Origin of the sequence: Enterocloster sp. HCN-30185, from assembly GCF_037890305.1 — a bacterium.
Taxonomy (GTDB): Bacteria; Bacillota; Clostridia; order Lachnospirales; family Lachnospiraceae; genus Enterocloster.
This window is the reverse complement of sequence record NZ_JBBKBT010000002.1, coordinates 1-113,971: the sequence shown is the minus strand read 5'-3', so window position 1 is coordinate 113,971 and position 113,971 is coordinate 1. Positions and strand designations below refer to the sequence as shown.

Here is a 113,971-nt window from a genome sequence, read left to right as displayed (position 1 = left end):
ATCCGCGAAAATATCCTTTATGGGATTCACCGGCCTGTAACTGAACAAGAGCTTTTACAGGCCATAGAGGATTCCCAGTGCAGTGATTTTATACGTGCCATGCCCCACGGCCTTATGACCCGGATCGGAGAAGGCGGCAGCGGGCTCTCCGGAGGGCAGCGCCAGCGTATCTCTCTTGCGCGGCTGTTTCTCCAAAACCCCAAAATCCTTCTTTTGGATGAGGTGACTGCGAACCTTGATCCGGAATCAGAATACAGGGTGGAACAGGCCCTTGCCCGTCTCAGAAAAGGACGGACCACATTCGTCATCGCCCACAGAACGTCCGCTGTAAAGGACGCTGATGAAATCATTCTCTTAAATAGCCGGTCCTTTAACACACCGGTTCCAGAAAGGAGTTTATGATGATACAAAAGAAACTGCAGGCCTGGAGGCCATTTTTTCATCTTCTGTCTGTTTCCGGTATTCCGTGGATCTGGTATCTGGCAGACGTTCTATTCGGACTTGTGATTTCCATGCTTACCGTCTGCCTCCCCCAGATAACCGGCGCCATTATGCAGGGGGAAATCTTTGACAAAGAACTGATTGCAGATTATGCCGGGATTACGCTCTTTTCCATGCTGCTCAGTTTTCTTTCCACCCTCTTTGGCTCATCTGTGCACGTTTGGTTCCTTCAAGAATTTCCTCGTATTCATCCTTTGTGCAGCTGCACATAATCTGATAAATGTCTTCCCTGGAAATGTCATTGAATTTTTCGGAAATTATCATTTCTTCATTTCCGAATGCAAAGTACTGTTCCAGATCCGGATCGGTTCCATTTGTGACCACCACAGCTTCATTGCTGATTGCAATTGCCCGTTTCTTCTTATTTAGATTGCCTATAATACAGTTTACATCCTCTCTTGTAAGAGGCTCTTTGCGGATCACTTCCTCCCGATTTCTGACATAAGAGCCGTTAAATGACAGAATAACATCAAATTCAATTCCTTCAAAGCGCGGTATAAACGGGTAGCTTCTTCCCGTTGCCATACATAAAAGAATCCCCTGCTTCTGTAACTGTTTTAACGCGGATCTTACCGGTTCTGACAGATCATTGTGCCTGAACCGGAGCAGTGTTCCGTCTATATCAAAAAATGCAATTTTAATCATAATAACTCCTTCTTTTCCCTATAACAAAAGACCGGAGCTCTCGCCCGGCCTTCTGCCTATACGTTTCTCAATACATCCGTAATTTTTACTCCTGCTCCAGAATCACCTTAGCAGGACACTTTTCTGCACATTTGCCGCAATTAGTACACTTGTCATAGTCAATCACAGCCAGATTGTTGTCCATATGGATGGCATCTGACTCACACTGTCTGGTACACAGGGTACAGCCGATACAGCCGGCCTGGCAGGCTGCCTTTACATCCTTGCCCTTGTCGTGGCTGCTGCACTGTACCAGATGCTTTGCGCTGTAAGGCACAAGCTGGATCAGTCCCTTTGGACAGGCAGCCACACATTTACCGCAGGCCACACATTTTTCCTTGTCAACCACTGCCACGCCGTCAATCACGTGGATGGCATCAAACTGACAGGCCTTTACACAGGAGCCAAATCCCATACAGCCGTAGCTGCAGGCCTTGGGGCTGCCTCCGGGAACAACGGTGGCTTTGGCGCAGTCCTCGATTCCTGTATAGGTGTACAGGGTTTTTGCCTTATCGCAGGTTCCCTTGCAGCGTACAAAGGCTACCTTCTTATCTGCAGCCCCTGCGTCTACACCCAGGATGGAAGCGATCTTCTCTCCTACGGGAGCGCCGCCTACGGGACAGGCATTTGCGGGAGCCTGACCGTTTGCAATGGCCTTTGCCAGAGCATCACAGCCTGCGAAGCCGCAGCCGCCGCAGTTGTTGCCTGGAAGCTCCTCCCGGATCGCCAGCTCTTTTTCATCCACTTCAACCTTGAACTTCTCGCCAAAGAGGCCCAGGCCGATACCAACTACAATACCTACCACCGCAATGACAGCGGCAGCCATAACAATTGCCATAATATTCATCTTCGTCTCCTCCTTCTACAGCAGTCCGGAAAATCCGAAAAATGCGATAGCCATCAGTCCTGCTGTTACAAGGACAATGGGAGATCCCTGGAAGTTATATGGGATATCATTTCCCTCAATACGCTCACGGATACCGGCTAACAGCACGATGGCTACGGTATATCCAAATGCGGTTGCAACACCATTTACCACACTCTCAATGATGGTGTAGTCATTCTGCACATTGGTTAAAGCCACGCCCAGTACGGCGCAGTTTGTGGTAATCAGAGGCAGGAACACACCCAGAGCGTTATACAGGGATACCATGCATTTCTTTAAGAACATTTCCACGATCTGCACCAGGGCTGCGATTACCAGAATAAACACAATGGTTTTTAAGTAATCAAGGCCCAGAGGCTGCAGGATCAGCTTATACAGCAGGCTGGCAGCAATGGATGCGATAGTGATAACGAAGATAACCGCACCTCCCATACCGGCTGCTGTCTCTACCTTCTTGGAAACACCGACGAAGGAACAGATGCCAAGGAACTGGCTTAACACCACGTTGCTGACGAACGCGGAGCTGACGGCAATTACAAGTAATTCTTTCATCTACTCTTTCCTCCTATTCTTCCGTCTTCTCTTTGCAGGAAGCGCAGTCGCCGCTGCAGCCCTTGCGTTTCTTCTTATCCTTTACAGAGCCGTTGGTAGCACATGGCAGCTTTAACTTATTCTGAAGTGCTGTCAGGCAGGCCAAAACAAAGAAGGCGCCGGGAGCCAGGATAAAGATAGCAGCAGGCTCATAGGAAGCAGGCATTACCTGGATGCCGAAAACCGTTCCGGCCCCTAAAAGCTCTCTTGCTCCGCCGATAAGGATCAGCGCGATGGTAAAGCCAAGACCCATCCCAAGACCGTCAAAGGCAGAAATGAGGGGCTTGTTCTTCATTGCAAAGGCCTCTGCACGGCCCAGGATGATACAGTTTACAACAATCAGGGGAATATAGATTCCCAGAGCACTGTAAAGGGAAGGGGTAAAGCCTTCCATCAGCATATCTACAATGGTAACCAGAGAAGCTACCACTACGATCTCGCCTGGAAGCCGCACACGGGCGGGAATAATATTTCTCAGGGCGGAGATCACAATATTTGCCGCAACCAGAACCGCCGTGGTGGAAAGTCCCATACCCGCACCGTTGGTAGCGGAGGTGGTTACTGCTAACGTAGGACAAAGGCCCAGCATCTGGATTAAGATGGGGTTTTCCTTCCATACGCCGTTATAAATTCGTTCCGTATATTTATTCATCTCTTACGCCTCCTACTCTCCGATGCAGTTTTCTACAAAATAGATGGCCGCATTTGCCGCTCCGGTTACTGCATTGGATGTATAAGTTGCGCCGCTGATGGCCTGAATCTGGTTGTCAGCCGAAGGCGCTGTTTTTGTTACCTCCAGAGTCTGGGCTGCCTTTCCTGTAAACTGGCCCTTAAACTCCGGCTCTGAAGCCTTCATGCCAAGACCAGGAGTCTCGCTGATGCTTAAAAAGCCGATACCTGTCAGCGTTCCCTCCGCAGTAATGCCTGCCGAGATCTGCACCAGGCCATTGTAACCGTCATTGGAGCTTGCGGTAATCAGGTAGCCAAGCAGAGTTCCGTCCTCAGCCAGAGCCTCCTGGGCTGCGTCAATGGATACGTTTCCAAAGCCCTGCTCTGCAATCTGGGCTGCTCCGGCCTCTACTGCTGCCTTTAACTCATCGGTCTGTTCAAAGGAAGCCGCCTCAGGAAATACCTCCTTGTAGGTAGCTGTATTGGCTGCCAGCTGGGCCTTTGCGATAGGCTCTAAGGTCACCTCGTGGACTGCACCCAGACAGGCGCCTGCTACCAGTGTGATGACAAAGAGAAGAAATGCATCTTTCATAATTCCTTTCATGCCTTTTTAGCCTCCTTTCCGAATGCTTTTGGAAGGGTCACGCGCTCGATCATGGGCACGAAAAGGTTGCATAGGATGATAGCGTAGGAAACGCCCTCAGGAGAAGCGCCCCACAGACGGAAGATACCGGTTAAAAGTCCCAGCATGATTCCGAATACGATCTGTCCCATAGGTGTAATGGGGCTGGTAACATAATCGGTCGCCATAAAGAACGCTCCGAAGATCAGACCGCCGCCGCATACCTGGGCAAGCACATAATTGGCGTCAAGGCCGCCAAAGATAAATACAAATACAGCCAGGGTAGCTATGTATGTCACAGGAATCTTCCAGCTGATGACTTTCTTTACGATCAGGTAGATGCCGCCGATCAAAAGTGCGATCACAGAAACCTCACCGATGGTTCCGGGAATCCGTCCTACAACCATAGCGGCCAGATCCACGCTTCCCCCTGCCCGCATGGAGGCTAAAGGAGTGGCTCCTGAGACGCTGTCAAAGCCCAGCTTTGCGGATGAGAAATTATTCATATGGCCCGCAAAGGAGATCAGGAGAAAGCATCTTGCTGCCAGAGCCGGGTTCATGAAGTTCTGTCCCAGGCCGCCGTACAGCTGCTTTACTACGACGATCGCAAAAATACCGCCGATCACAGGAATCCAAACCGGAATCTCCGGAGGCATATTCAGCGCCAGGATCATACCCGTTACCAGGGCGCTGCCGTCCATAATGGTAATGGGACGGTGCATCAGCTTCTCATATACATATTCGCTTGCAATACAGGCAGCTACAGTTGCCAGTATCACAAACAGCGCATGAAAGCCAAAGTTGTATACGCCAAAGGCTGCCGCGGGAAGCATGGCGATGGCCACGTCCAGCATCAGGCTCTGTGTATCCACGCTGCATCTCACATGAGGAGATGAAGATACATTTAATAATTTATTCATGACTTTTGTACCCTCCTACCCTTTCTTCCTGCGGTTTGCCGCAACGGTCTTTCTCATTTCCTTAAAGGCCTGAGTCAGAGGACGTCTGGCCGGACAGATATAGGTGCAGCTTCCGCACTCCATACACTCCATGCCGTTGACCTTCTCAAAACGCTCACAGTCATTTCTCAAAGCTGCCTGCATCATCATCACAGGAACAATGCGGCTTGGACATACGCTTACGCAGCGGCCGCAGCGGATGCAGGCCGTAGGCTCCAGGGCAGATACCTGATCCTTTGTAAAACAGGTCAGCGCAGAGGAAGTTTTGCTTACAGGGATATCCACGGTAAAGAGTGCCTGTCCCATCATGGGACCTCCGGAAATAATCTTCTCCGGCTCCTCCTTAAAGCCGCCTGCAGCCTCGATGAGCTCCTGATAATTGGTTCCCAGCTTTACATTGAAGTTGCAGGGCGTATTGACCGCATCGCCGGTAATGGTGATGATCTTGCGCATCAGAGGCGTGCTCTTGCATACCGCCATATAAATAGAAATAACTGTATCTACATTATCTACAATGCAGCCTGCATCGGCAGGAAGCATAGAGGAATTTACCTTTCTTCCGGTTACTGCATAGATAATGGAACGCTCACCGCCCTGAGGATACTTGGTAAGCAGAGGACATACGGTAATCCTTGGCTCATCCTTTACAAGCTCTTCCAGCTTTTTAATGGCCTCCGGCTTATTGTTCTCCACCGCGATCACGCCTTTGGCATTGTCAAAGAGCTGAAGGATGACCTTTAAGCCTCCTACTAACTTCTCCGGCTCCTCTACCATCAGACGGTAGTCGCTGGTCAGATAAGGCTCGCACTCCGCTCCGTTTACAATGACGTAATCAATGGCGTTCTCGTCCTTTGGGGTAAGCTTTACATGAGTCGGGAAGCCTGCGCCGCCCAGTCCCACGATGCCTGCTTCCTTGACAATGGAACGGATCTCTTCTTTTGACAGTGTCCCCGGATTTCTGTTCTCTCCCAGCCCCTCTACCGTCTCATAGGCTCCGTCATTTTCAACGATCACAGACGGAACCATAGCGCCGTTGGCCGTCCGTCTCGGCTCGATGGCCTTTACTGTACCGGACACGGAGCAGATTACATTTGCAGAAATAAATCCGCCTGCCTCTCCGATCTTCTGCCCCGCTAAAACCCGGTCGCCTTTTGCAACCAGCGGTTTTGCAGGAGCACCTATGTGCTGAGACATAGGATAAACCAGTTCGCCCTTTGGAAGCAGGACCTGAATCGGTTTGCTTTCAGACAGTTCTTTTCCTTCATACGGATGGATACCGCCTTTAAAAGTCGCCAGACCCATAGATTTTTCCCTTCTTTCTTGTACATTTTCTCTTTTTTGTGAATCTTTCACATTTTTTATAGATCTTTCACAGCCTTATCAGTATAGCATAAATAAAGCGTGTATACAATATGTAAACCAATCGTTAAATTTTTAATTATTTTGTTTATTTTTTATCAATTAAGCATTGTTTTCTAATTTGTTCACTTTAATCCAAAAAATGCAGCAGAACTATTTCGCTCTGCTGCATTCCAATCTACGGCTGTGACATCTTTCGTCTCAGATATTTAACGGATAAAGCTGGTGCGCTTTTTCTCCGGTTCCGCCTCAGGAACCGTAATTCCAGCCTTTCTTCCGGCCTCAATGCACTTTAAAAGCCAGGCCATATTCCGGCCAAGGGTACGCATGATCTGCATCCCTTCCTCGTCCTGAACGGTTTCCTCTGCACTTCTTCCATGGACCATGTTCCAATACTGGGATGAAACCACCGGCATCTGATTAAAGGTAAAATATTTATTTAACTGATCCAGAGTTGCTGTGGTTCCTGCTCTTCTAGCGGAGGCGATGGCCGCTCCCGGCTTATGAGCTGCAGCGCTTCCGCCGCAGTAGAAGAAACGGTCTAAAAAGGAGGTTATGGCTCCGCTGGCAGATGCATAATGAACCGGAGAGCCAACGATCAGACCGTCGCATTCCTTCATCTTAGCGACTGCCGTATTTACCAGATCCTCATCATGGACACATTTTCCCAGTGTGCCGCAGGCTCCGCAGCCCATGCAGCCCCATACCTGCTGTCCGCCAATGTGAAGAATTTCAGACTCAATTCCTTCCTTTTCCAGTTCCTTTGCAATCTCACACAGCGCTCTCCATGTGCATCCCTCTTTGTGCGGGCTTCCGTTTAACATCAATACTTTCATATTCTATATCCTCCTGCTTGATTTTTTATTTTCTTCTTAAACAGAATCTTCTGATATCTCTCCGATACAGTCCAAAAGCTCTTTTGCGGTAAGATCAGACAGGGAAATCCCTTCCCCTGTGACAATCTGATCTGCCAGCGCTCTCTTTGCCTCCTGAAGGTTTAAAATATTTTCCTCAATGGTATCTTTGGTAATCAGACGGTAAACTGTGACCTGTTTTTCCTGGCCAATGCGGTGAGCCCTGTCTGTGGCCTGGTTCTGGGCGGCCACATTCCACCAGGGATCATAATGGATCACAATATCCGCTGCTGTAAGGTTTAACCCCGTTCCTCCTGCCTTGAGGCTGATGAGAAAAACAGGAACATTCTCCTTTGAAAACCGCTCCACCAGCTTTAATCGCTCTTCCTTCGGCACGGCTCCTGTTAAACAGATACTCTCAATCCCTTCTTTTTCCAGCCGGCGGCTGATCCGCTCCAGCATAGAGGTAAACTGAGAAAAAAGAAGGATTTTATGTTCTCCCTCTGTTCCCCGCCGGATCAGATCCATACAGGTTTCCAGCTTAGCTGAACCGGATCTCCATCCCTCCAGGCACAATCCGGGATCGCAGCAGATCTGCCGCAGGCGCATAAGACCGGAAAGGATCTGAAGCTTTGCCCCATTTCCCGGCATATCCTGAGAAAATGTACGTTTCAGTTCCAGGGCTTTAGCCACATAAAGCATCCTCTGCTCTCCCTCCAGATGGGAATATACCACCTGCTCGATCTTATCAGGAAGCTCTTTTAATACATCCTTTTTCACACGGCGCAGCACAAAGGGACCAATCAGCCGCTTCAGCTTCAAAAGCGCCTCCTGATCCTGATCTCTTAAAACCGCCACCTCATACTCTTTATGAAAAACCGACGGACCAAATAAAAAGCCTGGCATCAGGTAATCAAAAATGCTCCACAGCTCTCCCAGCCTGTTTTCCACCGGCGTCCCCGTAAGCGCAAACCGTGACTGTGCGCTGACTGCCTTTACCGCACGAGCGCTCTGTGTGGCTGCATTTTTAATATACTGGGCCTCGTCAATAATCTGAAATCGGAAACGGATGTCCTGATAAAGAGAAATATCCCGTTTTAAAAGATCGTAGGATGTGATCAGGATCTGGCAGAACGAAGGATTTTCCCTTACAGACTGCAGCAGTTCCCCTCTGGCCGTACTGGAGCCGGCCAAAGACCAGACGCGCCGTTTCGGAGCAAACCTCCTGATCTCACATTCCCAATTATATACCAAAGAAGCCGGACAGACAATAAGGCTGGGAAGCGTCTCCCCCCGGCTGTAGGCATCCTCCAAAAGAGCAATGGTCTGAAGCGTTTTTCCAAGCCCCATATCATCTGCTAAAATCCCGCCAAACCCGTACTGATCCAGAGTTTTCATCCAGCGATATCCCGTTTTCTGGTATTCTCTCAGCACACCTTCCAAAGCCTCAGGGAGCGGATCTGAGCTGTCTTCTACAGAACGGATCCCCCGGATCACAGCCTTAAACAACCGGTCTCTGTAAAGCGCCACTCCTGACCCCTCTTTTAAAAGATGATCCACATACAAAGCCCGATAGGACGGGAGCCGGATCTGTCCTGCTTCCAGTTCTTTTTTCGTTATGCCAAGTTCCTTTGCCAGGCGCATCACTGTATAGATGCCCCCTTCTCCCAGCTCTAAAAACTGTCCTGTTTTTAAACGGTAATACTTCTTTTTCTGGCTGTAGGCCTCCAGGATTTTTGTCAGTTCCTTCACAGAAAACTCTTCCGGATCCACCGTAAGCTCCAGCCACCCGGCTGCCAGACGTACCTCTGCTTTTATCCCTGGTGTTCGGATCACTCTCCAGTTTTTCATATTTTCTGCCAGATAAACCTCTCCCAGAGCCTTAAATTCATCCATCCCGGTACCCAGCAGACGATACAGGGCATCCTCATCCTTGCGGATCACCAAACGTCCGTCTGTGCTGCTTTTGCATTTAAAATACGTTCCAATGACCTGGCTGATCTTAAATTCCCCCGGTACATCCCGACAGACCGTTCTGGGAAGCGCTTCATCTTCTATGGGATGAAACCTGTATTCTCCATAAGACAGATATGGCTCCATATAGAGCGTTCCATCTTCTCCTGCTTCAAAGTAAAACTCTGCCTTTAACGGTTCCGGCTCATACTTGTCTAATTCCACTTCCTCCAGACGGATCCGGCTGTATCCTTGGATCCGTTTTAATACTCGCTGCTGAAAAAGAGGAATATCCTTATCTGCTATCAGGATCTGGCTTTCTCTGTCTGTGCGGATCTGTTCCAGGAAAATCGCTGCCGAACGTGAAAATGCTTCACCGCAGCAATACAGACGCTTTCCGGCTGCAAGATATAAATGACGGCTTCCTCCAAAAACTGCCTGCACTGCCTGAGGGGTTTCCTGTTCACCATCCTGTTCCAGAACCCCCTCCAAACGTACCCGAATACCATCTCTCCCGTACCGGTTTACCAGAACCGCCAGTTCCGGCTCTGAGCATTCCAGAGAAAATATCCCTCCGCTGCCCTGAGGCAGGCGAACCTCCAGCCCTTTTTCTCCTGATGTATTTTTTAATAAAATCTCAAAAAACCGATCCCGGTCCAGTCTGCCTAAAGTCACGCGTCTGAGAGCCTTCTGATGCTCCATAAGCTCCAGGATCAGATCCACGAGCAGCCTCGATACCGGTTCAAAGACCGTTCTTTGATGATGGAAGGCCAGCTCCTTTCCATAGGATACGTAAGCTCCCCCCTCTAGGGCTGTACAGAAGGCCGGAAGATCTCTCAATGCATACATACGCTCTCTTCCGATCTTAAATTCCGCCTGTATATCCCGGCCTTCCAGAAACAACACTGGTTCGATGCGTACCTGGGAGCCCTCCTCTTCTTCCAGAATATCCGCTACTGCACGGTTTGTATACTCCCGGATCATGGCATGAGCCTGAAAAGAAGTACGGATCGGAGGCTTCAGGGCTTCCTTTTTATATTTCTTATAATATGCAAAAAGGGCCTCCCCATGGGCGCAGATGCCCCTGTAAGAATTCCCTTCTGCACAGGTACAGGAATAATCCCTTACCTGGTCATTTTTAAGATACAGCTGAACCTTATAAGTATGGGCCTGGTCTTCTACCAGGCCCTTTACACCAGCCTCTCCTTTCCAAAAGCTGCTGGTTTCCATTTTTTCAATCTTCATTGACATGAAATCCATCCTGCCTTTACAGGCTCTGGTTTACATCCGCTCCGGCGCTTCGATCCCCAGAAGGCCGATACAAGTCTCAAGCACCCGCTTAGTAAGGGTGATCAGGCCGATGTAGCTGTCCTTTCTGGCCTCATCTTCCTCAGAGAGGATCTTGGTATCGTGGTAAAAACTGTTAAATGCATTAGCAGTCTCATAGACATACTGGCAGATCTTGTGCGGAGCTGTTTCTGCAAAGCTGTTTTCCAGTACCTCGCTGTATTTTGCCAGCTGAAGCATAAGGGCCTTTTCAGAAGCTCCTGCTGCCGGAAGGATCTTTTTCTCAGCGGCCAGCTCGCTGACACTTCCTCCATTTTCCTTGTATTTTCCAAGAATGGACTTAATACGCACAATGGTATAAAGGATGTAGGGACCTGTATTTCCTTCAAAGGAAATAAACCGATCCATATCAAATATATAATCCTTAGAAGCCTGATTGGACAGATCGCCATACTTTAACGCAGCAAGACCCACTACCTTTGCAGTCTCCCTTGCCTCCTCTTCTGATACAGTACGGTTTTCCATGATGCGGTTAAATACAGCCTCATCAATATCTGAGATCAGCTTTTCCAGACGCATCACGCCGCCTTCTCTTGTTTTAAAAGGCTTTCCGTCCTTGCCGTTCATGGTGCCGAAGCCCAAAAAGATCATCTTTGTATCCGGCTTTACGATTTCTGCCTTTCTGGACACCCGGAATACCTGCTCAAAATGCATAGCCTGGCGCTTATCTACTACATAAATATAGCGGTCTGGTTTAAAATCCTGTTCCCTCTCAACGATCGTGGCAAGATCAGAGGTAGCATAAAGGGAAGCTCCGTCTGATTTACGGATCAGACAGGGAGGAATCTCCTTAGTATCGCCCTCTTGGGCCACATCCACAACCAGGGCGCCCTGGCTTTCATAGGCCAGTCCTTTGTCAATGAGCATCTGCACCATATGGTCAATATATGGCTCTGCGTCGCTTTCGCCCTTCCAGAGATCGAAATCTACATTTAAATTAGAGTAATTCTTCTTAAGGTCTGCCACAGATACAGCCAGAATGTGATCCCAGATGGCTCTGAAGGGCTTATATCCCTTCTGAAGCTTTAAGGTCGCCTGATGAGCTCTCTCCTTAAACGCTTCATCCACCTTTGATTTGGCGCTGGCTGCCGGATAAATCTCCTCCAGCTCACTGATGGTAAAGGGAGCCTCTGTGGGATACTCACCCGTATAGGATTCATCAAAGTATACCAGTTCCGGTTTTCTGTCCCTTAATTCTTCGATGATCAGACCCATCTGCAGTCCCCAGTCGCCCAGATGAACATCACCGATCATCTCATATCCCATAAAACGGCCCATGCGCTTGATGCTCTCTCCGATAATAGCAGAACGCAGATGGCCCACATGAAGGGGCTTTGCCACATTGGCGCCGCCGTAATCCACGATGATCGTTTCCTTCTTTTCAGGTTCTTCCAGTCCCAGCTTGTCCGCCTCTGCCATACCCTTCATATAATCTGCCAGAAACGCCTCTGACAGCTTCAGATTGATAAAACCAGGCATCACAGCCACTGCTTCGCCAAACATGGGCTGCTCCCTTTCTGCTGTCAATTTTTCCACTACCGCATTTGCAATATCAATCGGCTTGGTTTTATACGCCTTGGCTGCTGCCATGGCTCCGTTGCACTGGTACTCGCACAGATCCGGCCGGTTGGACAAAACCACCTTGGCAAATTTATCCTCATAGCCGCAGGCTGTAAAGGCCGCCTTAAGCTTCTGCTCCATCAGATCCAGAATTTTCTTCACTCCACGTTTCTCCTTTTCTGCACTTCTTATAGATGCAAAACTGCCCCGGCAGTGAAGCCGGAGCAATCCTACATTTTCTCACATACAAATGAATTATACACGGGACAGATACTCGCCGGTTCTTGTATCGATCTTGATCCTGTCGCCGATCTCTACGAACAGCGGTACGCTTACAACAGCGCCGGTCTCTACAGTTGCAGGCTTGCTTGCACCGGTTGCTGTATCGCCCTTAAAGCCCGGCTCTGTATCTGTGATCTCCAGCTCTACAAAAAGAGGAGGCTCTACAGAGAATACGTTGCCGTTGTAGGAGCAGACCTTGCAGATCTCGTTTTCCTTAACGAACTTTAACGCATCGCCGATCAGATCCTGGTTTAATGCCAGCTGCTCGTAGTTCTCTGTGTTCATAAAGTTGTACAGATCGCCGTCTGCATACAGATACTGCATATCTACACGGTCAATTCTTGCTGCCGGGAATTTCTCAGTTGGACGGAAGGTGCGCTCAACCACACCGCCGTTGATCACATTTTTTAACTTGGTACGTACGAAAGCAGCGCCCTTGCCTGGTTTAACGTGCTGGAACTCAAGGATCTGCACTACCTGTCCTTCGATCTCCAGTGTAATTCCATTTCTAAAATCGCCTGCTGATATCATAAAGATATTCCTCCTTAACGTTCTTTGTACAGGACGCTTTTCTCTCCAGCGCCCGCCAGGGCATGACCTGCCTTTGGCGGTCCCCTGTATATCTAATCTTTTATATTTTATACTATGTGTCCATGTTTTTCAAGTTCTTTTTACGGCTTTTTCTGTAAAAATAAAGCACAGGCCGTTCCAGATACCGTTTGAGCACGATCTGTATCTCCTCTTTAGGGTCAATGGGCTTTACAAGAATGCTTTTAAGTCCTGCCCGGTTTGCTCCATATACGTCCGTAAACAGCTGGTCTCCCACAAAGAGAGTTTCCTTCGGCCCTGTCCCCATACAGGCCATGGCATTTTTATACCCTCTCTTTGAGGGCTTTCCTCCCTTATGGATATAAGGACTTTTCACCTGCGACGCAAAAGGCTTTACTCTGGCTTCTTTATTATTAGAAAGAAGACAGGTTTTAAATCCCAGCTTTTTTAAATGTTCAAACAAAGCAATGGCTCTCTCATCGGCAGGTGCGCCATGAGGCACCAGCGTATTGTCAATATCAAAGATCACGCCCTTAATCCCCCTGTCCTTCCAGGTTTCAAAGGGGATATCATATGTGGAGTCCCAAATTTCCTGAGGGTAAAATGGTTCAAACATAATCCTTTTGCCTTTCTCCTATTTTTTGAGAAGTTTTCCCAGCTCCTCCATAAAGGTGCTCACGTCCTTAAACTCTCTGTACACGGAAGCAAAACGCACATATGCAACCTCGTCCACCTGCTTAAGCTTTTCCATAACCAGTTCACCGATCACCGCAGTAGATATCTCTCTCTCCTCCCGATTAAAAATCTGATTCTCAATCTCATCGATCATAACTCCGATCTGCTGGGGAGATACGGGGCGCTTATGGCAGGAGTGGATGATACCGGCTTCAATCTTGGAGCGGTCATATGCCTCTCTGGTATTATCCTTTTTAATCACCATAAGGGGCATGGTTTCCAGTTTTTCATAGGTTGTAAAACGCTTCCCGCAGCGCTCGCACTGGCGGCGTCTGCGGATGGAACTGTTATCGTCTGCGGGACGGGAATCAATTACTTTCGTATCTGCTTCATTACAATAGGGGCATTTCATATGGCTTGCACTTCCCTTCTTTATATAAAATGATGACAATTTATGTCTTTATTTGCATTTATTTTAACCGAAACACTTCTCAAGTGCAAGAACTTTGTAACCAGACCAATGAAAATCATTGGATGGATCGGAATTTTTTTGCTATAATAAAAAAACAAACTATACTGCAGTGAAAGGCGGATCAAAATGAATTGTGTATATGTAAGAAATCTGCGTCTGGGAGAAGGCACTCCCAAGGTCTGTATTCCTCTTGTGGGAGCTTCGGATGAAGCTCTTTTTGAGGAGATCAAAGCGCTCTCTTCCTATCCGGCGGATCTGGTGGAATGGCGGACAGACTACATGAATGATATTTTTAATGAAGGGCGGCTGACTGGTCTTCTTCCCCGTCTCAGAAAACATTTGGGAAATACGCCTCTTATTTTCACCTTCCGTACCACAAAAGAAGGCGGACAGCGCCAGGCCTCGCCTCAGCAATATAAAACACTGGCTATGGAGGCAATCGCCTCCGGCTGTATCGATCTGATCGATATCGAACTTTTCTCTGATCCGGACAGCATTACAGAGCTTACAGCTCTTGCAAAAGAAAAAGGAGTAAAAACCATTTTTTCCAGTCATGACTTTTACTCCACCCCCTCCTGCGGAGAACTCCTGTCACGGCTGCGCCACATGGAAAAGCTGGGAGCCGATATTGCAAAAATCGCCGTGATGCCCCGGTGTCCGGAAGATGTGCTTACGCTGCTTACAGCTACCGTTACAGCCCGACGCCAGCTCACCTGTCCTGTAGTCACCATGGCCATGGCGGGAACAGGGCTCATCAGCCGTGTCTGGGGGGAAATCTTTGGCTCCTGTCTTACTTTTGGTCTGGCAGGACAGGCATCCGCTCCCGGACAGATCGATGCCAGAGAGCTAAAATGTGTGCTGGATATTCTTCATAATAATCTGTAGCAGACATAGGGTATTTCTATAATAGTAAATATATTTCATTTTCAGTAATTCCCCTTCCCTTTCAGCAAAAAATGTGTTAGTTTTTAGTCAGTGTTTCCTTACAGAGTGCCGGTTCATCCCCCCCAACAGCTCCGGCACTCCCTTCCAAAGTCAAAAGCCCGCACAAGCTTTTCATACAGCTTTTTCTCATAAAACGACTGCCTGCCAGTGATCCCCCGTCACTGGCAGGCAGTCGTTTAACACTTTACCTTTTCCTCTACATTCTTTTCCTTCACATCCACCAGGATAATATCATTTCCGACCTGGCAGATATCGCAAAAGGGAATGATATACTCCTTTTCCCTCCCCAGAAAACCGCAGATGCATCCGGGCCCCGGAACGATCAAAGCGGTCATGCATCCCGTTTTCATATCAAAATCCACATCTCCTACGAAACCCAGGCGTTTGCAGTCCTTTATATTTATGACCTCTTTCTGTTTGAGATCGCAAATCGTCATTTTTCCCCTCCTGCCTGGCAGTTTTATTTCTTATCCATATATACGCAGAAAGAGCCGGAAGTATTCATTTCCGGCCCATTCTGCTCCCTATGCACAGGGAATTTCAAATATAAAATTTAGAATACAGGGACAACCGCACCCTCATAGGTACTTTCCATAAATGATTTTACCTCATCACTCGTAAGCGCCTCAATGAGAGCCTTTGTTTTTGGACTTTCCTCTTCACCCGCTCTTACGGCGATCACGTTTCCGTAGGTCTGGGCTGCCAGAGATTCCGCGTCCTCTGTTGCCAAAGCGTCGCTTACTTTTAAGCCCGCCTCGATGGCATAGTTTCCGTTGATAACTGCCACATCGCCGTCCTGTAAGGAACGGGGAAGCTGGGCTGCCTCGATCTCTACAATATCAAGGTTCTTTGGATTTTCTACAATATCATTTTTCGTTGCTTCCAGACCTGCATCCTCCTTTAAGGTGATCAGACCCTGGGCCTCTAAAAGAAGAAGGGCTCTTGCCTCATTTGTCAGGTCATTTGGAACAAGAACGGTTCCCTTTTCCGGAATCGCGTCTAAAGAAGCGCTCTTTCCTGCATAGATACCAAAGGGCTCATAGTGGATCACCGCCACACCGGAAAGCTCTGTGCCGTTCTGGGCATTAAAGGAATCCAGATAAGGCTGGTGCTGGAAATAGTTTGCATCCAGATCACCGGAATCCAGCGCATTGTTCGGAAGCACATAATCTGTGTACTCTACAATCTTTAAGTCATAGCCTTTAGAAGCCAAAACCTCTCTGGCAGCCTCCAAAATCTCCGCATGGGGGGCAGGGCTTGCGCCTACGGTCAGCTCTTCCAGTTTTTCAGGGCTCTCTTTCTTCTCCTGTTCTGCATCGGCTTTGCTTTCCTGCTTTTCTGCCGCTGCTGTTGTCTCCTCGGCCGGTTTGGAGCAGCCGGTTAACAGGGATGCAGCTAATGCTGCTGCGATTACTGCTGTTTCTAATGTCTTTCTTTTCATAATAGTTCCTCCTCTTTTCAGGCCCAGGGCCCTGATATGTATTCTGCGGTTTTTAAGCCGCTTAAGATCCGTTTTACCGGATCCTCTTATCGCTCTTTCTTGATATGCGCATAAATACTTCCTGAACAATCTGTACGATCACTACAAGAAGGGCTACTGTAATGAGCATCATCTCTGTCTCATATCTGTGGTAACCGTAACGGATGGCAATATCTCCCAGACCGCCTGCACCTACCGTACCTGCCATGGCAGAGTAGCCGATGATCGTTGTAATGGAAATGGCAGCCCCCACTAAAAGGGATGGCTTGGCCTCTGGAAGAAGCACCTTCCATATAATCTGTCCCGCAGACGCACCCATGGACTTGGCTGCCTCGATCACTCCTGCGTCAACCTCCTTTAAAGAGGACTCCACCATACGGCTGATGTAAGGAAACGCGGAAATCACCAGAGGCACTACCGCTGCATTGGGTCCGATGATCTTTCCTACGATCATGCGGGTAAATGGGATGACCATTACAAGAAGGATGATGAAGGGAATGGAGCGAAGGAGATTGATCACAACGCCAAGCACCTTGTTAAACAACGGAAAGGGACTGATTCCATCCCTGTCTGTGACTACAAGGGCAATTCCCACGGGAATACCGATCACATAGGATAAAAATGAGGAAAGTGAAACCATGTATATGGTTTCCCAGATTCCTTTTAAAAGCATATCGATCGTTGTCTGATCAAAGGTCATCTCTAGTGCACCTCCTCAAATATTACTCCGGCTGTTCTCAGATAATTGCAGATCCGGTCTGCATCCACGGTATCCTCAGGAAGCTGCAGAAGCATCTGCCCCATAGCCTTTCCCTCGATATCTCTGGTATCCGCATGCATGATATTCACCGGGGCCTTGCAGGCCAGGATCATATTTGCGATGATCGGCTCAGAGGATTCCCGTCCGTCAAAGATCACACGGATCATACGGGAACCGCCGAAATTCTTTGTCTGATCAGAGGTATCTCCTAAAATCAGCTGGCGTCCGATATCAGATTTGGGACCGGAAAAGATATCCGATACCTTGCCCGACTCTGCAATATGGCTGTGGTCGATGATCGCCACCCGGTCGCAGATGGCCTCAATGACTGCCATCTCATGAGTGATCATGATCACTGTGATCCCCATTTCCCGGTTAATCTTTTTTAGCAGCTCCAAAATGGACTTTGTCGTATTGGGATCCAGGGCGCTTGTTGCCTCATCGCATAATAAAACTCTGGGATTTGTCGCCATGGCTCTTGCAATGGCAACTCTCTGCTTCTGTCCGCCGGAAAGCTGGGCCGGATATGCGTTCATCCGCTCTTCCAGTCCAACCAGCTTTAACAGCTCCTTTGCCCTCTCTTTGGCCTTTCTGCTGTCCATATGAGCAATCTCCATGGGGAAGCACACGTTCTGCAGCACATTTCTCTGGGCCAGCAGGTTAAACTGCTGAAAGATCATTCCCATGGACTGTCTTGCCAGACGCTTTTCCTTTTCCTTCATGGCGGAAAGATTTTTTCCCTCAAAGATTACCCGGCCGGAGGTAGGTTCCTCCAGATAGTTGATACAGCGCACCAGGGTACTCTTTCCTGCTCCGGAAAGACCGATGATACCAAAAATCTCTCCCCGGCGGATTTCCAGATTGATGTCATCTAAAGCAGTCACGGTCCCGTTTGACGTGGCAAACTGTTTGCCCAGACCTTCCAGGCGTATGATGGCCTCTTCTTTATTCTGATCCATTTCTTCATTCCTTTCTCTAATCCTTCCCCTGTTTCCCATCCTCCGGCTAAGAAACAAAACGGGGCCGCAGTCCTGCACGGACCTGCAACCCCGAATGATACGTTCTCCAAAATATATTGATATCATGATTCCAAATCCATACAGATCGTTTCCCATTCAGTTTTCAAAGCACGCGGATACACAGCACATGTACATGCTGTTCATCATATCCATATTCTGCATGGCTTTGAACTGATTCATGAAAATCCTCCTGCCTGGACTGGTAATCATTTCCTATAATACTGCTAGGAATAATGTCAGTTTTAAAGATACCGCACTTATACCGGTTTGTCAAGAATTTTTTCCTGCCATCCGGCTCTGAAAGGCAATTAGGCAATTAACAGCACAGATCTACGATTACCTGAGCAAAAATCTTTGCACTGGTAAGAAGCTCGTCAATCACTGCAAACTCGTCGGCTCCGTGCATCTTATTGTCAGTACCTGGCATGGAAGCGCCGAAGGCAACTCCATTTTCCAGATGATGCACATAGGTTCCGCCTCCTGTGGACTCACAATGTCCCTCTAATCCGGTATACTCCTCATAGGCCTTTAAAAGTGTCTTTACAAAATGGGAGTTTCCGTCTACATGGTGAGGCGCTGTCATATGGTCTGCCTGTAAGGTAAGGCCTTCCTCTGCCATACGGGCGCGGATCACATTTAAGCTGTTCTCCTCCGTAGCACACAGACAGGCACGACAGTCAAACGCTCCCTTCAGGTGGTCTTTATCCAGGGTGAGCATATCAAATGCCAGGGTCAGAGGACCGGAAAGTTCATCCTCCATGGCGATTCCTACAGCCTTTCCTCTGGTATCACCATGAGGGAAGAGGGTTACAAGGCTCTTTACTGCCTGAAGCTGAGGGCAGTCTGCCAGCGGCAGGCTTACCAGATAGGATAACAGGCCTGTAAGAGCATTATTTCCCTCATCCGGAGTGGATGCATGAGCGCCCTTTCCTTCAACAGTAATCTGGATTCCGTCCTCCGTCTCTCCAAAGCTGAAGGAAAGTCCCGTCTGCTCTTCAACCGCATCCGCAGCCTGAGTGAGAACCTCTGCTTCAAGACCTGCCACTACGGCCTTTGCCTTGCCGGGAACTACATTTACCTTAATGCCAGCGTCAATGGAAACAATCTTTGGCAGAGCCTCAGAAGCTTCAAAAGAAGCAGAAAAGCCCCCTGGGATGCGTCCCTTTTCAATATTGATCACAGGGAAGGAGGCATCCGGTGAAAATGTCATGGGTGCTTCCTTCTCACGCTTATAGTACACCTCGATATCGCTGCTTCCGCACTCCTCATCGGTTCCCAAAATCAGGCGCACATTTTTCTTTACAGGGATGCCAAGCTCCTTTATGGCACGCATGGCATAAAGAGCAGCCACTGCCGGCCCCTTGTCATCTGCCGTACCGCGGCCATACAGCTTTCCATCCTTTTCCACAGGCTCAAAGGGCTCTGTAACGGTCCAGCCCTCTCCTGCGGGAACCACATCCAGATGTGCCAGGATATCCAGCTGGCGCTCCTTATCATTTAAATCAGCTGTTCCCACATAGTTATCATAATTGGTAATGGAAAAACCATAATCCTCCATCATAGCCAGAGCAGCGTGAAGGGCATCAAATGCGCCGTCGCCATAAGGCTTTCCCTCGGTATAGGGCATTTTCTCACTGTTAATCCGGCAGAGCTTGCAGATATCGTCAATCATCTCCTGCCTGTGGGAATCGATAAATCCCTCTATTTCTTTTCTGTACATATTGTCCTCCTTTTGCCGCCCTTTTTGTATGGGCACTTATTTACTTAAACATACCTGCCAATGTTTCGTTTACAACCTTTCCGTCTGCCTTTCCCTTCACTCTGGGCATCAGAACCTTCATGATCGCACCCTTATCCTTGGGAGAGGGCGCATCGATCCCCAGCTCTGCAAGAACCTCTGCGATCACCTGGCGGATCTGATCCACACTCATATCCTCCGGAGCAAATTCCTTATATACAGCCAGTCTCTGGGCAGCTTCGCTGCGGATATCTTCACGGTCTGCAGGAGCTAGGTCATACGTCTCCTGTGTCTGCTTGATTTCCTTTTTGACAACTGCATTTTCCTCGGCCTCAGTCAGGGGCTCTCTCTTGTCGATCTCCGCATTTTTAAGAGCGGAAAGCAGCATGGAAAGGGACTCCTTTCTTGCCTTATCCTTTGCCTTCATGGCCTGTACCATAGCGGCTCTTACTACTTCTACCTTTGACATCTCTAAAACCTCCTTTATCTATGAGGGCACAGCAGCCGGACAGGAAACCTGTCTGCTAATTGGTGCCGAACTCGCTTAATTTAAGACCCGGATTGCGGTCTAATACCATACCTACGCTCCAGCTGTTGATAAATAAAAGCAGCGGATTTCCCTTTAAGTCGCAGATGCGCTTCATGTCGGAGGTTCCCATCAGACGAGCCACATCCACCTCCTGAGGATTCTCCACCCAGCGGATATGCTCATAAGGCAGTTTTTCCAGGATAACCTCTACATTGTATTCGCTCTGCAGACGGTAGGTTAATACCTCAAACTGAAGTACGCCTACTACGCCTACGATGATCTCTTCCATACCTGTGTTAAATTCCTGGAAGATCTGGATCGCACCCTCCTGGGCAATCTGGTTGATCCCCTTGATAAACTGCTTGCGCTTCATGGTATCCACCTGGCGCACTCTTGCAAAATGCTCCGGCGCAAAGGTCGGGATCCCCTCAAATTCAAATTTTTCATTGGATGTGCACAGCGTATCTCCAATAGAGAAAATACCCGGATCAAATACGCCGATAATATCGCCCGCATACGCCTCTTCCACGATCTTACGATCCTGTGCCATAAGCTGCTGAGGCTGTGTTAAGCGGATCTTTTTTCCGCCCTGAACGTGGTTCACTTCCATGCCTGCCTCGAACTTTCCGGAGCAGATACGCATAAAAGCGATCCTGTCTCTGTGGGCCTTGTTCATATTTGCCTGGATTTTAAAGACAAAGGCGGAAAAGTCCTTGCGGAATGGATCGATCTCTCCTGTAAGGGACTTTCTTGGCAGGGGAGAGGTGGTCATTTTCAGGAAATGCTCCAAAAAGGTCTCCACACCGAAATTCGTAAGGGCAGAACCGAAAAATACAGGAGAAAGATCTCCCCTCTGCACCCGGTCCATATCCAGCTCATCGCTGGCGCCGTCCAAAAGCTCAATGTCGTCGATCAGCTGCTGGTAATAAATGGGGCCGATGACGGATTCTGCCTCCGGGCTTTCTGCCTCAAATTTCCTGGTTGCAACCTCCTTTGCGCCTCCCATGGCAGCGGTAAAAGTGGAGATTTTCTTTGTAAAGCGGTCGTAAACACCCTTGAAATTCTTTCCGCAGCCGATGGGCCAGTTCACCGGACAGGTGCGGATGCCCAGCACGTCCTCGATCTCATCTAAAAGCTCATAGGGATCTCTGGCCTCACGGTCAAATTTGTTAATAAATGTAAAAATCGGAATGTGGCGCATGACGCAGACCTTAAAAAGCTTAATGGTCTGGGCCTCTACACCCTTGGAACCGTCGATTACCATGACGGCGGAATCGGCAGCCATGAGGGTACGGTAGGTATCCTCTGAGAAATCCTGATGTCCCGGCGTGTCCAGGATGTTGATGCAGAATCCGTCATAATTAAACTGCATGGCGGAAGAGGTAACGGAAATACCTCTCTCCTTCTCGATATCCATCCAGTCGGAAACTGCATGCTTTGCCGCCTTGCGGCCCTTTACCGTACCTGCCAGATTGATGGCGCCTCCGTAAAGAAGGAATTTCTCTGTCAGTGTGGTTTTACCTGCATCGGGGTGGGAAATAATGGCAAAGGTTCTGCGCTTTTTTATTTGTTCTATCATCTGATCATCTGTCTGTGACAATGGTCTTATCCTCCGTTCCTGCTGATTGCGCCCCTTAAAGGGGCGGGATGTTTTTCTTTGAAAAATGGCTGCTTACTCCTGTTTTTGGCGGGGCCCAGGATTCAAAATCCTCCTGCAGGCAAGCCTGCGTCGGATTTCAACCTTTTTCCCCCTGGTATCCTACCTATTTTATTATGATTAAAGGGTAAAGTCAAGACGGTTCCTGATCTCGTCCAGCAGGCAGTGGGCTACCTCCTGTTTTGTCATCTTGGGAAGTTCTGTCTGGCCCTCTCTGGTGATCAGGGTCACTACGTTGGTATCGGTACCAAAGCCCGCTCCCTCTGTTTTCAGGTTGTTCGCCACGATCATATCAATCTTCTTGCGTTCCAGCTTTGCTCTTGAATTTGCCAGAAGATCCCTTGTTTCCATGGAAAAACCGCAGAGGAACTGGCCTTCCCTCCGATGGGCGCCCAGCCAGCCTAAAATATCATCCGTGCGTTCCAATTCGATTTTCATGTCTCCCTCCGTTTTTTTGATCTTATCCTCAGCCGGATGAGAGGGTCGGTAATCGGCCACCGCTGCGGCCTTGATGATAATATCCTGCTCCTTCGCCGCTCCTGCAACGGCCTCATACATCTGCTTTGCGCTCTCTACAGGTACGGTTTTCACAAACAGAGGCGGTTTTATGGATACCGGGCCTGTCACAAGGGTTACATCTGCTCCGCGGTACGCAGCCGCCTCTGCAATGGCATACCCCATTTTCCCGGTGGAATGATTGGTGATATAGCGCACCGGGTCAATGGCTTCTCTGGTAGGGCCTGCTGTAACAAGAATATTCTTTCCCTTTAAGTCTTTTGGAGCAAGGGTGTACCGGATGTATTCCAGAAGGAGCTCCGGCTCCGGCATCTTTCCTGCCCCGGTATCGCCGCAGGCCAGATAACCGCTCGCAGGACGGATGACCCGGATGTGATAGTGCTCCAGAAGTTTCAGATTATCCTGAAGGATTTCATTTTCATACATCCTGGTATTCATGGCCGGTGAGACGAGCTTCGGACAGGTGCAGGCCATAAAGGTAGTGGTCAGCATGTCGTCCGCAATCCCGTGGGCCAGCTTTCCGATCACATTGGCAGAGGCCGGGGCCACCAAAAAGATATCTGCCGTCTTTGCCAGAGATACATGCTCTACGCTAAATTCAAAATTCCGGTCAAAGGTGTCGACCAGGCATTTATGGCCTGTCAGTGTCTCAAAAGTAATGGGATTGATAAAATTCACAGCATTTTTCGTCATTAAAACGTGGACCTCTGCTCCCTGCTTTACCAGGGCGCTGGCCAGGTTTGCGATCTTATAGGCAGCAATGCTGCCCGTAACTCCAAGAAGTATGGTTTTTCCTTTTAACATACGCTTCCTCCGGTTGTCTTTCCGTTTTTTCTATGTTACAATCATAGCACAATTTTTCTTTGATGGAAATACCATCCGCAGAAAGGAGTCTTCTATATGATTTTAGCCATTGATATGGGAAATACAAATACCGTGATCGGCGGGATTGATGAGACAAAGACCTATTTTATCGAACGGGTCACCACGGACCAGAACCGCACGGATACAGAATATGCAGTTACAATTAAAAATGTTCTGGAAATGCATGAAATCCATCCCTCTGCCATTGAGGGAGCCATTCTCTCTTCTGTGGTCCCCCCCTTAAACTCCACCATCCTGAGGGCGGTAGAAAAGGTTGTGGGGATCCGTCCGCTTTTAGTCGGCCCCGGCATCAAAACAGGCATCAATATTCTCATGGATAATCCCAAAACGCTGGGCAGCGATCTGATCGTAGATGTAGCTGCTGCCATCCACGAGCACCCCCTTCCCCTGGTAGTGATCGACATGGGTACCGCTACTACCATGAGCGTGGCGGATAAACATGGAAATTACATCGGAGGCGTGATCCTTCCGGGTCTGCGTGTATCCTTAAACTCCTTAAGCGGAAAAACCGCCCAGCTTCCCTACATCAGTCTTGAAGTGCCGGATAAGGTCATTGGAAAGAATACCATTGACTGCATGAGAGCCGGCATCATTTTCAGCAATGTGGATATGATCGACGGCCTCTTAGACCGAATGGAAAAGGAGCTTGGCGAAGCTCCCACTGTCATCGCCACCGGAGGTCTGGCCCGCTTTATCACGCCTCTGTGCAGGCATACGATCATTTACGATGACGCCCTTTTATTAAAGGGACTTTTAATCCTCTACCGAAAAAATACACAGTAGAAACCGGGCCGCAGTTTTTTGCAAATCAGCAAAAGCTGCGGCTGTTTTTATTTGTATCTGCCTCTTCTTTGCTGCGATTCCCATTTTCTGGATAGAAAAAAAAGTATAAAACCGTCCGTATCCGTCCATCATTCTCTTATAGCCGGAATGGAAATACGAAAAGCTTTCCGTGCATAACACAACCAAACGGAGGTACGGACCATGTCATGCTATAAGGTTGAAATCTGCGGCGTCAACACTGCCAAACTGCCGCTTCTGAGCAATGAAGAAAAAGAGCGCTTATTCTCCCGGATCCTGAAAGGGGATATGGATGCAAGAGAAGAATATATCAAAGGAAATCTGCGTCTGGTCTTAAGTGTAATCCAGCGTTTTGCCGGAAGCCAGGAAAATATCGATGATCTCTTTCAGATCGGCTGCATCGGCCTTATCAAAGCCATTGACAATTTCGATATTACCCAGAATGTAAAATTTTCCACCTATGCGGTACCCATGATCCTTGGCGAGGTACGCCGCTATCTGCGTGACAACAACTCCATCCGCGTCAGCCGCTCCCTCAGGGACACCGCATATAAAGCCCTCTATGCCAGAGAACAGCTCACCCGCCGTCACTCCAAAGAACCTTCTCTGATGGAAATTTCTCAGGAGATCGGTATTTCCGGAGAGGATATCACCTATGCCCTAGATGCCATCCAGACTCCGGTCAGTCTTTACGAGCCGGTATATACCGACGGCGGGGATCCGCTTTATGTCATGGATCAGATCAGCGATAAGAAAAATCTGGAAGAAAACTGGGTAGAGGACCTTTCCCTTGTAGAAGCCATGAAACGTCTGCCGGACCGGGAACGCCGCATCATCGATATGCGCTTTTTTGAAGGAAAAACCCAGACCGAAGTTGCAAAGGAAATCCATATCAGCCAGGCTCAGGTATCGCGGCTTGAAAAAAGCGCCTTAAAATCCATGCGCAGCTATCTGACCAGCTGATATCTCTCCAGATCCAGCAAGTCAAAACCTGTGACCTCTTGTGCCTGCCGCCCGAATATGATACACTGATTATACGTTTAACAGTCCCACATGGGATAATTCTAGGAAAGCGACAGAACACACAGCATATGGAACAGAATGAACGCAGATTTGCAGTATTGATCGACGCAGACAACGTATCTCCCAAATATATCAAATATATTCTGGATGAGGTATCCGATATCGGGATCGCCACCTATAAACGCATTTACGGCGACTGGACGGACAATGAAAAGCGGGCATGGAAAAATGTGCTCCTGGACTGGTCCGTAAACCCCATCCAGCAGTACAGCTACACCACCGGCAAAAATGCCACCGATTCCGCCATGATCATCGATGCCATGGATATCCTGTATTCGGGAAATGTAGACGGCTTCTGCCTGGTGTCCAGCGATTCGGACTTTACCAAACTGGCCCAGAGACTCAGAGAAGCCGGTATGTTTGTCATGGGCATCGGGGAGCAGAAAACCCCAAAGCCGTTCCGGGCAGCCTGCGATACGTTTAAGCTTCTGGAAATCATTTCTTCGGAAGATGCGGCAGAGACCGCTCCGATAAACAAAGGACGGGCAAATGCCCTTACAGCTTCCAAAACCGAGGTACCCTCGATTGACGAAATCCAGAAAACCATCACCGGTATTGACGAGATCCAGAAAGCCATTACAAAGCTTCTGATCGAAAACAACAGCCAGAATCAGCCTATCATCCTGGCACGGGTAGGAAATTTCCTCACCAAACGCTTCTCTGATTTTGATGTGCGCAATTACGGCTACTCCAAGCTTTCCACCTTCTTAGAAAGTTTAAATAACAGTGATTTTCAGGTGGTAAAGCTCCATGGAGGCTACTTTGTTCAGGAAAAATCCGCCTCCACCTCCAAGGCTGATATCGAAAAAGAGATCATCCGCCTGATCCAGAACAACAGGGGGCATGTGGATAATCTGAGCATCATCCACGAAGAGCTGAAAAAGAAATTCCCGGATTTTGATGTAAAGCAGTACGGCTTCAGCCGGATTTCCAGCTTTATCCGAAGCTTTGGAACCTTTAAGATCAAGGATAATATGGTTCAGCTGCGGTAGAGGTATCTGTATAGCATTTCATCAGATTATAAAAACACCCCGACTTAGATTGTACGTCTAAATCTTGGGTGTTTTCTTCTGCCTTATTATATTGAATCATTCCCGCTCTCAAAATAATCAAGACCATGCACCTGCACAATACCCAATGTTTCTTCTCTTGATCTTCTTGCTTCTTCCTGATCTCCATTTAATATGCTCTGATACATCTTTATATGAGTATCATCTTCTAATTTTGCAGGATATCCTGCTCTTTTACGATCATGAGTACGTTTATACAATAACTGTTTAATATGATCTCTTACCAGTTCCTGCACCACCTGATAAACGGCCACATAGAGATGGTTATGGCTGATTTTAATTATTTCATAGTGAAAAGCTAAATCTGCATCTACAAGATTTTCCAAATATTCCCTATTGTCAATGTCTTTATTATATATGTCTGTTGCATTATAATAGGAGTCCAGACATTCCTTTAATTTTTTCAAATCCTCGTCGTTGGCATTCAAATGCGCCAAACGCATACTTTCCCCTTCCAGCAGATTGCGAAGCTGTACTACATCCTGATATCGATCTTTGTCATGATAAACAGCTGCAAGTTCACTGAAGAATGGTTTTGGTGAAAATTTAGTGACAAATGACCCCTCTCCTACCCTCGTTTCGATCAATCCCAAGGTACTGAGTTTTTGCAATGCCATACGCACACTAAGACGATTAACCTCAAATTCATCTGCAAGCTCACTCTCTGATGGAATCTTATCTCCCACATTCCATACATGATCTAAAATATTCTGTTTAATAGCTTCGCTCACCTGATCTACCACTGAAATCCGATGGATAGCCTTTGCCTTTTTTACTCTTTTTATATCACCCATATATAAAGTCACCTTTCTTTTCATCTTTCTCACCTTGCTTGTATCGTATCGAAATTTAGATAAAATGTCAATAAATTCGCATACTTTCCGCTTCAAAACAATTTAACCGAAAGAGGCAGAGCCATTTTGGGGTAACGGCTCTGCCTCTCATACTTTATCAACAATATATCATTACATTACTTCTTTACAAAATTAGCGGCGGGAGTGGAGGCATCAATTACAACTTTTCTGCAGTGTGATAATTCTTCCTCACTCATTTCCTGCCCAATGCCAGGAAGCTCTGGTATATCGTAATACCCATCCTTTGGACAGTAATAATTTGTTCCACCATTCTTAAACTTGGTCAACAGATTAGCATTGTGCTCTTCATGAATTACAAAATTAGGAATTGCTGCTTCTACCTGCAAAGCTGCAGCTGTAGCAATTGGCCCTCCACAAACATGGATTTGAACACCAATGTCATAAACTTGTGCCATATCACAAATCTTCTTTGTTTCTGTAATTCCTCCTGTATTACACAAATCCGGCTGGATAACATCCAACGTACGATCTTCAAAGAATTGACGGAATCCCCAACGTGTGTAACTGCGTTCACCTGTTGCCAAAGGAAGCCCGCAACGCTCTTTAATATGTTTAAATACAGATGGATTACATGGCATTGTAGGCTCTTCATAATACATAATACGATATGGCTCCAATGCTTTTCCTAAATCAGCTGCTGTATTTGCATCAAGAAGGGAATGAATCTCTACAATAATATCCATATCTGGTCCACCAGCTTCCCTTGCAGCTGCAATTCGTTCTACAGATCGTGCAAGGTCATGCTGACGATAACATCCTCTGTGATGCGTTCCCTGAGTCGAAAAAATAGCTCCAATATCTCCTTTTTCATAAGGCGCGAATACAGGATCAATCTTCACAGAATCATACCCTTCAGCTACTGCGTCCTTTACAACATCATAATAGTCCTGTGGATCATAAAGCAATGTAAGGCTGTCATTCTTTTCAATCTGCGTTCTCCAGCCAAACTGCAACTGACTCGCATATGCTCTCAGCTTATCATTTGTCTTCCCGCCTAAAAGCTTATAAACGGGTACCCCAAAGGCTTTACCCTTGATATCCCAGCATGCCGTATCAATAGCAGCCATAGCAGATGTAATTACTACGCCTCCTCCCATTCCCCAGAACGTATGGCGATGCAGATGCTCCCATATCTTTTCTGTGTCAAATGGATCCATACCAATAACCAGCTTTGCAAAATCCTGGCACTGGCCAAAAGCTGCTTCCCAACAGTTTCCATATGCTAGGCCTGCTTCACCCCATCCACTAATTCCTTCATCCGTGTTAACCTTTACCGTAATAAAATTACCCAGATAACATTCAACACTCGTAATCTTCATAAAAAAACCTCCATTATTAATAATTATTTGTTAATCTTCCGCCCATACGGAAGTATGGATCTCAATGTTTCCTGTTTTAGCACGCCAAAATCCAATAATTGCAGCAATTATAATAATTCCAACATTCGCAGCTGCCAAACCACGGCTCATAGACAATACAGATTTCCAAAGTACTATTAAAAATCCTAACAGGGATACCAAACAAATCGTATAATAAATGCTGTTTGGAACATGGAATCTTGCTTTCTTCCAAGCCTCCGGATATCTTTTAGGAAGCTGTATCATAGCATAAAAATTTAACAATGCATACGCAGATGTAATTAATTGCACCATATTGGTGATAGTTGTAATAGAAAGACCAAAAATAATTGGAATGAGACCCAGTATGTACATAAAAACAAGAATATATACCCTTGCTCCTGCCCTATTCTTTTTTCCAAAAGCAGCCGGCAACCATCCATCATCACAAGACTGTCCAATTGTAATTGCATTATAAGCAAAACTTGAATTTAACGTAGACAGCAGCGCCATAATCGGTCCACCAATAATAAAGAAGTAAAATAAAGCGGTAGGAAGAATCTTTCGGGCTGCAAATACTAATGTAGTAGATTCACCATATTCTGCCACAGACATACACCCTACACCTGCAATAGCAACACCCACATAAAGGACAATCAGCGTAGGAACGCACATACAAAGAACCACAGGAATATCTCTGCGGGCATTTTTAGAATCACGTCCATAGGCTGTTGTCATATAATATCCTTGTGTCGAATATACAAACAACAATACTGCCCCGATAAAACCACCACTGATCTGCCCATTTTCAAATGTAATTCCAGGTCCATTTATCATAAACTGGGGATCTGTAAAATCGAACACCGGGAGTTCCATTTTAGTAAATCCTGCAATCGCAAACATAACCAATGCAGCAATAAGAAGCCATGTCATCATCTTCTGAGCTGCTGCCATAATATCTACTCCCATAAGATTCACAACAAAGAAAAATGTCAACAAACCTCCACCTACTAAAATTCTTGGAAGATGTCCGCTTAAAGCCGGAATAATATCACCTAAATAGGCAGCAGCAGAAGTTCCAAATAAGGATAAAGACAAACACTGTGTCAAATACATAAACGCAAAAATACCTGCTGTAGACGGGCCTGCCAAATCACATAACATAGAATAATTTCCGCCGCCTAAACGAAGGGTAGAAGAAATAAAAACAAATGGCAAAACCATTATAAAGCCCATTATAATAGCTACAAAATAGGCAAGCCACGCTGAATATCCTGTCATTTTAATTGCTGGTACAATCAGTGTAATTACCCCTGCTCCAATTACCTGTCCAATTGCCAGTGCATACAACTCAACCCTTCCCAATGTTCCCGGCTTTGGAGCCGGTTCTTTTACAACTTTAATTGCCATAATCCCTTCTCCTTCATCTTTCTACTTTATGACTTTGTATAATGTTGCCCTGCCAATAGCCTCCTGTAAAAATTCATTTCCAATTCCTGGCAAATCTGGTATTTTAAAATATCCATTTTCTGGCTGTAAATTATATTTTGTTAATCCCAGACATGTATCCATACGATTGCATGTATGATGTTCATGAATAATAAAATTAGGAATCGTACATTCTACATGAAGAGCTGCATTAGTAGCAAGTGGACTCCCCGCCACATGTACCTGTACTCCTACATCAAATGCATGGGCCATATCACATATTTTTTTTACTTCAGAAATACCTCCACAGTTTCCGATGTCTGGTTGAGCCAGCTGAAGTAAATTTTTTTTAAAATACTCTGCATACTGCCATCTTGAGAAAAGACGCTCTCCATTTGCAATAGGAACAGATGTATATTTAGTAATATACTCGACCGTATGAACCGTTGGCGTATTTGGTTCTTCAAATGCCAATATATTATATTTTTCAGCCAATTTTGCCAACTGCAGGGCGCCTAAAGCATCTGGATAAGAATGATTCTCCATTATAATATCCACTTTATCACCAGCAACCTCTCTTGCAGCCTTCATTCTATCTTCCACCATTTTTAACTGACTAGGTGTTAAAAATCCGGTTGTATCGAGAAATGTAAGCGGTTTCCCATCTTCATCCCGATCAAAAAAGTCAATCTTAACGGCATCATACCCCTCTTCAATAGCAAGTTTCACATTATACGCATAATCATCTGGGGTTACAGCCCAAAGATGTTCTGAAATTCCCGTCTGACCCCATCCAAACTGAAGCTGACTTGCATATGTGCGTAGCTTATCACGAACCTTGCCCCCCAACAATTGATATACTGGCACATTAAAATATTTTCCTTTGATATCCCACAAAGCTACATCAATAGCTGCAATTCCAGAAAATACTACTGGTCCGCCATTCTGTCCCCAAAAAGTACGTTTGTACATGGTTTCCCAAATCAACTCGGTCTGCAGGGGATCCATTCCCACGATTAATTCTGCCAGATCACAAATCATTCCATATGCTGCAGTTCCTCCAATTCCATAAGCCATTCCAGCCTCTCCATCTCCATAAATTCCCTGATCTGTGTGAATCCGGCAGCCTATCGGGCTGTTTTGCTTACTATTAGCAGTTGGTAAACGAAAAACTTCCACTTTTGTTATCTTCAATTTTTACCTCCTCATATATATCATTTGATTGCTATTATATTACTCATCTATTCACTTGTTCGCTAACTATGATTATACAATAGTACGTTTTTTCTACTTTGTCAATAGTATTTTGTGTGTTTGTGATATAATGCCTATTTATTTTTTATATTATTATAAAATATGCACAAAAAAAATATGCTCTGGCTTACCATTCATTTTTTCATGGTTCCAGAGCATATTTCATTCAGTTCTCCAGTCATCTACTCGAAACGGACAATCTCCTTTTTCAGTCTCTTCATGATTTTTTTCTCCAGTCTGGATATGTAGGACTGAGAGATGCCGAGAAGATCGGCCACTTCTTTCTGAGTCATTTCTTCGCCGTCCTCATCTGCCAGGCCATAACGCAGTTCTACAATTTTACGTTCTCTGGGCTCTAAATGGCTGATGGCTGTATTTAAAAGATCCTTTTCCACCTCATCTTCGATCCCCTGGCAGATCACATCTTCATCCGTTCCAAGGATATCTGAGAGCAGAAGCTCATTTCCATCCCAGTCCACATTTAACGGCTCGTCGATGGAAACCTCCAGACGCGTCTTGCTGTTGCGCCTTAAATACATCAGGATCTCATTTTCAATACACCTGGAAGCATAGGTGGCCAGCTTTATGTTTTTATCCGGCTTAAAGGTATTGATGGCCTTTATAAGGCCGATTGTTCCGATGGAGATCAGATCCTCTACTCCCACACTGGTATTATCGAATTTCTTTGCAATATATACTACCAGACGCAGATTGTGTTCGATCAGGCAGGAACGGGCCTGGCGATCTTCCGGGCTTCCCAAAAGATCGATCATGCGCCCCTCTTCCTCTGTCTCAAGAGGCGGCGGAAGGATATCAGCGCCCCCGATATAATGAACCTCCCCCTGCTTCTGCATCAGCATCGTACGAAAACCCGGAGCCGTTTTAAACTGAAAACGGTTGGGTATGGATACTTTAACGATCATTTTACTTCCTCCTGTTTTTATGGCGCCGCGATTCCCCTATCTTCCGGCGCCGCCGTCAAACTCCTGTATCAGGACCTCATATTCTCCGGTCGGAGAAAGAGGCTGTTTTACCACAGCCACCAGAGGTCTCGCAAGTGTATAGCAGTTCCCCTGCTGCTCCACCTTTATTTCATCTAATGTTACTGCCGGGAGAAGCCCTTCTCCTCCTACACTGCGGTAGGGGATATAGGTCACTCCCTGTATTCTGGGCGATATGGCTTCTATCACTTCCCGAACGGCTACGTGAACCGGCCTTCCGCTTACCGGCTCCTTCAGCCGGTTTCCTGTGTCGATCAGCCCTGATGCCACATACATCCGGCTGCCCTGACGCAGGGTTACCCTGCACAGGACCTTTTTTTGCAAAAGCGACGCTGTAAGCCCTCTGAGCCAGCAGACTGCCCCAAAAACGGATGCTGCGCCTCCAAGGAGCATAAGCGCTCCGGACAGATCCGGTATCCCCAGTACCTTAAGACCACAGGCCAGTGGAAAAAAGATCCCTCCGGGCCTTAGCTGCTCCTCAAAAACCATCATGGCTCCCCCGAGAATGACAGCGGCCAGATAGATTCCCGCCGCCGCCCGGCCGATCTCTTTTATGCCCTTTACCCCAAATGCGGTTACTGCCATGACAGCACCTGCTGCTCCATAGGTTCCTGCCGCTTTAAAGGTCAGCGGCATCTGCGGAAATATGGCTGTTACACAGGCCCAGGCCGCCCCCAATGCTGCACCCCTCACGATCTGCGCGGCCCCTGCCCGGTAACAAAGCACTTGATTCACTGCCATCAGCACCATCAAATCCATAGCCATATTTACAGCAAATACTTCATCTATGTAGACTGTATAAACCACCTCGTTTTGGCCTCACCTCCCCTATCAGGCTGTCCTATGGATATTATAACGTTTCTCCTATGCAAATGCTGTCGAAGGGAGGGGGAAAACAGAAAGAATTTTTCGACAAAAAAAGACCGTTGAAACGGATCATGATATACATTGATCCATTTCAACGGTCAAATCAGTTCATTAAAATTGATTATCTCTTATTTTTCAGAAAATCCGGAATGTTGATCTGCATTTCCTTATTGGCAGTCGGACGGAAGGAAGGTGTCTGATTCTGAGTCGGAGCAGCTGTACTGCCTGCATTGCTGCCGGCTGCAGTTGCTGCCGGAGCGGAAGCTGTACCGGAAGAACTAAAGCTTCCCGTATTCTGTCCAAATCTTGGCGCTGTAAAGGATGGCGTGCTGTTTCCTGTGCTCTGCTGTCCAAAGCTGTGGCTAAAGGAAGGCTGAGCCGGTCTTGTAAAGCCTGTGGAAGCAGTAGCTGCGGCTTCCGGAGCTGCGGCACGTTCTGTCTGGGCTGCGGAAGCTGCAGCAGGTGCCTTGGGCTTAAAGTTTGTAAAGCCTGCCATTGCCTTTGTCACAGAAGAGGTAGAATTGTGCTCATCCAGGCCAGTAGCGATTACGGTAATGCTTGCCTCATCCTGAGCATTTTCATCATACATCGCACCAAAGATGATATTTGCATCATCTCCTGCCAGCTCCTGTACATAGCTTGCGGCATCATTTGCCTCGATCAGGCTGATATCACCGGAGATATTGATGATCACATGGCTTGCACCCTCAATAGTTGTCTCAAGCAGCGGGCTGGAAACGGCCTGCTTTACAGCCTCGATGGCCTTGTCGTCGCCCTTTGCCTTTCCGATACCGATGTGTGCGATGCCCTTGTCGATCATAACGGTCTGAATATCTGCAAAGTCCAGATTGATAAGGCCTGGAACGTTGATCAGGTCCGTAATTCCCTGAACTGCCTGCTGAAGCACCTCATCTGCCTTTTTAAGGGCATCCGGCATGGTGGTCCGGCGGTCAACGATCTCCAAAAGGCGGTCATTGGGGATAACGATCAGAGTATCCACTGCCTGTTTTAAACATTCGATTCCGTTTAAAGCATTTGTCATACGGGCCTTTGCCTCAAAACGGAAGGGCTTTGTCACTACGCCTACTGTCAGGATTCCCATATCCTTGGCAATCTTCGCAACAACAGGAGCAGCTCCGGTTCCGGTTCCGCCGCCCATACCACAGGTAACGAATACCATATCCGCACCCTTTAATGCCTGTGAGATCTCCTCAGAGCTTTCCTCTGCGGCCTTTTCGCCTACGTCCGGTCTGGCGCCTGCACCCAGTCCCTTTGTCAGCTTCTCACCGATCTGCATGGCTGTGGGAGCCTTGCAGAACTGAAGGGCCTGCTTATCCGTATTGATGCCGATGAACTCCACGCCTGCGATGTTCTCGTCGATCATGCGATTTACTGCGTTGTTGCCTGCGCCGCCTACACCTACTACAATGATCCTTGCGGCATTTTCTGACTCATTTATCTTAATCTCTAACAAGATACTTATCCTCCTTATCCCTTTCATGCATCCCGGCTCTCAGAGTCTGTTTTGAGAATGCATCTCTGTTCTCTTTTCTTCAGATATTCTTTCATATGTCATGCTTTTAGCCTAACTAATACTATATTTGATTTTATTAAAAAAATCAACCCTGAATTTTGTATTTTATTTCTTTTTAAATGTGATTCCCGCCCGGTCATTTGTCTCGCTGTAATCCCCCAGTTCCAGCGTTCCGCGGATCCCCCTCAGCTGGGGCTGATCTGTGAGGATATCATTTAAAACAGAAAGCTTACTGTCAATATTTCCCATACTTTCCAGGATCACTTCCATCTGTCCGATGGTTAAAACCGGCTGATTATAGGCGTCAAAGCGGATCTGATCCGCCTGGATCTCATAAAGGGAAAGCTGCTGGGTCAGGTTTAAAATTTCCTCAAAGATGCGGCGGTCTGCAACCGGAAGCGGCTGATAGAGCACCACCCTTCCCAGATCCATTCCCGTGATCCATGGGATTCCCTCCAGCTTTCTGCCTGAGCTTTCTACTACAATGCCTTCCCGGTCAAAGTACATATAGCTGCTCATATAGGAAACGTAGCCTACAATGCTTTTATCATAAATAATGACCTCCGCATGAAACGGGCCGTGAAACACGATTTTATAGTCTTCCACAAAGGGAATCTGTTTATGGGGATTGAGCCTGTCCCTTATATAGGCAATGACCGAATTTTTTCCCATCCGGCCGGAAAAGAGCAGCTCCTCCGCCTGCTGTGCACTGTAACGGCTGCTTCCTGATACCGTAATCGTCTGGATGCGGACAGACAGCACAAGGATCGCCGTGAGCAGAAAAACCGCCACGGCAATCCCCAGGATCATATGCTGTTTTTCGTTTGTTTTTCTCATGCGGTATATCACTCTCCTATCCATTGGATCCTGGCTCCGAGAGCCGATAAATCCCGACAGATGTCCTCATACCCCCGTTCAATATGCCGGCAGTCCCCGATGACCGTTTCTCCCTTTGCAGTCAGCGCCGCTACCGCAAGCGCCGCCCCGCCCCGAAGATCTGCTGCCTTTACGGCAGAGCCCTTTAGGGAACCGGCTCCGTAAATAACGGCCGTTTTCCCCTCCAGCCGAATTAAGGCCCCCATTTTTTCAAGTTCTCCGGCCGTACCAAACCGTCCTTCAAACACACGCTCTTCTATCCGGCTCACGCCCCGTCCCGCAGCCAGAAAGGCCATGAACGGAGACTGCAGATCCGTAGGGAATTCCGGATAAGGCCCGGTTTTAAGAGTGAGAGGCCCGGCAGGACCTTCGTTTCTGATCCGAATCCGTCCCTCTTCCTCAGAGCCGATCCCTGTCGCCTGAAGCCGACCGCTGCTTTCCGAAACCGTAACAGTTCCTCCGGACCGGGCTATCAGAGCCAGAGGAAGCTTCAAAGCCGACGGACGAACACCTTTTAAGGTCACATCGCCTCCGGCTGCCATCACCGCCGCCCCATAGGTTCCTGCCACGATCCGATCCCCTTCTACCCGAAAGGCGCTGTCTTTTAAAGACCGTACCCCCTGAATCATCAGGGTTTTTGTACCTGCGCCGCAGATCACGGCTCCCATATTATTAAGGAAGCCGCACAGCTGGCAGATCTCCGGCTCCATGGCAGCTCCACGGATTACCGTCACTCCCTCTGCGAGCACAGCGGCCAAAACCGCCTGCTCGGTGGCTCCCACGCTGGGATAGGAAAAAATGATCTCCGTCCCCTTAAGACGCCCGCCTGCTCCTACGCAGGCCTCTATGATCCCATCTTCTTCACTGATCACAGCTCCCAGTTTTTTTAATGCCATAAGATGAAGATCTATGGGTCTTGCTCCGATCAGGCAGCCGCCGGGATAACAGCAGCTTCCCTGGCCCATACGGCCCAGAAGAGCTCCCAGTAAAATAATGGAAGAACGCATGGACCGGACATATTCCTGGGGCACCTGTGTGCTTTTTATCTCACCGGCGTCAATCACTATACTTCCTCCGCGGCGGATACAGCTGCAGCCCAGAGCCTCCAGGATCCTCATCATGCAGGCAGTATCCTGGATCTTCGGCACATTGGTAAGAACCGTAAGGCCTTTATGCAGGAGAGCGGCCGCCATCATGGGAAGGGCCGCATTTTTTGATCCCTGAATGGAAATTTCCCCCTTTAAGGGTATGCATCCACTGACACGGATTGCGGACAAAAGACCACCTCCGCAGCAATTATACTATACGAAAGTATATGCCCTTCATCCGCTGTTTGTGCATTTATGTTTTGTTCGCTGCCGCACCTATACGGCTGCCCGTATCTGATTGGATACACTGAGCACGATTCCCATTTCTACCATAAGAAACAGCACAGACGTCCCTCCATAGCTGATAAAGGGAAGGGTAATTCCCGTATTGGGAATCGTATTGGTTACTACGGCAATATTTAAAATAACCTGAATGGCAATATGGGCCATCACTCCCACAACCAAAAGAGCGCCAAACAGATCCGGCGCATCATTGGCGATCATCACGAACCGGTAAATCATCAGAAGGAACAGTATGATAACCGCAATGGCTCCAAAAAGTCCCAGTTCCTCACAGATGATGGCAAAAATCATATCATTCTGTGATTCAGGAAGGAATCCCAGCTTCTGGATACTTTCGCCCAGTCCCTGCCCCATCAGGCCTCCGGAGCCAATAGCATAAAGTCCCTGAAGGATCTGGAAGCTCTTTCCCTCCGGATCCAGCTCCGGATTCAGCCATGCCTCGATCCGGTTATACTGATACGGCTTAAGAACATGGATATTTAAAAGGAATTTACCCAGAGGCCCGGCGGTCATAAGGATACCCAGCGCCCCTCCGCCGGCCAGGAAAAAGGGCCACTTCACCTTACAGGCTACAAACAGCATAACAAAGCCGATTCCCACCAGGATAATACCTGTACTCAGGTTATTTGCCGCTACGATCGCGCCAATGGCAACCGCCAGCAAAAATACCTTTCCCATAACGGCCCACTGGTTAATTTTTCCTCCCAGCTTCGTAATCACTGCTGCCAGCATGATGATCAACGCAATTTTTGCAAACTCAGAAGGCTGAAATCCGATGGGGCCTATATCCAACCATCTTTTTTTTCCGTTTACCTCCCGTCCCACCAAGGTTACAATAACCATAAGAATATGAGACAATATATAGGATGGCACGGCCAGCCGGTAGAGCCAGTGATAGTCCATCTTGGAAATGATCAGCATAAAGATAAAGCCTCCCAGGGCGATTCCACCCTGGCGCTGCATAAAATAGGCACTGTTATTATTCAGGTCATCATTCAGCTGGGCCGTATAGGAACTGGCGCTGTAGATCATTACCAGTCCGAAAACGGTGAGGACAATAATGATCACCACCAGGCTCAGATCGTAAAAGCTGCGTTCCCTTTTCTTTTTCGGAACCGCTCCTGCCTCATAAGCCTGCTTCTGATTCCCATACTCATATGCTGCACGGGCCGCCTGCGTCCGGCTACCCTGCTGCATTCTCTGACCCTGTCCCTGGCGGGGCTCTCTCTGCACCCTCTGGGCCTGAGGGGAACGTCCGCTCTGACGCCTTCTTTCATCCTGCTCATACCGGCTGTTCCGGGAAGTCCTCTGCACTGTACGACTGCCGGTCCCTGTCTTTCTCTTTTTACTGCCTCCTGGTCTTTGCGCAGACCGGACGTCTCTCACCGGGGCTGCATCATACCGCACCGGCACTCTGGCCGCCGCTGCTCCCGTCATTCCTCCCGGCCTCGCTGCCCGGCGCTTATTTCCAGCCATTCCTTTCTACCTCCTACAGAGCCATCACGCATTCCTTAAAGACGCGCCCCCGTTCCTCAAAATCCTTAAACATCCCCCAGCTGGCACAGGCCGGGCTTAAAAGCACACAGTCTCCGGAATCAGCATAAACAGCGCAGACCTGCACCGCCTCCTGAAGATCCTCCGCATACATAACATCTGTAAAGCCGTGCTCCCTGGCACAGGCCGCAATCCGATCCCTGGTCTGTCCGATCAGCACCAGATACTTTACCCTGCCGGAAAATTCCTTGGCCCAGTCACTGTAATCACTGTGTTTGTCATACCCTCCTGCGATCAGGAGCACCGGCCCCGGCATAGCCTTAAGAGCCCGGATGGCAGCCTCCGGATTCGTTCCCTTGGAATCATTATAATAGCGGACCCCGGTGCGTTCCCGCACAAACTCGATCCGATGCTCGACCGGCTTAAACTCCCTGGCCGCTTCTCCAATCGCCTCAAGGGATATGCCAAGGGTCATGGCAGCAGCAGCGGCAGCCATCACATTTTCATAGTTATGCTGGCCTAAAAGCTGAAGCTCCTTCACATTTAAAAGAACCGTTTCTTTTCCGGCCTTTGCATATATGATTTCTTCTCCTTTCAGGAAAAATCCGTCCTTTAAGCTCTCTTTTGACGAAAACCAGATTACCTTTGGCTTCATCCCCTCTTTTTTACCAAATTCCTTTAAAATGGGATCGTCAAAATTCAGGACAACCGTATCCTCCTCCGTCTGGTTCATGGTGATGCACTCTTTGATCTGAGTATACGTTTCCATGGTTCCGTGACGATCCAGATGATCAGGCGTAATATTTAAAATAACGCTTACATTGGGCTTAAAATCCATAATGGTTTCCAGCTGAAAGCTGCTGATCTCAGCTACGGCAACCGAATCCTCTGTCATTTCTGCTGCTTTTGCAGTAAAAGGTTCGCCGATATTTCCCACTACAAAAGTTTCCTCATATTTTTTCCTTACCATCGCTCCCGTCAAAGCTGTGGTGGTCGTCTTTCCGTTTGTTCCCGTAATGGCAGCCAGCTTTCCTGCGCTGCACTGATAGGCTAGTTCGACTTCTCCAAGGATTGGGATCCTGGCCTCATCTACTACTGCCACAAAAGGACTTGTAAGAGGAATTCCCGGACTGATAATGCACAGCTCCACCCCAAGAAGGTCGGAGCGCTTGATCTCCCCTAAAACAACGTTTACCTTAGCGCCCTCTTCAAACCGGGCCTTGATCTCTTTTTCATCCAGAGCTGTATTCCCATCATAGAGAACTACCTCTCCTCCCCGGTTAAGAATCAGCTTTGCCGCAGCAATGCCGCTTTTGCCGGTTCCCGCAACTAATACTCTCTGACTTTGATCCATTCGTGGTTAAACCTCCTTCTTTGCCTAAGCTGCCGGCGCTCTTACAGTCCCAGATAAGCGACCATGCATAAAATGGCCGTAACAATGGAAAATACGGCTACAACCCTTGTTTCAGACCATCCGCACAGTTCAAAGTGGTGATGGATGGGTGCCATTTTAAAGATTCTCTTTCCCCCTGTCTTTTTAAAATACGTTACCTGAATAATAACAGACAGAACCTCTACCAGATAGATCAGACCGATTATGGGAATAAACAGAGGCAGACGCATCATATATGCTGCAGAAGCCACAAAGCCCCCCAGCGCCAGAGACCCAGTGTCTCCCATGAACACCTTTGCCGGATATACATTAAAAAGCAGAAAACCCAGAAGGCTTCCCACCACAGCTCCTGTAATGGGGCTGATCCCCATATCCTCCCCAATGGCCACAATGGTTAAAAAAGTCGCTACAAGTATGGTTACGCTGGTGCACAGACCGTCCAGTCCATCGGTAAAATTCACACCGTTATCCGTTCCCAGCGTTACAAAAAACAGAGCCGGAACAAACAGGATACCCAGAGAAAGGAATTTTCCATCCTCAAACCCGCCTGTAAAGGGAATGAGCATATCGGTTCCCACCTCGCCGCTGTTAAGCACATACCAGGCAAAAATGCCTGTGATCACGATCTGTCCTGCCAGCTTCTGGAGCGGAGTCAATCCTTCCGAACGCTTCAGGATGATCTTGATATAATCGTCCAGAAAGCCGATGATCCCAAAACCGGCCGTCATAAAAAGCACCGGAATGATCTTCGGATAAGAAGGAATATAAAACAGGGATGTGATAATAATGCTGGATAAAATGATCAGTCCTCCCATGGTAGGAGTTCCCTGCTTTTTTAAATGGCTCTGAGGCCCGTCATCCCGGACCTGCTGGCCGAATTTCAGCTTGTGAAGAAAGGGAATGATAATCGGACACAGCAGGGCGCTGATGGCAAATGCAATAATAATCGCTAATATCGTCTCATGAATCATAGGGCACCTCAATCTCATATGTATTCTGCCGGCAAACGCCGGACAGCAATAATAGTATACGTCTTTTTCGGAGAATAATCAACCAGCTTTCGGCTCCGGCCGGATTCCCATATATGGAAGAATATTTTTAAATAATTCTCCGATCACGGGAGCCGCAATGGTTCCTCCGTAATAGATTCCCTGGGGTTCGTCAATGGTGATCAGGGCCATTACCCTGGGATCGTCCGCCGGGGCAAAGCCAAGAAAAGAGGAAATATATTTTTTGAGGCTTCTTGGAAGTTTCTCTGAGGTAGCTGTCTTTCCTCCAATGCGGAACCCCTCTAACGCCGCCCGTTTGCCGCTTCCCTCTGCCACAACCTGTTCTAATACATACCGCATGGAAGCGCTGGTCTCAGAAGACAGGATCTGCTTTCCCTGAGGATAAGAAAGTTCCTTTACAGCACCTCCATCCGAGCGGATCACCCTTACGCCAAAATGAGGCGTAACCCGGCGTCCGCCGTTTACAATGGAAGCCGCTGTCGTAATAAGCTGAATGGGTGTGATCTGAAAGGACTGTCCGAAGGATACGGTAGCTAATTCCACAGCACCCATTTTCTCCTTTTTATGCATGATCGTGGCTGCCTCTCCCGGAAGATCGATCCCTGTTTTTCCCTTAAGACCAAACTGGGTAAAATACTTATAGTACCGGTCCACTCCCAGCCGCTGTCCCACATCAATAAACACAGGATTGCAGGAATTCATTGCTCCCTGAAGAAAAGTTTCTGTTCCATGGCCTCCTGCCTTATGGCACCGGATCCTCCGGTCTTCCACTACGCGAAAGCCCGGACAGCTGAAGGTATCCTCAAGCGTTACTGTCCCCGCCTCCAGACCGGCTGCCGCTGTGATGATCTTAAAGGTAGAGCCCGGCTCATATGTATCATTGATGCAGGTATTTCTCCACATGGCATTCAGCCGGTCCTGGAGCCCCATGGTCTGCGACCGGGCCGCCGCCTCTTCCTTAAGGCTCTGGCTTTTTAAATTCTGATCCGGCGTAAAAGGATCATTTAAGTCAAATTCCGGCGCATTGACCATTGCAAGAAGCTCGCCGTTCCGGGGATCCATCACGATCACAGAAACTTTTTTCGCATTTTTTTGTTCCATAACCTGATAGGCAAGCTGCTGGGCGTACAGCTGGATATTTACGTCCAGGCTGATCTGAAGATCATTTCCCGCCACCGGTTCGATCCTGTCTTCTGCTGCTTTGTCAAGCTCCACTCCCCTTGCATCTGTCAGCGTAAGAATCACTCCGTTTTTTCCCTTTAAATACTTTTCATACATAACCTCCAGGCCGATAATCCCCTGATTGTCTCCTCCAGTAAAGCCCAAAACCTTGGAAGCCAGACTGCCCATGGGATAATACCGTTTATAGTCCTCATCCACTTTTACTCCATCCAGCTTTAATGCCCGTATCTTATCTCCGGTTTCCTTATCCACATTTGTCTTTATGATCTCCCTGGAACTGCGTTTTTCTACCTTTTTTCGGACCGGCTCCTCTGAAAGCTCCAATATGCTGCAAAGGGAGCGGATCACCTCTTCCCGATCCGTGACCTGATTATAGATCACGGAAATAGTACAAACCGTCCTGTTATCTGCGATCACATTTCCCCCTGCATCCAGAATCCGTCCTCTGGCCGCCTTGATGGTACGCTCTCTTTCATGAAGATCCCGGGCCATCTCACCATAGTGATCCGCCCGGACCAGCATAAGAAAACCAAGCCGCCCTAAAAGTCCGGTCATCGCTACAGCAATGAGCAGGCCCAGGACGGCTATGTTTTTTCTATGCTTTGTCAAATTTGGATTCATTTGATAACTTCCCCATCCGCCATTGATATTAAATATACGGATTCCCGGGGGATTTTATTCCCATCAGGCTTCAGAGGAAGCTTTTGTTTCACCAGCAGTGCCTTCCAGGTCTTCCTTCTCTTCTGACTGGCTCTCTTTCTTTTCCTTCCATCCATCCGATGTTTCCTCTAACGACAGGGAAGGTGCATTTGGATCTGCCGGTACCCCATCGGGAAGGCCGCTTTCATAGCCGTCTCCTATGGTTTCGTCTGTTTCATATACCTTTTCTGTTTCCTGTGTTTCAGTCTCCGGCTCTGTTTCTTCGCCTTCCGATCCGGAAGGCTCATTGATACCCTCGTCCGCCGCCGTATCGCCAGCCTGTTCCTCCTCAGCGCCCGCTTCAGGAAATACATTCATATATGGAAGGGCCTCTGCCATAATTTTGGCGAAAATGCCGCTGGCAAAGGAGCTGTGAGCCTGCTGGGGACCCGGAGGATAATTGGGTACATCCACCACAACATAGACAAAAAGCTGCGGATCCTCTGCAGGAGCAAAGCCTGCGAAAGACAACAGATAATTTTTAGCCGAACGTGGCTGCTTTTCTGCGGTTCCCGTCTTTCCTCCAACGTGATAACCCGCTACTTTTGCAGCTCCTCCCGTACCATTTTCCACGGTCTGAAACATGGCCTCTTTCAGAAATTCCGAAGTGGAAGAGGATACGGTCTCACGAACCAGAACCGGATCCTTTGTCTCTACCACGGAACCCTGCTCATTCATGATCTGGCGCATAACATGGGGCTCATAATAGGAGCCTCCATTGATGACAGAACAGAGTGCGGCAGCCATCTGGATCATGGTACAGTTGTAATTCTGTCCGAAGGCATTGGTGGCAAGCTCCGTCGGCCCCATATTTTCCGCGCTGTAGATCAGGCCTGCGCCATCCGCCTCACCGGGAAGATCTACTCCTGTTTTCTGCCCCATTCCAAAAATGGCCTGGTACTTTGTGAAAATATCCTTTCCCATCATGGCGCCGATCCGCATCATAGCTACATTGCAGGACTGCATGATGGACTCCTGAAGGCTTAAGGAGCCATGGCCGCCTTTTACATAAGCCGTACACTTAATGGGCCAGCCGCCCACATTTAAAAGACCTTCACAGTCAAAATATTCATTTCCTTTTAAAACGCCTTCCTCCAGTCCTGACGCTACAGTAAGGATCTTGGACGGAGAACCGGGTTCATAGGTATCACTGACACAGAAATTTCTCCAGATCTGGTTCCAGACCACCTGACGTCCATAGGAGATCACATCCTCCCGTTTCGTATCCGCGATCATCTGCTCCTGGGTCAGGGTTGTATCCGGATGCTCCCTTTTGTATACAGAAACCGCATCCTTTTTCCCAAGCTCATAAAGCTGGTCATCACTATAGCCCTCGATCTTTCTGGGGTCATTCAGATCAAATTTATTGCTGGTTGCCATTCCCAGGATCTCTCCGTTTTTGGGATTCATGGCAATGGCAGCCGTCACATGGCTTCCCACAGTAGTCTGCCATTCATCAATATACTTCTGGAGGATGTTCTGGATATTCAGATCAATGGTGGAAACAACGGTTTTTCCGTTTGTCGGCTCTTTTAACACGCCTTCCAGATTATTTTCCTCATCCAGATAGCCGTATTCACGGCCGTTTACTCCCATCAGATCTTCATTGTAAAACTGCTCGATCCCGCCCGTTCCCACCGTGCCGTCCGCACTGGAAAAACCGATCACACTGCAGGCGGCTGAACCGTAGGGATATACTCTCCGGTACTGATCCTCAAACCACACACCCATGATCCTTAAGCGTGACTGGCTCTCATCCTCACTTGCATAATAGGCGGCATTGCGCTCTTTGCGCATGGTTTCAAAGGCTACCTTCTGATCATAGCTTAACTGTTTGCCCTTTTTATAAGGAACATATGCCCGGTCGCTCTTTTCCTGGATCAGGCTGCGGATTTCCCCGGAATCAAAACCGAAGCAGTCCACCAGAGCCTGAATGGTCGGCTCTAAATAGTATTCCGGCTTTTTCATGATCTGCTGGGGATCCAGGATCAGGTTATACACCTTTTCACTGGTAGCAAGCAGCGTTCCATTGCGGTCTACAATATCCCCCCGTCTGTACGAAAGGATCCGGCTGGAAAATTCCTGCTGCCTCTGGCTTAAAACGATCTTGCTGTACTGATCGTTATTTTCCTTTATAATTCCATACAATACCCATATAAGTGCAAATAAAGCCAGCGTGATCACGATTGCCGTGATTGCCAGCTTCCCCCTCATATGCTCTGTAAATACTCTTTTAGAATGGCCGCTTTTCGATCCCCTTTTACGGCCCTCAGACCGATCCCCATAAGGGGACGGCCTAGTGTTCCGGGATGTCTTCATACTGTCTTACATACTCGCTTTCTGTCTTATCATATAAGAGCACCTGATCTCTCCTGGCATAAACCATGCCCAGCTCCTTGGTTGCAATCTCATAGATTTTATTCAGATCAATGCTGCTGTTGATGCTGGTTTCCAGCGCGTCATTTTCCGTTTTCATTTTCTCAAGCTGCGCTTCCAGATGTTCAATATTGTGCATTCTGGCTGTAATTCCGGACTGCAGGTGCAGATAGCTGACACAAATATATAATGTACAAATACAGGCAGCTGCCAAAAGAAATACATAGGGCAGATCCATAGCCATGGCTCTCTCCCGGTTACGGCGCAGCTGCTGATTTTGATGCAGCCCTGTCTTTTTCCGTCTGACCGGAGCTTTTCTTTCCGGTCTGTACTCCGGTTCCAGCTTTGGTGCGGCTGTACCCCCGATATAAGCCATATCACGGGTATTTCTTCTGTTGTACGCCCCACTTCTGCCTGTGGGTCTTCCCATTCTCTGGGCCATGGCTGATTCCTCCCTTCATAATCTTCTGTCCTGCCTGATTTTCTTCTCACTCTCCCCGTTCAAACACTCTCAGCTTCGCACTCTTTGAGCGGCTGTTTTCCTCCAATTCCTCCTCTGAAGGAAGGATGGGCTTTCGCGTAATCACCCTGCCCATGCTTTTCCTTCCGCAGACACAGACCGGAAAATCGGGAGGGCAGATACAGGGATCCTCATTGATCCTGAACCGGCTCTTCACGATACGGTCTTCCAGAGAATGGAATGTAATAATACTGAGTCTTCCTCCTGGATTTAACAGTCTTATCATACCGTCGATGGACTCCTCCAGCACATCCAGCTCATGATTCAGCTCAATGCGGATAGCCTGAAAGGTTCTCTTGGCAGGATGACCGCCTGTGGCTCTCACCTTGGCGGGAATGGCTGCCTTTATGATCTCGCACAGTTCTCCTGTAGTGGCAACCGGCTTTTCCTGCCGTGCCTTTACGATATGCTTTGCAATGTTTTTGGCAAAGCGGTCTTCTCCGTAATCACGGATAATGCGGAACAGCTCCATCTCGCTGTATCCATTTACAATATCAGCGGCTGTCTCTTCCTTTCTCTGATCCATCCGCATATCAAGAGGCGCGTCCTCTCTGTATGTAAATCCCCTGGAAGCTGTATCTAACTGGTAGGAAGAAACTCCCAAATCCAGATAGATTCCGTCCACTCGCGGGATATCCAGTTCCTTTAAAACATCAGCCATGCTGCGGTAATTGCTCCTGACAATGGTAACCTTGTCCTTAAATGGAGCCAGACGGCGTCCCGCCGCCTCAATAGCGTCCGCATCCTGATCGATCCCAATAAGCCGGCCGCTTCCTAAACGCTTGCATACCTCGTATGCATGGCCGCCTCCGCCCAGTGTGCCGTCTACATAAATGCCCCCCGGCTTTATATTCAGGCTGCCCACTGTTTCATATAACAGTACGGACTTATGTACAAATCCATGTTCCTCCATCAAATACCCAAGCCTTCCATATGTTCTGCGATTTCTTCCATATCATCAAAGGTATTGGCCTCAGCCCATTTATCCTTATTCCAGATTTCAATGCGGCTTCCAACACCTACAAGCACGGCATCCTTTTCGATGCCTGCAAATTCCCGTAAAACAGAGGGCAGCAGGATCCTTCCCTGTCTGTCCACTTCACAGGTGGCAGCGCTTCCTAAAAGAAAACGTGAAAATTTACGTCCGGCAGCATTGGTAAGAGGCAGGGAGCGAAGCTTCTCTTCAAGAGCGGTCCATTCTGAATGATCATACACAAAAAGGCAGTTATCGAGTCCCTTCGTGATCACGAACTCCTCCCCTAACTGCTCCCTAAACCGCGACGGAACGATCAGACGTCCCTTTGCGTCAACTGTATGATTGTATTCACCCATGAACATAGCTCATCACCTGCTGTACATCCCATGGCAAATCAGCGCGGCCGGAGGAAAATCCCAAATCCCCCGTTCATCCACGCAACAACCATCCTCTACCACTTTGCACCACTTTCTACCACTTGTACGTCCATAATAGTACAGAAACTGGGAATTGGCAAGAAGTTTTTACGTTTTTCTTTCAAAAAAGAGAAGGAATTTTCTGGAAAAAATGAGAGACAGACAACGGCTTTCGCCTCCTGTCTGCCTCTTTTGATCCATATATGGATTTTATATTTCTTTTTTGCTTAATTTTTTATAATGATAGGTCAAAGCTCCCACTGCCGCTCCCACCAAAGCAGCGGAAAGAAGCTGCGACACAGCCAGAGCGGTTCCCGGAACCTTCAGCTGATCTGTCCGCAGGCCCTCGATCCAGAAACGTCCCACGCCGTAGCCCAAAAAGTAGATCCAGAGCATTTCCCCGTCAAAACGCTTGCGTTTTCTGTACCATAGCATAAAGAGAAGGACGCTCAGATTCCACACCGATTCGTATAAAAAGGTGGGATGTACCTGGATATAGGATATCCCATTTTCCACAATCCTGTGGTCGATCAGCTCCTGTGAGATCATGGACGGGTTTACGATGCTTTCCTTAATGCGCATGGCAAACAGACTGTCTGTATATCCTCCAAAGGCCTCGCAGTTAAAGAAATTCCCCCACCGGCCGATAATCTGTCCTGTCAGCAGTCCTAAAACTCCCGTATCTGCCATGGAGAAAAAGGACTGATGGCGTACTTTGGTAAATACAATAAGCGTAATTACCGCACCAATCACTCCGCCGTAGATTGCCAGACCTCCTGCCCGGAGATTAAAGATCTGAAGAAGATCATTTTTATAGTTGTCCCACTCAAAGGCCACATAGTAAAGTCTGGCCCCTATAATGGAAAACACAATGGCGTAAAGGGCAAAATCCAGATAGAGATCCGGATCCTGTCCTCTGCGCTTTGCATCTGAAAATGCCACCGCCATGCCGGCTAACATCCCAAGCCCGATGATGACCCCGTAAAAAGCAATCCGAAATCCAAAAACGGAAATGCTGTTTGGCAGGTGGGTAAAGGTGATCCCAAGGTTTACAAAGCTGAGATCTGCTCCAATTGCTTCCATATTATATACTTCCTTCCCGGCAGAGCTACAAGTCTGTATTTTTTCTGCCCTCTGATGTCATATTCTGTCCGTACCCCTTATACATCCAGACAGCTTCCCCCGATAAATTCCCGAAGAATGGAATTTTTCGGTATATCCTCACTGCTGACCCCGATAAAATAATCCAGAAATTTCAGCAGCCGTTTTGCTTCCACATACTCATCACAGTCTCTTGGGATTCCAAAAAGCAGCGGCTCCACATACTGCTTTAATACTGCCAGTTCATAGATAAGAGCGGAGTTAAACATGGCATCCGCCTCCTCCTGATAGGGGAAAATGTTCTGTTCCTCTCCTCTGCGAACAGAAGGCCACATACGGATGGTTTCTCTGGCAGAAGAGCCCCGTGTCCTGGCATCCCGGACCATGCGGCGGATCAGCCGCCCGTCCGTGGTAGGAATCCGGTTGTGCTCGTCAATATTTAACTGGGTTAATGCACTGATATAAATCTTAAATTTGCTTTCTCTCGGAAGCGCATAGGACAGCTCGTCATTGAGGCAGTGGATGCCCTCGATCACAAGGATATCGTCCTTTCCCAGCTGCAGAAAATCACCCTTATACTCCCGTATGCCCTTTTTGAAATTATAATACGGAAGTTCTACCCGTTCTCCTGCCATTAGAGCCGTCATATCCCGGTTAAACTGCTCTACATCCAGGCATTTAATGCTCTCATAGTCATAATTTCCCTCCGCATCCCTTGGACTGTCTGCCCGGTTTACAAAGTAATTGTCTACCGCAATGGGATGGGGACGCAGCCCGGCAGCCTCAAGCTGAATAGACAAACGATGGGAAAAGGTGGTCTTTCCAGAAGAGGACGGGCCTGCGATCATAACAAATTTCGCAGTTTTCTTCTCCGCGATCTGCGCCGCGATCTCCGCGATCTTCTTTTCCTGAAGCGCCTCCTGAATTAAAATCAGATGAGCCATCCCTCCTGCGGCGATGGTATCATTTAAAGCTCCTACGGTCTCCAGATCCGTTCCCCTGCCCCACCGGGCGGACTCGGCCAGCGTAGCAAACAGCTTATCCTGGGGTACAAACTCAGGCAGTTCTTTTGGTTTTCCCATTGTCGGAAGAAGGAGGACAAAGCCATACTGATACCGCTTTAAATCAAAATATTTCAGATATCCCGTATCCGGCACCATATACCCGTAATAGTAATCCTCAAAGCCGTCAATGCTGTACATGTTCACACGGGAGACACGGCGGTAACGGAACAGCCGCTCTTTATCATACATATGATGATCGTGAAACAGCTCGATCGCATCATCCGTGGATACGCTGCGCTTTTGGATGGGAATTTTCCGATTTACATATTCTTCCATTTTTGCCTTTACCTGCTCCAAAAAACCATCGTCCACAGTAAATGCGCCTCTTGCCTCTACGAAAAAACCCTTTCCTACGGAAAAATCCACGATCACCTTTTCCACCCGTTCTGCCCCGGCCACTGCATAGAGGGCCTTTAGCATCAGCAGGGTAGCGCTGCGCTGATAGGCAGACATTCCCGGCTTTTTCTCTGCAGTGATAAAGCGCAGACTGCCGTCCCTGACGGTCTTGTGAAGTTCCTGGAGCTTTCCACCAATCTGTACCAGCAAAATATCATGTTCAAAACCACTCTGATACTCTTCTGCCACCTGCGCCCAGGTCGTTCCCTGAGGATATTCTCTTATGTCTGTTCCAATTTTCACCCGTACCATATGCTTACCTCCCCACTTCTGATTTTCTGCTGCCGCTATAAGCAGCTGCCGCTTTCCTATAAAAGAACGGACGGCCAGGCCGGCTCTGCCAGAACAAGCGCTGCCTCACCTTTTAGTTTTTCCCGCAGAACCTCAGCCATATGCTGGATAAAAATATGCTCCAGCCCGTAATGGCCTCCGTCAATGACGGCAAGTCCCCTGGCTGCCGCGTCAATTCCCGGATGATGGCCGATATCACCGGTGATCAAAACATCGGCTCCTGCCAAAACCGCCTGCTCAATAACGCTTGATCCTGAGCCGGGACAGAGAGCTGCCCTTTTCACTTCCTTGTCCATCAGTCCCGGCCCGTAAACCAGCACAAAAGGAAGATCAAAAGCTTTCTTTACCTTCTCCGCCAGACCGTTCACCGTCATAGGCTCATAAAGGCTGCCCACAGCCCCGATCCCGTAGGGGACGGATGTTCCATTTTCTTTCATCTCCCCCATACACTCTAAAGGACGTATTTCCCTTATATCCAGCCGCTCTGCTGCCAGAGCTGCCATTCCCTCAGGCGCGGCGTCAAAATTTGTATGCATGGCATACAGGGAAATATCTGCCTGGATCAGCCGCACCAGCCGCCTTGTAATAAAATTCTGGTCATTTACCTTCTTAACAGGACGGAAAATAAGGGGATGATGGGTAAGAAGAAGATCCGCCTTTTCACGAATGGCTGCATCTACAACCTCATCCGTGGCATCCAGGGCAATGTATATCTTTTTTACCTCCTTATCGCTTCTTCCCGCTAACAGACCGGGATTATCCCAGTCGCAGGCGCAGCTTTCCGGAGCCGTTTCCTGTAATATCTTTATGATGTCACTGCACTTCATATTCTGCCTCCCTGATCTGTGATAATTCTTCTAAAAGGGACTGTCTGGCTTTTTCCTGCCCTTTTGTAAGCTCCCCTTCCTCTTTTGCGGAAAGCGATGCAAGGATTGCCAAAACCCGTTCCTCCTCTTTTTTTAAATATTCTTTTAAAACGGGTTCCTTCTGTTCAAGAAGGTATTTTCCATAGCGGTATTCAATGGTCCTGTTATAAACCATAGCTCCCCGCACCACGCTCATAACCGTATAGTATTTTCCTTCCTCCCGGAGCATGGCCTCTTTTTCAATGAGAAACCCCTCTTCTGAAAGGAAGCGGCGTACCTTTTCAAGATCTGACTGAGGCGAAAGGATAAAACGCCGGATCGTGCTCCATAGATGCCTTCCCTCCTGCAGAATCTTTATCTCCAATTCGCCTCCCATTCCGGCGATGATCACCGTGTCTGCCTCTTGGGGCTTTAACTCTTTTAATCCGTCGCTTAAACGGGTGCTTATAGGGATATCTGAAATTCCCGCCTCCTTTATGTGAGCCTCCGCCCGTTCCAGAGGGCCTGTCCGCACATCCATGGCAAGGGCGCTTTTTATGCGGCCTTCTTTTGCCAGACAGATGGGAACAAAGCCGTGGTCCGTACCGATGTCTGCGATCCGGCTGTCCTGGGGCACAAAGGAAGCCACCAGCTTCAGGCGCTCAGACAGACGGGGAACAAAATTTGCTGTATGATTCGTCATATTCATTTTCCTGTTCGTGTAATAATTTTTATGCGCTAATCCAGAGAAATGCTGATCTGCTTTAAGGCAGCCTGCTGCTTTATGATCTCCTGCAGCTGGGCAATATCCTTTGCATTGCGGCTGGCCGTGTCAAGACTGTGTCTGCGCACCTTTAAAACCGTTTCTGAAAAAGCTTTTTTCTGCTCCTCATTGCTTAAAGACTCCTTCAGGCTGGCGTTAAAAAGAGCCGCCACCTCCCGGTACTGATCGTCATCATTGATAAAACGGCTGAGGATCGCAGCCGGATTTAAACTGCCCTGCTCATGGCCTTCAAAGACCATCACCGCCACCTGATGATACAGCTCTTCCACAAAATCATCTGCGGTTATAACTCCGCGGATCTTATCAAACAGAGCCGGATCCTCGATCAGCCAGGTTAAAAGCAGACGCTGGGAGCGGCGTATACCGTCTTCTCTTTCCGGACGGCGGCGGGATTTCGTTCCATCCCCGTTCCCTGTCCGGCCTTCAGATGCACCTTTAAAGGAAGCCCCTTCATCCGGTGCAGTTTCTCTGTAGCCACGTCCTCCCGCGTCCTCTCGGTAGCTGTCACCTGCCTTTAATCCAAGCTGCATACCCATGCGGTTTACCAGCTGGCGCAGCTCATCCTCTTTAATCATATGCTCTCTGGCTACTGCCTGAAGATAATTTTCCCGCTCTAAGGGTTCCCCGAACTGGAGCAGCTTTCTGGCTGTTTCCTGATAAAACTTCGTTTTCTGCTCCGGATCATCCAGCGCATACTGCCGTTTCAGCACATCAATCTCAAACAGAAAGCTGTTTTTTGCCTCCAAAATCCGCTTTCTGAACGCATCCGGCCCCATCTGTTTGATAAATTCATCTGGATCCTTACAGGGGCTCATATTTAAAATTCTGGCTGAAAGCCCTGCTTCCCTGAGAATAGGGATGGCTCTTAAGGCTGCTTTTACACCGGCTCCATCGCTGTCATAGGTTAAGATCACCTGATCCGTATACCGCTTCAAAATCCCCGCATGCTGACTGGTAAAGGCAGTCCCAAGAGAGGCCACTACATTGGTAAAACCGGCCTGATGCAAAGAGATCACATCCAGATAACCCTCGCAGATCAGCATAAACTTCTCCCTGGTGGTTCTGGCATAATTTAAGCCGTAAAGGCTGCGGCTTTTATCAAAGAGCCTGGTTTCCGGAGAGTTTAGATACTTTGGCTCCCCTTCTCCCATCACACGGCCTCCAAAGCCGATCACACGGTTATTTACATCCATAATGGGAAACATGACACGGTTCCAGAACTTGTCCCTGCCGCCGCGTTCTTCTACGGTCACAAGGCCTGTTTCCTTTAAAAAGCTGTCCTCATAGCCCTTTTCCCTTAAAAACCGGTACAGGTCATCACTGGTCTTATTGGAATAGCCCAAACCAAAGCGCAGGATGGTCTCATCCGTAAGCCCGCGCTTTTCCTTAAAATACTCATATCCGGCCTTTCCCTGGGGCTGCTTCAACTGATAATAAAAATAATTGGCAGCCAGCTTGTTTACCTCAAGGAGCCTGGAGCGAAACTCTGCCTGTTCTCTGGCCTCTTTGCTGTACTCCATCTTGGGGAGACTGACCCCGGCCCGGTCTGCCAGAGCGGTAAGCGCCTCCTGAAAAGTATAGTTTTCGTATTCCATCACAAAGGTAAGCACATTTCCGCCCGCCCCGCAGCCAAAGCAGTAGTACATCTGCTTGCCCGGAGAAACGGAAAAGGAAGGCGATTTTTCATTGTGAAACGGGCACAGGCCGAAATAGTTAGCTCCTTTTTTCTGCAGTTTTACATATCCTGAGATCACATCCACGATGTCATTTTTCATTCTCACTTCTTCTATGACTTCATCCGGATAGTACATGCATCTTCTCCCTTCCGACTTGTTTTAGTATACATTCCACCGTTTAGGCACAAACAGCGCCTCAAACCGGTCAATGGCATAAATGTCACTCATTCCCGCAATATAGTCGCAGACCACCCGGGACTTTTTCTCCCCATTTACCATTAAAAGAATATACTCCATGGGAAGACGGTCCGCATGCTTCATATAATATTCATACAGTCTGGCGATCATCTCCTGGGCCTTGCTTTCTTCTGCCTTTGGAATGTCATCTCTATATACATGTTCAAACATCCACCGGCGCAGGCCCTTCATCGCCTCCTCCATATCTGAAGACATGATAATCTGAGGCTGATCCATACTGTTTAAAATAAGATCCCGTATCATACGGTTCAACCGTTCCCGCACACTGTTTCCAAGAACATCCGTATACTCCTTTGGGAGCTCCTCTTCTGCAAACATACGGGCACGGATCGCATCATCAATATCGTGATTGATATAGGCAATCTTATCCGACAGCCGGACAATGGCACCCTCCAGCGTGGATGGATGGCCTGCGGTCCGGTGATTTAAAATCCCGTCCCGGACTTCCCAGGTTAAATTAAGACCCTTTCCATCTTTTTCCAGAACCTCTACGATGCGGACGCTCTGTTCGTAATGGGTAAAGCCATCCTCGCAGATCTGATCTAAAACAGCTTCTCCCGAATGTCCAAAGGGCGTATGGCCCAGATCGTGTCCTAAGGCAATGGCCTCTGTGAGGCTTTCATTCAGACGCAGAGACTTGGCAATGGTTCTGGCAATCTGGGATACCTCCAGAGTATGCGTCAGCCGGGTGCGGTAATGATCTCCCTCCGGCGCCAAAAACACCTGGGTTTTATGCTTCAGCCTGCGGAATGCCTTACAGTGGAGGATCCGATCCCTGTCTCTCTGATACTCCGGCCGTATATCACAGAGCGGTTCTGCATGATCCCTTCCCCTCGTCCGGGAAGAAAAGGAAGCATATGGACTTAAGGTCTGTTCCTCCAGGGCCTCTAATGACTCTCTAACATTCATTCCGCACCTCTTTTCTCTTATATCTGCCTGATCTGTAAACAAAAGCACCGGCTGCGTCTTTTTGCAGTCGATGCTCTTATTATATCACAAATGTATTTGAATGAACAGCGCGGCTTTTCCCCTACATCTGCCTGTCCGGCACTACCGCTGCCTTGATCACATGATCTTTGCGGTTTTCAAACACATCATAGGCAGCGTCAATCTCTGACAGAGCAAACCGGTGTGTAATTAATGGTGTGGTATCAATCTTCCCCTCCCGGATCAGCGAAAGAATTTCCTCACAGTCACAGCCATCTACGCCGCCGGTTTTAAAGGTCAGATTTTTCCCATACATTTCAGGAAGAGGCAATACCTGAGGCTTGTCATAGAGAGCCACTATTGTTACAACTCCATTGGGGCGGGCACACTCCCAGGCCATGCGGAAGGTATCCTCTGTCCCTGCTACCTCCAGAACCACATCGGCCCCTCCATGGCGGCTTTCTCTCTTTACCGCTTCCCGGATCTGCTCTGGAGAAAGGATAATTACCTCTGGATAATGCTCCTTTATAAAACGGCGTCTGTCTTCATCCTGTTCACAGAGCAGAATCTTTTCCGGCTTCTTTAACATCACGCACAGCAGGGTACAGATGCCTGTGGGGCCGCCGCCAATGATCAGCACGGTGTCTTCTTCTGTAATTTCTGATATTCTGGCTGCCCAGAAGCCGGTCGCCAGCACATCCCCCACAAAAAGAGCCTGCTCATCACTGACCTCATCCGGAATTTTATTTAATCCCTGATCCGCATAGGGAACACACACATATTCTGCCTGCCCGCCGTCGATCCGGCATCCCAGGGCCCAGCCGCCGTTTGGATCGGTACAGTTGTTTACATATCCGTTTTGACAGAAAAAACAGGTTCCGCAAAACGTTTCCACATTTACCGTTACCCTGTCTCCCGGCTTTACCTTGGTTACATCTTTTCCTGTTTCTTCCACGATTCCCACCATCTCATGGCCCACTGTAATTCCCGGAACTGCCCGGGGTACAGAACCGTGCTTGATATGAAGATCACTGCTGCAGATGCTGGACATGGTAACACGCACAATCGCATCTCTTGCATCTGAAAGTTTTGGAACCGGTTTGTCAAGAAGTTTAAATTTTCCCTTTTCCACATAGGTATACGCAAGCATGAAACGACCTCCTGATATTTTGAAATAACTGCCTTCATTTTACCATACTGCCTGTGCTTTCGCAATCAGGAAGCCCTTGGGTTCCTGTATTCATCTGCCTGTAAACTCCGGTTTAAACGTTCAATGCTTCTGCCAGGGCCAGTATGGTAAGAGACTGTCCATATGCCATAGGAGCAATCAGGATATTTTTGTAATGTTCTGCATCCATCCCCATTCCTGTGCCTCCGGACACTTCAAGAACCGTTCCGTCTGAATCAATACGGTCTAAAATTCCCCGAATGGCCTTTACAGCGCATGGAAGATAGGAATCATCCAGTATGCCGCAGCGGATCCCCTTGAGAATCCCCGCTGTAATCGCTGCAGTACCTGAGGTTTCCACATAGCTGTCCGGGGCTGTGAGAACCGTATGCCACAGTCCGGTTTTGGGATCCTGAAGCTCCTTAAGCTTCTCCACCTGAGCCTTATAGGTATCTATGATAAATGTTTTTAAGCCTGCATTCATAGTACCCTCAAACATATCAATGTAATCCAGGATTCCCAGGGTAAACCAGCTGTTTCCCCGGCACCAGAATATGCCTCCGAAATTATTCCTTTCGTTAAAAGTCCAGCCATGATAAAAAAGGCCCGTTTTCCGATCACACAGATATTTGATATGCATCAGCACCTGGTGGATGGATTCATCAATCCAATCCTTACGGCCATACTTCTGTCCCATACGGTTCAAAAAGAGAACCGTCATAAACAGCGTATCGATCCACATCTCATTTTCATTTAATCTTACACCCTGACGATCTCCATTTGCACTGGTCACATGCTGAAATCCGCCTTCTTTCGTCCTTGGCAGACAATTCATCAGCCAGTCTGCCCACTTTAAGCAAAGGGCCTCAAATTCGGGATTTTTACACTCCTCATTAAACTCTGCCAGAGTCAGAAGCGGAGTGGTTGTATTGATATTTTTAGAGGGAAGCCCCTGACGGATATTGTCTTCAAACCAGTGATATAAAAAGTCCGTATACTCTTTATTTTTCTTTATTTTCATGATTTTCAACAGGCCGTAAAGCCCGACTCCCTGAGGCCAGTCCCACTCATGGATGCCGAAATCCCTACGGAAAAATCCAATCTTTTCACCGCCTGCCTCCAAATCCGCTTCATCCTCCGGTCCTCCCAGATGCATCAGCTTTTCAATGACCAAATTTAACTTCTGTTCTAATTCTTTCTGATCGATCCCCTTCATTTTTCCTCCATCCAATCCGGTATGCCTTTTCAAAAATAAGAACACCACTGGATTTTTTCATTCTCATATTATATAATTTTAACCGTTGAAAGGATATTGATCGCATGGAAAAAGTGACTTATTACGGAGAAACAGACGGTATTTCCCTGGAACAAATGGTTCGGTCTGGAACCTTTAATATGCGTGTAAAGCATTTCCATCCCCAGTATGAGATTTTTTATATCGTCGAGGGGGAACGGATCTTCTTTTTTAATAACAGAGAGTACCAGGCAGGAGCCGGGGATCTGATTCTTGTCAATTCCAATCTGATCCATATGACCCGCTCTGCAAACAGCTTTGACCAGGGGCATAACCGGATCATCCTCTATATTTCCCGGGAGAAAATGAAGTCCTATGAAGCTTTGTTTCCCTCTCTGCACCTGACCCGTTTTTTTGATGATTACTACGGCATCTACCACCTGGATGAGGAACAGAAACGGCTGATTTTATCTCTCTTTCAAAGCATCCGCCACAGTCTTTTAGACCGCTCCCATGATTACCGCACAGGCATTGATCTGGATATTTTATCCTGGCTTTTTAAGATCATAAAATTCGTCCAAAAGAAGCATCAGGAGCTTCCCCTCCAGTCTGACGATCCCAAATATCTGGCTGTCTACCGCATCGCAGATTATCTCTCTGAAAACTGCGAACGGCCCGTTTCTCTGGATGAACTCTGTACGGAATTTTATCTCAGTAAATCCTATATCTGCAGGATATTTAAAGAGGTCACCGGGTATACCGTCAGCGAATATACCAACATTCACCGCATCCGCAAAGCCAAGCGTTATCTGGAAGAAACGGATCTGAGCATATCCGAGCTCTCCCACCTGCTGGGCTTTGAAAGCGTGACCTATTTTGAACGGATGTTCAAACGCTATACCTCTCTGTCACCCTTAAAATACCGAAAAAATCCCGACAGTCCGGCTCCCTGACAGAAAGCCTCCCATCCCCAGCGCATCATTTCACCATTCCATGCTCTCAGCAGACAGGCTAGAAATGCCTGTCTGCCGGTAACAGCTACAATGTATCACAGACATAGGACAGATTCTTCTTCCGGATTGACATATTTTTCTCTTTTTCAAACTATATTGTACCCGCAGAGTCGGATGGAGAAATCGTGCTTACATCCTCCAGGCTGATTTCTTTGCAATATTTCATAAAAATTTCCGGCTGAGTTTGAAACTCCTGGCAGCCAAAACGAATCCTGCGAAATACAATCCCCCGGATCTCATACCCCTCTTCGTCAAAACCCTCCAGCTCAATGACCCTGCATGGCTGGTACTCCCTGTCCTTACCCATATATCTTCCCAAAATATCCGTATCCTCAAAGAGGCATTTTTCAAATACCGGAGGCACAGGGCGCCTCTTTTTTTCGTTCCCTTTATCTCAAGCCCATAGAGCGAATTTCCAAGATCGCAGTCCCATATAACCACATCCTCAATTCCTCCCGACATCTCGCTTCCCATGGTAATTCCATGGCCATAGGCACAGATACAGTCAAAAATCCTGATATGGGAGCAGGGGCGTCCGATCTCATTTCCTTCCGGGTTTTTTCCCGATTTAATCGCCACTGAATCATCTCCCGTATAAAAGGTGCAGGCAAATATGGTACATCCTGATGAGGAATCCGGATCCCAGCCATCCCCGTTCCAGATATCTTCCGAGCGGAATATGCAGTGGTCGGTAACAATCTGTTCCGAATATATCATATGTACGTTCCATCCGGGTCCATTTTGGAGAGTAAGCCCTGTAATCCTTACATTTTTTGCATTGCATATCTGGATCGGGCGTCCTCTGGCGCGCCCCGGTATGGTATTTGCATTTTCACATTCCAGCACCTTATCTCCCAGAGAATGGATATATTCCTTCAGCCGTTCCCGTTCCGCCGCCATCATGCGCTCTGCCAGAAGCCGGCCGCCGCCGGATATGGTTCCTTTTCCGCGGATCAAAACATCCTCACTGGTACATCCCGCCCGATGGTCCATCACGCCCAGATTTAAAAGACTCTGATAACACTCCCTCTCTGTGCCTTCAAAACGGCTTGGAATCCTGGGAAGGTAATCCTCAGGATTACTGCTTCCCTGAAGAACAGCTCCCTCCTCCAGATAAAGCTCCATATGATCATGGAGCGTCAGGGCCCCTGTCAAAAAGGTTCCTGCGGGGACATAAACCATCTCATCCTCTTTGCAGTCCTCTATGGCCTGTTGTATGGCTGCTGTATTTAACGCCTTTCCATCGCCCTTTGCCAGATAGGGAGCCTGGGTAATGTCAATCCGGCGTTTTCTTTTCGGGGTACGTACCGTACAGCTGCTTTCCCAGATCAGTTCTTCTTTGGGTTCCCCGTTCTTTTCTGTCCTTTTAATCCCTCTAATGTTCCATGTGTTTTCTCTGTTTCTGCCGCCTGTGTTCCATTCAGATAAATCCGATACCGCAGTCCCTGTTCTCCTGCCATTTTTTCCCAGTATACGGTAATGGCTTCCTCCGTTGCTTCTATATGCAGACGTTTATTTTCCATCGGTTTTATTTTCCATCGGTTTCATTTTCCTCCCATCTTTCCTTCATCCGCTCATACAGTTCCTCATGCGTCAGATGGTTTTCCATATTTAAAATCAGGACTACTCTCTTATTTTCTTCTGTATCCGAAAATTCCCTCTGCCACTGATAAAAATGAGGCCCGTCTCCCAAAACTCTGAAATATCCCATCAGGGTCTGCGCGACCCAGCTGCTCTGCTTGATATCGGCCTGGCACTCATTTTCATAAAAGCCATGCCATTTTCCATGCTCTCTGGCCCGCATCCTCCCATCTGTATTCCGGTATGATTCCGCCGCCTTTCCTGCATGGTAAAAACCTCCCAGGTTATCTCCGCCAAAACCGCACAGCAGGCTTTTGCATATCTCCAGAGCACCCTCATAGCAGCCATGTAAAATATCCGCCTGCAAAAGCAGAGAATCTTCAAACAGCCTGCGGGCCCGTCCGGAGAGCCCAAGGGCGGTTTTTTTGCACGCTTCCAGATAGCGTCCATACGAACGGACTGCCTGTCTGCACAGAGCCTCGTACCACCTCACCTGCTCTTTTAAGGTATCCGCTCTGAAAGCCCACAAAAATGCCTGCGCACAGCTGTTTTTATCCTGTATAAACTGTGTCATAAGGATCCTCGGTACATGATTGGCAAACTGTTCTCCTGCCCGGTCATCCTCATTTGGCCCGTATTTGACAGCACAGCCGGAAAACTCCAGATAACGGGCCGCAATTTCAGCAGCTCCCTTTTCACCAAAATAGCGGGCCGCATACCCCTTTGCCCAGTCCTCTGACAGTGTTCCTGTTTTCCAAAGCTGTGCGATCTCATCCAGTATAAATACATGGGGCTTTACATTGGAGCAGTTGATCAGCCAGTAGTCGTCAGCCCCCTGCTCCAGCACCTGCTTTAACTCCTTTTCCACAAACTCCGGCGAATTGGGCAGCATCGTCAGCTGGGCGGCAGCCTGAAGGTCATAAAAAGATGCATGGTAATATATACCGTGTTTTTTTTCGCTGTTTTTTTCCGGAAGGGCCAAAATCCTGGGATTGTGGTTTCCCTGCCTGCGGGAAACCATTTTTCCAAATCCATTGTCCGCCCATATATGGATCACATCCTCCGGGAGCTGCAGATATCCCTTCTTATACAGCTCCATCGTTTCACCGTAGAGATTCGTACAGCACAGCGCCTGAGGATTTTCCTTTTTTACCATTTCATACTGTATCCGGATCAGGCGGCTCATCAGCTCTCCCCTGGCTTCATCCGTATCATACCGGGGATCCGATTCCCAGAAGGGGCAGTCCCCCTGGCCCCGGAATCCCAGATTCCATACCACATTCATATCCTTCTGTTCTTTCACAGCCTTCTCCCACAGCGTATAAAATTTGTCGCTGTGCTCCGCAAAGGAGGCATTCAGAGCCGGATAGGCACGGGCAAACATCTCTGCCCCTAAAGGCTCCGCATGATGATGCGTAATCGCCAGTCCCATGTCAGAGGCCAGTTTTCTGTAGCGGTGTGCATTCCTGTCTGTGCCCGGGATCACCATATTTCCCCCCAGACGCAGCAGGGCTTCAAACACCATGCGCCAGGGCTCTGCCGGATCCCGGTTTACCTTCCATGTATGTAAAAGAACCTCATCATTTACAAACCAGCCTCTCAGTTTTACCCGAAAGGGCTCTGATCTTTTATAGAACCCATCCGGGATCTCTGCAAAGGGCTTCGTTTCAAATGCCTGGTCATTCCAGAACCAGAAGGGCTGTATGCCCAAAAAGCTGCGGCTTATTTCATAAATACCGTATACAAAGCCAAGAGGAGATCCGGCCTTCAAAAGAAACTCCCCCTTCTTTAATTCCAGCTCCCACATCTCAGGAGGGAGTTCTGCATTTACAAGGCGGATGGGGGTACCGTTTACGCCTCCCCTCATCATCTGATCCTCTCCCGGACACAGAACACGGCTCATATCCCGCTTTAAATTTTCAACCGCAAGACACACTGCCAGATTGCCCTGATCGAAATATATCCTTGAATCCAGTGTTATTTTTTCCATCTTTCTTTCCTTCTTCTTTCTATCTGACAATCCGGGCCTGCCTTCACAAACGGAAAGCAGGCCCTGCCTTTTACTTTTATTCTGATAATGTTTCCTTTACGCCGTCAACCAGTTCTTTTGCCGCCTGTGCAGCGTCACATTCTCCTGCTGACAGCTTTCCGAATACTTTTTCATAAACGCCATCCGGAGATGCCATCAAATTGCTGGAATCAAACTTGGGATCCAGCGGGAATTTGGAGTAATTCAGCACAGCCTTATTTGCTTCCAGCACCCTGGGATCGCCCAGTCCCTTCTCCATCACATGGTTTGCCCCTGCTTCAGTGTAGCCGGACAAGAATTTTGGCAAAAAAAGACAAGATAAATGACAAAAATTTTGCCATCTATCTTGTCTTAAATCTTTTCTATTTTGGGTTTATAGTTTCTTTTCAATGATGATTTTTTCACCATCAAAACTTATCGTAATTTCTCTGTCATCTGGAGAAATCCCCATCTGTTTAATCCAACTGATGGGGATTGTAACTCTAGTTGTGTATCCTCCTTGACTACTCGTCCCACCTGATTTATTAAATATTACCTTAGCGTCTCTTACTTCCATCAGTTTCCCCTCTTGCGGCAAGAATCCATAACCATGTAACAACATTGGCAATAATGCTTACCAGTAATGCAATACTATTTACAACATTGATTTCTTTTACTGCAAAGTAACTCCAAATACATAGAGTTGATAAATTTGTAAGTAATATTATTCTTTTCATAGACTTTCTTTCGGAAATGTCTTATAATGAAGGCAGTGGAGATTATCTCCACCGCCTAGCACCTATTTGAAGAAGGTCGTATAGATTAAGCATATCGAGGTTGTCGCCATATTGATTATGCTAACTATAAGAGCTACTTTTTCAAGTTGGTGCTTTTCTTTTTTCTTTTGTTTTGACATTTCTTATTACCTCCTTTCTATATAAGATTATAACATATTCGTTACGAATAGTCAAGAAGAATCTAAAATAATTTTAAAAAAGTGGGAAACTTTTTAAGTCCCCACTCTCTTTTACATTTTAATCATACGCCAGCCCCGGCCATCTCAGTGCTCCATCCTGATCCGGAGTAAGCGTCACCGGCTCTGCAATCATCCGGCCCTCAGTATCCATGATGTACCACTTACCGTCAATGGTCTGCTGGCCTGTTACCATGGCACCGTCAGCGCCCAGATAGTACCAATGATCCTTATACTTGTACCATGTATCATGCACCATTATGCCGGAGCCGTCGAACCAGTACCACTTGCCCTCATGCCAGTACCAGTCATTTCGGACTGGCTGACCGTTGCCGAGGTAGTAGCGCCAACCGCCATCTTCCTGTTGCCAGCCGGATTTCTTTACAGGTTCTGACAACGCCGCCTTGAAGTCTGTCCATAACTGCGGCTGATCCAGCATCTTACGGGGGCAGTGCTTGCGCTTGGCATCGTAGTGCCGGATTACATGATCGGCATCAGTCTCCAGCTCTGCCATAATCTGGCGCACAAGCTCAATGCAGTTTGCACGGGCCTGATCGTAATCAGAGTCTGGATTGACACAGATCTCAATATTGATACTGTTTGTGTTGGTTACTCCTGCTACCAGAGGCGTACCGTACTGTCTACCGACTGCATAGGCACCGTCGCTGTAATATAAGGTCTGTACAGCCACCGTATCGTCTACATACCAATGCACAGAGGTGGACAGGTTGCCGTTTCGATGGGCTTCGGAGTGTTTAAGGGCACCGGCACCCATCTTGTAGTTGTCCGTCTCGTGGATCACAATCCATGCTGGGCGGTTTTGACCTGCGTAACAGTTTATCTGCTTAATCTCTCGTCTTATCTCCATTACTCTTCCTCCGCTAATTTCCAGCCAGCCGGATACGCATCCGGCCCCCATACGCAGTTATCCATCTGGCAGATATACCGCTTACCGTCTGTGTATGTCATCTTATCGCCTGTGTTATAGGCATCATGTGCACCTGTAGGCTGTACCCATGCAGGATACTCCTCTGTCTCTGGCGGCATCATGCTACCGCCCTCCATCTTAGTAATTTTGTCAGCCAGGCTGAGGATCGTCTTACCCATTTCGGTCATATTGGCATACAGAGTGTCAATCTGCTTCTGGAGTGGCGCATAACTGTTTTCTGGGTCTGCACTGGTGCGGGCCAGATCAATCAATTCCGTGCGCTGCTCCTCAGTGAGGGTGCCTTGGAGCCAGATAGTGTCAATCTTTTTGAGGATGTCCGTCAGCTCATAGCTTCCGGACGTGATTACATTTTTAATGATATCGTACATTATGTACCTCCTATCATAGCGGCACTGATAGCCGCTAACTTGTTATCTATATAGGTTTTGGTGTCTGCGGTGTAGGTTAAATCCATGGTACAGCCGCCGTTGTTGGTGATTTCGGTGGTGCCTGCATACATGGTGAGGGCGTTGAGCTGAGCCTGTTCGGATGGGGTGAGGGGGATATTCTCTGGAGCATCTGTCTTGTAATACACTTCTGCCCCTGCGCTCAACTCTCCTGTTGTGGAATAATACTCTGTTGCAATGTTTTCTGTACTATAAGATGGAGTGTATGCGCTCTGGTATACCCAGCACCACACACCATTTACCTTTTCCAGTTTGTCCCACTTGGTAAATGGTCTGGGCGGCGTTAAAATGATGGACTGGCTCTCCGTACCGCCCTTAATCGTGACGGTGATGGGTTGGTCTGCCAACTCGATGGACTGAGGATAATCTGGTGATGGAGAAGGTTGACCGCCAGTATAAGGTTCATAGGCAGTGACAGAAGAACCGTATTCCAATTGGATATCATAAAATTCAGCCGTCATAGTTCCGTTATTGATATCAAAACGAAAATACATCATATCGCCTTCTGCAATATCAAATGTTGTCCATCCTTTGCTTCCAGTTGATGAATAATCACTCGAACCATCAGCTTTTTTAATAATAGCAAAGGCCTCGACAGTCTTACTTTTATGAGCAGTTCCCATCGGCATATTACTTTTAAAAGAAAGTGTATATTTTCCGGGATTAAGTTTTAATAAATCATCAGTTTTATTCAAACAGAAGAAAATTACTTCCGTTGTCGTAACTCCCTTTCCTTCCAAGACTATTTTGTCATTATCGACAGATGCTTTTAAATCGTTATTGTCTACCTCATATTTTTTTAAACTGTTAATATCAAACAGGTTCTTTCCACTCATCTTCCGCTGTTCCGTTTTGCCAGTCATGGAAAACTCTTCTATTGGCAGTGGTGAGCTATCGGCTATTGTTAAATACCCCCCCCCCCACTGGTTTTTTGACTAATCAATGCCGACTGGATATTAACCAACTTGGCACTTAAACGCTGTTCCAGATTGCGTATGTAGTTTTTCGTATCTGCTACATACGTTACTTCCATATGTACCCCTGCGTCACTGCTCACAACCGTAGTCGGGCCATATGTCCGCAGGGCCTTGTAGGCGGCAATCTCTTCTGGGGTGAGATCACGCTCGATGGGGGTGGCGATGATATACAAAATTTTAAAAGATTTGTCTGCCAGATAATTTTTAATTTCTTCAATCTCTGTGCCAGCAGATATTGGAAGTCTAACTCTCAAATAGTTTGCTCCGCCAGTATATCCGCACGAAACTTCATCTATACTGTATATATTATGTTCACATGCTTTCAACCTGTCACATAGCATCGAATTTGCACCTAGCGTATTAAAGTTAGAAGCATCTGTAACAGGAATGTTAATGAGAATACTGTTTTCGTGTTTAGCTTCAATATCAACACTAAAAAGTGCTTTATCATTAAATACGAAATTATTCACCCTCTGCACATACTTCCCGCGCCCCAAGTCAATCTCGTCACAAACCCACTGCTGACCGTCCGAATCTGTGTAGTTGCCATCCTTGCTGACTGGTACACCGGGGAGGCCGTTAGGGGTTTGAAGGGTGAGGGTCTGGGGAATGCGTGGTGGTTCGTAGGGAGTTGGGACAGTGCCATACTCGAGTTGCGTAACCGACAGATCTATGTAACACACCTCGTTATAAGCGTGCATGCTTGTAATTTTTTTCAAAATTTTTCCTTTAGTCGTCACCACTGTTTTCGGTGTATCGTGCTTGATATTGTGCGATTCATTAGTTCCATCTGAATATTCAAATCTAAAACCAGCGGCGTTGTTTAGATTTGTTTCTCGATACATTTTTATCGTAAATGTCAATTGATTTGCTGAGTTATTCTTGGAAAAATCAAATGCAAAACCTTTGTCTGTATCAACGTACTTGTAACACTCGACTCCACGAAACTCTACAAAATTTCCGTTACTTAATCTGTCTGCATCAAACAGGTTCTTTCCACCCACCTCCACCGTAATACTCCCGTCCTCCCCAACACTCACTATCTCCTGCGGATACTCTGGACTGGGGGATGGTTTGCCGTCGGTGTAGGGTTCGTATGGCAAAGCCGAAGAGCCAACATTAATCATAGGGGTGGTTTCTATATTGTTATAAGTTCCGTTGGCTATATAGCAATTATAAGTTGTTTCTACGTCCACAGTTATTTTTTGATTAAATACCCCATCAGTAGGTGCTATGATGTGCCAAGTAGACGGTTTGTCTGCCGATAAAGTATATGTACCGGGTTGTAGTGTAACGGTAAAAGCTCTATTATTGGCATCAATTACACCGTTTAATACAATTTTGCCGTCACTATTAATTGACACAACACCTTTTTCGATTTGCGATTTGAGAAATGTCTTAGCATCAAATAGCTGTGCTCCTGTAGTCCTTTGCTGCTCCGTCTGTCCAAACACCCTCAGCCCCCGAAACGGACGACCCTCTGCAGCATCATCGGCGGTAATGACGGAGCCGGACGCTGTATTAAGGATTGCCGGTGCCAGATCGGTCATCCCTTCCACCAGGCCGGCTATATCAGCCTTATTCTGGTTGATCTGCTCCCTATCCGCCACAATCCCGGCAGCCGCATCCTCAACCCTCTTGGTCTGCTTATCGCCCTCTGTGGTGACTGCCTGCACTGCTGTAGTCTTGGCCTCAGTAACCTCATTGACTGCCTGTGTGCCTGCCTCCTGTACTGCTGTGGTCTGTTTTTGCCCCTCGACCTCAACAGCTCCCACAGCCGTGCTCTGAGCCTGCCCTATGGCTGTAAGGGCGTCTTGAGCGGTCTGTCCAAACTGCGCAGCTGTCTGCTCCACTGCCTGACGATCTGCCGCCACTGCTTCCCTCATCTGGCTGACTGCCTGCCTATCATTGGCAACTGCCTGACGGTCTGCCCCTGTCTCCTCAGCGTACTGTCTTGCCCCATCCTCAGCCGCCTCAGCGCCCGCCTGTGCCTGTACTGCGGCTGTCTCTGATAACTTAGCCTCCTGTGCTGATAACGCCGCATCTGAGGCCGCCTGCTGGGTCTGGGAGAGCATCCCTGCTACAGTCTGCTTATCCTGCGCCACAGTGTCGGCATTGATCTCTACCTGTTCCGAAAGTTTCTGTACTGCTTGCAGATGCTCCGCTGTCTGGGTGGCTGCTGCCTTGGCCTCATCCGCAGCGGATACAGCCTTGTCACCGGCCTCTTCTGCCCGTTTGGCAGCGTCATTGACGGCCTCAATGGCTTCATGGAATATCTCACCATCTCCGGGTGCATCAAAGGCTTTTGGCTTAGATCTTGCCTTGACTTTCATCATAATCTGTTTAGTGGTCTCGCCGAATGTCCGGTCTGACAGGTACACCCATGCGTAGACTTGATAATCCCTTACGGCATCCGTGCCCTCTAACATACTGTCTGGAATCGTGACGGTTGTTACGCCGTCTTTGGTCACTCCCACGCGGGGGACGGCCTCTCCGCCTGCTTCCTGTAACGAAAAATGAATCTCCACCACCGTCGGAAGGTGTAGTCCCTCAATCCGGAGCTGCTGGCCATAGTCCCATTGCCATAGGCCGTAAGCCCAGACGCAATCATCACCATCTGTAAATACTGCTGTAATCATATTACCTCTTACCTCCAACAAAAAGGGCTCTAGGATTGTCCCAGAGCCTGTCTGTGTTGCGCTATCGCACAGATTACTTATCTTCCGTGCCTACCGCTCTCTCGTCTTCCTTACCGGTCGCTGGGCCAGTGGTAACATAAGCATTATCCTGCGCGCCCTTGGGTCTTGCCTTCTGGGCTGTATCGTTGTGTCTCTGCTCTGCTGTTCTTTTGTCCTGATGTTTGTTTGTTGCGTTTGCCATAATTTTGTCCTCCATAATTTAGATATAATAGTAGTTGCTCTGGTTTTGTTAATTGATTATGTAATCATTTGAATCATCTCCTTTCCTTATTTGCGATAATGGGTATTATCGGAAGTTTTGAGGGGTATGTAGCTGGTCCCACCGATTTGTATAATCGTGGTCAAAATCCTTATAATTTCACAGGAACTAATGTTACAAACGAATCGGGTGGGCTGAGATTTGTTGGCGTAAAAAGTCCTTATGGAGACTCGGATTTCAAAATTATATCGTCAGGGGCTTTCAACTTTGTCCCGTATTCAAAACTTCGGATATGGTTCTTGGTGGATCAGATTAAACATTACAGCGATTCTAACTATATTTTTAAATTCCATATTTACAACGAATCAACAAAAATTGCTGAGGCCTCATTCGGTGGAAATCTCAATACTATGTATATGATGGAATTAAATATCTCATCTTACGCGGCAACTAGCATATTACAAGTTATTTTAGAAACAGAATTTTATAACGATGCTAGTGGGAGCGATTCCGATCCAACTTGGTCAACTTCAGCATTCAACGGTTGGATTTATCAGATAGCCGTTGCGTAATAAACGAATCAAGCTATATAAATACGAGTAATAGAACCTCTCCAACCATTGGCAGCGTATGGAAAAATAATCCATGGTGTAAAGGTAATATTTCTGCTTATAGGGAATGAAAAGCCATTACCTGTAGATGCATCACTTGTTTTTATCGAAGTTACAGTGCTACCACTGATGGCATCTTTCAATTCAAGGTAGTGATAACCCGATTGTCCAGCACCAAAACTCCCATATACATCTCCTTGTATGTATAACCTTTGAGAAGTTGTTATAGTATAACTTTTTGAAGCCTTTATATTAATGCTGGTTCCACCAACAGAAATTCGGTCTTGGAGGAAGCCTGCCCCACTTATAGATGTAAAACCTGCGTTATTCGCACCATTAATATATAGATCACCTGCGTCGCCAACCCAACCTTGGAAACTTCCGATAATACCCATTATCGGCTCGTTTTTTTTGATCTTCTCCGGCGTAATCCCCGCCATGTTGCGGATATCCTCCCATGACAGGAACACATTGGCGTTCTCGTTGTAATATCCGCTAGGAACCTTGACCCACATCCGCTGATTGCCTGCATCATTGCCCTTGCTGTTGCCCCAGCCGTTGTAATCGCCACGGTTGGGCATGGTGCCAGTCTGTTTGCTTTTGGCATTGTTCGTATAAAACGTCTCTCCATTCAGCACATGGGCTGCCTGGGCGTTCCCTGTCAGTTCCAGGCTGCCTTGAACCGGTTCATCATCTGATCCTTTCAGTATTCCCGTGTAGCCTTTCAGCAGTTCTGCGGCTGTTCCGGTACAGTCATCACTCCCTGAAACCCCACCAGAGCCTCCTACTGGATAAAATCTTGCCATCCCTATACCCCCTTAAAATTAACCGTACAATCGGCTGTCGGCTTTTTAAACCGGCACGTTGCTGTTACAGATCCTTCCGCACTGTCAAAATGGGAGATACAGCCATAAGCCTTTTTCCGTCCCTTGCTGTCCTTTTCATCTGTACCGTCATCCACAAACATCGGAATGGGCTTATCTGTATCCTTCATCCCTTCCACCTGTACAGTCTGGGTATATGGCGGGCCGTCTCCCCAGCCTGCTGCGCTGAAGGCTGCCTGCCGCTCCCCTGCCATCAGCTCCGCCCGTTTCTTTAAGTTGACATCATTGTTGACAAGCAGCTCAATTACTCCACCCATCTCATTGCCGTCTGCTCTTGTCTTACGGTCCCATTTGGGGATCTGGTCGGTAAACTTGCCATTGATCTCGCAATTTGCCACTTTTTATTCCTCCTCAAAAACTTCCGTCAGATCATACTGTAATGCCACATCATCCGGCTTGATAAAAGCGGGCATGGTCTTGTAACGCACCAGATCGCCCTCAGAATCCACAAGCCCCACCTCCGAGATCGCCTCTCCTACCAGTTCCTCCTCCTGTATCGTTGCATGGTAACAGCAGGAGGTTTCTGACTCATTGACAAAATCATATCCATCTATTTCTTTTTCCAGGAGCAGGGCCGACAGCCCTGTCTCATCGCCCGTTACATTCTTGGGATCTCCTCCCTCATCCAGCCCGCCAGACCCCCATACCATCTTTGTGATAGGCGGGAGGGTGATCGCCCCGGCGTGTGCCTTGCACAGCTTCTTAAGCCCGATCTTAGTTGTGATCAGCTTTGACATGATCCGTTGCCTCCTTATAGTAAATACCGCCGTCTAAGTTCCGGCTGCCATCTAAGAGCCATTCTCCATCCAGTGTATTTTGGCAGTCCATCGTGCCAGCTCCGGCCAGCCGTACCCTGCCGGTGATCCCCATGCGGATCCGGATACCGTAATCCTGCATTTCTTTCTGGTCATTGTATCCGTTTAATTCCATGCTTCCATCCAGCAGCCAGAGGCCGTTTAAAAGTAGGGGGTTCTGGTTTTTCCAGGAATATCCCTTGATCGCCATATGGATCAGGACACGGTAATCCACATGGCCTCCGCCTGTTGCCTGCATGATAAATTGATAGTTGTCCCTGGCACTGGCAGGCTTGACCTCCCGGACCTGTTCCCTCATACGCTCCACAGGGATGTAGCTGTGGTCCATATCCAGCCGGATCCGGACCAGGAACTCAGCCCATCTTTCAGGATCGATGGTATGATATGGGATCACTTCTCCCGCAGCGCTGAACGCTTTCAGGCATAATTCGATGCTTGCCTTGGTTCCTGCCTGTTCTGCCAGGATCCCTTTCATCGCCAGACGGATCCTGTAATCTTCCACAGACTCATTCTCCAGACGGGGCATATTCCGATCCCGCCCGTGCTCTGTAAGCATGATCTCGCTGGCCGTTGCCACCATGCTCTCTTCCCGGACTCTCTGGATATCCTGGACTGTCTGGTCATACAGGGCACCAACCACTTTAAAGAAAAGATAAAACTGGTTCGATGCCTTTTTTACCTGCTTCAAAGGGGCTGTCAGCAGGCTGTACATATAATCCGCATAGTTGTCAAACATTCTGCCTCCTTACCCCTGTTCGATCATCACTGTACAGGTTCCCAGTGTGATCACCTTGTCATTGTCCAGGATCACATCCTTATCAGGAACCGTCACCCGGATATTTTTGTATTGGTACGTCCCCTTGATCGCATCCCTGACTGCACAGGCAAGGTCGAATGTATACAGTTCATACAGTACCCGCTGCTTTCCGATCTGCATATATTGCATGATCCCTGCCTCCGCGATTTCTTTTAATCCTGTGGTATCCAGCCCGGAAGGAACCGTAACGGTAACAGAGATATCCTGCTCCACGGTTTCTGAGCTTTTGACAAGTACATTATCATAGGGCCCTTTTATGGTATCCACTGCCTTGCGTACAGCATCCAGAAGCCCCTCCGTAGCCTGTCCCGCTGTACTGGTAACCACGATGTCCACGGTTCCCTGTCCTCTGGGATGCTGGTCATGTACCGTTACTGCCAGGACACCCGGCACCGCCTCACAGACATTTTTGTACTTATCACGGGTCGGAAGGGTAGACAGTTCGGACCATGCTCCCAGTACCCTGGACCGCAGGCTCTCAAGGTCCTCTTTATCCGCCCCTTCTTTTGTGATCCAGCCGGATCTGTTTGTGATCCCCTGTACTCCGTCTAAATAGATCAGGCACTTGTTGATCTGCCCCGGACCCACATTGTACTTTGCCCCCGGCTGCTCTGCCTCAACCGGCACCTCCACGCTGTCCGTATCTTTTTGCAGGATGGTCGTTTCTGTTACGAAAAAACGCAGTTCCTCACCATTAAGATCCTTGGCTGTCTTAAAGATATACCCTTTTGCGATCTTGACTGCCTCACCGATGGCAGCACTGCCCTGTTTATCCGGGCTTGTCCGGCTGACGGTCACCTTGCCCTGAGTCTTAACTGCGGCTTTGCGCCGCTTGGAAAAATCTGCTGCCTTAAGCTCCAGCCACACATCAGACGCAGAGTACACAAACATATTTCCAAGGACCATGCGCAGAAGCTGGACCAGCTCAATGCGTACCTGCAGGGCGATCAGCATAAGGTGGTAAAAGACTCCTCCGGCAGAAAAGTTGGTGACTGCAAAGCCCTCCTCTTTTAACTGCTCCACGGTCTGATCCTTCAGTTCAGCCAGCTCCGGCACGGGAAGCACTTCGTCCAAAATTTTTTCATTCAGCAATGTCAACCACCTCCACGCGCACCCGGTCAATGGATACCTGCAGGTGCTCCTGCCCGCTCTCCTCCACAAACCGGAAATAAATATCGATCCTTATCCGGTCCCCTGTAAACTCCATCTGTACCTCGATTGTAGGGCTGTCCACTTCCGGACGTTCTGACAGTTTGCTCCGGATCCTCTGGCTGATCTCCAGCTGGGCCATGCTGTCATATTCCCTATGCAGGTACTCCTGTAATCCCCAGCCCCAGGACGGATTATAGAATACCTCTCCCGGTGTCGTGACTGCCTCCAGCCGGATATCCTGCAAGAAACAGTCCCTGGCACTGCACAGGGGGACATCCCCTGTACTGGATGCAGTGAGCTGCCAGTCCTCTGACAGGCGGATGTCTGTATCATGCAGTCCTGCCATCAAATCACCTCTCCTATGATGTAAGGGTCCAATGCCCCGTAAAGCATAGCAACCGCCACTGTATCGCCCGGATCCGCCTGTATCAGTGACCGTACTCCTGGGATCACGGGATACCGGCTGTCCGGCTCCCCGTCCCTGCCGATGATGCGGAGGGAATACACATAACCTTTTTTCCGTATCACTGTCTCTACAGTCCTCGGCCCGTCCTCCAGCTCCACCTGCACCTGCCTGTGCTCCTCTTTTATGTTTCCTGACTCAGAAACGGCACTGACCTGTGCCAGCATGACGGGCGGGAGCTGTGCCTGCGGGTATTCCTCGCCGATCTTCCTCTCCATGACCCCGCGGATCATGTTCTCCAGCATTCCTCCCATCCGGCTGCCTCCTTACTGTTCAATCAAACGTGATATATGTCCGGATAAAACCGGCATCATTTGTCTTAAATAAAACCTTTTTTACCAGGGCACTGCCTGTATACGCGGGATGTATGACCTTGATCGTCTGGGAATGATGGATAAACGGCATGGATACCGTTTCCAGTTCCCATGATCCCATGCTCCGCTCCAGGCGGATAATATTGGATCCGTACTCAAACAGATAGGTCTGCTTCTGCTCCGGGTTCGTACACCAGTAAAATACCCCGCCTGAGAAATAAAACCGCTTCTGGATCTGCCACAGCCTACGGATCTCTTCCAAAACCTGTATCCCGTTTTTCTGTGCAACCGGCACGACCTTTTTCGGCTGGTAGACCTCCTGTGAGATCTGGAAGTTGCTTATCCCTGCCACCTCCAGAAGATACCGGACAATCTCCTGAGGGGTCACATCCAGAAATGTCTCTGATATAGTGACTCCCTCCAGACGCTGCATCTCATCTTTTGCCAGGATCTCATTTTTCCCCTGTGCCCGGTTGTAGGGGCTGCTTACATATCCGGTAAAAACTTCCTCCATGATCCCGCTGTAGCCCAGATAGATGCTCATTTCATCCCCTTTTGCTATCCCAATCTGGGTCTGGTAAGGGTCGGTAAATCGGATCTTGGCCCAGTCAAAGTACGACTCTGCGTCCGAACAGGTCTCGATCTCGATCCCTTTTTTGATAGAGTAGGCGCCGATCTGGACCCCTATCCCTGGATAAAACAACTCCATATCCGCCTCCTAAAATGGCATTTTTTCGATCCGGCCAAGCCCTGCTGATGCCGATGGGGTTACCTGGGCTGCCGCCTTTTTCTGCGGGCTTTGTGACAGCTTACCGGCTGCACGTTCTGTTTCTTTTCTGGCAGGGGCTGTCCCCCTGTCATCCTTAAGATAGCTTTTATAGTCTTCATTCAGCATAGACCCTGTGGACACAGATGCGTCTTTTTTGGCACCGCTGTTGCTTGCCGATCTGCCCGCGGAGATTATAAGCGTGTTATATTCCCACAGTTCTAAGGAGGCTGTGATCTGCTGCTTTTTGTTTTCCGCCTTATGGGTCATATTTTTAAGTATGACCTGGGAAATCCCCCGGACTGCGGTATCTTCGCATACAATCTGGTGGACTGCGGGCAGGGCCTGGCCCGGCTGCCGGAACAGCGCCTGTATCTGCTGGAGCTTCTGCATCCTGGTCATAGTGACTGTCCCGGCATCATCCTGTGTATCCTCAAGGATCAGTTCTATGTTTATCTTGGCATCCTCATAGCCGGTCGCCTGCTTGGGCTTTTTGCTCTGCCCTTCAACCTCCTGCTCATCCACCTGTGCATCATTTTTAATCTCCATGCTTTTGACCAGCCCCGGCAGGATCACATCGTCGATCTTGACCGTCTGGTCATCCTGATATACCATGCCTATCCCTCCTCGATCACAACATCACCCGGAAGGGATCCGCTGCCATTGGCAAATTCCTCGATCTCCTTGAGCAGTTTCAGCAGTGCGGGAAGCTCCTTGATCGTCTTAAAATCTACTTTCAGGTGGAGTTCTTTGATGGTCAGGCCCCTGTCTTCGGTCTTTTCTTCTACTACGTTTTCCTTCTCTGTACGGGCAGTATCCCTTGGAAGCGTCCGTACCGGTTCCCTGGTTGTCTCAATCCCCTCACTGGACATCTGGCTGCGGACATTGGAAAGCGCTGCATCTGCTGCCTGTCCCGGCAGATCCTGTGCCAGCTTGATCCCCTCGGCATAGGTACTCATGGTCCTCCTGCCTGACAGGGTAAGTGTGGACAGCGGGCCCGTCTTCGCATCACTGAAGGGAAGCATATTGCGGATCTTCTGCAGCCCGCCTTTCACTGCCTCCACCGGTTTGTTGATCGCAGACCGGATCCCTTCCGTGAAGGTATCCATGATCTTTGCACCTGACTGCTTAAACCAGGACACTGCACCGGTCACTGTATTCTTAATGTTATTGATCCCGCCGGTAAATTTACCCGCGATCGCGGAAAGCTTTCCTCCAGTGAGATTATCAACGAACGTAAAACCGGCCGTATAAAAGCCTTTGATTCCCTCCATCGCAGCCGCTGCTATGCCGGTGATGCCGCCTCCGTGCGCTTCATATGCGGCCCGCATATTTCCAAGCTTTTCGTTTACGGTAGCTTCTGCTGCTCCCAAAACAGCGCTGATCCCGGAACCAATAGCGCCAAAGAGCCCGCCAAAAAAATCCACCACCGCTCTGCCGCCGGAGAGGATCGAATCCCACACAGCATTGACTCCATCCCGGAACCATTCACATTTGTTATACAGCAGTACCAGAACTGCGATCAGGGCGATCATGGCTATAACAACCCATGTAACCGGATTGGCCAGGAGGGCTGCCGTAAACCCCCAGACCGATGTGATCAGAGGGGCCATTGCGGTCGTTGCCGCAGTCACCGCCTGACGCCCCATGTTAAAGATCCCGGTCCCCAGCCGCTTGACACCGCCCAGTGCAATACCTCCGGCAGACTTTATGAGCATGAAGCCTTTTTTTACCCCATCCCCGGCATACATACCGTATATCCGTATCGTTGTCAAAAGATCCGGCAGCTTTTTGATCTGTCCGATAAACCCGACAACCATACCTCCTGTTTTGGTAAAGACCAGCCCTGCTGCACCTACAACTGCAATCGTGGAGCCTGCCACAGTTAAAAATCCGCCAAGCGCCAGGACCACCAGCATCAGCACCTGTACCAGATCCTGATGCTCCTGCGCCCATCTTCCTACGGTATCCACCGCCTGGCTTCCCTTGTCGATCATCACATTTACCGTCGGCATAAGGCTGTTTCCCAGTGTTTCCTTGACGTTCTGGATCTTTTGCTGCAGGACCGTAAACTGATCCGGCTCCATCTGGTTCATGGCATCTGCCATTCCTTCCGCGACTCCCCTGCCCTGTCCCATGCTGTCATACAGGGACAGGATATTGTTCTGCAGGTCTCCTGTCTTATTGTACAAAAGGTCGATGAGTGCCACAGCCTCCTGGTCGCCAAATGCCTCCTGGATCTTGATCTTTTCCGCTGCATCCATGGTCTCGCCAAATTTGCCGCGCAGCTTGTCCAGGATCTCCGGCATGGACAGAAGCTGGTTATTGGCATCCAGGAAGTTAAGCCCCAGCTCCTTGCCTCCCTTGGCAGCACTCTTTAGGAATGCATTGTATTTTGTGCCTGCCTCACTGCCTCCCATGGTCGCCTGGAGCATACCCAGGATACTCAGCTGCTCCTCTAAAGGCACTTTGGCATTGGTAGCCGACGCTCCCAATGATTCGATTGCTTGGGACATCCCGGATCCGGTGGTCTTAAACTGCTGGACGGACTTGGCAATCCCGGCGGAAAACATCTCACCAAACTCCATATCCGTCATGCCGCTGTAATAGTCCTTGTAAATACCGTAACCCGTAGCAAACAGGGAAGTCATTTCCCCGACGGTAGACTTGGTGGCCTTGGCTGTCAGGCCGGACAGTTCTGTAAACTGTGCTACGCCCTCATCACTCAGCGAGGCAATACCGCTCTTAATGTCATAAGCAGCACTGATGAACTCTGCCTTTGTCGTACCTGCCCAGGTGTTGCTGAAGTCTGTGGCTGCATGTTCAAGGGTCTTTAAATCCTTAACACCTAATGAGGACAGCTCTCCCAGCGCCCTCCGTGTATCAAACGTTGCCTGGACCGGTGCAAGCGCAGCCTTCGTGATCTGGTCACCGACCACTGCCACACCGATCCCGGTCTTTGTCATGCTTCCCAGCCCCTGCTCCATTTTCTGGAGCTTGGAAACCGAGCCGCCGACTCCTGCCTGCACCTTGGACAACGGGGAGGTCAGATTGTCCACCATGGACATGATTAAGGACAGTTTAAATACACTTTCTAACCCCATCCTTCCCCTCCTCTGTTATTCTTCCGGGAAAGCACTTACTACTCCCCGCTGTATAATGGCGCTTTCCAGCTCCTGGATATACCGCGCCATTGCCAGATAGTGCAAAAATTCATCCAGTTCCATGTGTTCAAGATCTGCCTGCCCTAAACAGTCCGGAGGCACAAAATGAAGGATCTCCAGGCGGCCTGCCTCGTAGATGCTTCCTTTGACCGCCTCCAGGTGGCTGTTTAGAGCTTTTTTAAATTTGTCTCTTTCGACAGTCCCATCATTGCCAGCAGCTTTTCTCCCACGGAAATGGACAGGGCCGGATACTCCTCCAGGTCAGCCGTTAAGGCCCCGGCGCTCTCCGGGAGGACTGCATCCATCAGGAACGTTTTAAGGGAACGGGTGGCATTGTTGGATGCCGTCTTGACATAACGGTCATAGCTGGCCACGCTTGGAGCACGGAAGTAATAACACTTTGCGATCTCTGTATCATCATCCGGCGTCAGTATCACCCCTACCCGGTAAATTTTTCCATACTTTGCCTTCAATGCGTCTTCCTTCTGCTGGGTTTCCGCTGCTGTTTCCTGTTCTTTTTTCATTTCTTCTGCCATTTTTCTGCTCCTTTTTGCCATTTATCTTGTCAATTTACATCGGTTTGACGCCGTCACGGACGATCCCGCCCACGATCAGCAGATCCAGATCCACGCTTAAGGATTTGTCTCCCTGTGCTGCTTTATGGCTGTTTTTGGTGATCGTGACCTTGTTTAAGACATCCGTCCGGGTTCGGTCCCCGTCATTGGCATAGCTGACTGTAACTTTTCCAAACAGCAGGCGGTACAATGGTGTGCCTGTCCGTTTGCAGTAATCCAGCAGCCCGTCATAGTCATCTCGCAGGAGTGTAACCTTGCCCGACGCCTTATAGTTGCCCTCTCCATACCCGCGGGGCTTCTGCCCCTTTCCATAGACCTCTTCTTTTTCCAGCTCATCCTCATAGTCGATGGACTGGATCTGCAGGTTTAAGCCCGGGATCCCCAGATCCACATCCCCCCATGAGTAAGAGCGCCCATTTACTTCTAACATTTATCTGCTGCCTCCTAACTGCTTATGACCACGCCGGTACGCCCCAGATCCACCAGGATGCTGCGGATGTAACCGCGGGATGCATACCGCACCACCATTGACAGGGACTTGCTTGTCTGTATGTCCTGCCCGTTCGGCACTGTAATCTCCGCATCCGATATCTCCCCTGCCTCGACCATCCTGTCCAGAGGGGCTTTCACATACTCCGCAATCTTCCCCAGTTCCTTCTGTGTATCGGTCAGGTCGATATCCTCCTGCAGGTGCTGGAGTGCCTCCTTGCGCACCTCCCGGATGATCTTATTAAGGACCCTCACATCCTCCGCATACTGGTAGTCGCTGCCTTCCGGCCCCATGACGTTGGCATTGGATACATAGTATTTTTCCAGCCCGTCATATTCCCTGAAGGTTACATACCCCGCCGCATCCAAAAGGGCGGTGGAATCCTCGATACCGGCCGGGGTCAGTTCCAGCATCTTGTCCCTGCTGATCCCCATCTGGTAGGAATCCCCGGTACGGCCAATGGACTGATGGACCTTTGTGCGCGCATACAGGCCGCACACGATCCCGGCGCTGTTCTGTTCTGCGGTCCGTCCGTCCATTTTGATGTAGCGGCTTCTGGCAGCTACGACCTGGATCTCATAATTCCTGACCTTTTTCCGATCCTGCTCCAGGCGCTCCACATAGTCCGAAACCTCCTCCTCATCATCCGGGGCATAGGCCTCCATCACAAAGAGAAGGGGCTTATGGTGATCCTGCTCCAGTTCCTGCTGGGCTGTGGATATGGACGCCCACATGGCTGCATCGCTCTCGCCTACGATATGTACCATCTCATACAGCTCGTTATAACTGCGCAGCCGGCTCACAGCCGTAAGGACGTCCTGGCTGGTCATCCTGGGGGCCGTCGTGGAAAAACGGTACACATCCCCGATCTCAAAGGATCCCTCTTTTTCCACATCTTCCGTAAAGGCCAGCGTGATGCCCGTTTCCGGTATCTCATAGCTGCCGTTCTCCGGAACTGTCAGGTCATCTGAATTTGTCGCGCCTCCGTCCGTGGAATACATAAACAGCGCACTATTAAAGCCGCCTTTCCCTGTGATCGTAACCACTACCTCAAAGGCATTGCAGGGGGTTCCGCTGGCTTTCATGCTGCCCTTGCCCTTTTTGGAATCCGTGACCTGTCCGATCGTTCCGGCTGTGGATGCAGCCACCGGGATACAATAGATCCGGTCTGCCCCGTTTTCCACGCTGTCCATGACGGAATCAGCCAGAGGGGAACGTCCCAAAAGCTCCCGGATCTTAAGGACCCCCATATTGCCGGTGATCGTCACCGGCCGGTCTGCCTTCACCGGTGAGGCACCGATGGCAGTAAAAATGCCGGTCCCCTTATTCGTGGAGAACCCTAAAAGCCCGTCACTTACCGTTGTAAACACATCTCCTAGCATCCCGTGCCCTCCTTCTTAACCTTTCTTTCCCTTCCGTCCATTGCCGTGCCGCCAAAGGCAGCAATGGCAGAATCATATTCCTGCTCTGTCACCCTACGGCCCGGCTTCCATCCCTGTGCGGTACAGGCACCCGCATACAGGGCGGCGCTGGTCCCTTTCATCCGCTTCCAGCCACCGATCTCCTGCAATGAGGCACTTGCCCTTTCCTTACTTTTGTCCATGATCTATATCCAGCTCCTTGTCTTTTAAGCTCTGTCTTGGTGTGTCTGCATATACGCCGCCCGAAAATGTGACCCTTATCTTCACGGCGATCTTAGCTGCCAGGATGCTGTCCTCATCCTCCGCCCATTCTGCTTCAGATGGTTCAACGTAAACAAAATCGCCGTTGATATACAGTCCCTTTCCCAGTATCTCCAGAAACCTCTGGTAGATCGCATCCAGCTTCTCCGCATTAAATTCCCCGATCACCACATCAAAGACCACGTTCCGCTTAAATAAGCAGGTACGGGTCTTCGGGTTCCCGTCCGTGTCTTTAAAAACACGCCTGCTCCCATCCCGCTCCAGGGTCTCCTCATCAAACAGGACGGCCCCTACATGGCTGTTCCGGTATAGCTGCAGCTTCTTAAGGGATGTGATGGGTTCCATCTGTATCCCACTGGCCCTTAATCTGTCGATCAGGTATTCCCTGCACTTCGCATACATGCGTCCGCTCCTCCTCTGGTCTCTTTATGTCTCTTCCAGAAAGTCCTCCACTGTTCCCTTGATCTCTGCCATATCGTCTTCTGACAGCCCCAGGAACGGCCTTGCCGGGATATGCACCCGGATCGTGACCTGTTTTTTCCGGATCCACTGGCCGCCGATCTTAAAGATCAGCCCCCGGCTTGTCTTTGCCCGGATCGTGATACGCCGCCCTGGGGTTCCAAACTGGTGCGTTGCCGCGTAAATATTGTTGGTCCCGACAGCAAAGCCGGAATCATTGGCAGACCTGCGGATGGAATTTTTCATGGTCCCGGTCTTTACCAGTGTTTTTCCTGCCTCCTGCTCCGCCCTTTTAGACGGCTCCCAGCGTTTTCCCTCCGGTGTCCTGGAGGTCTTAAACCGTTCCATCGTAGAGGCGCGGATCACGGAGGAAAGCACGTTATTAAGCCGTTTCTTATCCAGATCTGAAAATTGGCTCATCCGTTTCCTGAGACGCCGGATATCCCCTTCCAATCGAATACTGCAGCTTGCCACTGTTTACCATCCTTTCATGCTTGACCGCGAAAACAGCCTGGGGCTGGAGTCCACTGCAAAACCGGTCTGTGCCGCTGCCTGGGTCCCGCCCTCGCCTTCGATTCCAAGTGATACTTTTCCCTCCGCCAGAAGCGTCAGGAATTTGATCGCCGCATTGTACCGGTTTAAAAAGTTCTTCTGTTCGGTCCCCTCATCAATGCCGATACGGGAAAACAGGTTATAGACTGCAATGTCCTTACTGAATTTGACAATATTTCCGGGAGGCTTGGGAAGCGGAACCGTATATCTCTTTGCGAGATACCCGTCGATCTCCCCATCTGCGTCCTGGATCGCCTGGAGGATCAGGGGACGGATCTTTGCCTCCCGCTCCCTCTCATCCTCAATATAGGCGTCGCCGATCAGGGCATCCAGCGTGTCTGTTTTCAGCATTTCCCTTACTTCTTCTGCGGTGCTGTACATGGCTGTTCCCCCTTACGCCTCGGTTCCATCACTGAAATATGCCATCTGCCAGAAGCCGAACCCTGCATTTCCCCGGCTGTCCACGCCATACAAAAACTGCTTGGAGAAAAAGACGTTGTCATCCGTTTCATTGGTCTTTGCCACGAACTTTGCAGGCTTTCTCTGCTGGTAGATGAGCGGCTTTACCGGGCGTCTGGTACATAAGAGATACCACTGAGTTTCCTGATCGGCCAGATCCGGCAGCACCAGGATCTCTGCTGTATCTTTCATTGTATTGGTCGTTCCCTCGATCTCATCCGCCTTGATGATCTTGCGCGCCGTGCTTTCCAGAGACGGCGGCACCACCAGAAGATCCGGGATCAGGCGCAGGGGACGGCCTTTGCTGTTGGTGATGGACATCATGGACGACCGTGCGGCTGCATAGCTTTCCGCCCCCAGCTTCTTCTTTCCTTTGTTGCTCACCGTTTTTTTGCCGATCTTATGGCTGTCTGAGAAAAAGGCCTGCCCGTCATAGCATTTTTCCGTGGTTCCCTTTTTGAGAAGGCCAAAGACCAGCTCATCCGGGTGCAGGGCAGCACTCTGTCCCAGCATCTGCACGGATGGGTTATACAGGCCGATCTTGTCATCCTCAACCGCCTCTTTTGGCAGCCCTACCGTCAGCTCAAAGCTTTTATTTTTAACCGTGTAATCGCTGGCCGTCAGGTTCTGGATCTCACGATCCCCGATCCATTCCCTCATTCCGGGGATATCCCCCAGCCATGCATAGGTTTCTTCCCCTGTTGTGGACGGAACAACGGTTGCAACCTTCTGGTACTGCGGCTCTGCCTCCGCAAACGCTTTATTGTAGATTGTATTGAAGCCCTGGTAAATCGCCCTCAAATTTGCGCCATTGATAACCATGTATGTAATCCTCCTTTTATGCTCCGGCTGTCACTGTAACGGCAAGCCCTGTTTCCACGGTGATCCCTTCCTCATCCACGGCAAGGACAATGCCTGCCAGGCTTGCGCCTGCCCCGGCATTCCCCACAGTCTGGTCATCCTCCATATAGCAGGGGCCCATCAGGTCTTTGACTGCCACCGGGTTCTCTGTGCTGTTTTCCCAGATAAATGTCCCCCTGGATACGCATACTACAGCGCCCCCGTCCGTTCCGTCCCGGTTGTCAACGGTTTCTTCCGCGCGTCCTGCTGCCTTTAAATTCTCTGCCTTTTTAGCCGGGACAGCATATCCGTCTGCTCCTACTGCTACCAGCGCCCCCTGATAGATCGTAACTCCTGCCTTAACAGGCAGTCCCAATGTTCTGGCCCCTCTTGCCACCTGGACCGTATCCCTTTCACTTGTCAATGCTGCCATGTCCTACCTCCCGTATGTTTTATAATCATCATCACTGATTCCCAGCTGCGCAAATACAGCCTTTGCCGCCCGGTCTAATCCCTCCGGGTGTGCGCCCTTTAAGACGGCTGCGTCTGTCGCAAACTGGATCTCCTCCATTGGCACCACCTGCGGGGCTTTTTCAACAAAATCCTTAAAGCCGGACGGATCCTTTAACGCATAGGCTGAGGCCCATTCCTTCTGTGCCGGTGCGATCTTTCCGGATTTAAGGGCCATTTCCACTGCATCATCTGCATCCCGTTTCGCCAGTTTCTCCTCCAGCTCCCGGAGCCTTCCTGCGGCTGTGCTGTCGATCCCTGATTTTAATGCCATGATCGCTGCGGCGGCTTCCGACGTCGGGGCGCCTGCTTTTAATCCAAGAAGGGAGCAGATGATCTTATTAGCGACTACCTTTTCCTCCTCCAGGTTAGTCCCTGCTGCCCCGTCCTCTGTTTCAACGCCGGAGCCCTCCTTCTTTTTCTGGTCAGGCGTGTTTCCTTCCCCGTTTCCCCCGCCGATCCTGTCCTCAAATGCCTTTAAAACATCTTCCTCGGATGCCTCTTCGGGCAGCCCTAACAATGCTGCCAGCTTTTTTAATAATGTTTCCATGCCGGTTCCTCCTTCTTTTTCGCCGTCTGATCCTTTATTTACTACTGCAAACATATGGTCGATCGCCGGTGTATTGGTCAATGCACCGGAGTGCATCACAACCGCCTTATTGTCGCTGCGCCTTACCAGGACGACCGGGGACAGATAGCGGTATTCCCGGTTCTTTAAATATTCCTTTGCCCTGGGAGTCCATTCTACCTTTGCGGCAATGGCATCCTCCTGGAGGATCAGATCCTTCACCCATCCTGCAGCCGGTGCCTGTACATCCTTTAACGTCTGGTGCTCATAATCGATCACAAGATCCAGTCCCCGTTCCAGAAACCGGCGGCGCATCAGGTCAAAGCTCTCCTGGTCTACCTCAAAGTCACCCTTTTCGCTACGGACGTGTCCCAGCGGCAGTAATTTGATCACTTCCGGTGCGTCTTTCAGCTCCACGCTTTCGCCTTTTAACTGGTAATACTCCATGTTCCAGTCCTCCTTGTCTTGTTTCCCTTCGCAGGACGGCGATTAACGCCGTCAATGCTGTTATTAACGCCCCTGTTCCATCTCGGACGGGCAATTTACCACCTGATGCCCTAAGTTGCCTTATTTTGCCGTTTAGCGGCCTGGGATCTGTAAGCCCGTTTCAGGGCCTCCGGGTATCCTTCCAGATCCGGCTTAAACGGACGTTTGGCCGGGTTATGCCGGAAGCTCGGATCCGGAAGGACCTGCACGATTCTGCCGTCCCCGATGTCCGCAGCCTGGGGCGCTTCCGTTTCGACCTTCAGCCCCCGCTCTTTGACCTGCCTGGCTGACAGCGTGGTGACGGTACAGCGGCACCGGAACCCATTGGGGGGATACCATGTATCCCAGACCGGGGAATCCGCCGGGAAAACCCTGCCGTCCATTGCCAGGTGCGACGGGCGGGTATGGCTGTCATTGACCGCGTCATACTGCCAGTACGGGCGCAGGCGCATCACATCCGGATCTGTCATCTGCTCATAATGGCCTGCCTGGTAGGCGGTCTGGATATTGGTCCGGAAAATGTTGTCTGCCTGGAAGGGGGTAAGCCCTTCATATCCCTGCCGCTCCAGGAACCCACTCATGGACTGCCTGAACTGCTCCATGGTGGTCCCGTTTTCCAGGGCGTCCAGCAGCTCGTCATAAAATTTTTTGATGATCTGGGCTTCCGTGTAGCCGGATACGGTAAATGCCAGGGCCCTGTAGTGGTCTGCCAGATCATAAAAGACACCGGCAGTCACCGGGACTTTTTTGTCAAAGTAGCTGACCGCTTCCTCAAAACGGAACTCCCCTCCATGGACGATCCGGCTGATCTCCTCATCACTCATGCTCCATCCCCCTGCCTTCCAGGTCTGCCAAAAGCATCGTACGAGCAAGCAGCTCCTCAAAGTCCCCTGCCCTCATATCCTTTAACAGGCCTTTCAATATGGTCTCGTTTTCGCACTGTGCTTTCAGTTCTTCCAAGCTCTGCGCATCTTTTACCATTTTTAAGACAGGGGCAAACATGGCCTTAAACGCCGGGGCGTTCTGCCGTATCGCCTGGTCTGCGATCTGGTCAATGCGTTCCTGGCTCCCTCCGCTGGGACTGGCCTTGAATGCCTTAAATGCAGCCGGCTGCGGATCGGTTCGCACCACCTGGGAGAACGGGACTGCTACCGGCTCCCCGTCCTCCGGCTTAGGGATCGCAAACTTCTTATACAGGTACGCAGTCGGGACCGGAAGGCCCACCTGTGATACCAGCGTGGAGATCACTTCCGACAGGTCTTTCAAGTTTTCGCTCTCCTCACAGTCAAAACGCAGGTATGGGATCCGGTCGTTCTCTCCAAAGTTGTAATACACCAGCGGGCGGATCAGGTCACGTCTCAGCGTGGTGGCTAACGCCTTGCAGTCTGCCACCGTCAGGTCATGGCGTACCTCATTGTGGGTCTTGCTCTGCGCGTAGCTGCCGCCTCCAGAGTCACTGGTGAGCGTCTGCCCCAGGATGGCCTTGCTGATCTGCTCATCGGCATAACGTGCCAGGCGTTCAAACAGATCGACCGAACCGGTCTTTTCTGTGGTGATGAACTCGATCTCTGTCCCGTCCGGGATAATGCCGGATGCATCTGCCCCGATCTGGCGCAGCGCCCGCATCAATGCCTTTTTATCGTCCTGGCTGGCTCCCTGGGAATATTTCCCCAGACGGAGCGGGATCCCGTAGACCTCACAGAAGCTCACCCAGTCCTTGACCGTGTAATTTTTAAACATATACATCCAGGATATGATCCTTAAAACGCCTGCCCTGGATGCATGCCCGCTTTTGGCCTTATACCGGTGTACCACAAATTTATTGCATGGGAGCAGGATCCCTTCCGGGCTGTCCTTCGTTCTGACCTTAAAGCTGTCGTCCAGGCTGTCCCAGAAAAAACGCTTCTGGTGGCGTGACCTCAGCTCTTTTATGACGGTTCTGCCATCCTTGAAGCCCCACATGATCTCACTGACAGCAAACCCCTTTCCGATCGCATCCAGAAGGTCGATCAGATCCTCTTCAAACCCTTCCAGGCTGTTTAAGGCCTGCTCCACAAAGTCTGCGATCTCCTTGTCCCGCTCATCATTGGGGTCAAAAGGGATCACCTCATAATCCAGGCCGGCCACCGCCTGCTTTCGGGTCTGTAACTGGCTGAACAGGTGGGGATCCTTCTCTTCCATCTCTTCAAACAGCTCGGACTGCCTGAGGACGTCCCCTCCATCCCCTTCCCGCAGGATGGATGCCAGCTTTTCCGGCGTCAGGCCGTTGCTGGGATAGTCGGAATATTTGTCTGTTACCTGGGAGGGGGACAGCTCCACCAGTTCCGGACGCCGGATCACGGCTTTCCCTTTGTTCTTTTCTTTCTTCCTGCTCATCTGCCTCCACCTCCTTAATAGGCCCCGGTTCCAAACCGCATGGAGCGGTGCTCCACGCTCTGATAGTCACCTGCTGTCCCGCCCTGTATGGCTAACGCCAGTTTGACCACCATCTCCAGGGCATCCGGCCCGTCGTCATTTTTCCCCATGGGATACTCGGACATCTGCTTTAACAGCGTCTTATGTCGTCTGGAAAATTTGATATACCCATTCTTTACAAAAGGCTGAAGGGACTGGATCCGGGCATCCTTGTTTTTTATGCTGTTGATCTCCTCGATCGGCAGGTACTCCCCTGCCTGCGCAGACCGCTGCCGCATGATCTCGGCAAAATAGGCCTGGAACTGGACCGTCTCCACTCCAAACTTTGTGTATCCCCGTCCATAGTCCCGTTTCATCCGCCTGGAGGTTTCCAGAGCATCGTCAATGATCTGGTCGGGCTTGCGCTTCTCAATATCCGCCAGCGCAACATACAGATACCCCGACCGTACATCCTTGGCAACGGTGATGATCGCACTGGTATCCGACTTCTTGTTTTTTCCCAGGGATGGGTCATTGCCGCCGACAAAGAGGAAACGCGGGTCGGAAAAGTCGGGCGGGATTTTCCCCTCATCGTCATAGTAATCAAACCACTCCTCGTTAAAAGCGCAGCTTTCCGGATCGATGGGGTCATTCTGGATCTCGGAATTAAATGCCGCCTCGCCGTCAGATACCCGGTCAACCATCAGCTTGTAATAGCTGTTCTTTTCCTCCCACAGCACTTTCGTGCCTTTCAGCATTTCGGCTTCGTTTGCCTTAAAAAATGCAAGGGCGTCTGCTTTATGGTCCGGGTTCTCCAGATCGGTATAGATGGCTTCCCATGCATCCCACAGCTGGGTATTTTCCGCAAACTGGATCACGCCCCGGTATTTGCGGGTATCGTACTCCGGGTTTTTGGATACGTTGGCAAGCAGGGAGTCAAAATGCAGCAGGGTCCCGATATACACAATGTCCGTATAGGTATCGCCTGCCTTGCTGACCGCTTTGTAATACCAGTTCCGCAGTTTCCTGCGCTGGTCCGGTGTGGCGACATTCTCATCATTCTCCAGATCGTCACACAGCATCAGGTCCGGCCTCCACTGTTTATGCTTCCGTCCACGGACTTTTTTACCGGATCCAATGGCTTCGATCTTCGTCCCGTTGTCAAATAAAATGACTGAGGACTTCCAGACTTTTCCCTTCTGGTTTCCAAAATCTTCCCGGATTGCACCGTTTTCCTCGATCTCGTCCTTGATCCCTGCCAAAAATCCTTCCGCCTGCTCGGAGCTGTCCGACAGCAGGATGATATAATGCTTGTATCCGTACAGGGATGCATGCAGGCTGTCCTTGAAAGTAAAGGTCGTGGTCTTTGCATGTCCACGGGGGGCCTGTATCGCCTTACGGCAGCCCTCCATGCGGGAAATGCGCTTTGCCTGTTCCAGGGGGTTCATCCCTTTCATCACCCCGTTTATCCACACCTCATCCAGTTCTTTGTGGAAAGCCGGTGACGGATTGACAAAGTAATGGGACAGATAGGCCCTGCCGAAATATTCCAGGTCAAAGGCAGCCAGCTGCCTCCGCAGCCCCTTTTGGCCGGTCAGCCCTGCCCCTTCCTGGTACAGCTTCCAGAGGCGTCTGCGCTCCCCCGGTTCGTTCCCGCCCCGCAGGACATACTTTTTAAAAAGCTCCTGCTGGTACGCTTCGTTGGCAGCGGCTTCCCTGTCTTCATCTGCTTCCAGGTGCTCAATAAACGCATTTAATTTATCCATCTTCCCTCAGTACCTTCTCCTTTGCCCGTAACAATATGCCATGCAGCTCATCCTTCAGCTCCGGATCCTGGCGGATCGCCGCCATCAGCTCCGTTTCCATCTCCTCAAAGGCAAGCTCGGCCCGTTTTTTCATATCCTGCCTGACCTTCTTCTCATAGGTCGCTGCCCGGTTCAGGCTTGCGATCAGACGTCCTGCCTTGTCAAGGGGCATTTCCGCAAAGTCCTCCTCCGCAGTGCTGACCCGCTGCATCAGGCCGTCCATCAGAACCATGCTGGCCGCTTTGGTATAATCCATATCCGGATGCGCCTCTACTGCCGCCGCGATCGCCTGGGTGCGCTGCAGGGTCTCTGCTACCCTCTGTGCTGCCTGGTTGGAGCGGATCGCATACCGCCCGATGGCGCTCCGGGAAACAGGATACCCCTCTTCCTTAAGCCATAAGGCAAGGTCCGTATAGCTGTTGGATGTGTCCATGAGCTTTGCATCCAGCTGGAGCCGGATCCCTTCCGGAAGCTTGTCCACGCTTCCACTGATGCGGGTCCTGCGCCGCTCCTTTTTAGACATCGACCCCAGGCTCCTCGATCGTACCCTCTACCAGATCCACGCCCTTTTTAGTCAGCTTTACCACTCCGTCCTTACGGTACACGTTGTAGGCATTGGCCCTTCGATCCGTAAACTCAATGTAGCCGCCTGCCTCCAGATATTCCAGATGTTTGGAAATATCCGGGGAATAGATCAGCCCGTCCGATACCAGTGCATTGGTGATCTGCCTTACCAGCATGGCGTTCTGGTTCCCCTTTGCCAGGGACCGGATGATATAGCCACGGACAGCCTTGTTCTTTTCCACTTCCAGCTCGTCCATGTCGTCTAAGATCGCCATTCTTACTCCTCCTTTCGTTTCTCCTGTGGACTGTTGTACAGCAGCAGGTCCAGCTTATCTTCCACCCGGTTCATGATCCGGATGAAGTCCTCCCTTGTGACATAGATCAAAGGCAGGTCTGCTTTCAGGTCATTCAGTTCCCTTCCCAGACGCCGGATCTCCTCCGCATTTTTCTGGTCATTACTTTCCAGGGAGGACAGGGTGCGTTTGATAAAAAAGCTCAGTGCCCCTACCACCAGCGTACAGATAAGGGAAGCGGCTGCTCCAATAACCGCAGTGATCTGTACCAGTTCCATGAAATCCCCCCTTATTGTTTCCCGCTGGCAGTTTTCAGCTCCAGTACCTTCCGCTCGATCAGGTTGGTCAGATATGTGTCAAAATCCCCCAGCTGGTCTGTGATCACCTGCTGTGCGGTGGGTGATACGCCTGACTTGATCTCGGCAAACGCCTGTGCTGCCAGTGCCTGCAGCTCCTCCCGATCCACTCTGCCGTCTTTGACTGCCTCCCGCAGCTGATGCGCCGTAGTCTGCTCGATCGCCCCCACGGTTACACCTGCCAGATACTCCGTATCATCCAGCGCATCCTCCAGCTGCTTGCGCAGCGCCTGGTCTTTGATCTGCGCCGTCTGTGCCTTGACCTTCTGGACAGCTGCATGGATGTAATAGACCGCATACGCGCCCCCCAGGGAGATCACTGCCATGGCGATGGATACTGCTGTAGACATTAACTGTGTCTGGATCGCTTCCATACTTCCTTCCTCCTTCTGCATAACAAAAAATGGCCACGAGCGTTCTGCTCATGACCACATTGTAATTCCCAGGTAGGGAACAATCTATATGAAGCACTTCTAAGAGTTTCTTCACAAACTTTTATTTTTTTGCATTTTCCTCTTGACAATAATAAGGGTTCAGGGCCTGGGGCAGATCCTCAAAGCTGATCTGACCCGGCACATCCCCGTCCCCGCAGATATAACGAACCCACCGCGGCGTCACCCCGTATTTGTTTGCAAGCTCCGCATGGTTATAGCCGTTAAACTCCTCACGGATTGCCTCATCCCTTACCGGTTTTAAAAGGCTTTCTGTCTTGGGGAAGTAACAGGTGGAGCCTCCAATGATCCGGGTAAGGCGCACAAAGTTATCCAGTCCGATCTCCTCCGCGATCTCCCGGTAGATCCCTTCGGGTATCATTGTTATTGTCAGCTTATCCTCTAACCGTTCCACAGCTCCACCTCTCTGTCCCGCCGGTCCTACAGACGCAGGATCGGATCTACTACCGTATCATAATAATCCTTTACATTATATGTTGTTTTCCCCTGCTCTTTGAGCCCGTTCATGTATTCCTTGGTCCCCACAGCGATCTTAAGGACCTTTGCCACCCCGATATGCTCCGGGGTGAACTTAACATCACTCAAAAATACGCTGATCGCCCGGTTCAGGTAATATACGGAATCATACCCCTGCAGAAGGGTGTCATATTCCTGTATTGCCTCCCGGACAAACTTCTTCCGGTTTAACCTTGGCTTATCCGGGGGAAGGATCCCCTTCTCCTGCAGCTCTTTTTTGACCTGCGCCCGTGCCTCCTTCTCCCTCCGCGTCATCCGCTGGTACTTCCTTTTCGCCATCTTCCTGTCCTTTCCTTTCTGCCATTTTCTTTAAGGCTTCGATCACAATGGAGCACTGCTCCCTTGTCAGCCATTCCAGCCGGTAGACCCGCACGGTATCCCCTTTGCCGAACAGCGACTGGATGAACCCCTGTATCCGCTTTGGGTTATCCGCCCATCCCAGTTCCTGGGTCAGACAGTAGATCTTGCGGCGCTGCGCAGCAGTTTCCGGCCTTCCCCGTCCGTAAGACCTCTGTCCGGCTGTCTGCTTTTTTCCCTGGTCTTTCTGGATCTCCAGGATCTGCGCCACCCGGTCCAGTTCCCCCTGGGTCAATGCCCTCAGGCTGTCTTTCCCCGTCTCACGCTCCACCAGGCTGTACAGATCCTCATCATCCAGGGACAGCTCCGGGGACTTGGCAAGCCCCCAGAGGGTACGGATCGACACCTTGGTTCCCTGTTTCCTCATACTGCCCCTTTCTCCGCACGTTCCAGCGTTTCCTTGTTCACATCGTACCAGAAGGTATCCTTCTGCTTCCAGGTAGCTCCCACCGCTGTGACTATATCCTTCCCATACTTCTTAAGGGCCTCCTTATCCACCTTTTCAGTGGTCACCACACACTCGGTCATTTTACGGCTGCGGAGCTTTTTGATCATCTCTGCCAGCTTCTCCGCCCCCTTCGGCAGACCGACGGAAGTAGAAAGACGGAAACCGCACTGGCCAAAGGTCAGATCCTTGGTCTTTTTCTTTCCCAGATCCTCCCGGTGCTCCTCCACAAACTCCTTGATCTCCTTCTCCAGCTTGCTGATCTGGTCATGGTGGGGCTGTGCCTCCTGATCGGCGATCATCTTGATCCCATTGATCTGCTTATTCATCTCCCCCACAATGTTCTCGATTGCGATCTCATTCTCCGCAATCTTCATCAGGTTCCTGTCCACGTCCGCCCAGGTCTTTAATGTAGGCTGATCCTCGATTCTTTTTCTTGCCATATCCATGTTCTCCTTTGTCATTTTAATTGTCAATCTGTTTGACCGAAAATGTGATATTCACGTTTAATTCCAGATCGTCAAGCGTGAATGTCAGATCAACATTATCGGTATGATTTTCTTTGCAGCATTCCAGCAGATCTGCAATGTCATGCATAAATTCTCTTGAAAAATCTTTGTCCATCTTGTCCTCCAAACTACTACAGTTTCTTTAACACCCTTAAAAATCTCTGAGAAGGCTTCCTTACTTTGTCCCAGTCGAGTTCTGAGCCGCAATATGGACAGCAGACATATGCCTTATCAACCCCGTAACCACATCCTGTACATCTGTAGTCTGGCCTCGTGGCTTCCGGAGTGGCTCCAAAATAGGCCACAATCTCCGGCACAACTACCTTAATCAAGCGTAATCTTCTCATTTGACACCTCCAAATCCCTAATTTGTCGGCTTTTCTCTTCTGTCTGTACTCTGTTCACAACGTTTAAAAAGCCTGTGAGCTGGGTGATCCGGTCATTTGCAATCCTGGCCGCTCCCTATTTTCCTACTAATATCCCGTTCAGACTCTGGACCAGCTCCAATTTTTGTTCCTGAGCCATGGGGAGCATATCAGCCTCCTTCAGCACCGCTTCTAATTTCCTGCACTCTTGAAGGTATCCTGCTTTCCTGCTCTGGCTCCTTTCCAGTTCCATGGTTAAATATTCCTTTAGCATATGTTTGCCTTTCCAAAACCTTAATTTTATCCGCCATCCCGGTACAATCACCGAAATGGTAGATGTCAATTCTGCATTTCTTTTAATTGCCTTTTACGCTCTTCTATAAAGTCGCTTAAATCCGCTTCTCTCAATGCCCTTGCTTCCTCTCCTGGTCTGTCAATCCTCACAGCTTTTCCGTCTTTACCAACCGCACGGCGTTCTGTTATAATCGGATGTTTATTTTTACATATGACAGCTTCCCTCTCCGTGTCATATGCACGTTTGCACAACGGGCAGTGATACCATATTTCTATATGTGCCATCTCATCCCCCCCTAAATCCTTGTGTACCGTGTCGGCTTTTTGGTCTCTGCCAGATACTCTTTCTTAGTAATCATCGTTACAAGAGAAGGGTCTATATGCATCAGCTGTGCTACAGACTCCAACATCTGCTCCCTCTCTTTTTCCCGTTCTTCACGGGTCATAAGTCCTTCCGGTTCATTCAGTGATACTCCCAGTTTTAAAAAGCACTCTGCCGGGTTTCCGTCCCGGTCCTGTGCAAATCCGGCACCGGCACCGATCCTAAAACAGTACACAACACGTCTTTTTTTCATGCGATCCTCTTTTCACCCCTTCTGTTCTTTTCCTTCCACTCTTGGCTTATATTCCCGTTTCCCGTCAAGATACATTTCCCTTGATTTCTGCTGTTTGATAAGCTGCTCCATGCGTTTTAATACGGCCCGGTTCGCACCATCGCGGAAAAACTCCGCAACCAGCTCATACCTCTGGTACAGGTCCTTATTATCCCTGCGTGTGATCCGGCTTCTCTGCATCTTAGTGGCAATCCTGTTGCGTTCTTCCTTGTTGGGGGCAAACTCCATTGCATGCAGGAGATCCTGCATACGCAGGTCCTCCTTCTGCACCTCCTTGGAAGCATCCTTGCAGATCGGCTCCATTGACTTGATCCAGTCTGAGAACTGTTCCAACCTCTCCGATGGATTCTCTCTTTTTGCCATCCGCATCACCTCCAAATTGCCTCACAGAGTTCATGCAGCGCCCAGAACGGGGCAGTCAGCAGCCAGACCAGTACAGCCAGCGCTGTGAGGGCCAGCGCCCCCAGGATCACCAGAGGGCTTAAAAACAGATACCAGAACCGGATGCTACGGCGTTTATGGTGTGTCCTCATGTGGTGCTCCATCTTCAGGTCATTGATCTGGCCCACACACAGCTGGTTTAAAACGGTTCCTTCGGTTGTAATTTCATCCCCGCATAACATACATCTTGATACTCTCTCAATAATCATCTTCTGCTCCTCCTTATAACATCATCATTCCGGATGCCTGCTCAATCATCTTAAGGGTGATCGTCTGATCCGGCGCTTCCATCATGCGGCGCACATTGCGCATGGTCCGGTCGAGCAGACGGAAGCACCCCGTCTGCGGATTGCAGGCCCGTGCCTTCAGCTCCGCCAGCGCCGCATCCTCAATCCGGTATCCCTCCAGATATTCCTTTACTTCTCCTGCATTAAGGCCGGACAGGGAAGCGTAAAAGTCCACCCTGTTCGCCATGCGGAGCAGGTAGGTCTTGATCTGTGCCTCCAGCGCCGGCTCTCCGGCAATCACCAGCCCCACATCCGCCTGGTCGTAGATTCCCCGGAGGATCTCCATCTTTTTGCTGGTATACTTGCTGACCAGCTTGTCCGCCTCATCTATGATCAACAGATAGCCCTTATTGGTATTGAAGAAATCCCGGATCCCGTTGATCCGCTTCCAGTTCGTTCCATACCCGGTGGGGATCCCCAGCGCCGTCTCAATAGCCTCGATCAGATCCCGGCTGCTCATGGTATCATCACATTCGATATAGGCCACCTTGGACATCTTGGCATACCGCTTAAGGGTGTGGGTCTTTCCATATCCGGATCGGCCAACCACGATTCCCAGGCCCATGTAATCCTGGCAGCTCTGGCAGACTCCCATGATTGCCCGCGCATCCCGGCTCTCATAAAATGTCTTCGGAGCAGGAATGACTGCATTGGCGCTGTCTTTCTCTTCATTCCAGCTTTGGGTCTTCATATACTCATCCAGCCTCCGCTCTACCGCCTCCACATCGCCTTTATAATTCCCAGCCAGATACATGGAGATGGTAGGCCGGGAATACCCGGTTACTGTGGCAAGCTTGGCAATGGTAGTTTTCTTCCCATCGACCAGAGCTTTGATCTGCTGTCTCATGCCGCTTCCCTCCTTCTCCGGATGCTCCTGTCTTTCCCTTTCCTCCGCTTCCTTCAGCTGTTCCGCCAATTCCTCACGCCTTGACATATAAATAAAAAACCTCTGTTTTTCTTCTTCTGTTGGGTTAATGCCTACATAAGGCGTCTTCATTTTGCTAAGTTCTTCTTTGATCTCAGCCACACTCATCATATCCGTTATCCTCCTGTCTTTATCCCTGTATAGCCCTTAAACGCTCCAGAGCCTCATTTCCTTTGCTCTGTAAAAACTCATTCTCTTCTGCTTTCTTCTGTCTACGTCCCTGGCGGTATTCCTTATCCACCGGCAGGGAAACCACCTTCTGTTTACGCTCCGGCTTAAGGGCCAGATCCAGCCCTCCAACAGTTGCAGTCTTGCGTCCTTCATCCACAAGCTCTGTATAACCTTTCCGAACAGCGTCCAGAAATTCCTGTGTTTCCTTTTGCTGGCGTTTCTGGTTGCGCAGATGCTTTTCCAGCGCTTCCTGAGATACGTTGCCGTAATAGTGCAAAAGCTCCGCCGATTCTGCTTCACATATCTTTTCGCCACTTTTAATGTCATAAACATACAGCTTTGTAACATCATCAAGATCCCATTTGATCCGGACTGTCTGCCCAATGTAAAAGGATAATTCATAGTTGGTGTACAGCACCCCAAAACGGTTGATCCCCTGATTGGTAACTCTGGCTGTTGCTGACCGCATAAGCTGAGAAACGGTATAATCCCATGGTGGGGCTGCCTTCTCATAGCGCTCCGCATTCTGGAATACTTCTAACGGCGTCTTCCATTTCTCCCCTGCACTCTTGAGAGCCCGGTGCTCCGTCTGCATATACTGTTGTTTCCACTGAGTCCACAGCTCAAAAAATTCCTCCATGGTATAGAGCTCTCCCCGTTCCAGCATCCCGTCAATGTCCTTATTCCTCTTCGCATAGGTTTTAGATCCGGTCAAAGTTCCTGTATAACTGGCAAACCAGCGGGAAAACTTGTTGCATACGGTATTGAAAAAACGTTCAATCGGTTTATCCCATGCCTGATATGGAAGGGAACGCCCAACCTCCTGTATCCCAATGGACTGGTAAAATCCAACTGTCTCAGCGTCAAAGTCAAACTCAATCTTACGTTCTTTCCGGTTCTGTCCAGTCATTGTTTTTGCAGTGTAGTCTTTACCATTATCAATATGCAGCACCTTCGGCACTCCACCGATCTCACTGTAGATCATCTTTACCAGACTGTCTTTCAGGGTCTGGCTATCAGCATCAACAGAAATGACGTCCCCGATGATCGCACGGCTCCGCATATCCTCCCAGGCAGTCAGCTTGGGACGTACTGCCTTTATCTTTCCATTGGGGGCAGTGTACTGTACCCAAACATCAAAGGTATGTTCATCGCCAACCACATACTCCATCACCTTAAGGGCAGTGGAATCCCGCTTGGTTTTGAGCATCATCTTATTTTTCCATTCCCGTGTCCCATTAGCTGCCAGGTATTGGGCGCTTCTGGCTCCCCGTTGTTCCATCAGGTAGCTTATGTAACGCCCGACCGTCCTCATAGACGGACACTCCCAGCCCTGCCGTTTTGCTTCCACTTTCAATGCATCATACAGCATTTCCCGTGTTCCAAGGTTCTGGCAGAAAGACCGGCTGAACCACACCGCCGCAATATAAGCTTTCTGTTCCTCCGGAAGAGATGGGAAGTTATCTTTAACCCGCGGCTTCCGGCACAAGCTCAACACCTTAAAATAATCCCTGCTGTGCCCGTCCTTCTGCTCCAGCCGTCTCGCCCATGCCTGGGCTTCCATGATATTCCCCACATACCGGTAGAGGGTTCGCTGGGATATCCCCAAAGACGCCGCAAACTCGCTTGCATAAGTAGTCTTTTCACGCTCATCATAATCAATAAAGCACTGCAGCTGGTTCGCCAGCTCCACAGCTTCATAGAATTTACGCTTGTTGCTTTCGATGTAAGAATTTAGATCTGCTTCCACATACCAGGGCGGCGTTTCTTCCCCGCTGGCCGGAGCCTCTTCCTGATCAACTGCCTGAGCAGCTTTGTAGGCCCTGCGGGCCTTGGGAGACAGGGAGGCAACTGAGACAAGGACTTGCGGACGCCCTCCGCCTTCTCGCGGCTGAGTTTTTAAGTCGTACTCATCTGGATTTCGATTGACTCTTGATGCCATACCACGATACTTCATTCCCTCATACACAGCTGCTTCTTCCAATGTGATGTACGTCAGATCCATGTTTTCACCTCCCTCCTATGCAATTAAATCCTCCACCGTTTTAGGATCCAGTTCCAAGACTTTAACAATATACGGCATATACTTTTTGCCAGAACGCATTCCCCGGATAATGCAATTCAGATACTGGGGGGAAATACCTACCTGCTTTGCCAGTTCTGCCTTACTCATTTCGCGGTCAACCAAAACCTTGGTGATGTATTTTCCTAATGGTGTTAATTTTGTAGTCTTTCGCACCTGTCCATGCCTCCTTTCCATCAAATCCGGTTATCAGGGTGGTTCCCTGCTGCAAACAGCCTGCCTGCGTTTTCTTCTGGATAGAATACGAAAAGCATACTTTGCTGACTGTGAACCCCTGTTCCCTGCTTTATAAACTTTCGGCTTCTTAAACAGATAACTTCTGGAGGCCTGTCCCAGTACATCCGGATGTCCTTCCCGTTCTTCTTCCGGCTGCTCAAAGATTGTGCTGTTTCTCAAACGAATGTCTTTTTCATAATGCCAGCGAATACCGTCTTCTAATTCTTTGAGTGTCATACTCTCACCCAGATGTCCGGAATAATAGCCGTTGATCATCACTGCATTAGGATCCTGCTGTAAAATTTCCTGAACCTGCTTCTCATCTTCGGGTCCAAGCTTATCCGTCTCTGAATTAAGCCACACCGGTTTGGCATGCCAGCTACGGCCTGTTTTCCAAACAATAACCCAGGCAATTCCGTCTCGGATTTCTTCCGCATTAGCTGCGGCGATTTCACGTAATGATGCCATATATTTCTCTCCTGTTCTTTTTTTAGAATTTGTGTTATTCTTGGTTTAGTTTTAAATCATTCTAAAAACATTATAGTTCTAAACTTAGAACTTGTCAAATGACAAGTTTTATATTTAGAACCAAAAATTCTATTATTAAAACGGAGGTTTTTATGGAAACAATTGGAACACGCTTACGTCATCAACGCGAGGAAAAAAAACTTACAATGAATCAAATACAAGAATTAACAGGGATATCTAAGGGAAATCTTAGTGGAATGGAGAATGACAAAAATAAACCTTCTGTTTCTGCTCTACTTTCTCTAAGTCAAATATTAGGGTGTTCTATTGATTGGTTACTTACCGGAAATAATTTTGTTCCAAAATCAGAACAGAATCCACTTACCTCAGAGTTCACTATTTCAGAACATGAGAAAGAATTATTAACAATGTTAAGAGTATTATCATCAGAACAACAATCTGACATTTATGATTTTGTATATCTAAAATACAAAAAAATATGTGATAGCAAAAAAGAATATATTCGCTCGATGAATACCGACAGAACCGACGAAAAAACAAATAGTTCCTCTGATGAAAATGAAAATATTTCAATCGCTTAATTTTTATCTAAAATGATTTAGTTTTAAATCATTTTTTGCATCATTGTAAAATCATCTTTTATAGGGTACAAATAGCTCACAAAGCAAGTAAATACAACAAAGACGCATCTTTTTTATATTTTTCCTTAAATGCAACATTGCTTTTTACTGTTTTCAAAGCTTTTCTTATACTGTTATCCTATTTCTTTAACACTATTTTGACGCTAAAAATGCCATTTAACACTGTTTAACACCTTTTTTAACGCTATTTTTAACGGTTTAACGCTCATCTTTAACGCTTCATCCTCTCGACAGAAGCAGGCTGATCTGTTATACTATACTCGTACCCAACAACAGCATGCCACACTCATGCGGGTACATCCTTGACGACCGGAAAAAGCTTGCATTTATGCGGTTTTTCCGGTCGTCTCCTCTTTTTTAAGGCACAAAAAAAGAGTGCTTTTGCACTCCTTCCGTTTATGCCACTTCTCTGACATCTTATTTGTCAATTTTACCTCTCCACAATCCCTTCTCAATCCCCACAAATCCCGTATTTATAAGGTTTTTTCCCATCTAATCCCCAGTTGTCCCACCTTATCCCGTTTTGTCAATTATCTTGTCAACATACATTCAGATAAGGGCACTCCCCGCTCCAGACCGCAAAGCTCAACGCCTTCAGGATCATTTAAAAGATAATTGATCAGCGTAGCTGCTGCTTCGGGGTTTTCACAGGTAGCAGGAATCGCAAATGCCATAGAAACCTTTGTAAATCCGCCCTGATAATCTCCGAATTTGAGGAAATCTCCTACAACCAGCTCCTGGTTTGGGACATTTACACTCTCTTGAATTGCATCCTCCATCTTAATGATTGTATTATCCCAGGAATATACGCCCGCGTACTTTCCGTCAATCCATTTAGGATTTTTATCAGTAGAATCCACCATATCGCCATTTGTCACTGCAAGTGTCGGGATCACATGACCCTCTTCCAGTTCTGTGATAAACGTAAGGGCTTCTGCTACCTCTTTCTCAGAATACTGAAGCTCTCCATCTTCAACCCAGGGTCTTCCGTATACAGATTCCAGATAGTATACCGTAAGAAGCATACGGCTGTAACCGCCGTCAAATACAATGGGATAATATTCATCCCCATATTCCTTAAACTTTCTTCCCGCTTCCATCAAAGATTCCTTATCGGTTGGAATCTCGCATCCGATGGTATCAAAGGTTGCCTTATTCCAGAAAAACAGACAGCCCGTATTGGAAACCGGGATCGCCATCAGCTTTCCGTCTACCGTACACTGCTCCAGCACCTCCTCCGGAAACTGCGTCAGATCAATGATATCGCTAAACTGGTTTAAATCCAGAAATGTTGTGCCGTTCTTTCCATAATTGTCAATCCAGTTCCAGTTAATCTGCATCAGATCAGGCGCTGTGCCGCTTGATAATGCCAGAGACTGCTTCTGCTCCCAGCCGCTCCATGCTCCATACTCCGTTGTAACCTTAATCTCCGGATATTTCTTCATAAAGGCCTCTACTGCCTTTTCTGTAGCCTCATGCCGGGAATCACCGCCCCACCAGCAAAATGTGATTTCCCCGGAAGAATCTCCATTCTCAGACGCCTGAGCCTCCTGCCCAAAAGAGGCTGCTGCAGTTGTCTCCTCATTTTGTCCGCAGGCAGTCAAAGTTGCTGCAGCTGCCACAAATCCCAAACCCATTATCCATCGTTTTGTCACTGTTTTTTACCTCCTGATTCCCTTATTGCAATTATATTGCTGAATATGATAGAATCATTATAGAGCAATCATATGCAGAATGTATGATTGATTTTGCTCTTTTTGCACTTATTAATACAATATTGATATCAATTTAAAAGGAGTTACCATGAAGGCAAGCAAATATAAAATGGATTCCGAATTCAGGATGGAAATTGACCGGCAGATCCGGCACGCTATGCCGGAAATGCACTATCACGATTTTTATGAAATTTATATTCAGGATCTGGGTACCCATGAGCACATTGTAAGCAGCAGCTTTTTTAAACTGTCTCCCCATGATGTTATGCTGCTGAAACCCCATATCCTTCACCAGTCTATCAGCCTGGATTTACATACACGGACTGTTATTTATTTTACAGATAAATTTCTCCATGACTTTTTCTCAGAGCAGGCTGTAAAGGAACTGATGCGCCCCTTTCAGTATGAGGTTTTATCTCTGTCCCCAGAGCATTATTATCGTGCAGCTGCCCTTGTAAATGAACTCAGCCATGCAGATTTTTACCATCTGGCTCCATCCACCTATCTGAATGTGGCCGAACTGCTGGTTATCTTTGCGAAATCCATCGAGGAGCATCCCGGACTGTGCTCAAAAAAGCAAAATCCCGATCCTTTACAGCATTCCCCTGCTATCCAGTCTCCTCTGATTACCTATGTCCATGAAAATTTTCTCACGCTGACGAATCTGGAGGAAATTGCAGATACATTTTTTATCACTCCCAGCCATATGTGCCGAACCTTTAAAAAGCTTACGGGATTTACTATTTTTCAGTATATCAATATGCTGAAAATACAGAAAGCCTGTGAGCTGCTTCATAATACCCAAAAAAGCATAACTGATATCGCCATGGAATGCGGCTTTAACTCTGCCATGTATTTTGGCCGGACCTTCAAAGCTACTCTGGGGCTTACGCCTACAGAGTACCGGGGGATGAATGACTGCGGATAATCCTATCTGCCGTTCATTCCTTCGCTGTCAGCTGCACCTGTAAGTTCATCCCCAGTGCTGCCGCAATCCGTACCAACAGCTCCAGAGACGGGTTGTAACTGCCGCTTTCAAATCTTGTAATATTGCTTCTCGGGATTCCTGTTCTTTTCGCAAGTTCCGCCTGTGTCATTCCCTGCATTTTCCGGCATTGCACATACTGTTCAATAACAGAACGTCTGGTATTTTTCTGCTCCGCCTCTATTATGACTTTCTGTTCGCCTGATGTATAAATATAATCCATACTATTTCCCATAATTTGTATCTTTCGCTTCTTCCATGTGTATTTTCATATGTTTTCTGACCTTCTTATAGTTTGAACAAAACTCCTGTCCGGCAATATAGGTAATTCTGCTTACGCATATAAAAGACGTTCCTCTCTTTGTATCCACCAACAGAATATCTCCCGGAATAACCGGCGCCTTTTTTGTGTAAATCCAATTATATCCTTTATTCGTCTTCTTTATCCATTTCCCGTCACGAAATACCACATGAACCCCCGTAACCAGCTTTCTTAACGGCTGTCCCGATACCATTTCGCAGACGTCTGCGCGTGCATGATACTTTTTAGCCAGAAGATATGATATATAACCATCTCTGAGCTGCCTGTTCTCGTCTACTACAATTCCGTGCGGCAAATGATTCGTTTTCTGATAATACTGCTCATAATACCTTAGCTTTCCCGGCATAGGATCCTGCATACTGTCTGTTTGAATTTCTTCGATCGGACAGGCATTGGTCAGCGTCCCCACAGCACTGTATGCCAGAATTCCCTTCAGCCAATCCGTGCTTCTCAATAGCTCCTCTGCGCGAAAAACCGCCCGGTCACGTTTCTGTATGTCCACCGGAATGTACATATTTGAAATACCGGAGTACTTCATGCCTGCGGTCAAAAGCAGCTGATCCATCCGCCGGATCAGTTCTTCACTTTCCTGTTCCTTTTCCGTATCCAGATTTAAATATACATACAATGACTCATTCATTAAAAATCCTCCTTTTTCACAGGAACCATATATGATACATTAAATGTATCGTATATGATTCTTTTTGTCAAGAAGAACGCTTGATTTTTAGTATATAAGAAACGTATTTTTAAACCGGCAGACTCTCTCTTACGCACAGCGCCCCATACCCCACCCTCTCATTCGGCCATTCTGTATAACCGGGAAGATGGCGGGCGCCGCGGATGAGGTAGGCCTTTACCTTTTCCCCATAAAGAAAGGGGTCGTTTCCGTCTACAATGCCCCACTGCATCAAAAGCGCCGCGCTCCCCGTGACAAATGGGGCTGCAAAGGAGGTTCCTGTCACCGCTTCATATCCCCCTCCTGCTTTTGCGGTGACGATATCGACTCCGGGAGCAGCCAGATCCGGCTTTACCTGCCTGGTCTGCCTGGTAAAGCCACGGCCGGAAAAATCCGCATATGCCAGATTTGAATCATTATATGCTCCTACAGAAATAACCCCTGATGCTGTGGAAGGAATCGTAAGTGTTGTCTCCGGCACCGGACGAAGAAAACGGGTGGAGGGATTTAAAATCCGGCCTGAAGGAAGCCAGAAATCATAATGGCCTGTGACAAGCTCTATTGGTGTCAGCTGAAAGGTCCAGATCCCGCTGTCGGTGTAATCCTTCAAAGGAATAAAATCAAAGTAAACCTCCTGAGCCCGGCTGTAGGGACTGGGCTTTCCATAATAGATCAGAATACGTGTATTTCCATTTTCCAGTCTTTGAGGCCCCAGCCGTTCTTCAATCGGCCCCAGGCTCCGTCCATCAGGCGCTGTAAGGAGAATGGAAAACTGATCTGCATAGGACTTCCAGAGCTGTACACTGAAACTGGTCTCAAAGGGAGCTACAGACAGCTCAATCCTTTCCCTTTCTCCAATGACAAGCTGTCCCGCCGTGTGGCCTGCTGACGCTCCTTCGTTTCCCGTACCTGTGACAATTACATTTCGGCTGTAATTGGAGGCTTCATTCATAAAGGTTTCCAGGAGGCTGGTTCCGTCATGGGAACCATAGGTATTTCCAAAGCTGACATTAACAGCCACCGGGCGCTCAAGCAGAATGGCTCTCTTTAATATAAAATCCAGGCCTTCCATAAGCTGAGTGGTTCTGGGAAAACTGTCCTTGGGAGAAGTTCCCAGCTTTACTGCAATAAGCTCGCTTTCATAGGCCACTCCCCGGTAAACTCCATCACTTCCCCGTCCGTTTCCCGCAGCTATGGCTGCCGCTGCGGTGCCGTGGCCGCTGACATCCACAGAAGGCACTATGTTAAGAGCCGCTCTCCTGTCATTTTGTTCCCCATATGCTTTCAGCGCCCGGTTTATATCCTCTCTGTCATAGACCTGTCCCTGGTCCTGATCCCACAGATACAAAATCCGGGTACTGCCGTCTTCATTTCTGAAATCCAGGTGAAGATAATCAATTCCTGAATCAATGACTCCCAGGATCACCCCTTTTCCCGTAAGTCCACGCTCCAGACCACCCGTATGTCCGCCCGGCTCCGTTCCAGATGGCCTTCCTCCCTCTCTTCTCCCCGGCTGAATCCCCAAAAGACAAGAGGCTGCCTTTGCCATATCCATGGCAAAGAACAGCCTCTTTGGTTTTTCGATATACTGAATCTCACGAAGACCGCTGACCTGGTCTAAGAGCCCCTGGGGAACTCTGGCAATGGCATATCCGTTAAAAAGTTCTCTCACCGTGACTCCCTGATCCGAAAGCTCTCTCAGGCGGTTCAGATTTCCCGAATAACGCAGGATCAGCTCCCATGTTTTATCTTCCGGATCGTATCCTATTTCCAGATTTTCTGATTTAAGACGTTCTTCCTCTGAAGCACTTAAAGCCAGATTTAAAAGATTTTCCCGCTTCTGATCCACTACATCCAAAGACATATTCCTCCCGGAAGAATCATCCCCTCAGCAGGGCTTTTTTCCCTCTGAGTCTATGTCCCGGGCATTCGTATTATACCTATTTTTTACCAGATCAAAAATGTTTTTTCTCTAAAACGCAGAATAGCCTCTGTAAGGAAATAATCGCCGTAAATAATCGGGACCTGGCGGTCTGAGGCCCTGTCATACCGTGCAGAACCTCCGTCCAGGATCGAATCCTTATCAGGATCCCACTCACAAAATGCCTGAACCGCCTTCAGGCATCTTAAAGCGGATTGTACATAAAGCGGCTTTTCATATTCTCCCACATGCTCTGAGAGTTCTAAAAGGCCGCAGGCCGCACAGGCTCCGGCAGTAGTGTCAATATAAACCGGCTCCTTCGGCGCCCTGAAATCAAGAAGGGGGATATAGTCATTTAAAGAAACATTTGCCATAAAATAATGAGCCGACCGCTTGGCTGCATCCAGATAGGCCTGATTTTTCGTATAACGGTATGCCAGAGCCATCCCGTAAATGGCCCAGGATTGGCCTCTGCTCCAGGAGGAGCCGCTTTCATATCCCTGTCCTCCGGGATTATCTTTATATTCCCCTGTTTCGGGATCAAAATCCACCATATGATTACTGGAACCGTCAGGCCGCAGAATATAGCGCAGGGCCATTTCCGTATGCTCTATGGCAATCTGCTTCCAGGCAGGAGACTCATTTTCCTGTGCTGCCCAATATAAAAGCGGCAGATTCATAAGACAGTCCACAATGGCAACTCCCTGCCGTACTCCATTCCAGGCCCGGATATAATGTCCGGCCGGATTGTACCTTCCGGCCAGAATCCCGGCTGCATGGAGGCCTCTCTTTCTGGAGGTTTCATTGCCTGTAAGCCTCCAGTCGGCTACCGCCGTGTGAAGCCACAGAAAACCCACATCATGATCCAGTTTTACAAATTCCTCAAGGGCAGCGTCCAGGCGCTCCTCTATCCCCTCTGCGGCCCTGCGGAACTCTTCCTCTTTAAATGCGTGATACATCTGCCACAGCATACCGGCATAAAAGCCGTTCGTCCAGGCAGTCAGTTCTCTGGCCCCCATATCATAGTAACAGCCATGCTCCGGCACATAGGGCATGATGCTCCCAAGCCTCAGGCACTGGGTCTTAAGCTTTGCATACAACTTTTTCTCCAGGCCTTTAAACCATTCCTCTGTTTCATTATCAATCCCGTAAGGCATAACAGTTTCCTCCTCCGATCACAATATCCTTCTGTGTAAAAGAAGCTGTAACCATACTTTCAAATTCCGTAACGCCCGGCTCAATAGCAAGATGTACCGCAGGAATACGCACATTTGGAAAAATCAGGTTCATATTGGAAAAAGGACGGATCACCGTTCCCTGACCCATGGAAGCACTCAGACGGCTTTCACCATTTTCATCCCACACTGCCGCCATATGCTCCTCTTCTGTCTGGCTGGTCTGCTCCATGCAGTCCGGATAGGAAAATCCGCAGTCATAGGCCTCACAAGACAGCCGGCTTACAATCCTGTGCCTGCGCAGATGGCCTCCCTCTGCCAGAATCAGCCAGGTTTCCACTTCAATTCCCTCTATGGGACTCCATCTTGCATAAACTTCCGTTTCTGTTACCCTATGCTCCAGACACCTGCGGCGCACATAGTACATTCCATGGACATAAAATGCCAGCATACTGTCTGTCCCGGCCTGCTCCAGACAATGGAAGGAACGGGATACGCAGTATCCAAACACGGTAGAATAAGCAAACTTGGCATATTTTTCCGCCGCCATGGGATGCTCCATGGTAGGATACTGTCCGGCTGTAAGAGCCACTGCCTCATGAGGCCTGTGGCAGATCAGCATATCGCATTCCCGGATACATTGAACCGGCTCAAGGGAAGGAAGAGACTCCTCCTCTGCCTGCCAGAAGGGATGATCATCCGGCAGAGCCAAAAATACAAAGGCCTTTAAGGCCCAGTAGGGAGAACCGGGAGCATTATACGTCTCAGACATAAGAAGGTTTGGATAGGTATAACCTACCGTCAGGATTCCTCCATTATCAAAAATCGGCTGCTTCATCCAGTAATCCAGATGACGGGCCACAATCCCCTTCATCACGCCCCAGGAAATACACTCCACTCCTGCCAGGGCACAGGCGGAAAAAAAGGCTGCCTGTGCAAACCGGTAAGTCAGAGAACGGCCAAAGGGCAGGGCCTTTCCCTCATCATCAAACCAGTAGATAAAGCTCTCTGAAAATGTCTTTGCGCGTTCCTTAAAAAGAGCCGTATGCTCCGGATCTTCCTTTTCCATAAACCGTGCATACAGCAGACAGTAAAAATGAATGCCAAAGGACACATAATAATCCTTCTGAGGCCGTTTCCGTCTGAATACCAGCCGTTTCCCAGATAAAAGGACTCATAGCGGTCCATGGCTTTTTTCACTTCTTCAGGATTCCATTTCTTTCCCACGCTCTTTAGCGCCAGATTGACAATCACCTTAAAGTAATGCCAGTTATTATCCGCCTGAGAATAAAGATTGATCTGATACAGCCAATCTGCCAGATGATCCTTTGATGCCTCACTTAACGGCTCCCACAGCTTTTCCGGCACCAGTAAAATGCCATAGCTGATAGCCGCCATTTCCACCATCCGCTGATCCTTATTGTGAAGATCTCCCCAGTAGGAAGAAGCCTCAGGATCCGTTCCTGCCGCCAGTCCTTTCTGGTAAACTGAAAGAAGGCTTTCGTCATCTCCTCCCCCGGCCCAATAGGAGGCCATCCCCCATAAAACCCTGGAAAATCCTTCCATTTCTGCAATTCGGTTTCCATATCCTGCTGAAAATGCTCCCAGATAAAGTCCGAACCCGTCATCAGTATAATGACGGGTCAGAGGGCGTATCATTTTAAGGAGCATCTTCTGATAATCCGCTTTCTTCTTCATATCATTCTCCTTTTGTATCTCTTATTCTGCTTTCAATTCGTCTAAAATCTCCTGATACTGCTCCATTAAGGACTTTGCAGCTTCCTCAGTTTTCTGTTCCTGCCGGTTCCCCCTAATCCAAATGAAACACCGGCGCAAGATCAACGCTTACAGGACTGTTATCCTCGTTTGTTTCCATAATATCCGCCATAAAGTCCCACCATTTTCTGTTGATGGGCGTATCGGCGGAGGCGGCCCAGAGCGCTTCATCCTCGATTTCAATATAGCCGTAAAGCACATGGGTTTCCCGGTCTAAATAGATGGAATAATTATGGCCTCCGTGAGCGTAGATCATTTCCTTCATTTCCGGCCAAAGCAGGTTGTGACGCTTTTCATACTCCTCTTCCATGCCCGGATATAAAAACATCTTAAAGGCTTTTCGGATCATGCAGATGCCTCCTTTATTTCTCGTATAAAAACTTCTCCGGCAGAGTTACATGAAAATCCTTTGCCAGATCCCTGAAATTCTGAGGAGTGATGGTCTGAAGCTTATCCGGGCGCATGGACAGCATCTTAACCAGAATCTCCGCAGATTTTTCTACGGTATGCATCAGTCCAAAGGTGATGTCAAAGTCCTCGCCTGCGGCAAAGGTTCCATGATGCGCCCAAATAGCCACATCATACTGTTTCATAAGCTCACTGGTAGCCACCGCGATATCCCGGCCGCCGGGAACCATCCAGGGCACAACGCCGATACCGGCAGGGAATACGACCGGACATTCCGTTGCCATTTCCCAGAGCTCTCTTGTAAATACCTCATCTTTCAGAGGCAGTACAAAGGTGAGGGCAATCACATTCACCGTATGGGCATGATAGATTACCCGGTATGCACCGTTTGTTGCGATTTTCTTTACTTCATGGTTCATCAGGTGGGAAGGGAGCTCGCTGGTTGGCTTTCCGCCGTTTACTAACCCCCATACGATGCGGTAATTCTCTCCTGCCTGATCTAACTCGATCATGCAGATGGAATCCTCAGGCTTAATAATTACATTTCTGAGATACTTTCCGCTGCCTGTTACAAGGAAATACTCTCCGCCCAGAGCTGGAACTGTAGTTCCGATGGGACGCCATTCCTTTGGCTCTAATTCTTCCTTTACGCTCTCTACTTCCTCATCCTTTACACGGTAGGATATATTTCCTCCATTTCTCTCATGCCATCCCTGCTCCCAGCCGTCGTTTGCCATGCGGATAAAACCCTGAACAAATTCTGCATCTAAAAATCTCATTTTCAATTTCCTCCTTATTTTCTCTGTGACAGTACGTCTTTCTCATATATTTTTACTTTTTCAAACCAGCTCTGGTCACTTTCCACACCGCACTGACGGCAGTATTCATTCCATACATCGCCCAATGGATACAGCTTTAACTCCTCCTGCATCATCATAAGCTCTGTCATGCGGTTCTCATCCTGAAGCTCCTTTAACAGAGCTGCCGGCGTAAGAAGTGCGGACAGCAGTGCTTTCTGGAAGCTTCTAAAGCCCACAGCCCATGCAGAAATACGGTTGATGCTGGCGTCAAAGTAATCCAGCGCAATATAAACACGGTCTAAGGCGTTATTTCTTACGATCTCCTTTGCGATTTCCTTTGTCTCATCATCAAAAATCACCACATGGTCGCTGTCCCAGCGCACCGGACGGGTCACGTGAAGGGCAATCTCCGGGAAGAAGCAAAGAAGGGCGGGAATCTTGTCAGAGACCATCTCTGTAGGGTGATAATGTCCGTTGTCCATTAAGGGTAGTACTCCTTTATGGGTTGCTGCAAAGGAAAGGGCAAATTCGGCGGAGCCTGCCGTATAAGATTCAACGCCGATACCGAATACCTTGGACTCTACACAAGGCTTAACAAGCTCTGGATCGTACGGCTCTGATAAAATCTCCTCAATCGATTCCTTATAGCGCATTCTGGGACCCATCCGGTCTGCAGGCACATCCTTAAAGCCATCGCCTGTCCAGATATTCATTACGCATGGAACTCCTGTCTCCTGAGCGAAATACTGGGAAATACGGATGCAGGCCTTTCCATGGCGGATCCAGAACTCCCTCGTTTCCTTATCAGGACTGGATAAGGTCTGTCCGTCCTTTACCTTTTCATGGGAGAAGAAGGTAGGGTTAAAATCAATGCCCATATTGTGCTTTTTGGCAAATTCCACCCACTTCGCAAAATACTTTGGCTCTAGCTGATCCCTGTCTGCATTCTCCCCCTCCTCAAAAATGGCATAGCTTGCATGGAGGTTTAATTTCTTTTTGCCCGGCATCAGGCTCATAGCCATCTCCATGTCATCCATCAGCTCCTGAGGCGTTCTGGCTCTTCCCGGATAGTTTCCTGTGGTCTGGATACCGCCGGTTAGGGGGCCGTCCTGATCAAAGCCCTTTACGTCATCTCCCTGCCAGCAGTGAAGGGAAACAGGAATGTTTTTTAAGGTCTGGATCACCTGGTCTGTGTCGATTCCCAGGCTTTTATACATCTCTTTTGCTGATTCATAGCGTTCTGTCTGATTCATAACAATTCTCCTTTCGATTGATTCTGGTTATCATTCCGGCATATATTCATGGATGGAAAATGACGTTCCCACACACCTGCGGGCCTGTTCTAAGGTGTCAAATTCTCCTTTTTGAATCATCTGAGCCATCAGATTTCCGATGGCCGTGGCTTCTCCCGGCCCTGCAAGCACCCGGCGGCCAGATTTCTTAGCAGTCAGGCGGTTTAAATACTCCGCATTGGAACCACCGCCCACGATACAGATGGTATTATAATGACTGCCCGTAAGGCCTTCGATTTCCTCTGCGGTCTCTCTGTAGCTGTCGCTTAAGCTTTCATACACCACTGCGGCCAGTTCATCCGGTGTTTCAGGAACCGGATGCCCGGTCTTTGCACACATTTCCCGGATCGCCCGGATCATGGAATCCGGCGCTAAGAATACCGGATCATTTACGTCCACTCTGGAGGGGAAATCGCTGCGCCTGGAAGCCATGGCGCACAGCTCTGCAAAAGAATACTTATTTTCCAATTCCTTTCTCACAGATTGGATCATCCACAGTCCCATAATGTTTTTCAGATAACGGTAACGATATTCATATCCGCCCTCATTGGTGAAATTCCGTTTCCGGCTCTCTTCGGTACAGATGGCTGTTTTATTTTCAATCCCCATCAAGGACCAGGTACCGGAGCTGATATAGAGGTTTTTATCGCCCTCACCAGGCAATGCCATAACAGCAGAGCCCGTATCGTGGGTAGCGGGAAGAACTACTTCGCAGGAAAATCCCACCTCTTCTTCTATTTCTTTTGTAAAGCTTCCCACCAACGTTCCCGGCTGGCTTAAGGGAAGGAACATTTCCTGGGGATATCCCAGGCGTTCAATCAGCTCCCGATCCCAATCATTTGTCTGTGCATTTATCAGCTGAGTCGAGGTTGCATTGGTGTACTCCGAACATTTCTGTCCTGTGAGCAGAAAATGAAAATAGTCCGGCAGCATTAAAAAGTTTTTTGCCGCCTTCAGGTGCTCCGGATTATTTTTCTTTACTGCCATCAGCTGATAAATGGTATTAAAGCTCTGCTTCTGGATTCCGGTGCGGCTGTAAAGCTCTTCTTCCGAAATGATCTTATATACATCCTCATCCACTCCCTGAGTGCGGCCGTCACGGTATCCATAGGTTTTTCCCAGTACCTGATCCTTTTCATCCAAAAGCACATAATCCACGGCCCAGGTGTCAATTCCCATAGATACAGGGATCTTTCCCAGTTCCTTACATCGCTTCATTCCTGTCTTGATTTCCTCAAACAGCGCATCCAGATCCCAGCACAGGCTTCCTTCCCGGTCCTTCATGCCGTTTTCAAAGCGCCAGATTTCCTCCAGGATCATTTTCCCGTTCTCTATATGCCCAAGCATATGACGGCCGCTGGAAGCTCCGATGTCTATGGCCAGATAATAGAGTTCCATAGCCCTCCTCCTTTTACCGTTTCATCACACGTTTTGTCATGGCTTTATTGTACCTGAAGGCAGCGGGCAAAAAAAGAACGGTTTTTGGCTAAAAAACTGTCCTTATTTGCAGAGTTGTGGTATACTGTGAACAGCAAAAATGCCTTCTGCAGACAGATAAGGGGAGTATTTATGAATGAACAGCTTTTGAGGGAACTGAGCCATATTACAGAAGAAGAACAGGATATCCTTGATGGAAAAACAGGCATAGACCGAACCCTTTATTCAGAAGGCTCTGATTTTGTGATCACCAGCGAAAAGATGCTCAAAGAGGGGCGGCTGATCCAGTTCCGCCCCCACACCCGCTTTGTCTATTTTCCCAGACACACTCACAACTACGTGGAGATGATCTATATGTGTTCCGGTTCTACCACTCATATCATAAATGGCACAGAACTTATCCTTCAAAGAGGGGAGCTTCTGATTTTAAATCAGCATGCCTCTCAGGAAATCCTTCCTGCCGGGAAAGAGGATGTGGCCGTCAATTTCATCATTCTGCCGGAATTTTTTGATCAGACCCTTGCAATGCTTGGCTCCGAACAGAGTATGCTGAGGGATTTTGTGGTAGGCTGTCTCCAGACTGCAGACTCTCCCCTGTCCTATCTGCATTTTAAGGTTGCCGACATCCTCCCCGTCCAGAATCTGCTGGAAAATCTGCTCTGGACCCTTTCCCATGAGCTTCAGAATAAACGGCTTATGAACCAGATCACCATGGGGCTTCTCTTTCTGCAGCTTTTAAATTACACTGACCGTATTCAGGCCGGACGCACCTCATTTGAGCAGGAAATTCTCATGCAGGTCTACCAGTATGTGGAGGAGCACTATAAGGACGGAGAGCTGACTTCTCTTGCCGCACGGCTTCACTGCGACTTAACCTGGCTGTCCCGGGCCATCCGCCGTCTCTCCGGCTGCACCTACACAGAGCTGGTTCAAAAAAAGCGGCTGAACCAGGCCTGCTTTCTCCTGCGTTCCACCGCTCTGTCCGTGCTGGATATCAGCATGGCTGTGGGGTATGAAAATTTCAGCTATTTTCACCGGATTTTTAAGCAGACCTTTGGCCAGACTCCCAGACAATACCGGATGGCGTTAAAAAAAGAACCGGAGGAGGGTTAAATCCCTTCCCCGGCTCTTTCTCTTTATTTCAGGAAGCCATTTACGATCTGGGCCTCTGCCTCTGCCTCTGTCAGTCCCAGAGTCATAAGCTTTACGATCTGCTCGCCTGCGATCTTTCCGATGGCAGCCTCATGGATCAGGGCCGCATCAATATTATCAGCCACCAGACCGGGAACTGCTACGATTTTGGCATCGTCCATGATAATGGCGTCACACTCTGTATGGCCGCTGCACTTTGCATTTCCGATCAGATTGGACTTGAATATCTGTTTTGAGTGATCCTTTGCAACAGAACGTGAAACCACGTCTGCGCTGGAGCCGTCTCCGTTTAATTCCACATCATAGGTACTTTCTGCCACCTGATCTCCATGGGTTAAAAGGCGCTCGCGAACCAGAAGCTTTGCACCTGCTGCCAGTACGGCCTTGTTAGTGCGGTTGGTGGAATCTACGCCCTTGATCTGAACCATTTCCATTTCCATCAGGCTGTTTTCTTCCATATATACTTCAGAAACGGGATTTAACAAACGTTTTCCTTCCCCGTCTCCCTCGCCATAGTGCTTTTCTACGTATTTAACCTTAGCATTTTTACCTACAAAGAAGCGGTGTATACCGTCATGCTCCGAATCCTGGACTCCGCAGTTGTGGATGCCGCAGCCTGCCACGATCACCACATCAGCATCATCCCCGATATAGAAGTCATTGTAAACCACTTCCTTTAAGCCGCTGGCGCTTAATACCACCGGAATATGCACGCTCTCATGCTTTGTACCCGCCTTAATGCGGATGTCAATTCCCGGCTTGTCCGTCTTTGTGGTAATGTCAATATTGGCGGTTGTATTTCTTCCTGCCATCTGGCCGTTGGCACGGATATTGTAGGCTCCCTCCGGCACTCCGTGAAGGTCAGCCACTTCCTCTAATAATCTCTCTTCGATCTGATCCATCCTCATGTCCTCCCTTACTGCACGGAATCAAGGAAACCGGAGCAGGCATCCACTGCAGAAGCCGTTCCCATGATCTTTGGCATGATCTCATCCCTTGTACCCTGATTTACGATTTTTCCGTCTGCGATCACAACGATCTCATCGGCAATATTTAAAATACGCTCCTGATGGGAAATGATCAGGATGGAACCCTTTGTATTCTGGCGCATGCGCTCAAATACCTGAATCAGGTTCTGGAAGCTCCAAAGGTCGATTCCCGCCTCAGGCTCGTCAAATACGGACAGCTTTGCCCCTCTTGCAAGAATGGTGGCAATCTCAATGCGCTTTAATTCGCCTCCTGACAGGCTGCCATTGACCTCACGGTTAATATAATCCTTGGCACAGAGTCCTACCTCGGATAAATACTGACAGGCCTCGGACACGGTAAGCTTCTTGCCGGAAGCCAGACGTAGAAGATCGATCACCTGAACTCCCTTAAAGCGAACCGGCTGCTGGAATGCAAAACTGATACCCATCTTTGCACGGTCTGTAATGCTCTTTTCTGTAATGTCCTCCCCGTCAAACCAGATCTTTCCCCCTGTGGGATGCTCGATTCCCATGATCAGTTTAGCCGTGGTGGATTTACCGCCGCCGTTGGGTCCTGTGATCACCACAAATTTCCCATCATCTACTGTCAGGCTTATATCCTTGATAATGCCCTTTTCTCCTTTGTCGTCATTTACTTCAAAGGAGAGATTTTCCAATCTAAGCATAATGACACTCCTACCTCTCTTTTCGTCCCGTTTTAAGGCCAGCCGCATCTGCGGCAAATGGCCACACAACTTACAGTATATACTATTTATGGACAAATTACTATTATAATTTACCTCTTAGGGCAAAAAATGTCTGCTGCATTTGTCACATAGCAAAACAGGAAGCCAGTTTCCTGACTTCCTGCCATATATCATGCAGAAGAAGGGAGTCGAACCCTCAAGGTATTACTACCACACGGACCTGAACCGTGCGCGTCTGCCAATTCCGCCACTTCTGCATTTTCTGTTTTTGCTGTTTAGCAGTAATTCTTACTGGCTGTCTCAGCAACGAAGACTATTATATCGGATAGCAGCGGATTTGTCAACGACTTTTTTAACTTTTTTGCGCCATTTTTTAACAGATTTTTTGCCGCTTTTTAGCCTTTATTATCTTCCATGCTCCGTAATTAACATTGCAAGCCATCAATCCAACAGCTCCATCAGCTCATAGACCCTCTCTCTGGTAATCTCCATTGCCTTTAAACTGTATGCCATGAGCTGCATACTTCCTCCTTCAAACTCCTTTCCGGCCTCATCTGCATCCGTTTCCTTGTCTTTGATCCAATCCCGCTACCCTCTCCCTCATCCGAACTGCCGGATTCTCTCCCACAAAACCATAAGAATGGACTGAATTCACAACAACATAATTTCCTCTGTTTACAATGGATTTTCATATTCCATCTCCAAAATGTCCACCTGATAGCTGTTTTCATCCAGCCGGACAGGAGATCCAAGACGGCCTGTGAACACAGACTCATATATGGTTCCCTGCGGATTCTCTTCTCCGATTTCTCCCATATTGGCATCCTCAAATCGTCCCGAAAAGCTGCCGTCTTCCCGGATCTGAAGCTCCGTCCTCCATGCACCTGCACCGCTTGAAAATATAAACATCGTATTTTTAAACTCTGAAAAAAACTCTGCAGATGCGGTAGTTTCCGAACCCTCTGCTCTTTTTGCGGCTTCCGGGACTGCTATCTCCGCTGTTTCCGCTGCCGCTGTTTCTTCTTTTCCACAGCCCGCCGTCAAAAGTCCTGCTGCCAGAACTGCACATACAGCCCTCATATAGCTTCTGCTTTTACCATCCATACACATTCTCCCTTTCAGTTAAAAAGGGCAAAGCCAAAACAG

Annotated in this window: 122 protein-coding genes, 1 tRNA gene and 1 pseudogene (1 of these 124 cut by a window edge); 10 read left to right on the top strand and 114 right to left on the bottom strand. The window is 48.7% G+C overall.

The window, feature by feature from the left end:
* A protein-coding gene (locus tag WKT10_RS02850) for an ABC transporter ATP-binding protein (protein WP_340275340.1) crosses the window boundary here: on the top strand, positions 1-402 show its 3' end. The gene continues 582 nt to the left of window position 1, outside the view; the window shows 402 of its 984 coding nt (coding positions 583-984); the start codon falls outside the window, past its left edge; its stop codon occupies positions 400-402.
* Between the two features lie 219 nt (positions 403-621).
* Here the strand turns inward: WKT10_RS02850 and WKT10_RS02845 are convergent, their stop codons facing one another.
* The 13 genes from WKT10_RS02845 to nrdR form a co-directional block, all read right to left on the bottom strand.
* A complete protein-coding gene (locus WKT10_RS02845) occupies positions 622-1,146 on the bottom strand; it encodes an HAD family hydrolase (protein ID WP_340275338.1) in 525 nt (174 codons plus the stop codon).
* A gap of 85 nt (positions 1,147-1,231) precedes the next feature.
* Entirely contained in the window at positions 1,232-2,032 is an 801-nt protein-coding gene (locus WKT10_RS02840) for an RnfABCDGE type electron transport complex subunit B (RefSeq protein ID WP_066547435.1), read from the bottom strand.
* 15 nt (positions 2,033-2,047) lie between these two features.
* Positions 2,048-2,623, bottom strand: a complete 576-nt coding sequence (locus tag WKT10_RS02835; RefSeq protein WP_066547432.1) for an electron transport complex protein RnfA — start codon at positions 2,621-2,623, stop codon at positions 2,048-2,050.
* A gap of 13 nt (positions 2,624-2,636) precedes the next feature.
* Positions 2,637-3,314 (bottom strand): electron transport complex subunit RsxE, encoded by a 678-nt coding sequence (gene rsxE / locus WKT10_RS02830; RefSeq protein WP_066547428.1) that lies wholly within the window; start codon positions 3,312-3,314, stop codon positions 2,637-2,639.
* Positions 3,315-3,326: 12 nt separating this feature from the next.
* Positions 3,327-3,935: an FMN-binding protein gene (locus WKT10_RS02825; protein WP_066547425.1), complete on the bottom strand. Its 609-nt coding sequence runs from the start codon at positions 3,933-3,935 to the stop codon at positions 3,327-3,329.
* Positions 3,932-4,873 (bottom strand): RnfABCDGE type electron transport complex subunit D, encoded by a 942-nt coding sequence (locus tag WKT10_RS02820; protein WP_066547423.1) that lies wholly within the window; start codon positions 4,871-4,873, stop codon positions 3,932-3,934. Before WKT10_RS02820 ends, WKT10_RS02825 begins: the two co-directional genes overlap by 4 nt.
* 15 nt (positions 4,874-4,888) lie before the next feature.
* Complete coding sequence (gene rsxC, locus WKT10_RS02815) at positions 4,889-6,214, bottom strand: electron transport complex subunit RsxC (protein WP_066547421.1); 1,326 nt, start codon at positions 6,212-6,214, stop codon at positions 4,889-4,891.
* A gap of 266 nt (positions 6,215-6,480) precedes the next feature.
* The gene (locus WKT10_RS02810; protein WP_066547418.1) at positions 6,481-7,107 is read right to left on the bottom strand and encodes a flavodoxin family protein; all 627 of its coding nucleotides are present in this window, start codon (positions 7,105-7,107) and stop codon (positions 6,481-6,483) included.
* A gap of 36 nt (positions 7,108-7,143) precedes the next feature.
* Positions 7,144-10,323 (bottom strand): DEAD/DEAH box helicase, encoded by a 3,180-nt coding sequence (locus tag WKT10_RS02805; RefSeq protein ID WP_296037779.1) that lies wholly within the window; start codon positions 10,321-10,323, stop codon positions 7,144-7,146.
* Positions 10,324-10,359: 36 nt separating this feature from the next.
* The gene (argS, locus tag WKT10_RS02800) at positions 10,360-12,147 is read right to left on the bottom strand and encodes an arginine--tRNA ligase (RefSeq protein WP_066547416.1); all 1,788 of its coding nucleotides are present in this window, start codon (positions 12,145-12,147) and stop codon (positions 10,360-10,362) included.
* 93 nt (positions 12,148-12,240) lie between these two features.
* Positions 12,241-12,798 (bottom strand): elongation factor P, encoded by a 558-nt coding sequence (gene efp / locus WKT10_RS02795; RefSeq protein WP_066547415.1) that lies wholly within the window; start codon positions 12,796-12,798, stop codon positions 12,241-12,243.
* A gap of 112 nt (positions 12,799-12,910) precedes the next feature.
* Positions 12,911-13,432: a YqeG family HAD IIIA-type phosphatase gene (locus WKT10_RS02790; RefSeq protein ID WP_066547412.1), complete on the bottom strand. Its 522-nt coding sequence runs from the start codon at positions 13,430-13,432 to the stop codon at positions 12,911-12,913.
* Between the two features lie 18 nt (positions 13,433-13,450).
* Entirely contained in the window at positions 13,451-13,903 is a 453-nt protein-coding gene (gene nrdR / locus WKT10_RS02785) for a transcriptional regulator NrdR (protein ID WP_066547409.1), read from the bottom strand.
* Between the two features lie 186 nt (positions 13,904-14,089).
* Between nrdR and aroD the strand changes: the two genes are divergently transcribed.
* Positions 14,090-14,848: a type I 3-dehydroquinate dehydratase gene (aroD, locus tag WKT10_RS02780; protein WP_066547406.1), complete on the top strand. Its 759-nt coding sequence runs from the start codon at positions 14,090-14,092 to the stop codon at positions 14,846-14,848.
* Positions 14,849-15,084: 236 nt separating this feature from the next.
* Here aroD and WKT10_RS02775 read toward each other — a convergent pair whose 3' ends face one another.
* The 8 genes from WKT10_RS02775 to coaBC all read right to left on the bottom strand — a co-directional run bounded on the left by WKT10_RS02775 (position 15,085) and on the right by coaBC (position 23,411).
* Positions 15,085-15,345: a PRC-barrel domain-containing protein gene (locus WKT10_RS02775; RefSeq protein ID WP_066547403.1), complete on the bottom strand. Its 261-nt coding sequence runs from the start codon at positions 15,343-15,345 to the stop codon at positions 15,085-15,087.
* Between the two features lie 116 nt (positions 15,346-15,461).
* Entirely contained in the window at positions 15,462-16,349 is an 888-nt protein-coding gene (locus WKT10_RS02770; RefSeq protein WP_340275329.1) for a MetQ/NlpA family ABC transporter substrate-binding protein, read from the bottom strand.
* Positions 16,350-16,422: 73 nt separating this feature from the next.
* A complete protein-coding gene (locus WKT10_RS02765; RefSeq protein ID WP_296037792.1) occupies positions 16,423-17,088 on the bottom strand; it encodes a methionine ABC transporter permease in 666 nt (221 codons plus the stop codon).
* A gap of 2 nt (positions 17,089-17,090) precedes the next feature.
* Positions 17,091-18,107: a methionine ABC transporter ATP-binding protein gene (locus WKT10_RS02760; protein WP_340275325.1), complete on the bottom strand. Its 1,017-nt coding sequence runs from the start codon at positions 18,105-18,107 to the stop codon at positions 17,091-17,093.
* A gap of 376 nt (positions 18,108-18,483) precedes the next feature.
* Positions 18,484-19,887 (bottom strand): Sapep family Mn(2+)-dependent dipeptidase, encoded by a 1,404-nt coding sequence (locus WKT10_RS02755; protein ID WP_340275323.1) that lies wholly within the window; start codon positions 19,885-19,887, stop codon positions 18,484-18,486.
* Positions 19,888-19,927: 40 nt separating this feature from the next.
* Positions 19,928-20,374 carry a GatB/YqeY domain-containing protein gene (locus tag WKT10_RS02750; RefSeq protein WP_066547384.1) on the bottom strand — a complete coding sequence of 149 codons (447 nt, stop codon included), beginning with the start codon at positions 20,372-20,374 and terminating at the stop codon, positions 19,928-19,930.
* A 55-nt stretch (positions 20,375-20,429) separates the two neighbouring features.
* On the bottom strand, positions 20,430-22,034 hold the full coding sequence (locus tag WKT10_RS02745) for a peptide chain release factor 3 (protein WP_340275321.1): 1,605 nt from the start codon (positions 22,032-22,034) through the stop codon (positions 20,430-20,432).
* A 177-nt stretch (positions 22,035-22,211) separates the two neighbouring features.
* The gene (gene coaBC / locus WKT10_RS02740; protein WP_296037806.1) at positions 22,212-23,411 is read right to left on the bottom strand and encodes a bifunctional phosphopantothenoylcysteine decarboxylase/phosphopantothenate--cysteine ligase CoaBC; all 1,200 of its coding nucleotides are present in this window, start codon (positions 23,409-23,411) and stop codon (positions 22,212-22,214) included.
* Positions 23,412-23,507: 96 nt separating this feature from the next.
* Between coaBC and WKT10_RS02735 the strand changes: the two genes are divergently transcribed.
* From WKT10_RS02735 to WKT10_RS02725, 3 genes are all read left to right on the top strand, one after another.
* The gene (locus WKT10_RS02735) at positions 23,508-24,275 is read left to right on the top strand and encodes a type III pantothenate kinase (RefSeq protein WP_066547377.1); all 768 of its coding nucleotides are present in this window, start codon (positions 23,508-23,510) and stop codon (positions 24,273-24,275) included.
* Between the two features lie 201 nt (positions 24,276-24,476).
* Entirely contained in the window at positions 24,477-25,256 is a 780-nt protein-coding gene (gene sigG / locus WKT10_RS02730) for an RNA polymerase sporulation sigma factor SigG (protein WP_296037812.1), read from the top strand.
* 128 nt (positions 25,257-25,384) lie between these two features.
* A complete protein-coding gene (locus WKT10_RS02725; protein WP_066547373.1) occupies positions 25,385-26,368 on the top strand; it encodes an NYN domain-containing protein in 984 nt (327 codons plus the stop codon).
* A gap of 86 nt (positions 26,369-26,454) precedes the next feature.
* Here the strand turns inward: WKT10_RS02725 and WKT10_RS02720 are convergent, their stop codons facing one another.
* The 25 genes from WKT10_RS02720 to WKT10_RS02600 all read right to left on the bottom strand — a co-directional run bounded on the left by WKT10_RS02720 (position 26,455) and on the right by WKT10_RS02600 (position 56,801).
* On the bottom strand, positions 26,455-27,240 hold the full coding sequence (locus WKT10_RS02720) for a FadR/GntR family transcriptional regulator (RefSeq protein ID WP_066550681.1): 786 nt from the start codon (positions 27,238-27,240) through the stop codon (positions 26,455-26,457).
* 176 nt (positions 27,241-27,416) lie between these two features.
* Complete coding sequence (locus tag WKT10_RS02715) at positions 27,417-28,640, bottom strand: mandelate racemase/muconate lactonizing enzyme family protein (protein WP_066547369.1); 1,224 nt, start codon at positions 28,638-28,640, stop codon at positions 27,417-27,419.
* A gap of 30 nt (positions 28,641-28,670) precedes the next feature.
* Positions 28,671-30,068 carry an APC family permease gene (locus WKT10_RS02710; RefSeq protein ID WP_066547367.1) on the bottom strand — a complete coding sequence of 466 codons (1,398 nt, stop codon included), beginning with the start codon at positions 30,066-30,068 and terminating at the stop codon, positions 28,671-28,673.
* A 21-nt stretch (positions 30,069-30,089) separates the two neighbouring features.
* A complete protein-coding gene (locus WKT10_RS02705; protein ID WP_066547365.1) occupies positions 30,090-31,280 on the bottom strand; it encodes a mandelate racemase/muconate lactonizing enzyme family protein in 1,191 nt (396 codons plus the stop codon).
* 242 nt (positions 31,281-31,522) lie between these two features.
* On the bottom strand, positions 31,523-32,263 hold the full coding sequence (gene sigE, locus WKT10_RS02700; RefSeq protein ID WP_066547363.1) for an RNA polymerase sporulation sigma factor SigE: 741 nt from the start codon (positions 32,261-32,263) through the stop codon (positions 31,523-31,525).
* 36 nt (positions 32,264-32,299) lie between these two features.
* Positions 32,300-33,148 (bottom strand): sigma-E processing peptidase SpoIIGA, encoded by an 849-nt coding sequence (locus WKT10_RS02695; protein ID WP_066547353.1) that lies wholly within the window; start codon positions 33,146-33,148, stop codon positions 32,300-32,302.
* Positions 33,149-33,329: 181 nt separating this feature from the next.
* Positions 33,330-34,682, bottom strand: coding sequence for a cell division protein FtsZ (gene ftsZ / locus WKT10_RS02690; protein WP_066547350.1), 1,353 nt, complete (start codon positions 34,680-34,682; stop codon positions 33,330-33,332).
* A 165-nt stretch (positions 34,683-34,847) separates the two neighbouring features.
* Complete coding sequence (locus WKT10_RS02685; RefSeq protein ID WP_066547348.1) at positions 34,848-35,579, bottom strand: cell division protein FtsQ; 732 nt, start codon at positions 35,577-35,579, stop codon at positions 34,848-34,850.
* A gap of 8 nt (positions 35,580-35,587) precedes the next feature.
* Positions 35,588-36,895 carry a UDP-N-acetylglucosamine 1-carboxyvinyltransferase gene (murA, locus tag WKT10_RS02680; RefSeq protein ID WP_066547345.1) on the bottom strand — a complete coding sequence of 436 codons (1,308 nt, stop codon included), beginning with the start codon at positions 36,893-36,895 and terminating at the stop codon, positions 35,588-35,590.
* Positions 36,896-36,982: 87 nt separating this feature from the next.
* The gene (locus WKT10_RS02675; protein ID WP_334302649.1) at positions 36,983-38,206 is read right to left on the bottom strand and encodes an FtsW/RodA/SpoVE family cell cycle protein; all 1,224 of its coding nucleotides are present in this window, start codon (positions 38,204-38,206) and stop codon (positions 36,983-36,985) included.
* Positions 38,207-38,498: 292 nt separating this feature from the next.
* On the bottom strand, positions 38,499-39,857 hold the full coding sequence (murD, locus tag WKT10_RS02670) for a UDP-N-acetylmuramoyl-L-alanine--D-glutamate ligase (RefSeq protein ID WP_340275301.1): 1,359 nt from the start codon (positions 39,855-39,857) through the stop codon (positions 38,499-38,501).
* Between the two features lie 41 nt (positions 39,858-39,898).
* The gene (gene mraY / locus WKT10_RS02665) at positions 39,899-40,867 is read right to left on the bottom strand and encodes a phospho-N-acetylmuramoyl-pentapeptide-transferase (RefSeq protein ID WP_066547340.1); all 969 of its coding nucleotides are present in this window, start codon (positions 40,865-40,867) and stop codon (positions 39,899-39,901) included.
* Between the two features lie 78 nt (positions 40,868-40,945).
* Positions 40,946-42,709, bottom strand: a complete 1,764-nt coding sequence (locus tag WKT10_RS02660) for a peptidoglycan D,D-transpeptidase FtsI family protein (protein WP_066547338.1) — start codon at positions 42,707-42,709, stop codon at positions 40,946-40,948.
* 63 nt (positions 42,710-42,772) lie between these two features.
* Positions 42,773-45,106 carry a peptidoglycan D,D-transpeptidase FtsI family protein gene (locus WKT10_RS02655; RefSeq protein ID WP_331467901.1) on the bottom strand — a complete coding sequence of 778 codons (2,334 nt, stop codon included), beginning with the start codon at positions 45,104-45,106 and terminating at the stop codon, positions 42,773-42,775.
* A complete protein-coding gene (locus tag WKT10_RS02650) occupies positions 45,084-45,605 on the bottom strand; it encodes a cell division protein FtsL (protein ID WP_066547336.1) in 522 nt (173 codons plus the stop codon). Before WKT10_RS02650 ends, WKT10_RS02655 begins: the two co-directional genes overlap by 23 nt.
* A gap of 46 nt (positions 45,606-45,651) precedes the next feature.
* Positions 45,652-46,596 carry a 16S rRNA (cytosine(1402)-N(4))-methyltransferase RsmH gene (gene rsmH / locus WKT10_RS02645; protein WP_317439302.1) on the bottom strand — a complete coding sequence of 315 codons (945 nt, stop codon included), beginning with the start codon at positions 46,594-46,596 and terminating at the stop codon, positions 45,652-45,654.
* Entirely contained in the window at positions 46,596-47,021 is a 426-nt protein-coding gene (gene mraZ / locus WKT10_RS02640) for a division/cell wall cluster transcriptional repressor MraZ (protein WP_066547322.1), read from the bottom strand. The genes rsmH and mraZ overlap by 1 nt, the downstream gene beginning before the upstream one ends.
* 264 nt (positions 47,022-47,285) lie before the next feature.
* On the bottom strand, positions 47,286-48,158 hold the full coding sequence (lgt, locus tag WKT10_RS02635; protein ID WP_340275295.1) for a prolipoprotein diacylglyceryl transferase: 873 nt from the start codon (positions 48,156-48,158) through the stop codon (positions 47,286-47,288).
* Between the two features lie 77 nt (positions 48,159-48,235).
* On the bottom strand, positions 48,236-49,888 hold the full coding sequence (locus tag WKT10_RS02630; RefSeq protein WP_340275293.1) for a nucleoside kinase: 1,653 nt from the start codon (positions 49,886-49,888) through the stop codon (positions 48,236-48,238).
* A gap of 56 nt (positions 49,889-49,944) precedes the next feature.
* A complete protein-coding gene (locus tag WKT10_RS02625; RefSeq protein WP_066547308.1) occupies positions 49,945-50,754 on the bottom strand; it encodes a Nif3-like dinuclear metal center hexameric protein in 810 nt (269 codons plus the stop codon).
* A complete protein-coding gene (locus WKT10_RS02620; protein ID WP_066547306.1) occupies positions 50,741-51,475 on the bottom strand; it encodes a tRNA (adenine(22)-N(1))-methyltransferase in 735 nt (244 codons plus the stop codon). The genes WKT10_RS02625 and WKT10_RS02620 overlap by 14 nt, the downstream gene beginning before the upstream one ends.
* 35 nt (positions 51,476-51,510) lie before the next feature.
* Entirely contained in the window at positions 51,511-53,367 is a 1,857-nt protein-coding gene (dnaG, locus tag WKT10_RS02615; RefSeq protein ID WP_340275288.1) for a DNA primase, read from the bottom strand.
* A 24-nt stretch (positions 53,368-53,391) separates the two neighbouring features.
* Entirely contained in the window at positions 53,392-54,399 is a 1,008-nt protein-coding gene (locus tag WKT10_RS02610) for a deoxyguanosinetriphosphate triphosphohydrolase (RefSeq protein WP_340275285.1), read from the bottom strand.
* A 121-nt stretch (positions 54,400-54,520) separates the two neighbouring features.
* Complete coding sequence (locus tag WKT10_RS02605) at positions 54,521-55,567, bottom strand: alcohol dehydrogenase (RefSeq protein WP_340275283.1); 1,047 nt, start codon at positions 55,565-55,567, stop codon at positions 54,521-54,523.
* Positions 55,568-55,679: 112 nt separating this feature from the next.
* Positions 55,680-56,801: a glycoside hydrolase family 88/105 protein gene (locus WKT10_RS02600; protein WP_340275281.1), complete on the bottom strand. Its 1,122-nt coding sequence runs from the start codon at positions 56,799-56,801 to the stop codon at positions 55,680-55,682.
* 104 nt (positions 56,802-56,905) lie between these two features.
* Here WKT10_RS02600 and WKT10_RS02595 point away from each other — a divergent pair, with 104 nt between their 5' ends.
* On the top strand, positions 56,906-57,772 hold the full coding sequence (locus tag WKT10_RS02595) for a helix-turn-helix domain-containing protein (protein ID WP_340275278.1): 867 nt from the start codon (positions 56,906-56,908) through the stop codon (positions 57,770-57,772).
* Positions 57,773-57,994: 222 nt separating this feature from the next.
* Here WKT10_RS02595 and WKT10_RS02590 read toward each other — a convergent pair whose 3' ends face one another.
* From WKT10_RS02590 to WKT10_RS02545, 10 genes are all read right to left on the bottom strand, one after another.
* Entirely contained in the window at positions 57,995-59,014 is a 1,020-nt protein-coding gene (locus tag WKT10_RS02590) for a glycoside hydrolase family 28 protein (protein WP_417046144.1), read from the bottom strand.
* Between the two features lie 146 nt (positions 59,015-59,160).
* Entirely contained in the window at positions 59,161-59,355 is a 195-nt protein-coding gene (locus WKT10_RS02585; protein WP_317439833.1) for a hypothetical protein, read from the bottom strand.
* 5 nt (positions 59,356-59,360) lie between these two features.
* Positions 59,361-61,403, bottom strand: coding sequence for a glycosyl hydrolase 115 family protein (locus WKT10_RS02580; RefSeq protein WP_340275275.1), 2,043 nt, complete (start codon positions 61,401-61,403; stop codon positions 59,361-59,363).
* Positions 61,404-61,479: 76 nt separating this feature from the next.
* The gene (locus tag WKT10_RS02575) at positions 61,480-61,704 is read right to left on the bottom strand and encodes a hypothetical protein (RefSeq protein ID WP_340275273.1); all 225 of its coding nucleotides are present in this window, start codon (positions 61,702-61,704) and stop codon (positions 61,480-61,482) included.
* A gap of 111 nt (positions 61,705-61,815) precedes the next feature.
* Positions 61,816-61,998, bottom strand: coding sequence for an AbrB/MazE/SpoVT family DNA-binding domain-containing protein (locus WKT10_RS02570; RefSeq protein ID WP_178302905.1), 183 nt, complete (start codon positions 61,996-61,998; stop codon positions 61,816-61,818).
* 457 nt (positions 61,999-62,455) lie between these two features.
* Positions 62,456-63,262 (bottom strand): N-acetylmuramoyl-L-alanine amidase, encoded by an 807-nt coding sequence (locus WKT10_RS02565; protein WP_340275269.1) that lies wholly within the window; start codon positions 63,260-63,262, stop codon positions 62,456-62,458.
* Entirely contained in the window at positions 63,262-63,711 is a 450-nt protein-coding gene (locus WKT10_RS02560) for a hypothetical protein (protein ID WP_340275267.1), read from the bottom strand. The genes WKT10_RS02565 and WKT10_RS02560 overlap by 1 nt, the downstream gene beginning before the upstream one ends.
* Positions 63,711-64,652, bottom strand: a complete 942-nt coding sequence (locus WKT10_RS02555; protein WP_340275265.1) for a hypothetical protein — start codon at positions 64,650-64,652, stop codon at positions 63,711-63,713. The genes WKT10_RS02560 and WKT10_RS02555 overlap by 1 nt, the downstream gene beginning before the upstream one ends.
* Positions 64,653-64,693: 41 nt before the next feature.
* On the bottom strand, positions 64,694-67,405 hold the full coding sequence (locus WKT10_RS02550; protein WP_340275263.1) for a hypothetical protein: 2,712 nt from the start codon (positions 67,403-67,405) through the stop codon (positions 64,694-64,696).
* A gap of 73 nt (positions 67,406-67,478) precedes the next feature.
* The gene (locus tag WKT10_RS02545; RefSeq protein ID WP_340275261.1) at positions 67,479-67,646 is read right to left on the bottom strand and encodes a hypothetical protein; all 168 of its coding nucleotides are present in this window, start codon (positions 67,644-67,646) and stop codon (positions 67,479-67,481) included.
* A 320-nt stretch (positions 67,647-67,966) separates the two neighbouring features.
* Between WKT10_RS02545 and WKT10_RS02540 the strand changes: the two genes are divergently transcribed.
* Positions 67,967-68,236 carry a hypothetical protein gene (locus WKT10_RS02540; RefSeq protein WP_340275259.1) on the top strand — a complete coding sequence of 90 codons (270 nt, stop codon included), beginning with the start codon at positions 67,967-67,969 and terminating at the stop codon, positions 68,234-68,236.
* Between the two features lie 8 nt (positions 68,237-68,244).
* Here the strand turns inward: WKT10_RS02540 and WKT10_RS02535 are convergent, their stop codons facing one another.
* From WKT10_RS02535 to WKT10_RS02330, 42 genes are all read right to left on the bottom strand, one after another.
* A complete protein-coding gene (locus tag WKT10_RS02535; protein ID WP_340275257.1) occupies positions 68,245-69,081 on the bottom strand; it encodes a hypothetical protein in 837 nt (278 codons plus the stop codon).
* 2 nt (positions 69,082-69,083) lie between these two features.
* A complete protein-coding gene (locus WKT10_RS02530) occupies positions 69,084-69,497 on the bottom strand; it encodes a hypothetical protein (protein ID WP_178302900.1) in 414 nt (137 codons plus the stop codon).
* A gap of 3 nt (positions 69,498-69,500) precedes the next feature.
* Positions 69,501-69,896 (bottom strand): phage tail protein, encoded by a 396-nt coding sequence (locus WKT10_RS02525; RefSeq protein WP_178302899.1) that lies wholly within the window; start codon positions 69,894-69,896, stop codon positions 69,501-69,503.
* On the bottom strand, positions 69,874-70,710 hold the full coding sequence (locus WKT10_RS02520) for a hypothetical protein (RefSeq protein WP_178302898.1): 837 nt from the start codon (positions 70,708-70,710) through the stop codon (positions 69,874-69,876). Before WKT10_RS02520 ends, WKT10_RS02525 begins: the two co-directional genes overlap by 23 nt.
* Before the next feature lie 9 nt (positions 70,711-70,719).
* Complete coding sequence (locus WKT10_RS02515; protein WP_178302897.1) at positions 70,720-71,883, bottom strand: baseplate J/gp47 family protein; 1,164 nt, start codon at positions 71,881-71,883, stop codon at positions 70,720-70,722.
* Positions 71,873-72,289, bottom strand: coding sequence for a DUF2634 domain-containing protein (locus tag WKT10_RS02510; RefSeq protein WP_178302896.1), 417 nt, complete (start codon positions 72,287-72,289; stop codon positions 71,873-71,875). The genes WKT10_RS02515 and WKT10_RS02510 overlap by 11 nt, the downstream gene beginning before the upstream one ends.
* Positions 72,289-72,660 (bottom strand): hypothetical protein, encoded by a 372-nt coding sequence (locus tag WKT10_RS02505; RefSeq protein WP_340275254.1) that lies wholly within the window; start codon positions 72,658-72,660, stop codon positions 72,289-72,291. The genes WKT10_RS02510 and WKT10_RS02505 overlap by 1 nt, the downstream gene beginning before the upstream one ends.
* Positions 72,661-72,679: 19 nt before the next feature.
* On the bottom strand, positions 72,680-73,429 hold the full coding sequence (locus WKT10_RS02500; RefSeq protein WP_178302895.1) for a serine/arginine repetitive matrix protein 2: 750 nt from the start codon (positions 73,427-73,429) through the stop codon (positions 72,680-72,682).
* Positions 73,430-73,438: 9 nt separating this feature from the next.
* Positions 73,439-74,101: a transcriptional regulator gene (locus WKT10_RS02495; protein ID WP_340275251.1), complete on the bottom strand. Its 663-nt coding sequence runs from the start codon at positions 74,099-74,101 to the stop codon at positions 73,439-73,441.
* Between the two features lie 2 nt (positions 74,102-74,103).
* Positions 74,104-76,590: a phage tail tape measure protein gene (locus WKT10_RS02490; protein ID WP_178302894.1), complete on the bottom strand. Its 2,487-nt coding sequence runs from the start codon at positions 76,588-76,590 to the stop codon at positions 74,104-74,106.
* A gap of 227 nt (positions 76,591-76,817) precedes the next feature.
* Positions 76,818-77,186: a DUF6848 family protein gene (locus WKT10_RS02485; protein ID WP_340275249.1), complete on the bottom strand. Its 369-nt coding sequence runs from the start codon at positions 77,184-77,186 to the stop codon at positions 76,818-76,820.
* A 34-nt stretch (positions 77,187-77,220) separates the two neighbouring features.
* The gene (locus WKT10_RS02480; protein ID WP_178302893.1) at positions 77,221-77,655 is read right to left on the bottom strand and encodes a hypothetical protein; all 435 of its coding nucleotides are present in this window, start codon (positions 77,653-77,655) and stop codon (positions 77,221-77,223) included.
* 14 nt (positions 77,656-77,669) lie between these two features.
* Positions 77,670-79,097 (bottom strand): DUF2586 domain-containing protein, encoded by a 1,428-nt coding sequence (locus WKT10_RS02475; protein ID WP_340275246.1) that lies wholly within the window; start codon positions 79,095-79,097, stop codon positions 77,670-77,672.
* Positions 79,091-79,318, bottom strand: a complete 228-nt coding sequence (locus tag WKT10_RS02470; RefSeq protein WP_178302891.1) for a hypothetical protein — start codon at positions 79,316-79,318, stop codon at positions 79,091-79,093. The genes WKT10_RS02475 and WKT10_RS02470 overlap by 7 nt, the downstream gene beginning before the upstream one ends.
* On the bottom strand, positions 79,305-79,799 hold the full coding sequence (locus WKT10_RS02465; RefSeq protein ID WP_178302890.1) for an SON protein: 495 nt from the start codon (positions 79,797-79,799) through the stop codon (positions 79,305-79,307). The genes WKT10_RS02470 and WKT10_RS02465 overlap by 14 nt, the downstream gene beginning before the upstream one ends.
* A 24-nt stretch (positions 79,800-79,823) precedes the next feature.
* Positions 79,824-80,330: a phage virion morphogenesis protein gene (locus WKT10_RS02460; protein ID WP_340275244.1), complete on the bottom strand. Its 507-nt coding sequence runs from the start codon at positions 80,328-80,330 to the stop codon at positions 79,824-79,826.
* A gap of 3 nt (positions 80,331-80,333) precedes the next feature.
* The gene (locus tag WKT10_RS02455) at positions 80,334-80,789 is read right to left on the bottom strand and encodes a gp436 family protein (RefSeq protein WP_178302889.1); all 456 of its coding nucleotides are present in this window, start codon (positions 80,787-80,789) and stop codon (positions 80,334-80,336) included.
* A 12-nt stretch (positions 80,790-80,801) separates the two neighbouring features.
* Positions 80,802-81,689 carry a Mu-like prophage major head subunit gpT family protein gene (locus WKT10_RS02450; RefSeq protein ID WP_178302888.1) on the bottom strand — a complete coding sequence of 296 codons (888 nt, stop codon included), beginning with the start codon at positions 81,687-81,689 and terminating at the stop codon, positions 80,802-80,804.
* A 16-nt stretch (positions 81,690-81,705) separates the two neighbouring features.
* Positions 81,706-82,140 (bottom strand): hypothetical protein, encoded by a 435-nt coding sequence (locus WKT10_RS02445; RefSeq protein WP_178302887.1) that lies wholly within the window; start codon positions 82,138-82,140, stop codon positions 81,706-81,708.
* A gap of 3 nt (positions 82,141-82,143) precedes the next feature.
* Positions 82,144-83,232 (bottom strand): phage protease, encoded by a 1,089-nt coding sequence (locus tag WKT10_RS02440; protein ID WP_178302886.1) that lies wholly within the window; start codon positions 83,230-83,232, stop codon positions 82,144-82,146.
* Positions 83,233-83,342: 110 nt separating this feature from the next.
* The gene (locus tag WKT10_RS02435; protein WP_178302885.1) at positions 83,343-84,095 is read right to left on the bottom strand and encodes a phage head morphogenesis protein; all 753 of its coding nucleotides are present in this window, start codon (positions 84,093-84,095) and stop codon (positions 83,343-83,345) included.
* Positions 84,088-85,647 carry a DUF935 domain-containing protein gene (locus WKT10_RS02430; RefSeq protein ID WP_178302884.1) on the bottom strand — a complete coding sequence of 520 codons (1,560 nt, stop codon included), beginning with the start codon at positions 85,645-85,647 and terminating at the stop codon, positions 84,088-84,090. Before WKT10_RS02430 ends, WKT10_RS02435 begins: the two co-directional genes overlap by 8 nt.
* 14 nt (positions 85,648-85,661) lie before the next feature.
* On the bottom strand, positions 85,662-87,431 hold the full coding sequence (gene terL, locus WKT10_RS02425; RefSeq protein ID WP_178302883.1) for a phage terminase large subunit: 1,770 nt from the start codon (positions 87,429-87,431) through the stop codon (positions 85,662-85,664).
* On the bottom strand, positions 87,424-87,993 hold the full coding sequence (locus tag WKT10_RS02420; protein ID WP_178302882.1) for a phage protein Gp27 family protein: 570 nt from the start codon (positions 87,991-87,993) through the stop codon (positions 87,424-87,426). Before WKT10_RS02420 ends, terL begins: the two co-directional genes overlap by 8 nt.
* Positions 87,986-88,309, bottom strand: coding sequence for a hypothetical protein (locus WKT10_RS02415; RefSeq protein WP_178302881.1), 324 nt, complete (start codon positions 88,307-88,309; stop codon positions 87,986-87,988). Before WKT10_RS02415 ends, WKT10_RS02420 begins: the two co-directional genes overlap by 8 nt.
* A gap of 2 nt (positions 88,310-88,311) precedes the next feature.
* Positions 88,312-88,605: a hypothetical protein gene (locus WKT10_RS02410; RefSeq protein WP_178302880.1), complete on the bottom strand. Its 294-nt coding sequence runs from the start codon at positions 88,603-88,605 to the stop codon at positions 88,312-88,314.
* 11 nt (positions 88,606-88,616) lie between these two features.
* A complete protein-coding gene (locus WKT10_RS02405) occupies positions 88,617-89,057 on the bottom strand; it encodes a hypothetical protein (protein ID WP_178302879.1) in 441 nt (146 codons plus the stop codon).
* A gap of 121 nt (positions 89,058-89,178) precedes the next feature.
* Positions 89,179-89,529 (bottom strand): Mor transcription activator family protein, encoded by a 351-nt coding sequence (locus WKT10_RS02400; protein ID WP_178302878.1) that lies wholly within the window; start codon positions 89,527-89,529, stop codon positions 89,179-89,181.
* Positions 89,530-89,555: 26 nt separating this feature from the next.
* Positions 89,556-89,906 carry an addiction module toxin RelE gene (locus WKT10_RS02395; RefSeq protein ID WP_178302877.1) on the bottom strand — a complete coding sequence of 117 codons (351 nt, stop codon included), beginning with the start codon at positions 89,904-89,906 and terminating at the stop codon, positions 89,556-89,558.
* Positions 89,830-90,375 (bottom strand): regulatory protein GemA, encoded by a 546-nt coding sequence (locus WKT10_RS02390; protein WP_178302876.1) that lies wholly within the window; start codon positions 90,373-90,375, stop codon positions 89,830-89,832. Before WKT10_RS02390 ends, WKT10_RS02395 begins: the two co-directional genes overlap by 77 nt.
* Entirely contained in the window at positions 90,372-90,896 is a 525-nt protein-coding gene (locus WKT10_RS02385; RefSeq protein ID WP_178302875.1) for a host-nuclease inhibitor Gam family protein, read from the bottom strand. Before WKT10_RS02385 ends, WKT10_RS02390 begins: the two co-directional genes overlap by 4 nt.
* A gap of 22 nt (positions 90,897-90,918) precedes the next feature.
* A complete protein-coding gene (locus tag WKT10_RS02380; RefSeq protein WP_178302874.1) occupies positions 90,919-91,077 on the bottom strand; it encodes a hypothetical protein in 159 nt (52 codons plus the stop codon).
* 16 nt (positions 91,078-91,093) lie between these two features.
* A complete protein-coding gene (locus WKT10_RS02375; protein ID WP_178302873.1) occupies positions 91,094-91,309 on the bottom strand; it encodes a hypothetical protein in 216 nt (71 codons plus the stop codon).
* A gap of 115 nt (positions 91,310-91,424) precedes the next feature.
* On the bottom strand, positions 91,425-91,580 hold the full coding sequence (locus WKT10_RS02370; RefSeq protein ID WP_178302872.1) for a hypothetical protein: 156 nt from the start codon (positions 91,578-91,580) through the stop codon (positions 91,425-91,427).
* Positions 91,581-91,666: 86 nt separating this feature from the next.
* Positions 91,667-91,906, bottom strand: a complete 240-nt coding sequence (locus WKT10_RS02365; RefSeq protein ID WP_178302871.1) for a hypothetical protein — start codon at positions 91,904-91,906, stop codon at positions 91,667-91,669.
* An 11-nt stretch (positions 91,907-91,917) separates the two neighbouring features.
* The gene (locus tag WKT10_RS02360; protein WP_178302870.1) at positions 91,918-92,196 is read right to left on the bottom strand and encodes a hypothetical protein; all 279 of its coding nucleotides are present in this window, start codon (positions 92,194-92,196) and stop codon (positions 91,918-91,920) included.
* A 12-nt stretch (positions 92,197-92,208) separates the two neighbouring features.
* Positions 92,209-92,598: a hypothetical protein gene (locus WKT10_RS02355; RefSeq protein WP_178302869.1), complete on the bottom strand. Its 390-nt coding sequence runs from the start codon at positions 92,596-92,598 to the stop codon at positions 92,209-92,211.
* 5 nt (positions 92,599-92,603) lie between these two features.
* Positions 92,604-92,885: a hypothetical protein gene (locus WKT10_RS02350; protein ID WP_178302868.1), complete on the bottom strand. Its 282-nt coding sequence runs from the start codon at positions 92,883-92,885 to the stop codon at positions 92,604-92,606.
* A gap of 13 nt (positions 92,886-92,898) precedes the next feature.
* On the bottom strand, positions 92,899-93,999 hold the full coding sequence (locus WKT10_RS02345) for an AAA family ATPase (RefSeq protein ID WP_340275230.1): 1,101 nt from the start codon (positions 93,997-93,999) through the stop codon (positions 92,899-92,901).
* 19 nt (positions 94,000-94,018) lie between these two features.
* Positions 94,019-96,064, bottom strand: a complete 2,046-nt coding sequence (locus WKT10_RS02340; protein ID WP_178302867.1) for a transposase domain-containing protein — start codon at positions 96,062-96,064, stop codon at positions 94,019-94,021.
* A 15-nt stretch (positions 96,065-96,079) separates the two neighbouring features.
* Positions 96,080-96,298 (bottom strand): helix-turn-helix transcriptional regulator, encoded by a 219-nt coding sequence (locus WKT10_RS02335; protein ID WP_340275228.1) that lies wholly within the window; start codon positions 96,296-96,298, stop codon positions 96,080-96,082.
* A gap of 33 nt (positions 96,299-96,331) precedes the next feature.
* A complete protein-coding gene (locus WKT10_RS02330; protein ID WP_178302865.1) occupies positions 96,332-96,826 on the bottom strand; it encodes a hypothetical protein in 495 nt (164 codons plus the stop codon).
* Positions 96,827-96,978: 152 nt separating this feature from the next.
* Here WKT10_RS02330 and WKT10_RS02325 point away from each other — a divergent pair, with 152 nt between their 5' ends.
* On the top strand, positions 96,979-97,428 hold the full coding sequence (locus WKT10_RS02325; RefSeq protein ID WP_178302864.1) for a helix-turn-helix domain-containing protein: 450 nt from the start codon (positions 96,979-96,981) through the stop codon (positions 97,426-97,428).
* A 590-nt stretch (positions 97,429-98,018) separates the two neighbouring features.
* Here the strand turns inward: WKT10_RS02325 and WKT10_RS02320 are convergent.
* The gene (locus WKT10_RS02320; RefSeq protein WP_340275225.1) at positions 98,019-99,143 is read right to left on the bottom strand and encodes an ABC transporter substrate-binding protein; all 1,125 of its coding nucleotides are present in this window, start codon (positions 99,141-99,143) and stop codon (positions 98,019-98,021) included.
* A 148-nt stretch (positions 99,144-99,291) separates the two neighbouring features.
* Here WKT10_RS02320 and WKT10_RS02315 point away from each other — a divergent pair, with 148 nt between their 5' ends.
* Positions 99,292-100,131, top strand: coding sequence for a helix-turn-helix domain-containing protein (locus WKT10_RS02315; RefSeq protein WP_340275223.1), 840 nt, complete (start codon positions 99,292-99,294; stop codon positions 100,129-100,131).
* A gap of 13 nt (positions 100,132-100,144) precedes the next feature.
* Here the strand turns inward: WKT10_RS02315 and WKT10_RS02310 are convergent, their stop codons facing one another.
* From WKT10_RS02310 to rhaB, 10 genes and pseudogenes are all read right to left on the bottom strand, one after another.
* Positions 100,145-100,411: a helix-turn-helix domain-containing protein gene (locus tag WKT10_RS02310; protein WP_317439849.1), complete on the bottom strand. Its 267-nt coding sequence runs from the start codon at positions 100,409-100,411 to the stop codon at positions 100,145-100,147.
* Between the two features lies 1 nt (position 100,412).
* Positions 100,413-101,150: a DUF5839 family protein gene (locus tag WKT10_RS02305; RefSeq protein ID WP_340275219.1), complete on the bottom strand. Its 738-nt coding sequence runs from the start codon at positions 101,148-101,150 to the stop codon at positions 100,413-100,415.
* A 109-nt stretch (positions 101,151-101,259) separates the two neighbouring features.
* Positions 101,260-103,038: a S8 family peptidase gene (locus WKT10_RS02300; RefSeq protein ID WP_417301755.1), complete on the bottom strand. Its 1,779-nt coding sequence runs from the start codon at positions 103,036-103,038 to the stop codon at positions 101,260-101,262.
* A gap of 98 nt (positions 103,039-103,136) precedes the next feature.
* Positions 103,137-104,267, bottom strand: coding sequence for a glycoside hydrolase family 88 protein (locus tag WKT10_RS02295; RefSeq protein ID WP_340275215.1), 1,131 nt, complete (start codon positions 104,265-104,267; stop codon positions 103,137-103,139).
* Positions 104,251-104,997, bottom strand: coding sequence for a DUF2264 C-terminal domain-containing protein (locus WKT10_RS02290; RefSeq protein WP_340275590.1), 747 nt, complete (start codon positions 104,995-104,997; stop codon positions 104,251-104,253). The genes WKT10_RS02295 and WKT10_RS02290 overlap by 17 nt, the downstream gene beginning before the upstream one ends.
* A 12-nt stretch (positions 104,998-105,009) precedes the next feature.
* Positions 105,010-105,944 (bottom strand): annotated as a pseudogene (locus WKT10_RS02285) (DUF2264 domain-containing protein); the annotation flags it as partial.
* A 151-nt stretch (positions 105,945-106,095) separates the two neighbouring features.
* The gene (gene rhaM / locus WKT10_RS02280) at positions 106,096-106,410 is read right to left on the bottom strand and encodes an L-rhamnose mutarotase (protein WP_340275213.1); all 315 of its coding nucleotides are present in this window, start codon (positions 106,408-106,410) and stop codon (positions 106,096-106,098) included.
* A gap of 13 nt (positions 106,411-106,423) precedes the next feature.
* Entirely contained in the window at positions 106,424-107,248 is an 825-nt protein-coding gene (rhaD, locus tag WKT10_RS02275; protein WP_066547224.1) for a rhamnulose-1-phosphate aldolase, read from the bottom strand.
* 14 nt (positions 107,249-107,262) lie between these two features.
* Positions 107,263-108,522: an L-rhamnose isomerase gene (locus tag WKT10_RS02270; protein ID WP_340275211.1), complete on the bottom strand. Its 1,260-nt coding sequence runs from the start codon at positions 108,520-108,522 to the stop codon at positions 107,263-107,265.
* A gap of 30 nt (positions 108,523-108,552) precedes the next feature.
* Positions 108,553-109,959, bottom strand: coding sequence for a rhamnulokinase (gene rhaB / locus WKT10_RS02265; RefSeq protein WP_340275209.1), 1,407 nt, complete (start codon positions 109,957-109,959; stop codon positions 108,553-108,555).
* A 171-nt stretch (positions 109,960-110,130) separates the two neighbouring features.
* Here rhaB and WKT10_RS02260 point away from each other — a divergent pair, with 171 nt between their 5' ends.
* Positions 110,131-111,111, top strand: a complete 981-nt coding sequence (locus WKT10_RS02260; protein ID WP_340275207.1) for an AraC family transcriptional regulator — start codon at positions 110,131-110,133, stop codon at positions 111,109-111,111.
* Between the two features lie 23 nt (positions 111,112-111,134).
* Here the strand turns inward: WKT10_RS02260 and WKT10_RS02255 are convergent, their stop codons facing one another.
* The 5 genes from WKT10_RS02255 to WKT10_RS02240 form a co-directional block, all read right to left on the bottom strand.
* Positions 111,135-112,052, bottom strand: a complete 918-nt coding sequence (locus WKT10_RS02255) for a SufB/SufD family protein (protein WP_066547213.1) — start codon at positions 112,050-112,052, stop codon at positions 111,135-111,137.
* A gap of 14 nt (positions 112,053-112,066) precedes the next feature.
* The gene (locus WKT10_RS02250) at positions 112,067-112,804 is read right to left on the bottom strand and encodes an ABC transporter ATP-binding protein (RefSeq protein WP_066547211.1); all 738 of its coding nucleotides are present in this window, start codon (positions 112,802-112,804) and stop codon (positions 112,067-112,069) included.
* 194 nt (positions 112,805-112,998) lie between these two features.
* A tRNA-Leu gene (locus tag WKT10_RS02245) sits at positions 112,999-113,082 on the bottom strand.
* A gap of 184 nt (positions 113,083-113,266) precedes the next feature.
* On the bottom strand, positions 113,267-113,404 hold the full coding sequence (locus WKT10_RS16005; RefSeq protein WP_407407171.1) for a lysozyme inhibitor LprI family protein: 138 nt from the start codon (positions 113,402-113,404) through the stop codon (positions 113,267-113,269).
* Between the two features lie 96 nt (positions 113,405-113,500).
* Positions 113,501-113,929: a hypothetical protein gene (locus tag WKT10_RS02240; protein ID WP_066547209.1), complete on the bottom strand. Its 429-nt coding sequence runs from the start codon at positions 113,927-113,929 to the stop codon at positions 113,501-113,503.
* Positions 113,930-113,971 lie beyond the last annotated feature (42 nt).

Bases quoted from the DNA above. Each gene is read 5' to 3' on its own strand.
- WKT10_RS02845 (WP_340275338.1), bottom strand. From the start codon at position 1,146: ATGATTAAAATTGCATTTTTTGATATAGACGGAACACTGCTCCGGTTC.
- WKT10_RS02840 (WP_066547435.1), bottom strand. From the start codon at position 2,032: ATGAATATTATGGCAATTGTTATGGCTGCCGCTGTCATTGCGGTGGTA.
- WKT10_RS02835 (WP_066547432.1), bottom strand. From the start codon at position 2,623: ATGAAAGAATTACTTGTAATTGCCGTCAGCTCCGCGTTCGTCAGCAAC.
- rsxE (WP_066547428.1), bottom strand. From the start codon at position 3,314: ATGAATAAATATACGGAACGAATTTATAACGGCGTATGGAAGGAAAAC.
- WKT10_RS02825 (WP_066547425.1), bottom strand. From the start codon at position 3,935: ATGAAAGGAATTATGAAAGATGCATTTCTTCTCTTTGTCATCACACTG.
- WKT10_RS02820 (WP_066547423.1), bottom strand. From the start codon at position 4,873: ATGAATAAATTATTAAATGTATCTTCATCTCCTCATGTGAGATGCAGC.
- rsxC (WP_066547421.1), bottom strand. From the start codon at position 6,214: ATGGGTCTGGCGACTTTTAAAGGCGGTATCCATCCGTATGAAGGAAAA.
- WKT10_RS02810 (WP_066547418.1), bottom strand. From the start codon at position 7,107: ATGAAAGTATTGATGTTAAACGGAAGCCCGCACAAAGAGGGATGCACA.
- WKT10_RS02805 (WP_296037779.1), bottom strand. From the start codon at position 10,323: ATGAAGATTGAAAAAATGGAAACCAGCAGCTTTTGGAAAGGAGAGGCT.
- efp (WP_066547415.1), bottom strand. From the start codon at position 12,798: ATGATATCAGCAGGCGATTTTAGAAATGGAATTACACTGGAGATCGAA.
- WKT10_RS02790 (WP_066547412.1), bottom strand. From the start codon at position 13,432: ATGTTTGAACCATTTTACCCTCAGGAAATTTGGGACTCCACATATGAT.
- nrdR (WP_066547409.1), bottom strand. From the start codon at position 13,903: ATGAAATGCCCCTATTGTAATGAAGCAGATACGAAAGTAATTGATTCC.
- aroD (WP_066547406.1), top strand. From the start codon at position 14,090: ATGAATTGTGTATATGTAAGAAATCTGCGTCTGGGAGAAGGCACTCCC.
- WKT10_RS02775 (WP_066547403.1), bottom strand. From the start codon at position 15,345: ATGACGATTTGCGATCTCAAACAGAAAGAGGTCATAAATATAAAGGAC.
- WKT10_RS02770 (WP_340275329.1), bottom strand. From the start codon at position 16,349: ATGAAAAGAAAGACATTAGAAACAGCAGTAATCGCAGCAGCATTAGCT.
- WKT10_RS02765 (WP_296037792.1), bottom strand. From the start codon at position 17,088: ATGACCTTTGATCAGACAACGATCGATATGCTTTTAAAAGGAATCTGG.
- WKT10_RS02760 (WP_340275325.1), bottom strand. From the start codon at position 18,107: ATGGATCAGAATAAAGAAGAGGCCATCATACGCCTGGAAGGTCTGGGC.
- WKT10_RS02755 (WP_340275323.1), bottom strand. From the start codon at position 19,887: ATGTACAGAAAAGAAATAGAGGGATTTATCGATTCCCACAGGCAGGAG.
- WKT10_RS02750 (WP_066547384.1), bottom strand. From the start codon at position 20,374: ATGTCAAAGGTAGAAGTAGTAAGAGCCGCTATGGTACAGGCCATGAAG.
- coaBC (WP_296037806.1), bottom strand. From the start codon at position 23,411: ATGTTAAAAGGAAAAACCATACTTCTTGGAGTTACGGGCAGCATTGCT.
- WKT10_RS02735 (WP_066547377.1), top strand. From the start codon at position 23,508: ATGATTTTAGCCATTGATATGGGAAATACAAATACCGTGATCGGCGGG.
- sigG (WP_296037812.1), top strand. From the start codon at position 24,477: ATGTCATGCTATAAGGTTGAAATCTGCGGCGTCAACACTGCCAAACTG.
- WKT10_RS02725 (WP_066547373.1), top strand. From the start codon at position 25,385: ATGGAACAGAATGAACGCAGATTTGCAGTATTGATCGACGCAGACAAC.
- WKT10_RS02720 (WP_066550681.1), bottom strand. From the start codon at position 27,240: ATGGGTGATATAAAAAGAGTAAAAAAGGCAAAGGCTATCCATCGGATT.
- WKT10_RS02715 (WP_066547369.1), bottom strand. From the start codon at position 28,640: ATGAAGATTACGAGTGTTGAATGTTATCTGGGTAATTTTATTACGGTA.
- WKT10_RS02710 (WP_066547367.1), bottom strand. From the start codon at position 30,068: ATGGCAATTAAAGTTGTAAAAGAACCGGCTCCAAAGCCGGGAACATTG.
- sigE (WP_066547363.1), bottom strand. From the start codon at position 32,263: ATGATCGTTAAAGTATCCATACCCAACCGTTTTCAGTTTAAAACGGCT.
- WKT10_RS02685 (WP_066547348.1), bottom strand. From the start codon at position 35,579: ATGAGAAAAACAAACGAAAAACAGCATATGATCCTGGGGATTGCCGTG.
- WKT10_RS02675 (WP_334302649.1), bottom strand. From the start codon at position 38,206: ATGCAGCAGGGTAGCCGGACGCAGGCGGCCCGTGCAGCATATGAGTAT.
- murD (WP_340275301.1), bottom strand. From the start codon at position 39,857: ATGGATCAAAGTCAGAGAGTATTAGTTGCGGGAACCGGCAAAAGCGGC.
- mraY (WP_066547340.1), bottom strand. From the start codon at position 40,867: ATGATTCATGAGACGATATTAGCGATTATTATTGCATTTGCCATCAGC.
- WKT10_RS02660 (WP_066547338.1), bottom strand. From the start codon at position 42,709: ATGAATCCAAATTTGACAAAGCATAGAAAAAACATAGCCGTCCTGGGC.
- WKT10_RS02655 (WP_331467901.1), bottom strand. From the start codon at position 45,106: ATGAAGACATCCCGGAACACTAGGCCGTCCCCTTATGGGGATCGGTCT.
- WKT10_RS02650 (WP_066547336.1), bottom strand. From the start codon at position 45,605: ATGGCCCAGAGAATGGGAAGACCCACAGGCAGAAGTGGGGCGTACAAC.
- rsmH (WP_317439302.1), bottom strand. From the start codon at position 46,596: ATGGAGGAACATGGATTTGTACATAAGTCCGTACTGTTATATGAAACA.
- mraZ (WP_066547322.1), bottom strand. From the start codon at position 47,021: ATGTTCATGGGTGAATACAATCATACAGTTGACGCAAAGGGACGTCTG.
- lgt (WP_340275295.1), bottom strand. From the start codon at position 48,158: ATGGAAGCAATTGGAGCAGATCTCAGCTTTGTAAACCTTGGGATCACC.
- WKT10_RS02630 (WP_340275293.1), bottom strand. From the start codon at position 49,888: ATGGTACGGGTGAAAATTGGAACAGACATAAGAGAATATCCTCAGGGA.
- WKT10_RS02625 (WP_066547308.1), bottom strand. From the start codon at position 50,754: ATGAAGTGCAGTGACATCATAAAGATATTACAGGAAACGGCTCCGGAA.
- WKT10_RS02620 (WP_066547306.1), bottom strand. From the start codon at position 51,475: ATGACGAATCATACAGCAAATTTTGTTCCCCGTCTGTCTGAGCGCCTG.
- dnaG (WP_340275288.1), bottom strand. From the start codon at position 53,367: ATGTACTATCCGGATGAAGTCATAGAAGAAGTGAGAATGAAAAATGAC.
- WKT10_RS02610 (WP_340275285.1), bottom strand. From the start codon at position 54,399: ATGAATGTTAGAGAGTCATTAGAGGCCCTGGAGGAACAGACCTTAAGT.
- WKT10_RS02605 (WP_340275283.1), bottom strand. From the start codon at position 55,567: ATGCTTGCGTATACCTATGTGGAAAAGGGAAAATTTAAACTTCTTGAC.
- WKT10_RS02600 (WP_340275281.1), bottom strand. From the start codon at position 56,801: ATGAAGGGGATCGATCAGAAAGAATTAGAACAGAAGTTAAATTTGGTC.
- WKT10_RS02595 (WP_340275278.1), top strand. From the start codon at position 56,906: ATGGAAAAAGTGACTTATTACGGAGAAACAGACGGTATTTCCCTGGAA.
- WKT10_RS02590 (WP_417046144.1), bottom strand. From the start codon at position 59,014: ATGGTTTATGTCCCCGCAGGAACCTTTTTGACAGGGGCCCTGACGCTC.
- WKT10_RS02585 (WP_317439833.1), bottom strand. From the start codon at position 59,355: ATGGAAAATAAACGTCTGCATATAGAAGCAACGGAGGAAGCCATTACC.
- WKT10_RS02580 (WP_340275275.1), bottom strand. From the start codon at position 61,403: ATGGAAAAAATAACACTGGATTCAAGGATATATTTCGATCAGGGCAAT.
- WKT10_RS02570 (WP_178302905.1), bottom strand. From the start codon at position 61,998: ATGGAAGTAAGAGACGCTAAGGTAATATTTAATAAATCAGGTGGGACG.
- WKT10_RS02565 (WP_340275269.1), bottom strand. From the start codon at position 63,262: ATGGAGATAAGACGAGAGATTAAGCAGATAAACTGTTACGCAGGTCAA.
- WKT10_RS02560 (WP_340275267.1), bottom strand. From the start codon at position 63,711: ATGTACGATATCATTAAAAATGTAATCACGTCCGGAAGCTATGAGCTG.
- WKT10_RS02555 (WP_340275265.1), bottom strand. From the start codon at position 64,652: ATGACTGGCAAAACGGAACAGCGGAAGATGAGTGGAAAGAACCTGTTT.
- WKT10_RS02550 (WP_340275263.1), bottom strand. From the start codon at position 67,405: ATGATTACAGCAGTATTTACAGATGGTGATGATTGCGTCTGGGCTTAC.
- WKT10_RS02545 (WP_340275261.1), bottom strand. From the start codon at position 67,646: ATGGCAAACGCAACAAACAAACATCAGGACAAAAGAACAGCAGAGCAG.
- WKT10_RS02535 (WP_340275257.1), bottom strand. From the start codon at position 69,081: ATGGCAAGATTTTATCCAGTAGGAGGCTCTGGTGGGGTTTCAGGGAGT.
- WKT10_RS02525 (WP_178302899.1), bottom strand. From the start codon at position 69,896: ATGTCAAAGCTGATCACAACTAAGATCGGGCTTAAGAAGCTGTGCAAG.
- WKT10_RS02520 (WP_178302898.1), bottom strand. From the start codon at position 70,710: ATGTTTGACAACTATGCGGATTATATGTACAGCCTGCTGACAGCCCCT.
- WKT10_RS02510 (WP_178302896.1), bottom strand. From the start codon at position 72,289: ATGGCAGGACTGCATGATACAGACATCCGCCTGTCAGAGGACTGGCAG.
- WKT10_RS02505 (WP_340275254.1), bottom strand. From the start codon at position 72,660: ATGGGAGGAATGCTGGAGAACATGATCCGCGGGGTCATGGAGAGGAAG.
- WKT10_RS02500 (WP_178302895.1), bottom strand. From the start codon at position 73,429: ATGGAGTTGTTTTATCCAGGGATAGGGGTCCAGATCGGCGCCTACTCT.
- WKT10_RS02495 (WP_340275251.1), bottom strand. From the start codon at position 74,101: ATGGTATATCAGGATGACCAGACGGTCAAGATCGACGATGTGATCCTG.
- WKT10_RS02490 (WP_178302894.1), bottom strand. From the start codon at position 76,590: ATGGGGTTAGAAAGTGTATTTAAACTGTCCTTAATCATGTCCATGGTG.
- WKT10_RS02485 (WP_340275249.1), bottom strand. From the start codon at position 77,186: ATGGCAGAAGAAATGAAAAAAGAACAGGAAACAGCAGCGGAAACCCAG.
- WKT10_RS02480 (WP_178302893.1), bottom strand. From the start codon at position 77,655: ATGTTAGAAGTAAATGGGCGCTCTTACTCATGGGGGGATGTGGATCTG.
- WKT10_RS02475 (WP_340275246.1), bottom strand. From the start codon at position 79,097: ATGCTAGGAGATGTGTTTACAACGGTAAGTGACGGGCTTTTAGGGTTC.
- WKT10_RS02470 (WP_178302891.1), bottom strand. From the start codon at position 79,318: ATGGACAAAAGTAAGGAAAGGGCAAGTGCCTCATTGCAGGAGATCGGT.
- WKT10_RS02465 (WP_178302890.1), bottom strand. From the start codon at position 79,799: ATGTATGCGAAGTGCAGGGAATACCTGATCGACAGATTAAGGGCCAGT.
- WKT10_RS02455 (WP_178302889.1), bottom strand. From the start codon at position 80,789: ATGTACAGCACCGCAGAAGAAGTAAGGGAAATGCTGAAAACAGACACG.
- WKT10_RS02450 (WP_178302888.1), bottom strand. From the start codon at position 81,689: ATGGTTATCAATGGCGCAAATTTGAGGGCGATTTACCAGGGCTTCAAT.
- WKT10_RS02445 (WP_178302887.1), bottom strand. From the start codon at position 82,140: ATGGCAGCATTGACAAGTGAAAGGGATACGGTCCAGGTGGCAAGAGGG.
- WKT10_RS02440 (WP_178302886.1), bottom strand. From the start codon at position 83,232: ATGGAGTATTACCAGTTAAAAGGCGAAAGCGTGGAGCTGAAAGACGCA.
- WKT10_RS02435 (WP_178302885.1), bottom strand. From the start codon at position 84,095: ATGAGTGATGAGGAGATCAGCCGGATCGTCCATGGAGGGGAGTTCCGT.
- WKT10_RS02430 (WP_178302884.1), bottom strand. From the start codon at position 85,647: ATGAGCAGGAAGAAAGAAAAGAACAAAGGGAAAGCCGTGATCCGGCGT.
- terL (WP_178302883.1), bottom strand. From the start codon at position 87,431: ATGGATAAATTAAATGCGTTTATTGAGCACCTGGAAGCAGATGAAGAC.
- WKT10_RS02420 (WP_178302882.1), bottom strand. From the start codon at position 87,993: ATGTCTAAAAAGGAGCGGCGCAGGACCCGCATCAGTGGAAGCGTGGAC.
- WKT10_RS02415 (WP_178302881.1), bottom strand. From the start codon at position 88,309: ATGGCGATCTTAGACGACATGGACGAGCTGGAAGTGGAAAAGAACAAG.
- WKT10_RS02410 (WP_178302880.1), bottom strand. From the start codon at position 88,605: ATGGAACTGGTACAGATCACTGCGGTTATTGGAGCAGCCGCTTCCCTT.
- WKT10_RS02405 (WP_178302879.1), bottom strand. From the start codon at position 89,057: ATGGAAGCGATCCAGACACAGTTAATGTCTACAGCAGTATCCATCGCC.
- WKT10_RS02395 (WP_178302877.1), bottom strand. From the start codon at position 89,906: ATGACGCGGAGGGAGAAGGAGGCACGGGCGCAGGTCAAAAAAGAGCTG.
- WKT10_RS02390 (WP_178302876.1), bottom strand. From the start codon at position 90,375: ATGAGGAAACAGGGAACCAAGGTGTCGATCCGTACCCTCTGGGGGCTT.
- WKT10_RS02385 (WP_178302875.1), bottom strand. From the start codon at position 90,896: ATGGCAAGAAAAAGAATCGAGGATCAGCCTACATTAAAGACCTGGGCG.
- WKT10_RS02380 (WP_178302874.1), bottom strand. From the start codon at position 91,077: ATGGACAAAGATTTTTCAAGAGAATTTATGCATGACATTGCAGATCTG.
- WKT10_RS02375 (WP_178302873.1), bottom strand. From the start codon at position 91,309: ATGAGAAGATTACGCTTGATTAAGGTAGTTGTGCCGGAGATTGTGGCC.
- WKT10_RS02370 (WP_178302872.1), bottom strand. From the start codon at position 91,580: ATGGAACTGGAAAGGAGCCAGAGCAGGAAAGCAGGATACCTTCAAGAG.
- WKT10_RS02365 (WP_178302871.1), bottom strand. From the start codon at position 91,906: ATGGCACATATAGAAATATGGTATCACTGCCCGTTGTGCAAACGTGCA.
- WKT10_RS02360 (WP_178302870.1), bottom strand. From the start codon at position 92,196: ATGAAAAAAAGACGTGTTGTGTACTGTTTTAGGATCGGTGCCGGTGCC.
- WKT10_RS02355 (WP_178302869.1), bottom strand. From the start codon at position 92,598: ATGGCAAAAAGAGAGAATCCATCGGAGAGGTTGGAACAGTTCTCAGAC.
- WKT10_RS02350 (WP_178302868.1), bottom strand. From the start codon at position 92,885: ATGATTATTGAGAGAGTATCAAGATGTATGTTATGCGGGGATGAAATT.
- WKT10_RS02345 (WP_340275230.1), bottom strand. From the start codon at position 93,999: ATGATGAGTGTGGCTGAGATCAAAGAAGAACTTAGCAAAATGAAGACG.
- WKT10_RS02340 (WP_178302867.1), bottom strand. From the start codon at position 96,064: ATGGATCTGACGTACATCACATTGGAAGAAGCAGCTGTGTATGAGGGA.
- WKT10_RS02330 (WP_178302865.1), bottom strand. From the start codon at position 96,826: ATGGCATCATTACGTGAAATCGCCGCAGCTAATGCGGAAGAAATCCGA.
- WKT10_RS02325 (WP_178302864.1), top strand. From the start codon at position 96,979: ATGGAAACAATTGGAACACGCTTACGTCATCAACGCGAGGAAAAAAAA.
- WKT10_RS02315 (WP_340275223.1), top strand. From the start codon at position 99,292: ATGAAGGCAAGCAAATATAAAATGGATTCCGAATTCAGGATGGAAATT.
- WKT10_RS02310 (WP_317439849.1), bottom strand. From the start codon at position 100,411: ATGGATTATATTTATACATCAGGCGAACAGAAAGTCATAATAGAGGCG.
- WKT10_RS02305 (WP_340275219.1), bottom strand. From the start codon at position 101,150: ATGAATGAGTCATTGTATGTATATTTAAATCTGGATACGGAAAAGGAA.
- WKT10_RS02295 (WP_340275215.1), bottom strand. From the start codon at position 104,267: ATGCCTTACGGGATTGATAATGAAACAGAGGAATGGTTTAAAGGCCTG.
- rhaM (WP_340275213.1), bottom strand. From the start codon at position 106,410: ATGATCCGAAAAGCCTTTAAGATGTTTTTATATCCGGGCATGGAAGAG.
- rhaD (WP_066547224.1), bottom strand. From the start codon at position 107,248: ATGAGATTTTTAGATGCAGAATTTGTTCAGGGTTTTATCCGCATGGCA.
- WKT10_RS02270 (WP_340275211.1), bottom strand. From the start codon at position 108,522: ATGAATCAGACAGAACGCTATGAATCAGCAAAAGAGATGTATAAAAGC.
- rhaB (WP_340275209.1), bottom strand. From the start codon at position 109,959: ATGGAACTCTATTATCTGGCCATAGACATCGGAGCTTCCAGCGGCCGT.
- WKT10_RS02260 (WP_340275207.1), top strand. From the start codon at position 110,131: ATGAATGAACAGCTTTTGAGGGAACTGAGCCATATTACAGAAGAAGAA.
- WKT10_RS02255 (WP_066547213.1), bottom strand. From the start codon at position 112,052: ATGGATCAGATCGAAGAGAGATTATTAGAGGAAGTGGCTGACCTTCAC.
- WKT10_RS02250 (WP_066547211.1), bottom strand. From the start codon at position 112,804: ATGCTTAGATTGGAAAATCTCTCCTTTGAAGTAAATGACGACAAAGGA.
- WKT10_RS02240 (WP_066547209.1), bottom strand. From the start codon at position 113,929: ATGGATGGTAAAAGCAGAAGCTATATGAGGGCTGTATGTGCAGTTCTG.